At 65.1% G+C, this 114,580-nt stretch carries 102 protein-coding genes, 1 pseudogene and 1 riboswitch (2 of these 104 running past the window's edge); of the genes and pseudogenes, 54 read left to right on the forward strand and 49 right to left on the reverse strand.

All coding sequences use genetic code 11. The features are described 5' to 3' along the window. Positions 1-246: the 3' end of a MarR family transcriptional regulator gene (locus ABLE85_RS08815; protein ID WP_348792336.1), read on the forward strand. Its footprint begins 285 nt before the window's first position; the window shows 246 of its 531 coding nt (coding positions 286-531); its start codon lies beyond the left edge, outside the window; its stop codon occupies positions 244-246. 82 nt (positions 247-328) lie between these two features. Here the strand turns inward: ABLE85_RS08815 and ABLE85_RS08820 are convergent, their stop codons facing one another. Continuing rightward, a complete protein-coding gene (locus ABLE85_RS08820; RefSeq protein ID WP_348792337.1) occupies positions 329-1,147 on the reverse strand; it encodes a hypothetical protein in 819 nt (272 codons plus the stop codon). Between the two features lie 393 nt (positions 1,148-1,540). Here ABLE85_RS08820 and glmM point away from each other — a divergent pair, with 393 nt between their 5' ends. After that, positions 1,541-2,893 (forward strand): phosphoglucosamine mutase, encoded by a 1,353-nt coding sequence (gene glmM / locus ABLE85_RS08825; protein ID WP_348792338.1) that lies wholly within the window; start codon positions 1,541-1,543, stop codon positions 2,891-2,893. Between the two features lie 85 nt (positions 2,894-2,978). Here the strand turns inward: glmM and rhaI are convergent, their stop codons facing one another. Further along, positions 2,979-4,271, reverse strand: coding sequence for an L-rhamnose catabolism isomerase (gene rhaI, locus ABLE85_RS08830; RefSeq protein WP_348792339.1), 1,293 nt, complete (start codon positions 4,269-4,271; stop codon positions 2,979-2,981). An 85-nt stretch (positions 4,272-4,356) separates the two neighbouring features. After that, positions 4,357-6,459 (reverse strand): bifunctional rhamnulose-1-phosphate aldolase/short-chain dehydrogenase, encoded by a 2,103-nt coding sequence (locus ABLE85_RS08835; RefSeq protein ID WP_348792340.1) that lies wholly within the window; start codon positions 6,457-6,459, stop codon positions 4,357-4,359. 182 nt (positions 6,460-6,641) lie between these two features. On the opposite strand from ABLE85_RS08835, the gene ABLE85_RS08840 reads away from it, so the two are divergent. The 16 genes from ABLE85_RS08840 (at position 6,642) to ABLE85_RS08915 (ending at position 22,298) form a co-directional block, all read left to right on the forward strand. Next, complete coding sequence (locus ABLE85_RS08840) at positions 6,642-7,451, forward strand: DeoR/GlpR family DNA-binding transcription regulator (protein WP_348792341.1); 810 nt, start codon at positions 6,642-6,644, stop codon at positions 7,449-7,451. Positions 7,452-7,508: 57 nt separating this feature from the next. After that, positions 7,509-8,504, forward strand: a complete 996-nt coding sequence (gene rhaS / locus ABLE85_RS08845; RefSeq protein WP_348792342.1) for a rhamnose ABC transporter substrate-binding protein — start codon at positions 7,509-7,511, stop codon at positions 8,502-8,504. A 75-nt stretch (positions 8,505-8,579) separates the two neighbouring features. Beyond that, entirely contained in the window at positions 8,580-10,124 is a 1,545-nt protein-coding gene (locus ABLE85_RS08850; RefSeq protein ID WP_348792343.1) for a sugar ABC transporter ATP-binding protein, read from the forward strand. Continuing rightward, complete coding sequence (locus ABLE85_RS08855; RefSeq protein ID WP_348792344.1) at positions 10,121-11,098, forward strand: ABC transporter permease; 978 nt, start codon at positions 10,121-10,123, stop codon at positions 11,096-11,098. Before ABLE85_RS08850 ends, ABLE85_RS08855 begins: the two co-directional genes overlap by 4 nt. Then, positions 11,095-12,105, forward strand: coding sequence for an ABC transporter permease (locus ABLE85_RS08860; RefSeq protein ID WP_348792345.1), 1,011 nt, complete (start codon positions 11,095-11,097; stop codon positions 12,103-12,105). Before ABLE85_RS08855 ends, ABLE85_RS08860 begins: the two co-directional genes overlap by 4 nt. Further along, the gene (gene rhaM, locus ABLE85_RS08865; RefSeq protein ID WP_348792346.1) at positions 12,105-12,422 is read left to right on the forward strand and encodes an L-rhamnose mutarotase; all 318 of its coding nucleotides are present in this window, start codon (positions 12,105-12,107) and stop codon (positions 12,420-12,422) included. The genes ABLE85_RS08860 and rhaM overlap by 1 nt, the downstream gene beginning before the upstream one ends. A 3-nt stretch (positions 12,423-12,425) precedes the next feature. After that, positions 12,426-13,805 (forward strand): FGGY-family carbohydrate kinase, encoded by a 1,380-nt coding sequence (locus ABLE85_RS08870; RefSeq protein ID WP_348792347.1) that lies wholly within the window; start codon positions 12,426-12,428, stop codon positions 13,803-13,805. A gap of 110 nt (positions 13,806-13,915) precedes the next feature. Then, positions 13,916-14,626 carry a FadR/GntR family transcriptional regulator gene (locus ABLE85_RS08875; RefSeq protein WP_348792501.1) on the forward strand — a complete coding sequence of 237 codons (711 nt, stop codon included), beginning with the start codon at positions 13,916-13,918 and terminating at the stop codon, positions 14,624-14,626. Beyond that, positions 14,623-15,792: a PLP-dependent transferase gene (locus ABLE85_RS08880; protein WP_348792348.1), complete on the forward strand. Its 1,170-nt coding sequence runs from the start codon at positions 14,623-14,625 to the stop codon at positions 15,790-15,792. The genes ABLE85_RS08875 and ABLE85_RS08880 overlap by 4 nt, the downstream gene beginning before the upstream one ends. A gap of 35 nt (positions 15,793-15,827) precedes the next feature. Continuing rightward, positions 15,828-17,093 (forward strand): sugar ABC transporter substrate-binding protein, encoded by a 1,266-nt coding sequence (locus ABLE85_RS08885; protein WP_348792349.1) that lies wholly within the window; start codon positions 15,828-15,830, stop codon positions 17,091-17,093. 147 nt (positions 17,094-17,240) lie between these two features. Next, entirely contained in the window at positions 17,241-18,176 is a 936-nt protein-coding gene (locus ABLE85_RS08890) for a sugar ABC transporter permease (RefSeq protein WP_348792350.1), read from the forward strand. A 4-nt stretch (positions 18,177-18,180) separates the two neighbouring features. After that, a complete protein-coding gene (locus ABLE85_RS08895) occupies positions 18,181-19,014 on the forward strand; it encodes a carbohydrate ABC transporter permease (protein ID WP_348792351.1) in 834 nt (277 codons plus the stop codon). A gap of 8 nt (positions 19,015-19,022) precedes the next feature. Further along, the gene (ugpC, locus tag ABLE85_RS08900; RefSeq protein WP_348792352.1) at positions 19,023-20,090 is read left to right on the forward strand and encodes a sn-glycerol-3-phosphate ABC transporter ATP-binding protein UgpC; all 1,068 of its coding nucleotides are present in this window, start codon (positions 19,023-19,025) and stop codon (positions 20,088-20,090) included. Positions 20,091-20,231: 141 nt separating this feature from the next. Further along, a complete protein-coding gene (locus ABLE85_RS08905; protein WP_348792353.1) occupies positions 20,232-21,008 on the forward strand; it encodes an outer membrane protein in 777 nt (258 codons plus the stop codon). A gap of 175 nt (positions 21,009-21,183) precedes the next feature. Next, positions 21,184-21,957, forward strand: a complete 774-nt coding sequence (locus ABLE85_RS08910) for an outer membrane protein (protein WP_348792354.1) — start codon at positions 21,184-21,186, stop codon at positions 21,955-21,957. Between the two features lie 146 nt (positions 21,958-22,103). After that, positions 22,104-22,298, forward strand: a complete 195-nt coding sequence (locus tag ABLE85_RS08915) for a hypothetical protein (protein ID WP_348792355.1) — start codon at positions 22,104-22,106, stop codon at positions 22,296-22,298. 32 nt (positions 22,299-22,330) lie between these two features. Here the strand turns inward: ABLE85_RS08915 and ABLE85_RS08920 are convergent, their stop codons facing one another. Beyond that, a complete protein-coding gene (locus ABLE85_RS08920) occupies positions 22,331-22,522 on the reverse strand; it encodes a DUF1059 domain-containing protein (protein ID WP_348792356.1) in 192 nt (63 codons plus the stop codon). Positions 22,523-22,630: 108 nt separating this feature from the next. After that, entirely contained in the window at positions 22,631-22,873 is a 243-nt protein-coding gene (locus ABLE85_RS08925) for a DUF982 domain-containing protein (RefSeq protein WP_348792357.1), read from the reverse strand. A 70-nt stretch (positions 22,874-22,943) separates the two neighbouring features. Between ABLE85_RS08925 and ABLE85_RS08930 the strand changes: the two genes are divergently transcribed. Continuing rightward, positions 22,944-23,714 carry a ribonuclease H gene (locus ABLE85_RS08930; RefSeq protein ID WP_348792358.1) on the forward strand — a complete coding sequence of 257 codons (771 nt, stop codon included), beginning with the start codon at positions 22,944-22,946 and terminating at the stop codon, positions 23,712-23,714. A gap of 451 nt (positions 23,715-24,165) precedes the next feature. Here ABLE85_RS08930 and ABLE85_RS08935 read toward each other — a convergent pair whose 3' ends face one another. Beyond that, entirely contained in the window at positions 24,166-24,342 is a 177-nt protein-coding gene (locus ABLE85_RS08935) for a hypothetical protein (protein WP_348792359.1), read from the reverse strand. Between the two features lie 299 nt (positions 24,343-24,641). Between ABLE85_RS08935 and ABLE85_RS08940 the strand changes: the two genes are divergently transcribed. From ABLE85_RS08940 to ABLE85_RS08965, 6 genes and pseudogenes are all read left to right on the forward strand, one after another. After that, positions 24,642-25,817, forward strand: coding sequence for a phosphoserine transaminase (locus ABLE85_RS08940; RefSeq protein WP_348792360.1), 1,176 nt, complete (start codon positions 24,642-24,644; stop codon positions 25,815-25,817). A gap of 76 nt (positions 25,818-25,893) precedes the next feature. Further along, the gene (gene serA, locus ABLE85_RS08945) at positions 25,894-27,495 is read left to right on the forward strand and encodes a phosphoglycerate dehydrogenase (RefSeq protein WP_348792361.1); all 1,602 of its coding nucleotides are present in this window, start codon (positions 25,894-25,896) and stop codon (positions 27,493-27,495) included. A 155-nt stretch (positions 27,496-27,650) separates the two neighbouring features. Then, complete coding sequence (locus ABLE85_RS08950; RefSeq protein WP_348792362.1) at positions 27,651-27,878, forward strand: DUF1902 domain-containing protein; 228 nt, start codon at positions 27,651-27,653, stop codon at positions 27,876-27,878. Positions 27,879-27,940: 62 nt separating this feature from the next. Then, positions 27,941-28,134 (forward strand): annotated as a pseudogene (locus ABLE85_RS08955) (type II toxin-antitoxin system HicA family toxin). Positions 28,135-28,332: 198 nt separating this feature from the next. Next, entirely contained in the window at positions 28,333-29,631 is a 1,299-nt protein-coding gene (locus tag ABLE85_RS08960) for an adenylosuccinate synthase (protein ID WP_348792363.1), read from the forward strand. Between the two features lie 63 nt (positions 29,632-29,694). Beyond that, positions 29,695-31,350: a hypothetical protein gene (locus ABLE85_RS08965; RefSeq protein ID WP_348792364.1), complete on the forward strand. Its 1,656-nt coding sequence runs from the start codon at positions 29,695-29,697 to the stop codon at positions 31,348-31,350. A gap of 86 nt (positions 31,351-31,436) precedes the next feature. Here the strand turns inward: ABLE85_RS08965 and ABLE85_RS08970 are convergent, their stop codons facing one another. Together ABLE85_RS08970 and ABLE85_RS08975 are read right to left on the reverse strand one after the other, a co-directional pair. Continuing rightward, complete coding sequence (locus tag ABLE85_RS08970) at positions 31,437-33,251, reverse strand: ABC-F family ATP-binding cassette domain-containing protein (protein ID WP_348792365.1); 1,815 nt, start codon at positions 33,249-33,251, stop codon at positions 31,437-31,439. A gap of 7 nt (positions 33,252-33,258) precedes the next feature. Continuing rightward, the gene (locus ABLE85_RS08975; protein WP_348792366.1) at positions 33,259-33,903 is read right to left on the reverse strand and encodes a thiamine diphosphokinase; all 645 of its coding nucleotides are present in this window, start codon (positions 33,901-33,903) and stop codon (positions 33,259-33,261) included. Between the two features lie 112 nt (positions 33,904-34,015). After that, a riboswitch (TPP riboswitch) is annotated at positions 34,016-34,140 on the forward strand. 45 nt (positions 34,141-34,185) lie between these two features. Between ABLE85_RS08975 and thiB the strand changes: the two genes are divergently transcribed. From thiB to ABLE85_RS08995, 4 genes are all read left to right on the forward strand, one after another. Next, entirely contained in the window at positions 34,186-35,187 is a 1,002-nt protein-coding gene (gene thiB, locus ABLE85_RS08980) for a thiamine ABC transporter substrate binding subunit (protein WP_348792367.1), read from the forward strand. 92 nt (positions 35,188-35,279) lie between these two features. After that, complete coding sequence (gene thiP / locus ABLE85_RS08985; protein WP_348792368.1) at positions 35,280-36,956, forward strand: thiamine/thiamine pyrophosphate ABC transporter permease; 1,677 nt, start codon at positions 35,280-35,282, stop codon at positions 36,954-36,956. Continuing rightward, complete coding sequence (thiQ, locus tag ABLE85_RS08990) at positions 36,953-37,726, forward strand: thiamine ABC transporter ATP-binding protein (protein ID WP_348792369.1); 774 nt, start codon at positions 36,953-36,955, stop codon at positions 37,724-37,726. The genes thiP and thiQ overlap by 4 nt, the downstream gene beginning before the upstream one ends. Before the next feature lie 189 nt (positions 37,727-37,915). Continuing rightward, complete coding sequence (locus ABLE85_RS08995) at positions 37,916-39,358, forward strand: M48 family metalloprotease (RefSeq protein WP_348792370.1); 1,443 nt, start codon at positions 37,916-37,918, stop codon at positions 39,356-39,358. Between the two features lie 47 nt (positions 39,359-39,405). Here ABLE85_RS08995 and ABLE85_RS09000 read toward each other — a convergent pair whose 3' ends face one another. Then, a complete protein-coding gene (locus ABLE85_RS09000) occupies positions 39,406-40,266 on the reverse strand; it encodes an RNA polymerase factor sigma-32 (protein ID WP_348792371.1) in 861 nt (286 codons plus the stop codon). Between the two features lie 130 nt (positions 40,267-40,396). Between ABLE85_RS09000 and ABLE85_RS09005 the strand changes: the two genes are divergently transcribed. Beyond that, on the forward strand, positions 40,397-42,187 hold the full coding sequence (locus ABLE85_RS09005) for an acyl-CoA dehydrogenase (protein WP_348792372.1): 1,791 nt from the start codon (positions 40,397-40,399) through the stop codon (positions 42,185-42,187). Between the two features lie 32 nt (positions 42,188-42,219). On the opposite strand, the gene ABLE85_RS09010 is transcribed toward ABLE85_RS09005, so the two are convergent. From ABLE85_RS09010 to ABLE85_RS09040, 7 genes are all read right to left on the reverse strand, one after another. Beyond that, entirely contained in the window at positions 42,220-42,411 is a 192-nt protein-coding gene (locus tag ABLE85_RS09010; RefSeq protein WP_348792373.1) for a DUF6494 family protein, read from the reverse strand. Between the two features lie 168 nt (positions 42,412-42,579). Further along, a complete protein-coding gene (locus tag ABLE85_RS09015; RefSeq protein ID WP_348792374.1) occupies positions 42,580-43,167 on the reverse strand; it encodes a CarD family transcriptional regulator in 588 nt (195 codons plus the stop codon). 379 nt (positions 43,168-43,546) lie between these two features. Next, positions 43,547-43,885 (reverse strand): ferredoxin FdxA, encoded by a 339-nt coding sequence (gene fdxA / locus ABLE85_RS09020; RefSeq protein ID WP_348792375.1) that lies wholly within the window; start codon positions 43,883-43,885, stop codon positions 43,547-43,549. Between the two features lie 149 nt (positions 43,886-44,034). Next, on the reverse strand, positions 44,035-44,418 hold the full coding sequence (locus tag ABLE85_RS09025) for an RNA-binding S4 domain-containing protein (protein ID WP_348792376.1): 384 nt from the start codon (positions 44,416-44,418) through the stop codon (positions 44,035-44,037). 12 nt (positions 44,419-44,430) lie between these two features. Next, positions 44,431-47,586 carry a helicase-related protein gene (locus ABLE85_RS09030; RefSeq protein ID WP_348792377.1) on the reverse strand — a complete coding sequence of 1,052 codons (3,156 nt, stop codon included), beginning with the start codon at positions 47,584-47,586 and terminating at the stop codon, positions 44,431-44,433. A gap of 972 nt (positions 47,587-48,558) precedes the next feature. Continuing rightward, a complete protein-coding gene (locus ABLE85_RS09035) occupies positions 48,559-49,281 on the reverse strand; it encodes a beta-ketoacyl-ACP reductase (RefSeq protein WP_348792378.1) in 723 nt (240 codons plus the stop codon). Between the two features lie 95 nt (positions 49,282-49,376). After that, the gene (locus ABLE85_RS09040) at positions 49,377-50,561 is read right to left on the reverse strand and encodes an acetyl-CoA C-acetyltransferase (RefSeq protein WP_348792379.1); all 1,185 of its coding nucleotides are present in this window, start codon (positions 50,559-50,561) and stop codon (positions 49,377-49,379) included. A gap of 297 nt (positions 50,562-50,858) precedes the next feature. On the opposite strand from ABLE85_RS09040, the gene phaR reads away from it, so the two are divergent. Together phaR and ABLE85_RS09050 are read left to right on the forward strand one after the other, a co-directional pair. Continuing rightward, positions 50,859-51,452 (forward strand): polyhydroxyalkanoate synthesis repressor PhaR, encoded by a 594-nt coding sequence (gene phaR / locus ABLE85_RS09045; RefSeq protein WP_348792380.1) that lies wholly within the window; start codon positions 50,859-50,861, stop codon positions 51,450-51,452. A 368-nt stretch (positions 51,453-51,820) separates the two neighbouring features. After that, positions 51,821-52,249 carry a heme-binding protein gene (locus ABLE85_RS09050; protein ID WP_348792381.1) on the forward strand — a complete coding sequence of 143 codons (429 nt, stop codon included), beginning with the start codon at positions 51,821-51,823 and terminating at the stop codon, positions 52,247-52,249. A gap of 131 nt (positions 52,250-52,380) precedes the next feature. Here ABLE85_RS09050 and rpmF read toward each other — a convergent pair whose 3' ends face one another. Together rpmF and mtgA are read right to left on the reverse strand one after the other, a co-directional pair. Next, entirely contained in the window at positions 52,381-52,563 is a 183-nt protein-coding gene (rpmF, locus tag ABLE85_RS09055) for a 50S ribosomal protein L32 (protein ID WP_348792382.1), read from the reverse strand. A 189-nt stretch (positions 52,564-52,752) separates the two neighbouring features. After that, the gene (mtgA, locus tag ABLE85_RS09060; protein WP_348792502.1) at positions 52,753-53,460 is read right to left on the reverse strand and encodes a monofunctional biosynthetic peptidoglycan transglycosylase; all 708 of its coding nucleotides are present in this window, start codon (positions 53,458-53,460) and stop codon (positions 52,753-52,755) included. Positions 53,461-53,660: 200 nt separating this feature from the next. Here mtgA and ABLE85_RS09065 point away from each other — a divergent pair, with 200 nt between their 5' ends. Together ABLE85_RS09065 and ABLE85_RS09070 are read left to right on the forward strand one after the other, a co-directional pair. Further along, entirely contained in the window at positions 53,661-54,575 is a 915-nt protein-coding gene (locus ABLE85_RS09065) for a polyprenyl synthetase family protein (RefSeq protein ID WP_348792503.1), read from the forward strand. 104 nt (positions 54,576-54,679) lie between these two features. Beyond that, positions 54,680-57,028, forward strand: a complete 2,349-nt coding sequence (locus ABLE85_RS09070) for a response regulator (protein WP_348792383.1) — start codon at positions 54,680-54,682, stop codon at positions 57,026-57,028. Between the two features lie 19 nt (positions 57,029-57,047). Here the strand turns inward: ABLE85_RS09070 and ABLE85_RS09075 are convergent, their stop codons facing one another. The 3 genes from ABLE85_RS09075 to ABLE85_RS09085 form a co-directional block, all read right to left on the reverse strand. Continuing rightward, positions 57,048-57,899: a lytic transglycosylase domain-containing protein gene (locus ABLE85_RS09075; protein ID WP_348792384.1), complete on the reverse strand. Its 852-nt coding sequence runs from the start codon at positions 57,897-57,899 to the stop codon at positions 57,048-57,050. A gap of 3 nt (positions 57,900-57,902) precedes the next feature. Then, on the reverse strand, positions 57,903-59,156 hold the full coding sequence (ispG, locus tag ABLE85_RS09080) for a flavodoxin-dependent (E)-4-hydroxy-3-methylbut-2-enyl-diphosphate synthase (protein ID WP_348792385.1): 1,254 nt from the start codon (positions 59,154-59,156) through the stop codon (positions 57,903-57,905). A gap of 142 nt (positions 59,157-59,298) precedes the next feature. Beyond that, positions 59,299-59,430, reverse strand: coding sequence for a hypothetical protein (locus tag ABLE85_RS09085; protein WP_348792386.1), 132 nt, complete (start codon positions 59,428-59,430; stop codon positions 59,299-59,301). A 170-nt stretch (positions 59,431-59,600) separates the two neighbouring features. On the opposite strand from ABLE85_RS09085, the gene gcvA reads away from it, so the two are divergent. Together gcvA and ABLE85_RS09095 are read left to right on the forward strand one after the other, a co-directional pair. Further along, positions 59,601-60,506 (forward strand): transcriptional regulator GcvA, encoded by a 906-nt coding sequence (gene gcvA, locus ABLE85_RS09090; RefSeq protein WP_348792387.1) that lies wholly within the window; start codon positions 59,601-59,603, stop codon positions 60,504-60,506. A gap of 116 nt (positions 60,507-60,622) precedes the next feature. Beyond that, on the forward strand, positions 60,623-61,468 hold the full coding sequence (locus tag ABLE85_RS09095) for a fumarylacetoacetate hydrolase family protein (protein ID WP_348792388.1): 846 nt from the start codon (positions 60,623-60,625) through the stop codon (positions 61,466-61,468). A 74-nt stretch (positions 61,469-61,542) separates the two neighbouring features. Here ABLE85_RS09095 and ugpC (ABLE85_RS09100) read toward each other — a convergent pair whose 3' ends face one another. The 6 genes from ugpC (ABLE85_RS09100) to ABLE85_RS09125 all read right to left on the reverse strand — a co-directional run bounded on the left by ugpC (ABLE85_RS09100) (position 61,543) and on the right by ABLE85_RS09125 (position 66,990). Beyond that, the gene (gene ugpC / locus ABLE85_RS09100) at positions 61,543-62,547 is read right to left on the reverse strand and encodes a sn-glycerol-3-phosphate ABC transporter ATP-binding protein UgpC (protein ID WP_348792389.1); all 1,005 of its coding nucleotides are present in this window, start codon (positions 62,545-62,547) and stop codon (positions 61,543-61,545) included. 37 nt (positions 62,548-62,584) lie between these two features. Beyond that, positions 62,585-63,652 carry a Gfo/Idh/MocA family oxidoreductase gene (locus tag ABLE85_RS09105; protein ID WP_348792390.1) on the reverse strand — a complete coding sequence of 356 codons (1,068 nt, stop codon included), beginning with the start codon at positions 63,650-63,652 and terminating at the stop codon, positions 62,585-62,587. Then, a complete protein-coding gene (locus ABLE85_RS09110; protein WP_348792391.1) occupies positions 63,649-64,488 on the reverse strand; it encodes a carbohydrate ABC transporter permease in 840 nt (279 codons plus the stop codon). Before ABLE85_RS09110 ends, ABLE85_RS09105 begins: the two co-directional genes overlap by 4 nt. 8 nt (positions 64,489-64,496) lie before the next feature. Beyond that, positions 64,497-65,423, reverse strand: coding sequence for a sugar ABC transporter permease (locus tag ABLE85_RS09115; protein WP_348792392.1), 927 nt, complete (start codon positions 65,421-65,423; stop codon positions 64,497-64,499). 68 nt (positions 65,424-65,491) lie between these two features. Then, entirely contained in the window at positions 65,492-66,751 is a 1,260-nt protein-coding gene (locus ABLE85_RS09120) for an ABC transporter substrate-binding protein (RefSeq protein ID WP_348792393.1), read from the reverse strand. 95 nt (positions 66,752-66,846) lie between these two features. Further along, positions 66,847-66,990 (reverse strand): hypothetical protein, encoded by a 144-nt coding sequence (locus ABLE85_RS09125; protein ID WP_348792394.1) that lies wholly within the window; start codon positions 66,988-66,990, stop codon positions 66,847-66,849. A 199-nt stretch (positions 66,991-67,189) separates the two neighbouring features. On the opposite strand from ABLE85_RS09125, the gene ABLE85_RS09130 reads away from it, so the two are divergent. From ABLE85_RS09130 to nagA, 4 genes are read left to right on the forward strand one after another with little or no spacing between them, the layout of a single operon-like run. After that, on the forward strand, positions 67,190-68,074 hold the full coding sequence (locus tag ABLE85_RS09130) for an N-acetylglucosamine kinase (protein WP_348792395.1): 885 nt from the start codon (positions 67,190-67,192) through the stop codon (positions 68,072-68,074). Continuing rightward, positions 68,067-68,855, forward strand: a complete 789-nt coding sequence (locus tag ABLE85_RS09135) for a GntR family transcriptional regulator (RefSeq protein WP_348792396.1) — start codon at positions 68,067-68,069, stop codon at positions 68,853-68,855. The genes ABLE85_RS09130 and ABLE85_RS09135 overlap by 8 nt, the downstream gene beginning before the upstream one ends. A 14-nt stretch (positions 68,856-68,869) precedes the next feature. Beyond that, on the forward strand, positions 68,870-69,880 hold the full coding sequence (locus ABLE85_RS09140) for an SIS domain-containing protein (RefSeq protein WP_348792504.1): 1,011 nt from the start codon (positions 68,870-68,872) through the stop codon (positions 69,878-69,880). Continuing rightward, positions 69,877-71,040, forward strand: a complete 1,164-nt coding sequence (gene nagA / locus ABLE85_RS09145; protein WP_348792397.1) for an N-acetylglucosamine-6-phosphate deacetylase — start codon at positions 69,877-69,879, stop codon at positions 71,038-71,040. The genes ABLE85_RS09140 and nagA overlap by 4 nt, the downstream gene beginning before the upstream one ends. Positions 71,041-71,396: 356 nt before the next feature. Here the strand turns inward: nagA and rpe are convergent, their stop codons facing one another. Continuing rightward, on the reverse strand, positions 71,397-72,074 hold the full coding sequence (rpe, locus tag ABLE85_RS09150) for a ribulose-phosphate 3-epimerase (protein WP_348792398.1): 678 nt from the start codon (positions 72,072-72,074) through the stop codon (positions 71,397-71,399). Between the two features lie 85 nt (positions 72,075-72,159). Beyond that, a complete protein-coding gene (locus ABLE85_RS09155) occupies positions 72,160-73,182 on the reverse strand; it encodes a LacI family DNA-binding transcriptional regulator (protein ID WP_348792399.1) in 1,023 nt (340 codons plus the stop codon). Between the two features lie 348 nt (positions 73,183-73,530). Between ABLE85_RS09155 and ABLE85_RS09160 the strand changes: the two genes are divergently transcribed. The 5 genes from ABLE85_RS09160 (at position 73,531) to ugpC (ABLE85_RS09180) (ending at position 80,074) form a co-directional block, all read left to right on the forward strand. Continuing rightward, positions 73,531-74,886: an ABC transporter substrate-binding protein gene (locus ABLE85_RS09160; protein ID WP_348792400.1), complete on the forward strand. Its 1,356-nt coding sequence runs from the start codon at positions 73,531-73,533 to the stop codon at positions 74,884-74,886. A gap of 190 nt (positions 74,887-75,076) precedes the next feature. Then, on the forward strand, positions 75,077-76,087 hold the full coding sequence (locus ABLE85_RS09165) for a sugar ABC transporter permease (protein WP_348792401.1): 1,011 nt from the start codon (positions 75,077-75,079) through the stop codon (positions 76,085-76,087). A 1-nt stretch (position 76,088) separates the two neighbouring features. Beyond that, the gene (locus tag ABLE85_RS09170; RefSeq protein WP_348792402.1) at positions 76,089-77,243 is read left to right on the forward strand and encodes a carbohydrate ABC transporter permease; all 1,155 of its coding nucleotides are present in this window, start codon (positions 76,089-76,091) and stop codon (positions 77,241-77,243) included. A 5-nt stretch (positions 77,244-77,248) separates the two neighbouring features. Next, a complete protein-coding gene (locus tag ABLE85_RS09175; protein ID WP_348792403.1) occupies positions 77,249-78,910 on the forward strand; it encodes an alpha-glucosidase family protein in 1,662 nt (553 codons plus the stop codon). A 30-nt stretch (positions 78,911-78,940) separates the two neighbouring features. After that, a complete protein-coding gene (gene ugpC / locus ABLE85_RS09180; protein WP_348792404.1) occupies positions 78,941-80,074 on the forward strand; it encodes a sn-glycerol-3-phosphate ABC transporter ATP-binding protein UgpC in 1,134 nt (377 codons plus the stop codon). Positions 80,075-80,146: 72 nt separating this feature from the next. Here ugpC (ABLE85_RS09180) and ABLE85_RS09185 read toward each other — a convergent pair whose 3' ends face one another. The 8 genes from ABLE85_RS09185 to pncA all read right to left on the reverse strand — a co-directional run bounded on the left by ABLE85_RS09185 (position 80,147) and on the right by pncA (position 89,508). After that, a complete protein-coding gene (locus tag ABLE85_RS09185) occupies positions 80,147-81,001 on the reverse strand; it encodes a metal ABC transporter permease (protein WP_348792405.1) in 855 nt (284 codons plus the stop codon). After that, on the reverse strand, positions 80,998-81,858 hold the full coding sequence (locus ABLE85_RS09190; RefSeq protein WP_348792406.1) for a metal ABC transporter permease: 861 nt from the start codon (positions 81,856-81,858) through the stop codon (positions 80,998-81,000). Before ABLE85_RS09190 ends, ABLE85_RS09185 begins: the two co-directional genes overlap by 4 nt. Further along, positions 81,855-82,739 (reverse strand): manganese/iron ABC transporter ATP-binding protein, encoded by an 885-nt coding sequence (locus tag ABLE85_RS09195; RefSeq protein ID WP_348792407.1) that lies wholly within the window; start codon positions 82,737-82,739, stop codon positions 81,855-81,857. Before ABLE85_RS09195 ends, ABLE85_RS09190 begins: the two co-directional genes overlap by 4 nt. Beyond that, entirely contained in the window at positions 82,736-83,626 is an 891-nt protein-coding gene (locus ABLE85_RS09200; RefSeq protein ID WP_348792505.1) for a metal ABC transporter substrate-binding protein, read from the reverse strand. Before ABLE85_RS09200 ends, ABLE85_RS09195 begins: the two co-directional genes overlap by 4 nt. 513 nt (positions 83,627-84,139) lie before the next feature. Next, positions 84,140-85,444 (reverse strand): nicotinate phosphoribosyltransferase, encoded by a 1,305-nt coding sequence (gene pncB, locus ABLE85_RS09205; protein ID WP_348792408.1) that lies wholly within the window; start codon positions 85,442-85,444, stop codon positions 84,140-84,142. A gap of 148 nt (positions 85,445-85,592) precedes the next feature. Continuing rightward, complete coding sequence (locus ABLE85_RS09210) at positions 85,593-86,996, reverse strand: MATE family efflux transporter (RefSeq protein ID WP_348792409.1); 1,404 nt, start codon at positions 86,994-86,996, stop codon at positions 85,593-85,595. Positions 86,997-87,189: 193 nt separating this feature from the next. Then, positions 87,190-88,770, reverse strand: a complete 1,581-nt coding sequence (locus ABLE85_RS09215) for an FGGY-family carbohydrate kinase (RefSeq protein WP_348792410.1) — start codon at positions 88,768-88,770, stop codon at positions 87,190-87,192. Between the two features lie 138 nt (positions 88,771-88,908). Next, a complete protein-coding gene (gene pncA / locus ABLE85_RS09220) occupies positions 88,909-89,508 on the reverse strand; it encodes a bifunctional nicotinamidase/pyrazinamidase (RefSeq protein WP_348792411.1) in 600 nt (199 codons plus the stop codon). 203 nt (positions 89,509-89,711) lie between these two features. Between pncA and ABLE85_RS09225 the strand changes: the two genes are divergently transcribed. Genes ABLE85_RS09225 through ABLE85_RS09245 form a run of 5 tightly spaced genes read left to right on the forward strand, consistent with a single transcriptional unit; the run spans position 89,712 to position 96,220 of the window. Next, positions 89,712-90,575, forward strand: coding sequence for a xanthine dehydrogenase family protein subunit M (locus tag ABLE85_RS09225; RefSeq protein WP_348792412.1), 864 nt, complete (start codon positions 89,712-89,714; stop codon positions 90,573-90,575). After that, positions 90,572-93,313: a molybdopterin-dependent oxidoreductase gene (locus ABLE85_RS09230; RefSeq protein ID WP_348792413.1), complete on the forward strand. Its 2,742-nt coding sequence runs from the start codon at positions 90,572-90,574 to the stop codon at positions 93,311-93,313. The genes ABLE85_RS09225 and ABLE85_RS09230 overlap by 4 nt, the downstream gene beginning before the upstream one ends. Next, the gene (locus ABLE85_RS09235; protein WP_348792414.1) at positions 93,310-94,848 is read left to right on the forward strand and encodes a 6-hydroxynicotinate reductase; all 1,539 of its coding nucleotides are present in this window, start codon (positions 93,310-93,312) and stop codon (positions 94,846-94,848) included. The genes ABLE85_RS09230 and ABLE85_RS09235 overlap by 4 nt, the downstream gene beginning before the upstream one ends. Then, positions 94,845-95,768, forward strand: coding sequence for a UPF0280 family protein (locus tag ABLE85_RS09240; RefSeq protein ID WP_348792506.1), 924 nt, complete (start codon positions 94,845-94,847; stop codon positions 95,766-95,768). The genes ABLE85_RS09235 and ABLE85_RS09240 overlap by 4 nt, the downstream gene beginning before the upstream one ends. Beyond that, positions 95,765-96,220 (forward strand): MarR family winged helix-turn-helix transcriptional regulator, encoded by a 456-nt coding sequence (locus ABLE85_RS09245; RefSeq protein ID WP_348792415.1) that lies wholly within the window; start codon positions 95,765-95,767, stop codon positions 96,218-96,220. The genes ABLE85_RS09240 and ABLE85_RS09245 overlap by 4 nt, the downstream gene beginning before the upstream one ends. Here ABLE85_RS09245 and ABLE85_RS09250 read toward each other — a convergent pair. Together ABLE85_RS09250 and ABLE85_RS09255 are read right to left on the reverse strand one after the other, a co-directional pair. Next, positions 96,201-97,973, reverse strand: a complete 1,773-nt coding sequence (locus ABLE85_RS09250; protein ID WP_348792416.1) for a hydantoinase B/oxoprolinase family protein — start codon at positions 97,971-97,973, stop codon at positions 96,201-96,203. The genes ABLE85_RS09245 and ABLE85_RS09250 overlap by 20 nt on opposite strands. Before the next feature lie 292 nt (positions 97,974-98,265). After that, on the reverse strand, positions 98,266-100,335 hold the full coding sequence (locus tag ABLE85_RS09255) for a hydantoinase/oxoprolinase family protein (protein WP_348792417.1): 2,070 nt from the start codon (positions 100,333-100,335) through the stop codon (positions 98,266-98,268). A gap of 210 nt (positions 100,336-100,545) precedes the next feature. Here ABLE85_RS09255 and ABLE85_RS09260 point away from each other — a divergent pair, with 210 nt between their 5' ends. Next, the gene (locus ABLE85_RS09260; protein WP_348792418.1) at positions 100,546-101,373 is read left to right on the forward strand and encodes a ferredoxin--NADP reductase; all 828 of its coding nucleotides are present in this window, start codon (positions 100,546-100,548) and stop codon (positions 101,371-101,373) included. Between the two features lie 53 nt (positions 101,374-101,426). On the opposite strand, the gene ABLE85_RS09265 is transcribed toward ABLE85_RS09260, so the two are convergent. The 9 genes from ABLE85_RS09265 to ABLE85_RS09305 all read right to left on the reverse strand — a co-directional run bounded on the left by ABLE85_RS09265 (position 101,427) and on the right by ABLE85_RS09305 (position 110,732). Next, a complete protein-coding gene (locus ABLE85_RS09265) occupies positions 101,427-102,599 on the reverse strand; it encodes a helix-turn-helix transcriptional regulator (RefSeq protein ID WP_348792419.1) in 1,173 nt (390 codons plus the stop codon). Between the two features lie 56 nt (positions 102,600-102,655). Next, a complete protein-coding gene (locus ABLE85_RS09270) occupies positions 102,656-103,243 on the reverse strand; it encodes a hypothetical protein (RefSeq protein ID WP_348792420.1) in 588 nt (195 codons plus the stop codon). After that, positions 103,240-104,214 (reverse strand): OmpA family protein, encoded by a 975-nt coding sequence (locus tag ABLE85_RS09275; protein ID WP_348792421.1) that lies wholly within the window; start codon positions 104,212-104,214, stop codon positions 103,240-103,242. Before ABLE85_RS09275 ends, ABLE85_RS09270 begins: the two co-directional genes overlap by 4 nt. Positions 104,215-104,352: 138 nt before the next feature. Then, entirely contained in the window at positions 104,353-105,075 is a 723-nt protein-coding gene (locus ABLE85_RS09280) for an ABC transporter ATP-binding protein (protein ID WP_348792422.1), read from the reverse strand. Then, positions 105,072-105,800, reverse strand: a complete 729-nt coding sequence (locus tag ABLE85_RS09285) for an ABC transporter ATP-binding protein (protein WP_348792423.1) — start codon at positions 105,798-105,800, stop codon at positions 105,072-105,074. Before ABLE85_RS09285 ends, ABLE85_RS09280 begins: the two co-directional genes overlap by 4 nt. Beyond that, positions 105,797-106,744, reverse strand: a complete 948-nt coding sequence (locus tag ABLE85_RS09290; RefSeq protein WP_348792424.1) for a branched-chain amino acid ABC transporter permease — start codon at positions 106,742-106,744, stop codon at positions 105,797-105,799. The genes ABLE85_RS09285 and ABLE85_RS09290 overlap by 4 nt, the downstream gene beginning before the upstream one ends. Beyond that, positions 106,741-107,622: a branched-chain amino acid ABC transporter permease gene (locus tag ABLE85_RS09295; RefSeq protein ID WP_348792425.1), complete on the reverse strand. Its 882-nt coding sequence runs from the start codon at positions 107,620-107,622 to the stop codon at positions 106,741-106,743. The genes ABLE85_RS09290 and ABLE85_RS09295 overlap by 4 nt, the downstream gene beginning before the upstream one ends. Before the next feature lie 225 nt (positions 107,623-107,847). Then, positions 107,848-109,152: an ABC transporter substrate-binding protein gene (locus ABLE85_RS09300; protein WP_348792426.1), complete on the reverse strand. Its 1,305-nt coding sequence runs from the start codon at positions 109,150-109,152 to the stop codon at positions 107,848-107,850. A gap of 155 nt (positions 109,153-109,307) precedes the next feature. Next, entirely contained in the window at positions 109,308-110,732 is a 1,425-nt protein-coding gene (locus ABLE85_RS09305; RefSeq protein WP_348792427.1) for a hypothetical protein, read from the reverse strand. A 196-nt stretch (positions 110,733-110,928) separates the two neighbouring features. On the opposite strand from ABLE85_RS09305, the gene ABLE85_RS09310 reads away from it, so the two are divergent. The 3 genes from ABLE85_RS09310 to mgrA all read left to right on the forward strand — a co-directional run bounded on the left by ABLE85_RS09310 (position 110,929) and on the right by mgrA (position 114,162). Beyond that, positions 110,929-111,360, forward strand: a complete 432-nt coding sequence (locus ABLE85_RS09310) for a Fur family transcriptional regulator (protein WP_348792428.1) — start codon at positions 110,929-110,931, stop codon at positions 111,358-111,360. A 112-nt stretch (positions 111,361-111,472) separates the two neighbouring features. Next, positions 111,473-112,894: an NADP-dependent phosphogluconate dehydrogenase gene (gene gndA, locus ABLE85_RS09315; protein WP_348792429.1), complete on the forward strand. Its 1,422-nt coding sequence runs from the start codon at positions 111,473-111,475 to the stop codon at positions 112,892-112,894. A 239-nt stretch (positions 112,895-113,133) separates the two neighbouring features. After that, positions 113,134-114,162 carry an L-glyceraldehyde 3-phosphate reductase gene (mgrA, locus tag ABLE85_RS09320; RefSeq protein ID WP_348792430.1) on the forward strand — a complete coding sequence of 343 codons (1,029 nt, stop codon included), beginning with the start codon at positions 113,134-113,136 and terminating at the stop codon, positions 114,160-114,162. 64 nt (positions 114,163-114,226) lie between these two features. Here mgrA and ABLE85_RS09325 read toward each other — a convergent pair whose 3' ends face one another. Then, positions 114,227-114,580, reverse strand: the 3' end of a protein-coding gene (locus ABLE85_RS09325) for a peptide chain release factor 3 (protein ID WP_348792431.1). 1,239 nt of this gene lie beyond the right edge of the window; only the last 354 of its 1,593 coding nucleotides appear in the window; the start codon falls outside the window, past its right edge; it ends in the stop codon at positions 114,227-114,229.

The following is a 114,580-nucleotide window of genomic DNA, read 5'->3' on the forward strand; positions in this document are numbered from 1 at the left end:
CTGGGACGGCTGGAAAAGATGGGGCTGATCGCGCGGGAGAAGTCGCCCGAGGATGGGCGCAGTTTCTTCGTTTCGCTCACGCCGGAAGGGCAGCAGCGCGCGGAAGAAGCGTTCCGGGCCGACATGGCAAGCGAGCTGCAGTTTCTGGAACAGCTTCCTCCGGAGAAGCGGGAAGCGCTGGCGAGCATGCTGCGCGAACTGCTTCTGCTGGCGGAAGAAAAGACGGCGACCGCCGCCTCCAAATAGCAGCGAGCGCCCAAAAGTCCCGAAGGCGCAAAAGGGCCGCGCCCCCGCGTCGCGCGAGCCGTTCAAGCCATGATCGGCAGGATCAGCCCTTCAGCTTGGCATTGCACAGGCTGTAGTAGCCGCCACCCTTCTGGATCCACCTCAGACCGCCCAGCGCATTGGCGTCCTTGTTGGCGTAGTACTGCTCGAGGCAGGTATGCATGCGCGCCTTGCCGGGCGTCTCGTTGCTGAACTTGCCGTCGATCCCGCTCGGGAATTTGACGCCACGCGGCGCGACAGTGGTCGGCTTCTCGGGCTCGCCCTTGTAGGTGGCATGGCCGAGGCTCGGGACCGTCTCGTCCTCGGCAGCGGAGGCACCGCATTCAGCCTTGCGGAACTGGTTCCAGGTCTTGCCGCCCAGCGTGCCGGCGGTCTTGGCCGCGCCGTACTTGGCGCTGCACTCCTTCATGGTCAGGCCCTTGCCGGTGGGAACCGCAGCGGCACCTCCGGTCGCCTTGCCGGTGGCTGCCGTAGCGCTGGCGCCGGGACCGCAATCGGCCTTGCGGAACTGGTTCCAGGTCTTGCCGCCCAGCGTGCCGGCATCCTTGGCGGCGTTGTACTTGGCGCTACATTCCTGCATCGTTAGACCCTTGGCACCCTCGACAGGAGCGGCCGTTTCAGTGGCTTTCTTGCTCCTCGCGGCTTTTTTCTCCGGGGCGGCGGGTCCGGTGGCCGCGCCTGCATTGGCAGCGCACTCGGTCTTGCGGAACTCGTTCCAGGTCTGCCCGTTGAGCGCGCCGGCTTGCTTGGCAGCGTTGTATTTGGCGCTGCATTCTTTCATCGTCAGCGCGCTAGCCGGTGCCGCCATGAGGCATGCGACCACGGCGAGGCCCGCCAGGGTGGCAAATCTTGTGATGAGCATGGGTGTATGTCTCCATTGCTGTCGCCCCAAAGCGTTCCTCGCAAAGGATCAATCTGCGATCGCCACTGGCGCCAGATGCCTAGTAATGCGCGACCGTCGACGACGTTCCACGAGGCCCAGGGACGTGCTCGGAAAAGTTGTCGCCCGACCGAAATTCGCGCTGCCGCTCCTGACCGCAAGCGGGAAGGCAGGCCTCCAGGAAGGGCCTATTGGCGCTCAGGCACCCGTGTCGGCGGAAGCGTTCCGTGAACGAAAAATTCAAATAAGCCGGTTAAAACAAAAGCACTTGGAAGGTTTGTAACAAATAATCACAATATGTGATGTTCGTGGCGTAACGTCCTGTGCCAAAAGCAGCACGGGGGAACGTGTCAAAGACCGGGGATATCGAGCAGTATGAGCAGGCGCTATTTCGGAACTGACGGAATCCGGGGACGGGCCAACAAATTTCCGATGACGGCCGAGATCGCCATGAAAGTGGGGATGGCGGCGGGTCTTTCGTTCCAGCGCGGCAACCACCGCCACCGCGTCGTCCTCGGCAAGGACACGCGCCTGTCAGGCTATATGATCGAGAACGCGCTGGTGGCCGGCTTCTGCGCGGCCGGCATGGATGTCTTCCTGCTCGGCCCGGTGCCGACGCCGGCGGTTGCCATGCTCGCCCGCTCGCTGCGCGCCGACATCGGCGTGATGATCTCCGCCTCGCACAACCCCTACTACGACAACGGCATCAAGCTGTTCGGCCCTGACGGCTACAAGCTGTCGGACGAGATCGAGATGCGCATCGAGGGGCTGCTCGACCAGGACATCGACATCGCGCTGGCCGATGCCGACGCTCTTGGGCGCGCCAAGCGCATCGACGGCGTACATGACCGCTACATCGAATTCGCCAAGCTGACGCTGCCGCGCTCCATGTCGCTCGCGGGCCTCAGGATCGTCGTCGACTGCGCCAACGGCGCCGCCTACAAGGTCGCGCCCGCCGTGCTGTGGGAGCTCGGCGCCGAGGTCATCACCATCCATAACGACCCCAACGGCTTCAACATCAACGAGGAATGCGGCTCCACCCATCCGGTGAGCCTGGCCAAGAAGGTGCACGAAGTGCGGGCCGATATCGGCATCGCTCTCGACGGCGACGCCGATCGCATGGTCATCGTCGACGAGAACGGCACGGTGGTCGATGGCGACCAGATCATGGCCCTGATTGCCGAATCCTGGCTCGACAGCGGCCGCCTGGCCGGCGGCGGCATTGTCGCCACCGTCATGTCCAACCTCGGCCTCGAACGCTTCCTGGGCGACCTTGGCCTGCAGCTTCACCGCACCAAGGTCGGCGACCGCTACGTTGTCGAGCACATGCGCGCGCACGGGCTGAATGTTGGCGGCGAACAGTCCGGCCATATCGTTCTGTCGGATTTCTCCACCACCGGCGACGGCATCGTCTCGGCGCTGCAGGTGCTGGCCTGCGTCAAGCGGGAGAACAAGCCTGTGAGCGAGCTGTGCCGGAAGTTCGAGCCGGTTCCGCAGTTGCTCAAGAATGTCCGCTTCTCGGGCGGCAAGCCGCTCGAAGCCGCGCCGGTCAAGGCAGCGATCGAGGAGGCACGCAACCGCCTCGGTCAGTCGGGCCGTCTCGTCATCCGCCCCTCGGGCACCGAGCCACTGATCCGCGTCATGGCCGAAGGCGACGACCCCAAGCTGGTCGAAACGGTGGTGAACGACATCGTCGGCGTGATCTCGGACGTCAAGACGGCGGCCTGAACGGGCTAAAGCAGCTTCGCCCGAACTGATTGCCGGTCAGCCGGCGCGAGCCCTGCAGCATCAGCCTGGGCGAGCACGGCCAGACTCACACAATCCCCCCACCCCCGCTCGCGACCGCCGGGCGCTCTGCCGCGACCTTCGCGCGGTAGCCGGATGCGCGATAGGCCGCCACCGGATCGATCGCACCGCCGGTATCCAGGCGAGCCATGGCAAGGATGGGCTCGACATCGATGCGGAACGCGGTCTTCAAGGTCTGCGTGGCCATCAGCGCGTCATTGGCATCCTGATAGGCCTCGAGCGCCGGCCGGTCGACAAGCAGTGCCGCCGCATAGGCGCGCTGCACCTCGGCCGCCGAAAGCATCAGGCTCTCTATCGGGTCGGTGACGTTGTGGCTCTGGTCGAGCATGTGAGCCGGACCAAAACCTTCGGCACCATTGAGCTCGGCATCGACCAGCTCGTTGAAGACCAGGAACAGGCGATAGGGATCGATCGAACCGGCATCGAGGTCGTCGTCACCATATTTGGAATCGTTGAAGTGGAAGCCGCCGAGCTTCCTGAACTGGATCAGCCGCGCGACGATCATCTCGATGTTCACATTGGGCGCGTGGTGGCCGAGGTCGACCAGGCAGAAGGCCTTGGGCCCGAGCTCCTGCGCGATAAGATAGTTGGTGCCCCAGTCCTGCACGACCGTGGAATAGAAGGCCGGCTCGTACATCTTGTGTTCGGTGAACAGCCGCCAGTCGTCGGGCAGCGCCGCGTAGATCTCGCGCATGGAATCGAGATAGCGCTCGAAGGCCCGGCTGAAGTTGATCTGGCCCGGGAAGTTGGAGCCGTCGCCGATCCACACCGTCAGCGCCTTGGAGCCGAGCGTCTTGCCGATCTCGATGCATTCGAGATTGTGCTCCACCGCCTGCCGCCGCGTGGCGGCATCGGCATGCGACAGCGAGCCGAACTTGTAGCTGAGCTTCTGGTCGGCGGCGTCCGAGAAGGTGTTGGAGTTCATGGCGTCGAAGCCAAGCCCGAAGCGGCTCGCAGCCTGCTTGAGCCGCGCGGCGTCGGCCTTGTCCCAGGGGATGTGCAGCGAGACGTTGGGGGTGGCCCGTGTCAGTTGCTGGATGACGGCGCAATCCTCGATCTTGTCGAAGATGTCGCGCGGCTCGCCCCGCCCCGGAAAGCGCGCGAAGCGGGTGCCGCCGGTGCCCACGCCCCAGGACGGGATGGCGATGCCGGAGGCGGCCACCTTGTCGCGGATGGCATCTATCGGGATGCCGCGGCGGTCGAGCTGTTCACCAAGCGCCTCATAGTCGCGCCGGAGTGCGGTCTCGCGCGCGGCATTGTCGCGCTCAACTATGTCGGCAGAGATGATGGTTTCGGTCACAGCGATTTCCTCCCAGTATCCCCTCACCGTCTCGGCTTCGCCGAGCCACCTCTCCCCCATGAAGGTTGGGGAGAGGAATTCAGTCCTAACGCGTAAAGCTTTGTGCATTCCCCGCGTCGACGTTGACGATGTTGCCGGTCGACTTGGCCGACATGTCGGAGACGAAGAAGAACACCGCTTCGGCGACATCCTCTGGATAGACGCTGAGCTTCAGCATCGAGCGCTTGCGGTAATGCTCGTCGAGATCGTCCGGGCTCATGTTGTAGGCGGCGGCGCGCTGCTCGCGCCATTCGCCGGTCCAGATCTTGGAGCCGCGCAGGACCGCGTCCGGGTTCACCGTATTGACGCGGATGCCGAACTCCGCCCCCTCCAGCGCGAGGCAGCGCGCGAGATGGATCTCGGCGGCCTTGGCCGTGCAGTAGGCAGCCGCATTGGGGGAAGCGGCGAGGCCGTTCTTCGAGGCGATGAAGACGACCGTGCCGCCGGTCTTCTGCCGCTTCATCAGGCGGAAGGCCTCGCGCGCGACCAGGAAATAGCCGGTCGACAGGATGTCCATGTTGCGGTTCCACATCGCCAGGTCCGTCTCGTCCACCGGCGCGGACGAGGAGATGCCGGCATTGGAGACCAGGATGTCCAGGCCGCCATAGTCCTGCACCGCGGCGGCAATGGCGGCGGCCACGTCCTGTTCGCGGGTCACGTCCAGACGGACGCTGCGCACCATGTCGGCGGTGTGGCGGCCAGCGAGCTCGGCATTGGCGGCGGCAAGCGCGCTCTCGTCGATGTCGGCCAGCAGCACGCAGGCGCCGTCGCGCAGCAGGCGCTCGGCCGTGGCGCGGCCGATGCCGCCGGCACCGCCGGTGACCAGCGCCACCTTGCCGGCAAGCGGCTTCGGCTTTGGCATGCGCTGCAGCTTGGCCTCTTCGAGCAGCCAGTATTCGATGTCGAACGCCTCCTGCTCGGGAAGGCCGACATAGGTCGAGACGGCCGAGGCCCCGCGCATGACGTTGATGGCGTTGACGTAGAACTCGGCCGAGATGCGCGCGGTGGCCTTGTCGCGCGCAAAGGTGATCATGCCGACGCCGGGCACCAGGTAGACGACCGCATTGGCGTCGCGCATGGGCGGGCTGTCGGGCCGCTTGCAGCGCTCGTAATAGGCGGCATAGCCCTGCCGGTAGTGCGCGACGGCCGCGTCGAGCCCGGCCAGCGTGGCGTCGACATCGGGTTTTGCCGGGTCGAAATCGACTACCAGCGGACGGATCTTGGTGCGCAGGAAATGGTCCGGGCAGCTGGTGCCCAGCGCGGCGAGTGCCGCCATGTCCCGCGACGAGACGAATTCGAGCACCGCATCGCTGTCATCGAAATGGCCGACCTTGCGCTCGGAAGCAGAAATCATGCCGCGGATGGCCGGCATCAGCCGCGCCGCCACCGCCCGACGCTCGTCAGGCGGAAGGACGCCGCGCGCCTTTCCGCCGAACGCGGCCTTGCCGTGCGTCTCCTGATCGAACCATTCGATCGCACGGTTGATGATGCGGATGGTGGTGTCGTAGCACTCCCTGGCCGTATCGGCCCAGGTGAACAGACCATGGCTCTCCAGCACCACGCCGACCGCATCCGGGTTTTCGCGGGCGAATTTCTCCAGCCACAGGCCGAGTTCGAAACCCGGCCGCTTCCACGGCAACCAGCCGATCTCGCCGCCGAAGATTTTTTGCGTCAGATCCCTGCTGTTCTTCGACGCCGCGATGGCGATGACGGCGTCGGGGTGCATGTGGTCGACATGCTTCTTCGGCACATAGGCATGCAGCGGCGTGTCGATGGACGCGGCGCGCGGGTTCAGGTTGAAGGTGCAGTGGGGCAGATAGCCCACCATCTCGTCTTCGAATTCGATGCCGCGATAGAGGCCCTTCAGTGCCGCGAGCCTGTCCATGTAAAGCGTGGAGAAGCCGTCGAGGTTGATCGTGCCGACATCGCCGCCCGAACCCTTCACCCATAGCACCTCGACGGGCTGGCTGGTGAGCGGGTCCTTCTCCATCACCTTCGCAGACGTATTGCCGCCGCCGTAATTGGTGATGCGTTTGTCGGATCCCAGCAGGTTGGAACGGTAGACCAGACGCTCGGGCTCGCTCATGGCGGCGGCCCTGCCCTCGTCCCACAAATTGGCAAGGCGCGGTGCGGTACGCGTTTCGAGCATGGTCTCCCTCCCTCCGCGCGACGATTGCGCGGTATTTTTGCGCAGGTTCACACGTTGCCGCCGACACTGTCAATCAATAACGATCAAAACCACTCATATTGCAGCGCACAATGAAATATTGTGACCGAACTTGATTGACACTGCGCGATTTGAATGTGTTAATCGCCCCGCAGGGAGGAACCATGCACGAAAAAGAGCGTCACCGCGTCATTCTGTCGGCCGTGCAGGAGAAGCCTGTCGTGACCGTGCAGGAGATGGTCGAGCTGACCGAGGCATCGGAAGCCACCATCCGGCGCGACATCGCGGCCCTGCACCTGCAGAAGCGCCTGCGCCGGGTGCGCGGCGGCGCCGAAGCGATCACGCCGCCACAGTTCATCGGCCTTGCAGGCCGCCCGTTCAGCGTCAACGAGACGCTGCATGCGGACAAGAAGCGCGTGATCGCCAAGGAGGCGGTGGAGCTGTGCCAGGACGGCGAGCCGATCATCATCAATGGCGGCACGACCACCTTCCAGATGGTGCATTTCCTCACTAACCGGCGCATGCCGATCTTCACCAATTCGTTTCCGATCGCCGAGCACCTGCTCAAGCACTCCAAGAACACGGTGGTGCTGTCGGGCGGCACGATCTATCGCGAGCAGAACATCATCCTCTCGCCCTTCGACAATGACGTAACGCGCAATTTCTATGCGCGGCGCATGTTCATGGGCGCGCAGGGGCTGGGGCCGCTCGGGCTGATGGAGGCCGACCCGCTGCTGATCCAGGCCGAGCAGAAGCTGATCGACCAGGCCGAAGAGCTGGTCGTGCTGGTCGACTCCTCGAAATTCCGCCAGCGTTCGAGCCTCATCCTGTGCGGCCTGTCGCGCATCGCCACCGTGATCACCGACGACGGCATCACGGACCAGGAGGCCAGGATGCTGGAGGAGGCGGGCGTCAAACTGATCGTCGCGAGGAACGCGGCATCGAAAGCGGAGGTATCTTCGCTGCCGGCCTAAGGGAAACATCCCAGGCGGCAACACTGATGGGAACGGAACCAAGAGGGAGGAACTGCGATGAACGTCCTGAAGAAACTGATGGTGACGGCGGCCCTATCGGCCGCCATGTTCGCGACCGCGGCCCAGGCCGAGGCCGTCAAGATCGCGCTGGTGGTCAAGTCGCTGGGCAACGGCTTCTTCGACGCGGCCCATGCCGGCGCGGAGGAAGCGGCCAAGGAGCTCGGCGACGTCGAGATTATCTATACCGGCCCGACCAAGGCGACCGCCGAGGCCCAGATCGAGGTGATCAACTCTCTGATCGCCCAGAAGGTCGACGCGATCGCCATCTCGGCCAACGATCCGGATGCGCTGGTGCCGGCGCTGAAGAAGGCGATGGACCGCGGCATCACCGTGATCTCGTGGGATTCGGGCGTGGCCAAGGAAGGCCGGCAGCTGCATCTCAACCCGTCGGCCACCGACCTGATCGGCAAGACCATCATCAAGCTGGCTGCCGACTACCTGCCGGAAGGCGGTGATGTGGCGATCCTGTCGGCCTCGTCGACGGCGACCAACCAGAATGCCTGGATCGACGCTGCCAAGAAGGCGCTGCCGACCGACTTCCCCAAGATCAATCTCGTCGCCACCGTCTATGGCGACGACGACTCGGCCAAGAGCACCGACGAGGCCAAGGGTCTGATTAAGAGCTATCCGGACCTGAAGGCGATCATCGCGCCGACGACGGTGGGCGTGGTTGCCGCCGCGCAGGTGGTGACCGACGAGAATCTGGTCGGCAAGATCAACGTCACCGGCCTGGCGCTGCCGTCGGAGTTCAAGAAGTTCATCGACAACGGCGCCTCGCAGGCGGTCGCGCTGTGGAACCCGATCGATCTCGGCTACTCGGCCACCTACCTCGCCTACGACCTGGCGGTGAAGAAGGAGGAGGCCAAGCCCGGCGCCAAACTCTCGATCGGCCGCGTCGGCGAGATCGTGCTCGATGACGACAACTCGGCTCCGATGGCCGATCCCTTCACCTTCGACAAGTCCAACATCGAGAAGTTCTCCAAGATCTATTGATCTGCGAGCAAGCGGCCGGCACGGTGGACAAGTTTCACCGTGCCGGCCGAACCGGTACGCAGGCCTGGCGGGACAATGGACAGGACAGCCCTTCCCATCGCAGCGGAGCTTCGGCCTGCGCCGTCCCGGCCGCTGCTGACGCTCGCCGGCATCAGCAAGAGCTTTCCCGGCGTTCGCGCGCTGCACGACGTCAGCCTCTCGCTCTATCCGGGGCAGGTGACGGCGCTGATCGGCGAGAACGGGGCCGGCAAGTCGACGCTGGTCAAGATCCTGACCGGAATCTACCAGCCCGACGCCGGCACCATCTCCATCGGGGACGAGCCCGTCACGCTGCCCACCGCGCACGCCGCATTCGAGCGCGGCATCACCGCGATCCACCAGGAAACGGTGCTGTTCGACGAGCTTTCGGTGGCCGAGAACATATTCCTGGGCCATGCGCCGAAGACGCGCTTTGGCACCATCGACTGGCGCGCCATGCGCAGCCGGGCACGCGAGGTGCTGGAGGCGATGGGCGCGGCGCATATCGACCCCGACACAAGGCTGAAGGACCTCGGCATCGCCAACAAGCACCTGGTCGCGGTGGGGCGCGCCATGTCCATCGACGCCCAGATCGTCATCATGGACGAGCCCACCGCCGCCCTCTCGGCCAAGGAGATCGAGGAGCTTTTCCTGCTGATCGAGTTCCTCAAGAGCGACGGCAAGGCGGTGCTGTTTATCAGCCACAAATTCGATGAGATCTACCGCATCGCGGATCGCTACACCGTGTTCCGCGACGGCGAGATGGTCGGCGAAGGGTTTTTGGCCGACACCGGCCAAAGCGAGATCGTGAAGCTGATGGTCGGCCGCGCGGTCGACCAGATCTTCCCGGAGCGGCAGGCCGACATTGGCGACACCGTGCTGGCCGTGTCCGGCCTCTCGCACCCAACCGAATTCGACGATATCGGCTTCGAGCTGCGCAAGGGCGAGATACTCGGCTTCTATGGGCTGGTGGGCGCCGGGCGCAGCGAGGTGATGCAGGCGATTGCCGGCATGACCCGGACGAGCCGCGGCTCTATCACGCTGGAAGGCGAGTTGATTGCGCCGGCGTCAGCCGCGGATGCGGTCGAGAAGGGCATCGTCTACGTGCCCGAGGAGCGCGGCAAGCAGGGCGTGGTGATCGGCCTGCCGATCTTCCAGAACGTGTCGCTGCCGTCGTTGAAGCGCACGTCGAAATCCGGCGTGCTGCGTCTTGCGGAGGAATTCGCGCTTGCCCGCGAATATACGGAACGGCTCGACCTGCGCGCCGCCTCCCTCAGCCAGGACGTCGGCACCCTGTCGGGCGGCAACCAGCAGAAGGTGGTGATCGCCAAATGGCTGGCCACCCGGCCCAAGGTGATCATCCTCGACGAGCCGACGAAGGGCATCGACATCGGCTCCAAGGCGGCGGTGCACGGCTTCATGGCGGAACTGGTGGCACAGGGGCTGTCCGTGATCATGGTCTCGTCCGAGCTGCCGGAAATCATCGGCATGTCGGACCGGGTGGTGGTGATGCGCGCGGGCCGGATCGCGGCGATCCACGAGAACAAGGGGCTCGACGCCGTGACGCTGGTGCAGGCGGCAGCCGGGATTGCAGCGCCATGAAGACACTGCTGAAACAACGCGAAATCTGGCTGCTGCTGGCGATTGCCGTGCTGATCGGCCTCGTTTCCACGCGCTACGCGGCCTTTGCCAGCCTCCGCAACCTGGCAACCGTCTTCAACGACACGTCGATCCTGATCATCCTTGCGCTCGGCCAGATGGTCGTCATCCTCACCCGCTCGATCGACCTGTCCATGGCGTCCAACGTGGCTTTGACCGGCATGGTCGTGGCGATGATCAACGCCGCCTATCCGGCAATCCCCGTCCCTGCCCTGATCGTGCTGGGAGCGTGCGTCGGTCTCGCACTCGGGGCCTTCAACGGGCTGCTGGTATGGAAGCTCGGCATCCCCTCCATCGTCGTCACGCTCGGAACGCTCACCATCTATCGCGGCGCGACCTTCCTGGTTTCGGGCGGGGCCTGGGTCAACGCCGACAAGATGAGCCCGACCTTCATCGGACTGCAGCGGGCGCAACTGCTCGGCCTGCCGCTGCTGTCGTGGTTCGCACTCGCCGCGATTGCGCTGTTCTACCTGCTTTTGACGCGCACGCCGCTCGGCCGCGCACTCTACGCCATCGGCGTGAACCCGACGGCTTCGGTCTATGCCGGCATCGACGTCGGGCGCACGACCTTCGTCGCCTTCTGCATCTCGGGCATGGTGGCGGGCATCTGCGGCTATCTCTGGGTGTCGCGCTACGTCATCGCCTCGGTCGAGGTGGCCAACGGCTATGAGCTCAACATCATCGCCGCCTGCGTCATCGGCGGCATATCGATCGCCGGCGGCATCGGCTCGGTGGGCGGCGCCGTGCTCGGCGCGCTGTTCCTGGGCCTCATCAACAACGCGCTGCCCGTCATCAACATCTCGCCCTTCTGGCAGATGGCAATCTCCGGCGGCGCGATCATCCTGGCCGTCGTGCTGAATGCGCGCGGCGAGCGCCGGCAGGGCCGGATCATCCTCAAGAAGGCCGAGGCGACATGAGCGCGACAGAGACGGCGCGGGGCTCGCGCCACATCCCCGACCGGCTCGACAAGCCGCTGCGCGCCGCGATCCTGAGCTGGGAGGCGCTGCTGGTGGCCGTCGCGATCGCCATCTTCGTCGCCAACAGCCTGGCCTCGCCCTACTTCCTCGATCCGTGGTCGCTGTCCGACCTGACCTTCAACTTCACCGAAAAGGCGCTGATCGCGCTGGCAATGGCGCTGCTGATCATCGCCGGCGAGATCGACCTGTCGGTGGCGGCCGTCATCGCCTTTGCCGCCACCATGATGGGCATGGCCGCGCAGTTTGGGATCGGCACGCCTGGGCTCGTCGGAATCGGCATTGCAGTGGGTCTTGCCTGCGGCGCGTTCAACGGCGCGCTGGTGACAGGGCTCGGCCTGCCCTCCATCGTCGTCACCATCGGCACGATGAGCCTGTTCCGGGGCACCGCCTTCATCATCCTCGGCGACCAGGCCTACAAGGGCTATCCGGCCAGCTTTGCTTTCTTCGGCCAGGGCTATGTGTGGTGGCTCGTCTCGTTCGAGCTTGTGCTGTTCCTCGCCGCCGCGGCCGTCTACTTCTTCGTCCTTCACCGCACCAGCTTCGGCCGACGCGTCTACGCGATCGGCAACAACCCCGTGGCGGCCCGTTTCTCGGGTGTCAGGGTGGAGCGGACGAAGTTCATCCTCTTCTGCCTGACCGGGCTGATGTCCGGCATTGCCGCCGTGCTGATCACGTCGCGGCTGGGCTCCACCCGCCCCTCCATCGCTCAGGGCTACGAGCTGGAAGTCATCACCATGGTGGTGCTGGGCGGGGTCAGCATTCTGGGCGGCGCGGGCGGCATTTTCGGCGTGGTGCTGGCCGCGCTGATCATCGGGCTGGTGACCTTCGGCCTGGGGCTGCTCAACGTGCCGGGCATCGTCATGTCGATCTTCATCGGCCTGCTGCTCATCCTCGTCATCGCCCTGCCGATCGTCTGGCGTCATCTCACCAAGGAGCGTTTTGCCTGATGGCCGAGAAATACGCTTTCCGCATGCGGCTGCACCCCGGCATGAAGGCCGAATACAAGCGTCGGCACGATGCGATCTGGCCGGAACTCTCGGCGCTGCTGAGGGAGGCCGGCGTAAGCGACTATTCGATCCATCTCGACGAGGAGACGAACCTGCTGTTCGGCGTGCTTTGGCGCACCGAAAACCACGGCATGGACGCGCTGCCGCACCACCCGGTTATGAAGCGCTGGTGGGCCCATATGGCCGACATCATGGAAACCAAGGCGGACAACGAGCCCGTGGCCGTGCCGCTCGAAACCGTCTTCCACATGGACTAGGCGATGGCCGAACCGCGCCTCACTGCCGTCATCGACATCGGCAAGACCAATGCCAAACTGGCGCTGGTCGACCTCGATGCGCTGGCCGAGATCGAGGTGCTGAAGACGGCGAACGCGGTCTCAAATGACGGCCCCTACCCGCACCACGACACTGAGCGGCTGTGGCGCTTCATCGTCGACGGCCTGGCCGAACTCGGGCGCAGGCACGACATCGACGCCATCTCGGTGACGACCCACGGCGCGACAGCCGCGCTGCTGGACGCGGAGGGTAAGCTAGCTCTGCCGATCCTCGACTATGAGCATGACGGCCCGGACGGACTTGCCGATGAGTACGATACGCTGCGGCCGTCATTTTCCGAGACCGGGACCCCGAGGCTTCCGGGCGGCCTCAATCTCGGCGCGCAGATCCACTGGCAGTCGAGGGCGTTTCCCGACCACTTCGCGGCCGTGCGCGCAATCCTGCCCTACCCGCAGTACTGGGCCTGGCGGCTGACCGGCGTGCAGGCGAGCGAAGTCACCTCGCTGGGCTGCCACACCGACCTCTGGGACCCGGCGCGGCGCGATTGGTCCTCCATGGTCGAGCGAGTGGGCTGGCGCCGGCTGATGCCGCCGATCAGGCAGGCCGGCGACTGCCTCGGGCCGCTGCATCCGAAGGTCGCCGCGCAGACCGGGCTGGCGGCGGACACGCCCGTCCATTGCGGCATCCACGATTCCAACGCCTCGCTGCTGCCGCATCTGTTGTCGCGCAAGCCGCCTTTCGCGGTCGTCTCCACCGGCACGTGGGTGGTCGCCATGGCAGCAGGCGGCAGAGCGGCCGCAGGGCTCGATCCCCGGCGCGACACGCTGGTCAATGTCGACGCGCTCGGCAGTCCTATCGCCTCGGCGCGTTTCATGGGCGGGCGTGAGTTTGCCGTGCTTGCCGGAACCGCCCCCGAAGCTTCCGCCACCGAAATTCGCGACGTACTGTCCGAAAAGCTCATGGTGCTGCCTTCGGTCCAGACCAGCTCCGGGCCTTTTCCGAAGCGGGCAGCCGAATGGGTGGCATCGCGCAGATTGAGCGAGGGCGAGCGCTTCGCCGCCGCCTCCTTCTACCTGGCGACGATGACCGCCACCTGCCTCGATCTGATCGGCGCTTCCGGCGAAACCATCGTTGAAGGCAGCTTTGCCGGCAATCGGCCCTATCTGGACATGCTAACGGCGGCGACCGGGCGGCCGGTGCTGGCCGGCCAGGCCAATGCGACGGGAACCAGCATCGGCGCGGCCCTGCTGACATGCGCCAGCCGGGCACCAAGCGAGGAACTTCGCCTGATCGACCCATCGCCGAATGCCGATCTGCTCGCCTCCTACGCTGCAGCGTGGCGCTCGCGGATCGGTGAAGCGTGACGCAGATCACGTCAGCGCCGCGCCCGCTTGACAGGGTGCACCTTCACTCATAACGCTAAGATGTCAGACCAATTTCGGTCGGCATGAAGTTGGGAGGCTTCATGGCGGGAATGATCGACAGGCCGCAGATTTTGCCGCTTCCGCCGGTCGATCGCGCTCGACAGGTCACAGAAGCCCTCGCCGCCTATATCGACCAGGCCAGTCTCAAGGCGGGCGATCGCCTGCCTGCCGAGCGCGAGCTGATGTCGGCGCTGGCCGTCGGCCGTTCCACCATCCGCGAGGCGATCCGGCATTTTCAGGCCCTCGGCGTGATCGAGACCCGCAAGGGCAGCGGCACCTATCTGCTGAAGCCCGTCTCCACCGCCACCATCCATATGCCGCTCTCGCTCGACACCGCGGATCTGCGCGATGCGCTGCTGCAGACGCTGGAGGTGCGGCGCGGCATCGAGGCCGAGGCCGGCATGGTCGCGGCGCGCAAGCGCACCGCCGAGGACATCGCCAACATCGAAGCCAAGCTCAACGAGATGGAGCGGGTGCATCTGGCCAACGGCACCTCCGGGCCGGAGGATCTGGCCTTTCATCTTGCGATCTACGACGCCACCCACAATCCGCTGTTCGGACAGTTGTTGGAACAGATGCGCGAGACGTTCGAGCGATTCTGGAACTGGCCGTTCGACCGCAAGGATTTCGCGCGGCGGTCCTTCCCGTTCCATCGCACACTGTTCAACGCCATCGTCGCGCAGGACGCCGAGGCGGCGCGGCGCGAGACGCTGAAAATTCTCGACGTGGTCGAGGAAGACATCAAGGAAATGTCCAAATGAACAATGGCGCCGAGCCGTTCGACCTCGCTTCCCTTATCGTCGCCCACGACGACGGCAACGCCTTCGACGCGGTCGTTCCGCCCATCGTGCAGACTTCCCTCTTCACCTTTGCCAGCTATGACGAGATGGTCGCCTCCTATCGCGGCGAGAAGGTGCGGCCGATCTATACGCGCGGCCTGAACCCGACCGTCCGCGCCTTCGAGGAAATGCTGGCCAAGCTCGAGGGCGGGGAGGATGCACTGGGTTTTGCCAGCGGCATGTCGGCGATTTCGTCCACCGTGCTGTCTTTCGTCGAGCCGGGCGACCGCATTGTCGCGGTTCGCCATGTTTACCCCGACGCCTACCGGCTGTTCGGCACGCTGCTCAAGCGCATGCGCGTCGAGGTCACCTATGTCGACGGCCGCGACGAGGAGCAGGTCGCCAAGGCGCTGCCGGGCGCAAAGCTCTTCTACATGGAAAGCCCAACGAGCTGGGTGATGGAGGCGCATGACGTCGGCGCGCTTGCAGCGCTGGCAAAGCGCCATGGCGTGGTCAGCGTCATCGACAACAGCTGGGCGAGCCCTGTCTTCCAGCAGCCGCTCTCGCTCGGCGTCGATTTGGTGCTGCACTCGGCCTCAAAATATCTTGGCGGCCATTCGGATGTCGTGGCCGGCGTGGTCGCGGGCTCGAAGGAGCTTATCGGCCGCATCCGTGCCGAGGCCTATCCCTATCTCGGCGGCAAGCTGTCGCCCTTCGACGCCTGGCTCTTGGTACGCGGCATGCGCACGCTGCCGATCCGCATGAAGGCGCACGAGGCCTCGGCGCTGGCCATCGCCAAGCGGCTGCAGGACCTCGACGTGGTGGAGAAGGTCTGCCATCCGGCGCTGGCCAACCGCCTGCCGGCCGGGCTCAACGGCACGTCCGGCCTGTTCTCCTTCGTCTTCCGCGACGGCGTCGACGTGCGCCGCTTCACCGACCACCTGAAACTCTTCAAGCTGGGCGTAAGCTGGGGCGGTCACGAAAGCCTGATCGTGCCGGCCGAAGTGGTGTTGCAGCAGAAGGCCCAACCGAATTCCGCGCATGCCTTCGGCATCGATGCGCGGTCCGTACGTCTCCATGTCGGCCTCGAGGGAACCGAGGCCTTGTGGAACGATCTGGAGGCGGCGATCGCCGCCTCTCAGTCCTGATCTCAATTAGAAAAAACCAACCAAAGGGGAACAAAATGAGGAGACTTGTTACCGCCGCCATCTTCACGGCGATGATGGCCGGCACGGCGCTTGCCGACACCACGCTGAAGCTCGTGGAGGTGATCACCAGCCCCGAGCGCACCGAGACGTTGAAATCCATCGTCGGGAAGTTCGAGGCCGCCAATCCGGGCACCAAGGTGGATATCATCTCGCTGCCCTGGGGCGAAGCCTTCCAGAAATTCGCCACCATGGTCTCGGCCGGTGAAATCCCGGACGTCATGGAGATGCCCGACACCTGGCTGTCGCTCTATGCCAATAACGGCATGCTCGAAAGCCTGGAGCCGTATCTCGCCAAGTGGGAACACACGGCAGGCCTGACGCCGCGCGCGCTCGAACTGGGCCGTGACGTCAACAACACCGCCTACATGCTGCCCTACGGCTTCTACCTGCGGGCCATGTTCTACAACAAGAAGCTCCTTCAGGAGGCTGGCGTCGCCGAGCCGCCGAAGACGCTGGAGGAATTCACGGCCGCTTCCGAGAAGGTCTCCAAGCTTTCCGGCAAGTATGGCTACTGCATGCGCGGCGGCCCCGGCGGCCTCAATGGCTGGATGATCTTCGCCGCCTCGATGGCCGGCTCCAACAAGTATTTCAACGAAGACGGCACCTCCACCATGAACAGCCCCGGCTGGTCGAAGGGCATCGAGTGGATGGTCGATCTCTACAAGAAGGGCTATGCGCCCAAGGACGCCGTGAACTGGGGCTTCAACGAGGTGGTGGCCGGCTTCTATAGCGGCACCTGCGCCTTCCTCGACCAGGACCCGGATGCGCTGATCGCCATTGCCGAGCGCATGAACAAGGACGACTTCGGCGTCATGCCGCTGCCGAAGGGACCGGACGGCAAGTCCTTCCCGACGATCGGCTTTGGCGGCTGGTCGATGTTCACCGCGAGCAAGGACAAGGACCTGGCCTGGAAGCTGATCGCCACGCTCGAAGGCCCGGAGGGCAACATCGAGTGGAACCAGCGCATCGGCGCGCTGCCGGCCTATACGGCGGCCGAGAAGGACCCCTTCTACGCGGGCGATCAGTTCAAGGGCTGGTTCCAGGAACTGGCGGACCCGAACACGGTGCCGACCGTGATGCCGACCTACCTCGAGGAATTCGCCTTCTTCAAGGACTCCCTGGTGATCAAGACCTCGCAGGAAGCGCTCCTGGGCGACATCACGCCTGAGGAACTGGCCAACCAGTGGGCCGACTATCTCACCAAGGCACAGCAGAAGTTCCTCGCCAAGAACAAGAACTAACGAGGTCTTTTGCGGGAGGCGGGGCTTCTCCGCCTCCGGAAGCGCGGGACGAGGGCCGGCGGCAGAGTTCTGCCCCGGCCCCGTCTCCCGCAGCATGTCACGCCGGCTTGCGATCTACCCGCAGGCCGCGCTCGGGACCGTTTCGTGATGAACGCATCTGCAGTCACCTATGACACCCGGCCGGACAGGCGCCCGCTGTTGCAGCGGATTGCGCACGCATCCGAGCCGTATCTCTACAGCGCGCCTGCGCTGATCCTCATCGTTGCGGTCATGCTGGTGCCGCTGGTGCTCGGCATCTCCTATGCCTTTCGTGACATCCAGATTCTCAATCCGTTTTCGGGCGGCTACGTCGGGCTGGACCACTTCCGCGAGCTGTCGCACGACCAGTCCTTTTATCGGGCGCTGAAGAACACGCTGTGGTGGACGGGCGGGTCGGTCTTCCTGCAGTTCATCTTCGGACTGATCCTGGCGCTGCTGCTCGACAAGCCGTTTTATGGACGCGGTCTGGCGCAGGCGCTGGTCTTCCTCCCCTGGGCGGTACCGACCTTCCTTGCCGGCCTCAACTGGGCCTGGCTGTTCAATCCGGTCATCGGGCCGCTGCCGCATTGGCTTTACGCGCTGGACATCCTCAGCGAACCCAACAACATCCTGTCGGACCCGCAGCTTGCGATGTGGGGGCCTATCGTCGCCAATGTCTGGTGGGGTATCCCCTTCTTCGCTATCACGCTTCTGGCGGCGCTGCAGGCGATCCCGCGCGACCTCTACGAGGCGGCGGCAATCGACGGCGCTGGCCCCGTACAGCGTTTCATGTCGATCACGCTGCCGTTCCTCGCGCCCACCATCGCCATCACGGTGCTTCTGCGTACGGTGTGGATCTCCAACTTCGCCGATCTCATCGTCGTGATGACCAATGGCGGCCCGGCCGACCGCACGCAGATCGTCGCCAGCTACATCTTCACCCAGGCTTTCAAGCGGCTGGACTTCGGCTATGCCTCGGCGATTGCGCTGGTGCTGCTCGTGCTGCTGCTCGCCTATTCCATGCTGATCGTGCTTCTGCGCCAGACGCTGCTGAACAGGGGCTGAGACCATGCGGACCAAAAAGCTTCTTCTCACCGGCGCGCATAGGCTTGCGATCCTCGCCTACATCGTCTTCGCGCTGTTCCCGCTGTTCTGGCTGCTGAAGGTCTCGATCACGCCCAACGACCTGCTCTATACGGAAGGGGTGCGGCTCTGGCCGTCGCGCACGACCTTCGAGCACTTCGAATTCGTGCTGACGCACAGCGCCTTCCCGGTCTTCTTCCGCAACAGCCTGATCGTGTCCGGCTCCACGGCGGTGGTGGTGACGATCCTCGCCTCGCTCTCGGGCTATGCCCTGTCGCGCTTCACCTTCCGCGGGAAATACTGGATCGTCGCGCTGATGCTCGTCACCCAGATGTTCCCGCTGGTCATGCTGGTGGCGCCGATCTTCAAGATGCTGTCGCCGCTGGGGCTAACCAACAGCCTGACCGGTCTGGTGATCGTCTACACCGCCTTCAACATGCCGTTTGCCACCTTCCTGATGCAGTCCTTCTTCGACGGCATCCCGAAGGATCTCGAAGAGGCGGCGATGATCGACGGCGCGACCCAGTTCAAGGCCTTCCGCCACATCATCCTGCCGCTGACGCTGCCCGGCATTGCTGCTACGCTCGGCTTTGTCTTCACCGCCGCGTGGAGCGAGCTGTTGTTCGCGCTGATGCTGATCTCGGGCAACGACGCGGCGACCTTCCCAGTCGGGCTCCTGACCTTCGTGTCCAAGTTCGCGGTCGATTTCGGGCAGATGATGGCGGCAGGTGTGCTGGCGCTCATCCCGGCCTGCCTCTTCTTCCTCCTCATTCAGCGTTACCTCGTGCAGGGTCTGACGGCCGGCGCGGTCAAGGGTTAGGTGATCCCATGGCATCCATCGACATCCGCAACATCCGCAAGAGCTACGGGAGCTTTCCGGTGCTGCACGGCATCGATCTGACGATCGGTGATGGCGAGTTCATCGTGCTCGTCGGGCCGTCCGGCTGCGGCAAGTCCACTCTGCTGCGCATGATCGCGGGACTGGAGGAAGTGACCGCGGGCGAGATTTCCATCGCCGGCAAGCGGGTCAACGAGCTTGCCCCCAAGGACCGCGACATCGCCATGGTGTTCCAGTCCTATGCGCTCTATCCGCACATGAACGTCGCCAACAACATGAGCTACAGCCTGCGCCTGCGCAAACAGGCGAAAGACAAGATTGCTTCAGCGGTGAACGGTGCGGCGTCCAAGCTCGGGCTCGATCCGCTGCTGGAGCGCCGACCCAAGGCGCTGTCGGGTGGGCAGCGGCAGCGCGTCGCCATGGGCCGCGCCATCGTGCGCCAGCCCAAGGCCTTTTTGTTCGACGAGCCGCTGTCGAACCTCGACGCGCGCCTGCGCGAGCAGATGCGCGCCGAGATCAAGAAGCTGCATGGCGATCTCAAGGCGACCTCGATCTATGTAACGCATGACCAGATCGAGGCGATGACGCTGGCCGACCGCATCGTCGCCATGCATGGCGGGGTGGTGCAGCAGGTGGGCACGCCGCTGGAGCTCTATGACAAGCCTGCCAACCTGTTCGTGGCCGGCTTCATCGGCTCGCCGGCCATGAATTTCCTCGAAGGCACCTATCGGCGCGATGGTGGCAATGCGGGCGTTCAGCTGGTCGGCGATACGGTCATGGCCCTCGACGGGACAGCCCCGCTCGAAGACGGCACTCGACTGACCGTCGGCATCAGGCCCGAGCATGTGATGCTGCCTGCAACCGGCGGCATGGAAGCCACCGTCGATCTCGTCGAGCCGACCGGCTTCGGCATCATCCTGCATCTGTCCCTGCACGGGCTGCCGTTCAAGGCCTTCACGCTCGATCGCGATGCGCTGACCGCCGGCCCCAGGGTACGGGTCGATTTCCCCGCCAGGCATCTCCACCTGTTCGATCAATCCGGGCAGCGGACGGAGTAGCCCGATCTTCGATACTGCCTGCCGCAGCACCCAACATGGTTGACAGGCATAGTTAAGGGCGACTTAACCTTTACACCCCATTATCCATGCGAATTCAACCGACCTCCGCCCCCGGCGCGAGGGTTCGCAGGGGTGACGAAAATGGGGAATTTTCTCAAGCCAGTTCTCGCCGCATTGATGGCGGCCGGCGCGGCGGCTCCCGCCGTCGCGGCAGATTTGATCGAACCGCCGGTGGTCGAGGTAGCGCCGGTGATCGGCGGATGGTACATCCGCGGCTATCTCGGGATGACCAACCAGCGGCTCGGCGAGTTGCGCACCGACCTCTTCAACGATCCGGACATCGAAGCGCGCGGCTGGCACGACAAGGGCGGCTTCGGCTCCTCGCCGTTGTTCGGCGGCGGTATCGGCTATCAGTTCAACGACTGGATTCGCGGTGATCTGACGGCGGAATATCGCGGCAGCGCCGACTTCAACGCGCTTGACTGGGTTCAGTTTACGAACTCCGACCCCTATACCAACGACTACAGGGCCCGGAAATCCGAGTGGCTGTTCCTGGCCAATGGCTATGTCGACCTCGGCCAGTTCGGCCCCATCGTTCCCTATGTGGGCGCCGGCATCGGCACTTCGCGCAACACGATCTCGCAGTTCCGTGACGTAAACGTCGTCAACAACGGCGGCGCGTGGGCGGAGACGGAGTCGAAGTGGAATTTCGCCTGGGCGCTGCACGCAGGCCTCGGCATCCAGGCCACCGACCGCATGACGGTCGACCTGGGCTACAGCTACGTGAATCTCGGCCATGCGCAGACGGGGCCGCTACGGAACGACGATCCGGACTACGACGTGGCCAACGACGGCATGAAGTTCCACAAGCTGACCTCGCACGATCTGAAGCTGGGCATCCGCTACGCCTTCAACTGACCTTGGAGCCAAAGCTCTCCCAAAAGGCCCCCGACGGGGCCTTTTTTCATGCGCTCGCAATAGACGGACACCTTTCGTTAGCCTTAACCGGCACTTAACCAGTATGGTTAACAATACATCCCGACGGCGACTCGAAGCCTCCCTTCTTCAAGCGCCAATTCGGGGGTCTGCAACCATGAGCCTGCAATCGCGTATCATCCTGTCGCTTGCCGCAGCAGTCCTGTGGCATCCCGCATCGGCCATGGCTGCCGACTACGAACCGCCGATCGTCGTCGAGAACGCACCGGAATATGTTCCGGTCGAGGTCGCCTCCAGCTGGTATCTGCGCGGTGATGTCGGATACAATTTCAACAGGCCGTTCAAGAATAATGAGATCGGCCCGAGCCCCATATTCTCTTTTGAGGAGAACAACAGCGCCTTCAACGGCGGCGTTGGCATGGGCTATCATTTCAACGATTTTCTGCGCGGCGAGTTGAACGTCAGCTTCCTCTCAAAGAATAGCGCCGAGCTCAGCTATCTGACCGTTGACCCTGCCGACCTCTCGACGGTCGTATCCGGCGTGTCCGAAAGCGCGAAGAACTGGGCCTGGAGCGGCATGGTCAATGGCTATGCCGATCTCGGCACCTTTGTCGGGCTGACCCCCTATGTCGGCGCAGGCGTCGGCGTGTTCTATTCCAGGCGAAGCTATTCCTACGCTGAAGACTTCCGTGACTCGGCCTTCGTCGATGTCGACTATCGGGACAGCAAGAGGCAGACGACCTTCGCCTATTCGCTCGGCGCCGGCCTTGCCTATCAGCTGACGCCCAATACATCCGTCGACTTGGGATACCAGTACCTTTCAGCACCAAACGCAGAGCGTGTCGAGATGTACGAACCGGGTTCCTATACCATCTCAAAAGGCGTCCACTACCATCAGCTAAAACTCGGCCTGCGCTACGATCTCTGGTAGGCCGATCCAAAATCCAGACAGCATCGCGGCGGGCTTCGGGCCCGCCGTTTGTGTTTTGGGCATGGGCACCGCGGCACCGTGCGGGCACAAGGCAACCCGTCCGCGATTGACGCGTTGGTGTCAGACAAACCCGCGGAGAACGTCTAATGCAGACAACGCAAGCGGCCACGCCCACCAAAACAACCGACGCCAGAAAACGTCGCACCGAAGGCCGTGCGGAAGACCACGCGACGCTGGAGGAACAACTTCAGGAGGGGCTCGAAGACACTTTTCCTGGCAGCGATCCCGTTTCGGTGACCGACACCGTAATTCCCGGCCGACCCAAGGAGCACCGCCAATAAAACCCGCCCGCGCAGGCGAGCGGGCGCGTGCGTTACTTCGACGGTGACCCTTCGTGTATGGCCTTCTTTATCTCGGCCCGGAATGCCGGCGTGTCGTGCTCGCCATGTACGGACACTGCGTGCTGAACGGCAGCGTTGACTAGCTCCTCTTCCGAGTCAGCGACAATCGCGACCGTGCACTTGGTTTCGCTCGGGAATTCGCGGCAGTCGATGTATTTGCGCATCTCCTCACCTCCCTCCAATTGGCGCCAAGTCGTCTTCCGGAAAAATACGCCCACGGCCGATTGGCGACAAATCACAAGATAGGCCCACGGTAGCTCCAACGCCCTCCTTCACTGGTCGATCAGAATCCCCGCCTCCTTGGCGGCCTCGATGAAGGCGTGTCGCGCTTCCGCGGCCGATCGATAGCCGTCCAGCGCCTTCAGGCAGGTGTCCCGTGCTTCATGGTGCTTCGGCCCGCGCTCTCCAGGCCAATGGACGCTCATCAAAACATCCACCGCCTCGCGCGCCGAGGTGACGCTCCGGTTCGTGCCTAGCCTGATGGTGACAGGCTTGATGAAGCGCTTGTCGCTCATCACGCGACCTCGCTATGGAATACCAGTCAACGCGGCGCGATTCGATCTGTTCCGCCCAGGAGTTCCGACCATGACCTACAAGTTCCCGGACGGCCTCCAGCCGTTGTCGACCTGGCTCACGAAGAACGGCGTCGAAGCTGCCGAAATCAAGTCCGAGCGACAGGCCGCGTTCTTTGCACAGCAACTCGCCGGGACGCGGTTCAGATTCCCCGCGAAGGGCGCGTCATGCCTCGCCCTGCTCCAGCAGATCCAGGAGGTCTTGCCCGAGCAGGCGCAGGCGACCGGCTCCATCCCTGATGGGGATGCCTCGCCCCGATCGAAGAAGGGTCGGAACGCATCTTCGTCGGGAACGCGTTCCGCCGGCGCTTCGCTCGATCTGACCGGCCTCGTGATCTTCGCCGACGGCGGTTGCGAGCCGAACCCCGGCCCCGGCGGCTGGGCCTTTGTGGTCTATCGCGACGGCGTCGAAATCCATGCCGGCTATGGCGGCGAGAGGGAGGCGACCAACAACACGATGGAACTGACGGCGGCGCTGAACGCTCTGCGCTGGTTCGCCGGCCTCGGCGTCGACGAGCCGGTCCGCCTGCTCTGCGACAGCCAGTATGTCGTGAAGGGCTGCAACGAGTGGCGGCATGGCTGGAAGAAGAAAGGTTGGAAGCGCGGGCCGAGCGCTCCGCTGGCCAATGTCGAGCTCTGGCAGGCGCTGGACGAAGCCCTCGCACTGGTGCCGATCACCCTCGAATGGGTGAAGGGCCACGCCGGCACGACCGGCAATGAACGCGCCGACGAAATGGCCGAGATCGGCCGGCAAGGCGTGTTGGCGGCGCGCAAGCGCGCCTGACGCGCCAGTTGGTTCGTTTTTGAACAGCGTTCCGATCTGAAACAGCGCGTCTCGCCGGCGGTTGACGGTCCTGGCATCAGCCGCAACCGCGGCTACCCCGCGCTACTCATGGCTTTCAATCGCCAGAGTTGCGCGTCGGACCTGTCTCATTTTGGAACGAATCCTGTCGGCACGGCACTTGCATTGAATAGTGTGCCGGCGCTTGCCGGTCCTGTTCATGTCTCATGTCAGGTCTAAGGCTCGCCGGGGTTTGGGGACAGGGGTGTCGCCTCGGCGAGCTGCAGATGATGCGGCAGCCCGGGACGGAACTCAAGACCGCAACGTCTGCCCATGCCGGCCCAACGGGCCGGAATGGAAACCGCCCCCAAATGATGGAAGCGGGCCCCACCTCACAGTTGCGCAGGTCTATCAGACGTGGCTGACGAAGCCGGGCGTGCGGGCGGCCGCAGGGTCAGGCGGACGCTTCGTCCGCCAGCGTGTTTTCGATTGCGGCGATGTTTTGTTCCAGCAGGGCCACACGCTGCATGGTGCTGTTGCTCGGCACCGCGCCGGATTGTGCCGCCGAAATGAGAAGCTGCCGCTGCTCGTCTTTCAGTCGTTTTGATAGAGCGACGAGCTTTTCGCGCATTGAATGTCCCCATGGTCCGGCTGCAGCCTATAGTTCACAAGGGCTCATCCTGTCCACAGGCACCGGCGCAGATCATCGCTTGCCGTGTCCCGCCACGGCTTCCGCCTCCGCGGTGACCAGCATGGCATGCGATGAGCGCGATACTTGGCTGCCTCCTCGGGGTGCACAGGTGTCGCTTTCGCACGGCAGATTGTCGCAAATCCGATTTCCTCTTGCGGCCGTGAGCTCTTTGCCATATCTCCGCCCGTGGGCCACCCCTCCCCAACGAGGGGCGTGCTATCTGGAAGGATAGGATCAACATGACCACACTGCCGAAACCGGACATACGTCCGGCGAATCCCAATTTTTCATCCGGCCCCTGCACAAAGCGCCCCGGCTGGTCCCTCCAAGCTCTCGCAGACGCAGCCCTCGGCCGCTCCCACCGCGCCAAGATCGGCAAGACCAAGCTCCAGCAGGCCATCGACCTCACGCGTGAGGTTCTGCAGGTGCCGGCCGGCTATCGCATCGGCATCGTGCCTGCGTCCGACACCGGCGCAGTCGAAATGGCGCTTTGGTCGCTGCTCGGCGCACGCGGCGTCGACATGGTCGCCTGGGAAAGTTTTGGCGCCGGCTGGGTGACCGACGTCGTCAAGCAACTCAAGCTGCCGGATGTCCGCACCTTCGAAGCCCCCTATGGCGAGCTCGTCGACTTCTCCAAGGTCGATTTCGACCGCGACGTGGTGTTCACCTGGAACGGCACGACTTCCGGCGTGCGCGTGCCGAACGCCGATTTCATTCCGGCCGACCGCCAGGGCCTGACGATCTGCGACGCGACCTCGGCCGCCTTCGCGCAGAGGCTGGACTTCGCCAAGCTCGACGTGGTGACCTTCTCCTGGCAGAAGGTTCTGGGCGGCGAAGGCGCGCATGGCATGCTCATCCTGTCTCCCCGCGCCGTGGAGCGGCTCGAGACCTACAAGCCGGCTTGGCCGCTGCCGAAAATCTTCCGCCTGACCAAGGGCGGCAAGCTGATTGAAGGCATCTTCAAGGGCGAGACCATCAACACGCCCTCCATGCTGGCGGTGGAAGACTATCTCGACGCGCTTAATTGGGCGAAGTCGATCGGCGGCCTCGACGCCCTGGTTGCCCGCGCCGACCGCAACTTCGCGGTGCTCGACGCCTTTGTCGAAAAGTCGCCCTGGCTCGCCAATCTGGCGACCGACCCGGCCACGCGCTCGAACACCTCGGTCTGCCTCACCATCGTCGACGGCCAAGTGACCGCGCTCGACGCCGAGGCACAGGCTACCTTTGCCAAGGGCATCGTCTCCGCCCTCGACAAGGAGGGCGTGGCCTATGACATCGGCGCCTATCGCGACGCGCCTTCGGGCCTGCGCATATGGGCCGGTGCAACCGTCGAGGCGTCCGACCTCGAGGAGCTGACGCACTGGCTCGACTGGGCGTTCAAGAACCAGAAGGCCGCGCTCGCAAACGCGGCCTAAGTTCAAGGCATGTGGCGACCGGGTTGGGACGGTCGCCAATTTTCACCGATTTGAATTTCACCTGATGGAGGCCTTTATGGCACCTCGCGTACTCGTATCCGACAAACTCTCCCCTACCGCCGTGCAGATCTTCAAGGATCGCGGCGTCGAGGTCGACTATCTGCCGGACCTCGGCAAGGACAAGGAAAAGCTCGCCGAAGTCATCGGCCAGTATGACGGCCTCGCCATCCGCTCGGCCACCAAGGTCACCGAGAAGCTGATCGCCGCAGCGACCAATCTCAAGGTCGTCGGCCGCGCCGGCATCGGCGTCGACAATGTCGACATTCCGGCCGCCAGCCGTCGCGGTATCATCGTGATGAACACGCCCTTCGGCAATTCGATCACGACCGCCGAGCATGCGATTGCGCTGATGTTCGCGCTGGCCCGCCAGATCCCCGAAGCCAACGCCTCCACCCAGGCCGGCAAGTGGGAGAAGAACCGCTTCATGGGTGTCGAGATCACGGGCAAGACGCTGGGCGTGATCGGTTGCGGCAACATCGGCTCCATCGTGGCCGCGCGCGGCGTGGGCCTGAAAATGCACGTCATCGCCTTCGACCCCTTCCTGTCGGAGGACCGCGCCTCTGAACTCGGCGTCGAAAAGGTCGAACTGGACGACCTGTTCGCCCGCGCCGACTTCATCACGCTGCACACGCCGCTCACCGACAAGACGCGGCACATCATCAACGCCGACGCCATCGCCAAGATGAAAAACGGCGTGCGCATCATCAACTGCGCGCGCGGCGGCCTGGTCGTGGAGGCCGACCTGATTGCCGCGTTGAAGAGCGGCAAGGTGGCGGGCGCCGGCATCGACGTGTTCGAGGTCGAACCGGCCACGGACAGCCCGCTGTTCGGCATGGAGAACGTGGTCACCACGCCGCATCTCGGCGCCTCGACCACCGAGGCGCAAGAGAATGTGGCGCTGCAGATCGCCGAGCAGATGTCGGACTACCTCATCAAGGGCGCGGTCTCCAACGCCATCAACATGCCGTCGATCACGGCCGAGGAAGCGCCGCGGCTGAAGCCGTTCGTCAAGCTTGCGGAAGTGCTCGGCGCCTTCGTCGGCCAGGTCACGGAAGACCCCATCAAGGAGGTCGAGATCCTGTTTGACGGCTCGACCGCCGGAATGAACACCAAGGCGCTGATCAGCGCCGCCCTTGCCGGCCTGATCCGCCCGCAGGTGGCCGACGTCAACATGGTGTCGGCGCCGATCATGGTGAAGGAGCGCGGCATCATCGTCGCCGAGGTCAAGCGCGACAAGTCGGGTGTGTTCGACGGCTACATCAAGCTGACGGTGAAGACCGAGAAGCTGACCCGCTCCATTGCCGGCACTTGCTTCTCCGACCACAAGCCGCGCTTCATCCAGATCAAGGGCATCAATCTCGACGCCGAGGTGGGCCAGCACATGCTCTACACCACCAATGCCGACGCGCCGGGCATCATCGGCCTGCTCGGCACGGTCTGCGGCGAGAATGGGGTCAACATCGCCAACTTCTCCCTCGGCCGCGACCGGCCGGGCGGCAACGCCATCGCGCTGCTCTATCTCGACGCGCCCTTCCCGGAAGAAGTGCTGGCCAAGGTGCGCGCGCACAAGTCGATCGACTCGGCCAGGCCGCTGCATTTCGACGTCAACAGCAACTGAGGCGAACCGACTTCGGCTAATGCGAAAGGCGCCGGGCAATCGGCGCCTTTTTTCTTGCTCAAAGGGCGCTTCTTGACGTGCCAGTGCCCTACACAAGTTAGCGTATCCGTTGGGCCGCGTTTCCTGCTAAGCTCACGCAGCTTCGGAGGCAGAGCATGAAACTGATCGTCGACGTACGCTGGGACGCAGAAGCTTCAGTCTGGTATGCCGTTTCGAGAGACAAGACGGGATTGGCAACAGAAAGCGAAACCCTTGACGGGTTGCGGCAACGTATCCTGGCAGTTCTGCCGGGCCTGCTGGATTTGAAAGATCCATCCGAAGTCGAGGTGGAGTTGGTCGTACACGGAATTTCGACCGCAAACGGCCCCATAGCGGCAGAATAGTTGCCGGTATCAAATGCACATCGTAGCTTGCGAGCCGGCAACTTGGACCGGTCGCGCAATCGATGCAGAATTTTGCGAAGCCTCTGAAAAAGCTGCTGGTCGAAGCTGGTTGGGAACTGCTTCGCCAAGGCAGGGCGATCACGAGATTTGGCATCACCCCGGAACGGGCCAGCGTGTTACGATCGTTACGTTCCTGAAATCTCGACATCTGGCAAATGCCATTCTCAAGGATGCAGGCCTGCCGAAGGCGTTCTGATCGGCGCCATCTTCGATACGCTGTGCCCGGAGCCGCGTTGCGATGCATGGCCTGTTCAGGACAGACAAAGGTTGCAGCGCGACGAAATTGTTGTAGGTGCCACCCCAAAGAATGGTCGCGTTCCGGCTTTCTTGCCATTATAGAGGCCTGTCGTTCTATACGTTTGGGCCGCACGCGCGGCATGGAAGGGAAGAAGTCATGGCCAATGTGGTTGTCGTCGGCTCGCAGTGGGGCGACGAAGGCAAGGGCAAGATCGTCGACTGGCTGTCGGAACGCGCCGATGTGGTGGTGCGCTTCCAGGGCGGGCACAATGCCGGCCACACGCTGGTGATCGACAGCAAGGTCTACAAACTGTCGCTTCTTCCCTCCGGCATCGTGCGCAAAGGCAAGCTCTCCGTGATCGGCAATGGCGTGGTCTTCGACCCGCACGCCTTCGTCGCCGAAGCCGAGAAGCTGCGCGAGCAGGGCGTCGAGGTGACGCCCGAGAGCCTGAAAATCGCCGAAAACACCTCGCTTATCCTGTCGCTCCACCGGGAGCTCGACGGGTTCCGCGAGGACGCGGCCTCCAGCTCCGGGACCAAGATCGGAACCACCCGCCGGGGCATTGGCCCGGCCTATGAGGACAAGGTCGGGCGCCGCGCCATTCGGGTGATGGATTTGGCCGACTTGAGCACATTGCCCTCGAAGGTCGACCGGCTGCTGACGCACCACAACGCGCTGCGGCGCGGCCTCGGCCACCCCGAAGTGGCACACGAGACGATCATGCAGGAGCTGACCTCGGTTGCGGACAAGATCCTGCCCTATATGGACCGGGTCTGGAAGATCCTCGACGACCGCCGCCGCGCCGGCGAGCGCATCCTGTTCGAAGGTGCGCAGGGTACGCTGCTCGACATCGACCACGGCACCTATCCCTTCGTGACCTCCTCCAACACCGTGGCCGGCCAGGCAGCACCCGGTTCGGGCATGGGACCCAGCGCCATCGACTATGTGCTGGGCATCACCAAGGCCTACACCACCCGCGTCGGCGAGGGTCCGTTCCCGACCGAGCAGAAGAACGAGATCGGCGAATTCCTCGGCACCAAGGGCCATGAGTTCGGCGTGGTGACCGGGCGCAAGCGCCGCTGCGGCTGGTTCGACGCCGTGCTGGTGCGCCAGGCCGTCGCCGTCAACGGCATCAAGGGCATCGCGCTCACCAAGCTCGACGTGCTCGACGGCCTCGATGAGATCAAGGTCTGCACCGGCTACATGCTCGACGGCGAGCTGATCGACTACCTGCCGGCCAGCCAGGGCGCGCAGGCGCGCGTCGAGCCGGTCTACGAGACGCTGGAAGGCTGGAAGGGCACCACCCAGGGCGCCCGCAGCTGGAACGACCTTCCGGCCCAGGCGGTCAAGTATGTGCGCCACATCGAGGAACTGATCGGGGCGCCGGTGGCGCTGCTGTCGACCAGCCCCGAGCGGGACGACACCATACTTGTGACCGATCCCTTTCAAGACTAGTTTTTGCCCACTCCCGGCCGGACAGGTTCCGGCCGGAACCGAAACCTATAGGTCAACAAAAGCATGGCAGATTTCGTTGCGGTTCTGAGGAAGACGCTGGACGGGCTGACCGATCCGACGCCCGCTCTCAGGCAAAAAGTCTACGACAAGGCTCGCGCAACCATCAATGCGAAGCTGGCAGCGGTCAATCCGCCGCCGCCGCAGGCTGTGGTCGACCGCCAGAAGCGCGCGCTGGAAGACGCCATCGCGACGCTTGAGAAAGAATATGCGGACCACGCCAGCCCGAAGGTCAGCAGCGACCCACTGCAGGAGCTGGAAAGCGTCTTCGCCTCGATAGAGCGTCAGAAGAGCGCGCCGCCCAAGCCGATTGAACCCGTGCGCCCGCAACCGGCCCGGATGGAGCCCCCTGCCAGGCAAGAGCCTGCGCGGCCCGAGCCCGCGCGCAGGGAGGCTGCGCCTGTCGAATCCAGGCCCACGGCCGATGCCGCGCCAAAGCCCGGAATCGCAGCCAGGGCGGAGGCGACCAAGGCCGCTCCGGCACCCGCCATGGACGCGCGGCCCAAAACCACGCCATCGACTACGCCTCCCAGTTCGTCCGGGGATGCAGCCGCATCGGCCAAGGGCGGTTTCTATCCTCCTGCCGCCGATGACGATGACGATGATGATGACGTAATGGCAGTCGAGGCAGAGGGCGGGAGCGACAAGCGCCGGCTCATCGCCATCGCCTCTGCCGCGGTCGTCGGGCTGGCCGTCGTGGCGGGCGGCGGCTACGCCATCTGGCACGGCAAGCAGACGGGAACGGAGCCCAGCCAGCAGGAGGCGGCAGCGCCAGCGCCGAAGCCGGCTGAACCCGCGCCGGCGGAACCCGCACAAGCGGCCGGAACGCAGGTCGCGCCTGAAGCGGCGCAACCCAAGCAGGCGGCCAGCGACACCGGAACGGAGCAAAAGTTCACCCAGCGGCTGAATGCCGATGGCAGCGAAGTCGACGCCGGCTCGGCCGGCGGCACGGCGGCGATCGGGGAAGGTACCTCCGTGGCTGCGGCCACCCAGCCGCCGCAGGACGCCGCGCCCGCCAATCCGGCCCAGCCCGCGGACGCAACAGCCGGCACGACGGCTCCCGCATCAAGCGGAGTTCCCGCCGCGCAGCCCGGCGTTGCAGTCGGCCAGCGCGCGATCTTCTACGAGGAGCGCACCAGCGTTGCCCAAGGCTCGGCCGAGCCCGGCAGCATCGTCTGGTCGATCGTGCAGGAATCGCCGGGCGGCGACCTGCCGCCGGAACCTGCAATCCGCGCCGAGGCGACCATCCCCGGCAAGGATCTGCAACTGCGCATGACGATCCGCCGCAATGCCGACCAGACCCTGCCGGCCAGCCACATCATCGAGGTGATCTTCCTGACGCCGGAAGGCTTTGAGGGCGGCGGCATCGAGAACGTGCTGCGCGTGTCGATGAAAGGCTCCGAGCAGGAACCCGGCAGCCCGCTGATCGGCATTCCGGCAAAGATCGCCGACGGCTTCTTCCTTATCGCGCTCACAGACGGCAAGCCGGAGTTGGAAGCCAACATGACGCTGCTGCGCAGCCAGAGCTGGATCGACGTGCCGATCATCTACAAATCCGGCCGCCGCGCCCTGTTCACTATGGAAAAGGGCATTCCCGGCCAGAAGGTGTTCGACGAGGCGATCAAGGCCTGGCAGGCCGCCTCCGGCAACAGGAACGGCTGATATCCCAGCAGCCGAAAAAAACGGCCCCGCACGGGGCCGTTTTTCTATCCAGATCGATCAGACGGCGCCTGCCCTTTTCGCTGAAGTTACCCCTCCAGTTCCTCGCGCAGCATTTCGAGTTCCAGCCATTCGTCTTCCATCGCGGCAAGCGAGGCGCGCTCCTTGTCGAGGGCGGCGATGGTTTTCTGGAAGCCCCTCGGGTCGCGCTCGTAGAAAGCCGGATCGGCGATGTGGTTTTCCAGCTCGGCGATGGAGGCCGACACGGCCGCCATCTTCGAGGGCAGGTTCTCCAGCGCGAACTTCTGCTTGAACGACAGCTTCTTCGCAGGTCCCTTCGGTGCCGACGGAGCGGCATCCGCGCGCGGCGCCTCGGCCGACTGCTTGCGGGCGTCACGGCGGTCGTTCAGCCGCGTGCCGCCGCGCTGGGCCAGCATGTCGGAATAGCCGCCGGCATATTCCAGCCAGCGCCCGTCGCCTTCCGGCGCGATTACGCTGGTGACGGTGCGGTCGAGGAAGTCGCGGTCGTGGCTGACGAGGATGACGGTGCCGGGGAAGCCTGCGACCAGTTCCTGCAGCAATTCCAGCGTCTCCATGTCGAGGTCGTTGGTCGGCTCGTCGAGGACCAGAAGGTTCGCCGGCCGCGCCAGCACGCGCGCGAGCAAGAGCCGCGCCCGCTCGCCGCCGGAAAGCTCGCGCACCGGCGTGCGCGCCTGCTCGGGCTTGAACAAAAAGTCCTTCATGTAGGAGACGACATGGCGCTGCTCGCCATTGATGACGAGGTTTTCGCCGCGGCCGTCGGTCAGGTAATGCGCCAGTGTCTCCTGCGGGTCGACCGACTCGCGCTTCTGGTCGAGCGTAGCGATTTCCAGATTGGTGCCGAGCCGAACCGTGCCCGTGTCGGGCGCAAGCTCGCCGGTCAGCATCTTCAGCAGCGTCGTCTTGCCGGCGCCGTTCGGCCCCACAAGGCCGATGCGGTCGCCGCGCTGGATGCGCGTGGAAAAATCCCTGACCACGGTGAGGTCGCCGAAGCTCTTCGAGATATTCTTTGCCTCGATCACGAGCTTGCCGGATTCGGCCGCGTCGCTCGCCACCATGGTGGCCACGCCTTCCGCGCCCTTATGGCCACGGAAGCGCTGGCGCATGGTCTGCAGTTCGCCCAGCCGGCGCATGTTGCGCTTGCGGCGCGCGGTGACGCCATAGCGCAGCCAGTGCTCCTCACGCACGATCTGGCGGCCGAGCTTGTGCTGCTCGCGTTCTTCCTCCTCCAGGATCGTGTCGCGCCATTCCTCGAAATGCGCGAAGCCCTTCTCCAGCCGCTTCGTCTGGCCACGATCGAGCCAGACGGTGGCCTTGGACACGCGCTCCAGGAAACGACGGTCGTGCGAGATCACGATCAGCGCCGAGGAAGAACGGACGAGTTCGTCCTCCAGCCATTCGATGGTCTTCAGGTCGAGATGGTTGGTCGGCTCATCAAGCAGCAAAATGTCAGGCTCGGGCGCCATGACGCGAGCAAGTGCCGCGCGGCGCGCCTCGCCGCCGGAGAGGTCGTCGGGGCGCTCGTCGCCGGTCAGGCCGAGATGTTCGAGCAGATAGGTGGCGCGGTAGGGATCGTCTGCCGGTCCGAGGCCAGCCTCGACATAGGCGCGCACAGTGGCGAAGCCGTCCATGTCCGGCATCTGCGGCAGATAGCGGATGGTGGCCGATGGCTGGCGGAACACCTCGCCGTCCTGCGCCTCGACCATGCCGCCGGCGATCTTCAGCAGCGTCGACTTGCCGGAGCCGTTGCGGCCGACCAGCGCAATGCGGTCGCCGGCAGAGGCCGAGAGGACTGCGCCGTCGAGCAGCGGCGTGCCGCCAAAGGTCAGTTTGATGCCGTCGAGATTGAGAAGCGGAGGCGCCATGTCGAGTTCAATGTTCCGGAAGGGGATTGGGATGGGCGATGAGGAGCGCGCGGCCGCGTTCGAGCGAGATGCGCAAGCCTCCCCTCACCTCGTTGGAGAGCGTGAGCGACGAGCCGAAGGCCACCTCGACGTGGTCGAGCGGCCATTTGGCGCCCTCTTCGGTCAGGCCCGACAGTTCCGAAAAGCCCAGCACAGAAAACAGCGTGCCGTCGGCATAGTCGAAGCTGGCGGTGCCAGGCAGCAGCGGCTGTCCTTCCTGCGCGCCGCTTGTCAGAAATGTCGGCGTGCCGGCCTCGGCCAGCTTGAGCGCCAGCGCCAGATGCAGGAAGGCGTGGTCGGCGCGCGGGCCGCCGAAGGCACCGGCCAGCACCAGCGAGGTCGCGCCGCGCTCGAGCGCCGCCGAAATCGCCAGTTCGCCGTCGGTCTTGTCCTTGTCCGAAGAGAAGCTTTGGCGCTCGACGGCGGCATAGCGCTCGGAGAGCTCCTGCGGCGTGGAGTCGAAATCGCCGACCCAAAGCTCCGGCGTCACGCCCAGCGTCGCTGCATGGCGAATGCCGGAATCCGCGGCGATCACGCGGCAGCCCGCAACCTGGGCGTCGAGGCGCGGCGTGCGGACGAGCTCGCCGCCAAGCAGGATGAGAAATCGGCTCATGGTGGCCCGCTCTATCACGCGCGCCCCTTGGAACGGAAGGCCGGGTTTCGCGTCTTTAGGGATGTGCGAGACATGTGGCTTGCGTAGCCATGAGCTTCGGCCTATGTCTCGTGACGCTCTAACGGGGTGCCGAACGCAATTTTTTCGCGATTCGGCTGAGAGGCAAGGGGGAAACCTGGCCAACCCGCTGAACCTGATCCGGTTTGTACCGGCGGAGGGATTAGATGCATCGGACGCCCGGCGCTTCAATTCCCTTTCAACTTTTGGATGAAGGAGGCGCCGATGCGCTCGTTATTATTCTCAGCTGTTTCGACCCTGGCCGTTGCGGCCGCCCTGCCGGCGTTCGCCGCCGACAAGCTGACCGTCTACACCTATGAAAGTTTCACCTCCGAATGGGGTCCCGGCCCGCAGGTGAAGAAGGCTTTTGAAGCCGAATGCGGTTGCGAAGTCGACTTCGTCTCGGTCGCCGACGGCGTGGCCCTGCTCAACCGCGTCAAGCTCGAGGGAAGCTCGACCCAGGCAGATATCGTGCTCGGTCTCGACACCAACCTGACGGCCGAAGCCAAGGCCACCGGCCTGTTCGCGCCCTCGGGCATCGACCTCGCCAATGTGCAGGTGCCGGGCGGCTGGAACGACGACACCTTCGTGCCCTTCGACTACGGCTATTTCGCCGTCATCTACAACACCGAGACGCTGAAGAACCCGCCGAAGAGCCTGAAGGAGCTGGTCGACGGCGACCCGGCCGAGAAGATCGCCATCCAGGACCCGCGCACCTCGACGCCGGGGCTCGGCCTGCTGCTCTGGGTCAAGGCGGTCTATGGCGACCAGGCGCCGGAAGCCTGGGCCAAGCTGAAGAAGCGCGTGCTGACGGTGACGCCGGGCTGGAGCGAGTCCTACGGCCTGTTCACCAAGGGCGAGGCGCCGATGGTGCTGTCCTACACCACCTCGCCGGCCTATCACATGGTTGCCGAGAAGACCGACAAGTACCAGGCCGCAAGCTTCGAGGAAGGCCACTATCTGCAGGTCGAGGTCGCCGGCATCACCACCACCGGCGAGAAGAACCCGCTGGCGAAAAAGTTCATGGAATTCATGACCGGCCCGGGCTTCCAGGACGCGATCCCCGAGACCAACTGGATGTTCCCGGCCGGCAAGACCGACAATCCGCTCGACCCCGCCTTCGACAGGCTCGTCAAGCCGACCAAGACACTCATCATCAGCTCCGAGGACGTGGCTGCCAACCGCAAGGCCTGGGTGGACGAGTGGCTCGGCGTGATGAGCGAGTGAGCGACAGCCGCAGCATATCCTCCCCCTTTGAGGGGGAGGTGCCGCCGCGGGCGACGGAGGGGGTTGCTGGAGGCAGCGCGGGACGCAATCGAATGTCGAGCACGGCCACAACGACCCCACCCCCGGCCTTCGGCCGGCCCCTCCCCTCGAGGGGGAGGGAGGCGCGCGACTCCCGCGTCACCGCTGGCGTCATCGCGCTGGCCGCTATCGCCGTTCTGATCGGCGGCGCTTTCGCGGGATTGCTGCTTGAGGGCATCGAAGACCTGTCGGGTGCGATTGCCGCCTTCGACGGCTATCTCTTTCGTGTCGCCCGCTTCACGCTGTGGCAGGCGATGCTTTCGACCTTGCTCTCAGTGGTGCCGGCTATTTTCGTTGCCCGCGCGCTTTCGCGGCATCCGAAATTCCCGGGCCGCGGCCTGATCCTCAAGCTCTTTGCCGTACCGCTGGCCTTGCCGGCCATCGTCGCCGCGCTCGGCGTGCTCGCGCTCTATGGCCGCGCCGGCTATTTCGCCGGCCCTCTGGCAAGGATTTCGGGCGGGGACTGGCCGGGCATCTATGGCTTGTCGGGCATCCTGGTCGCGCATGTGTTCTTCAACCTGCCGCTCGCAACCCGCCTGTTCCTGGAAGCGCTGAATACCGTGCCGGCCGACCAGTGGCGGCTGGCGAGCCAGCTCGGCATGGGCGCGCGCGCAGGCTTCCGGCTGATCGAATGGCCGGCGCTGCGCGCCAGCCTGCCCGGCGTGGCGGGCCTCGTCTTCATGCTCTGCATCACCTCCTTTACCATCGTGCTGACGCTGGGCGGCGGGCCGCGTGCCTCGACGCTGGAGGTGGCGATCTACCAATCGCTGCGCTTCGACTTCGACCCGGCCCGCGCCGTGGCGCTGACGGCACTGCAGATCCTGCTCACCGTGGCCGTGGTGGCGGCACTGGCGAGGCTCGGCGCCAATGTCACCGGCGACGCAAACCTCTCCGTGGTTCCGCGCCGCTACATTCCCGCAAGTCGCGGCGAAACCGCGTTCGACATAGCGTTGATCGCCATTACCCTCGTCTTCGTCACCGGGCCGATGCTGGCGATGGTCCTTTCCGGGCTCGAGGCCGATCTCGCCCGCCTGGCCGGCGAAACCACGGTGCGCCGCGCCGCCGCCACAAGCCTCGTGCTGGCCTGCCTGTCGGCGCTGCTGTGCGTGGTGCTGACCGTGGCGCTCACCATGGCGCGTCGGGCGCTGGCGCTGCAGCGTGCCGGCAAGGGAACGCGCAGCCTGCTGGAGCGCGCGACCGACACCGGCGCAGGCTTTGTGTTGGTCGTGCCGCCGATCGTCATCGGCGCCGGCTGGTTCGTGCTTTTGCGCAACACCCAAAATGTCTTCGCGCTGGCGCCGGTGATGGTGGTGACGGTCAATGCCGTGATGGCGATGCCGTTTGCGCTGCGCGCGGTGCGCCCGGCCTATGATGCCGCCAGCGAACGGCACGAGCGCCTGTGCGCCCAACTCGGCATTGTCGGCTGGAGCCGCCTTCGCCTCATCGAATGGCCCGTCCTGCGCCGCCCACTCTCCACCGCCTTCGCCTTCGCCATGGCGCTGTCGCTCGGCGATCTCGGCGTCATCGCGCTGTTCGGCAGCGACCAGGTGCAAACCCTTCCCTACCTGCTGCTTGCCCGCATGGGCAGCTATCGCACCGCTGACGCCGCAGGTCTTGCCCTGCTGCTCGGTCTCATCTGCCTCGCGCTGATGGCGCTTGCCGACCGCCTCGGAAAGGACACCACGCCATGACCTCGCTCGCCCGGACCGGAGGCATCGACGTCAGGCTGGATGATGTCGCCTTCACCTACGAGGACATGCGCATGCGCTTCGACGCGACGATCGAGGCCGGTTCCATCACTTCCGTGATGGGGCCCAGCGGTGCCGGCAAGTCGACCTTCCTCAACCTGATCGCCGGCTTCGAGAAGCCGGAGGCTGGCCGCGTGCTGATGGGCGGCATCGACGTCACCAAGGCGCCGCCTTCGGCACGGCCGGTGTCGATGGTCTTCCAGGAAAACAATCTCTTCGCCCATCTCAGCGTCGAGCAGAATGTCGGCCTCGGGCGTTCACCGGCGCTGCGGCTGACCGAAGCCGACCGCGCGGCTGTGGCCGACGCTCTCGCCCGCACCGGACTTGCCGGCAAGGAGAAGCGCCTGCCGCGCGAGCTTTCCGGCGGCGAGCGCCAACGCGTGGCCCTGGCGCGGGTGCTGGTGCGCAACCGGCCGGTGCTTCTGCTGGACGAGCCATTCGCCTCGCTCGGCCCTGCCCTGCGCGAGGACATGGTGGACCTCGTTATGTCCGTTCATAAAGAACGAGGCATGACTGTTGTTTTCGTGACACACCAACCCGAGGACGCCAGGCGAATCGGCGGAAATCTGCTGTTTCTCGAACGGGGAACGGTCGTTGCGGCCGGCAAAACGGCGGCATTTTTCGACGAGGACGGGCCCGAGGCCTTCCGCAACTACGTCGGAACGGGAAGCAATGTGGCACAAATCCCGGAAATTGCCCGGAAGCCGACATAATTTTTAGCGAGAGCACCGCTTCAGGGCTCGTCCGGATTCTTGTTTTGTCAGACGGAGTATGGCTACGTCCTGCGATACGGCTTGCGGTGCTTCGCGGCCATGCCCGACGAAAGGAACTGATCTCTGTCGACCTGCCTGACTATCGCCGGATGGACGCTCCCGCCCGCAGGAACGTGCCTGCGCGCCGGCATGGCTGCCGCCCTGCTGGCGCTGGTCGCCGGCTGTCAGACGATCAGCGGCGACGTGAAGGAATCGGGCTTCCAGCCCTCCAACAATCCCGTCACGGTCGACAACGTCTCGCGCAACGACCGCATGGCCGAGCTTGCCAAGAGCCAGCACCCGCGCATCCTGGCCACCTATGGCGGCGAATACTCCGACCCGAAGCTGGAGCGCATGGTCGCCAAGGTGGTGGGCAACCTAACCACCGTGTCCGGCAACCCGACCCAGGCCTACCGCATCACCATCCTGAATTCGCCCAACGTCAACGCCTTCGCGCTGCCTGGCGGCTATCTCTACGTCACGCGCGGCCTACTGGCGCTCGCCAACGATTCGGCTGAGCTTGCCGCCGTCATCGCCCACGAGATGGGCCATGTGACGGCCAACCACGGCGTCCAGCGCCAACAGAAGGAAGCCGAGGAAGTGCTGGCCACCAAGGTGGTGACCGATGTGCTGGGCGAGAGCCCGACGGCCAAGGCTGCGCTGATCCGCGGCAAGCTCCGGCTTGCGCAGTTCTCGCGCAACCAAGAGCTTGAGGCCGACGCCGTCGGCATCAAGGCCAGCGGCCAGGCCGGCTTCGACCCCTACGCGGCCGGCCGCTTCCTGCAGTCCATGGCCGCCTACAGCGACTTCCGCTCTGTCACCGGCGCCACCGATCCGAGCCTCGACTTCCTGGCCAGCCACCCCAACACGCCGCAGCGCATCGAGCTTGCTCAGCGCCATGCGCGCCTCGTCGGGCCGCCCGGCTTTGGCGTGCGCGACCGCGATTCCTTCCTGACCGGCATCGACGGCATGCTCTATGGCGACACGCCGGAAGAAGGCTATGTGCGTGGGTCGACCTTCCTGCACCCGGGCCTCGGCATCTCCTTCACCGTGCCCTCCGGCTTCGTCATCGACAACAGTGCCGCCGCCGTCACCGCCAGCGGACCGGGCGACATGGCCATCCGCTTCGACGGCGTAACCATCGACCGGAAACTTTCGCTGAGCCACTATCTGCGCAGCGGCTGGGTCGCGGGGCTGGAGGCCGACAGCGTGCGGGCCGAGACAATCAACGGCAACGAGGCAGCCACGGCCACCGCACGCGCCGACGGCTGGCAGTTCGGCATCACCGTCGTCCGCGAGGGCGAGCAGGTCTACCGCCTGCTGACGGCCGCCCCGCTGGCGAGCACGTCGCTCGCATCCGTGTCGCGCTCGGTGAGCGACAGCTTCCACGTGCTGACGCCGGACGAGAAGGCAGCACTTAAGCCGCTGCGCATCCGGGTCGTCACGGTGCAGCCAGGCCAGACCATCGGCACGCTTGCCGCCAACATGGTCGGCGTCGACCGCAAGCTCGACCTGTTCCGCGTGCTGAACGGGCTAGCCCCCGGTGCGGCGGTGTCGGCCGGCGACAAGGTCAAGATCGTCACCGACAAATAAGGCCCCCCTTTCGGGAGGCCCAATTTTCCGAAGGTTTGGCCCCTGCCTCAGGCCGACAGGAAGGCCGGGCTTTCCTTCACCAGCGCCGTCTTCAGCTTCTCCAGCGCGCGGCTCTCGATCTGGCGCACGCGCTCCTTGGAGATGCCGAGCGTCTCGCCCAACGCCTCGAGCGTGGCGCCTTCGTCCTGCAGGCGGCGCTCCTCGATGATGCGCAACTCGCGCTCGTTGAGCACGCCGAGCGCCTTCTTTAGCCAGTCGGAGCGGCGTTCCACGTCGATCGCCTCGCCCACCACCTCGTCGGGCAACGGATCGTCAGACACCAGGAAATCCATGCGGTCGGCGGAGCCGCCGCTGTCGTCGATCAAAGGCGAGTTGAGCGAGGTGTCCGGGCCGGACAGGCGCGCGTCCATCATCGCCACGTCGGCCTCGGATACGCCCAATGCCGACGAAATCTCCTTGTAGAGCGCACTGCTCGACTGCGGGTCCTGGCCGCGCGCCAGGCGCGCCCGCAGCCGGCGCAGGTTGAAGAACAGCGCCTTCTGCGCCGAGCTGGTGCCGCCACGCACGATGGACCAGTTCTTCAGGATGTAATCCTGCATCGAGGCGCGAATCCACCAGGTCGCATAGGTCGAGAAGCGTACGTCGCGGCCGGGCTCGAAGCGGGCCGCAGCCTCCAGCAGGCCGACATGGCCTTCCTGGATCAGGTCGCCCATCGGCAGGCCGAAATAGCGGAACTTCGCCGCCATGGAGATGACGAGCCGCATATGCGCCGTGGTGATGCGATGCATCGCAGCCTGATCATGTTGCTCCTTCCAACGCAAGGCGAGCTCGTGCTCCTCGTTGCGTTCGAGATAGGGAGCCTTCATGGCCGCCCTGATCATGGTTCGCCTTGCCTTGTCCTCAGTCATGCTGCGCTCCCAAACTCTGGCGCAATTGCATTCCAAGTTGCGATTCTGGTGAGGTTCGCGGGGGAAGGATTTTGCAGTACCCGCGAGCCGCCCTACACGTCTTGCAACGCCCAGATCGAAGGAATGTTCCATGATCTCCGTCGACCGCGCCGAGCTCGCCTTCCAGCTGTTTGACGTCCTGCCAACCGCGAATCTGGCGGCGCTGATACGGTTCGCCGACTACGACCGCACCGCGATGGACGGGGTTCTGGACACGGCCGAGCGCATCGCCATGGAGCATTTTCTGCCGCATGCGGCGGTGCTCGACCTCGACGAGCCGCGCTTCGAGGACGGCAAGGTGGTGATGGATGAGCGCGTCGGCGCAGCCCTTGCGGTCTATCGCGAGGCGGGCTTTTTCGGCGCAGGCTTCGACCGCGAATTGGGCGGCATGCAGATGCCGGAAACACTGCGCGCGGCCACCGACTTCATGTTCTGCATGGCCAATATCTCCACCGCCGCCTATCCCATGCTGACGATGGGAGCCGCCAATCTCATCGCCGCCTTTGGAACGGACGAGCAGAAGGCGCTTTTCCTGCGACCGATGATCGAGGGGCGCTTCTTCGGCACGATGTGCCTGTCGGAACCGCAGGCGGGCTCCTCGCTCGCCGACATCGCCACGCGGGCCGAGCCGGACGGCGACGGCGGCTATCTGCTGACCGGCAGCAAGATGTGGATCTCGGGCGGCGACCAGGAGATCTCGGAAAACATCGTCCACATGGTGCTGGCTCGACTACCTGGCAGCCCGGCGGGCGTGAAGGGTGTGTCGCTGTTCATAGTGCCCAAGTTCCTGGTCAACGAGGACGGCTCGCCGGGCGACCGCAACGGCGTGGCGCTGGTGGGCCTCAACCACAAGATGGGCTATCGCGGCACCACCAACGCGGCCCTCAATCTGGGCGAGGATTTGCCCTGCCGCGGCTATCTCGTCGGCGAGCCGGACAAGGGGCTCTCCTACATGTTCCAGATGATGAACCAGGCGCGCATCGCGGTCGGCCTGGGCGCGACGGCGCTGGGCGCGGCCGGCTACCGCGCCTCACTGCTCTACGCCAGGGAGCGGCCGCAGGGCCGCCTGCCCGACAACAAGGACCCGCACGGCGCGCCGGTGCCCATCATCGAGCATGCCGACGTCCGCCGCATGCTGCTTGCGCAGAAGGCAGCCGCGGAGGGCGCGCTGGCGCTGCTGCTCTATGCCGCCTTCCTCGTCGATGCGATCAGGGCGGCGCCAAGCCCCGAGGCCAGCCACGACAGCCAGTTGCTGCTCGACCTGCTCACGCCCATCGCCAAGTCGTGGCCGGCGGAATTCTGCCTGGAGGCCAACAGCCTGGCGATCCAGGTGCTCGGCGGCTATGGCTACACGCACGACTATCCCGTGGAGCGCCTCTATCGCGACAACCGCGCGAACTCGATCCATGAGGGCACGCACGGCATCCACGGCCTGGACCTGCTCGGCCGCAGGGTGATGCAGGAGAATGGCGCCGGCGTGAAGGTGCTGGCGGCGCGGGTGATGGCCGATGTCACCCAGGCGCATGCCGTTCCCGCACTGACCGCCTACGCCGAGACGCTCGCCGAACATCTGCGCGAGGCCGTGGCCACCACCGGCAGGCTTGCCGGCACGGTGGGCATCGATCCCCGGCTCGGTCTTGCCAATGCCACGCTCTATCTCGACATGATGGGCCACGTCGTCATCGCCTGGATGTGGCTGCGGCAGGCGCTTGCCGCCATTCGCAAGCGTGGCGCGGAGGACGCGAACGTCGACTTCCTGCAGGGCAAGCTCACCGCCTGCCGCTATTTCTTCACTTATGAACTGCCCAAGGCCCGCACCCAGCGCGCCCTGCTCGACAGCCTGGACGACACGACGCTGACTGTGCGGCCGGAATGGTTCTGAGCCCTTGCGGCCACCGGCGCGTACGCGTTGTCTCAGGAGAGCCGGATCTCGCCGTCCACCACGTGATTGAGATCAGTGCCTTCGGCCGTCAGCGTCATGCGCACATGCAAGCGGTCGCCGCTCACCTTGCCCTCGCGTACCACCGTCTCGATGGCCCGTTGAGAGGTGACGCCGACCTGCTTGAGGAATTTGCGGATCGACATGTTCAATGCGTCTTCATCCATGGCCATCCTCCTGTCTCTGCACGCGCCGGCGATTGTAGGCCGACGCGGCCCAGGGACAAGAGCTGCGCCAACTCCACTTTCGGCCCTGCCCTTCACCCGTGAGCCCAACAAAAAACCCGGCGTCGCCGCCGGGTTTTCGTTCAAGCGTGAAAGCTTCGAGGGGACGGCTTATGCAGCCTCTTCCTGCTCGGCTTCCTCGTTGTCGGCCTCAGCCTTGGAGCCGCGCTTGGGGCCCTTGGCAAGGTTGGTCTCGATCATGCGCACGGCCTCGGTTTCCGAGAGGCGGTTGACGGCAGCGATCTCGCGGGCCATGCGGTCCAGCGCAGCCTCATAGAGCTGGCGCTCGGAATAGGACTGCTCCGGCTGGTTCTCGGCGCGGTACAGGTCGCGCACGACCTCGGAGATCGAGATCAGGTCGCCCGAATTGATCTTGGCATCATATTCCTGGGCGCGGCGCGACCACATGGTGCGCTTCACGCGGGCGCGGCCCTGCAGCACCTTCAGCGCACGATCGACATAGTCCGTCTCGGACAGCTTGCGCATGCCGATGGAGGTCGCCTTGGCGACCGGCACCTTCAGGCGCATCTTGTCCTTCTGGAAGTCGATGACGAAGAGTTCCAGCTTGTGGCCGGCCACTTCCTGCTCGTCGATCGCCATGATCTGGCCGACGCCGTGCGCCGGGTAGACGATGTACTCGCCGGTCTTGAAGCCGTGACGGCCTGCTGCGGATTTCTTCTGCGTGGTTGCGGTTGCCATTACGCCCTGAACTCCTTTTGTGGCGCCGGCCGAGCCGGCACACCTGTTGCACGGCCGTAGTGGCCGTGTAGTCGGGATGCCGCAAACGAAACAGGCAAACACTCCCTCCGGGAAAGCCGGGGGCTGGCAAACGGATGCATTGCGTTTGCCCAGCCCAAGTCGCCTTGGTCCGAAGTTTGTGTTCACCTTTCAGTGATTAGGGCGTTGCGCCATAAATCGACAGCGTGTCAGCGGCATGTTAAGGGCTTGATACCATAAAAAGTTGAAAGAATCAAGGTTTTGCCGCACGCGCAGGCGCAGCCCCGCGCTGCGGAGCTGTCATCCTTCATTCAACATCTAGTGCACGCGCCGCCCGCGGCAAGCGCGCCCCCGAAGACTCTCAGTCGCCCGCGCCGGGTTCGGGTGAGAAGTACTTCTCGAATTTGCCGTCGACTCCGTCGAACTCCTTGGCGTCTGCCGGCGCATCCTTCTTCGACGTGATGTTCGGCCACTTGGAGGCGTATTCGGTATTGACCTCCAGCCACTTCTCGAGGCCAGGCTCGGTATCGGGCTTGATCGCATCCGCCGGGCACTCCGGCTCGCACACGCCGCAATCGATGCACTCGTCGGGATGGATGACGAGCATGTTCTCGCCTTCGTAGAAGCAGTCGACCGGACAGACCTCGACGCAGTCCATATATTTGCATTTGATGCAATTGTCGGTCACGACATAGGTCATGCTGTCTGCTCCCGGGACTCGGGTCCACTCCTGATTATATGGGGTCAGGTAACCGCTTTGCGTAGGTCTTGCAAGGGCGGCCGTATCGCATAACGGCCCGGATTTGGAATGACTTTCTCCACACGGCCTTTCGGCCGCCAGGCAGCTGCTCAATGGTCGCGCAGCCGGTCGGTCTGGCGGCGCTGGCGCTTGGTCGGACGGCCGCTGCCGGCGTCGCGCACCGGCACGAGCGCATCGGGAAGCGTCGGATCACTAGGGGCCGGCGGCGGTGAAAGATCCTCGTAGAGCAGCCGCGCCTCCTCGGCCGGGCCGCGCCGGGTGCCCGGCAGCAGGACCTTGTAGACGAGGATGCGACGCTCGAGCGTGATCGTCAGCACGTCGCCTGGCTTAACTGAATCCGCCGCCTGGCTCGTCTTCTCGCCATTGATGCGCACACGCCCCATCTGGACGAGCTTAGCCGCCAGCGAGCGCGACTTCACCGCACGCGAGAAGAACAACCATTTGTCGATGCGCTGACGACCTTCGGCAGGCATCGGCCCCCGCGCCTACTTCTTGAGCTGGTCGCGCAACGCGGCAAGCTTGGCGAAGGGCGAGTCCGGATCGATGCGCGCCGGGCGCTCCTCGCGCGGTTTTGCCTGGAACGCAGGCCGGCCATGGGCGCCGCCCTTGCCGCCGCGCTCCTCGCGCCGGTCGGGGCGTCCGCCGTCACCGTTGGGCTTGCCACCGGGCTTGCCCTTGAACTTGCGCTCGAAGCGTTCCTTGCCGCCATGTTCGCGGCCCTCGCCGTCGCCGCCCTCGCGCCGCTGCCCATGCGCGCCGCGCGCCTCGCCATCGCCGCCGCGCGGGCGGTTGTCGTGGCGGTGACGCGGACGCTGCTCGAAACGCGCGACGCGCCACAGCAGGATCGGCTTGGGCTCTTCGGCGGCCTCGGACGCAACCGCAGCCGGTTCAACCGCAGTCGCTTCAACAACGGGGGCAGCCTCAGCAACGGGTTCGGAAGTCGGTGCAGCGGCCTGCTCGGCGCTTTCGGCTTCGACTGCCTCGGCAGCTTGCTCGGCGGGTTCGGCAGCGGCCACGGCCGCTTCCGCAGCTTCCGCCGCAGGTGCCTCGCCTTCCGGAGCGGGCGCCTCACCTTCCGGAGCCCCAGCGGCCTGCTCGGCAGCCGCCTTCCGCGCCGCCTCCGCGGCAGCGGCCTGCCGGGCGGTCTCGTCGAGCGCCTCGAGCTTGGCCTTCACCTCGGCAGCTGGCTTGGCGTCGGCGCGATAGCCGAGTCCCTTGAGGATTTCTTCCATGTCGTCGGCGGTGGCGCCGAGGATGGACATCATCGCCGGCGTCACCAGGAAGGTGCTGCCGTCATAGGCTCCATCGGGGCGCGCACCGGTGCCGGCCTTCCAGGCCAGCGCCGGGCGAATGAGATCTGCCAGCCGCTCGAGAATATCGACACGCACGGCGCGGCGGCCAAGCATGCGGAAGCCAGCGAGCTTGAAGAAGGCCCGGTCGAAGGCCGGATCGACCACCACGGAGGTGCGGCCGGCGGCCAGCGCATGCACAACGTCGCCAAAGCCGGGCTTGTCCTTGCCGTCGTTCTTCAGCGCCCATAGAAGCGTGATCAGACCCGCCGGGCCGGGCTTGAGCAGCGTCGGCACGAAGACGTGGTAGGCGCCGAAGCGCACGCCGAGGCGGCGCAGGCTGGCACGCCCTTCCTGGTCGAGCGACTTCATTTCCTCGGCGATGTCACGCCGGTTGAGCAGGCCGAAATTCTCGACCAGCTGGAAGGCGATGCCACGCGCGATACCGGTGAGCTGGTCTGCGCCGCGCAGATCAAGCAGGGGCTTCAGGGCCGTGTCGATCTGGAAATTGACGAAGCGTTCGGCGCGCGCGGCCACCTTGTCGCGGGCCGGGCCGGTCAGCTGTTCGTCGGCCAGCAGGATGACGCGCGGGCGCAACGCATCCTCGGTCGCCACTAGCGTGCCGATCGGCACGCCGATCCAGCGCAGCGTCCCGTCGGAGCCGAGCGCGAGGTCGCCATTGGCGCAAGCCGAGAAGCGTTCCGCACGCGTCTCGAACTCGACGCCGAGCGCCTTCTGCGCGGCAGCCCGGATGGCCTTGCCGTCCTCGCCGCCCGCACTCTGGTCGGCCGTGAAACGGAACCCTTGCAATTCCCCGACGTGATGACCTTCGACGAGGACGGTTCCGGTTGAGCTGATTTCGGCTTCTAGCATGGTATTTTCTCTAAGGCGGCGCATGAGGACCGAAGTCCTGCGATCTACGAAGCGTTTCGTCAACCGTTCATGCAGTGCATCGGACAATCTGTCTTCGATTTCCCGTGTCTTTTCCTGCCAATGTAGCGGATCGGCCAACCAGCCAGGGCGGTTTGACACATAGGTCCAGGTGCGTATCTGGGCAATACGGTGCGAGAGCGTATCGATGTCGCCGTCGGTCGTATCGGCGCGGCGGACCTGCTCGGCCATGTAATTTTCGTCGACATGACCGCGATCGGCGATGTCGACGAAGATCGAAGCGACCAGGTCGGCATGCTGGGCCGGCGCGATGCGGCGGTAGTCGGGCAGCGCGCAGACATCCCACAAAAGGGCGACGCGATCGCGGCGGCCGGCACGCCGCGTGATGTCGGGATCGCGCGACAGGTATTCGAGCGCCTGCGCATCGACCGCCGGCAAGGCGCGTGTCAGCCCTTCGACGGGTGCGACGGTTTCGATGGAGCGCTTCAGCGCATCGATGCTGGCGAAATCGAACTGGGCGGTGCGCCACTGCAGCACCTTCACCGGGTCGAAATCATGCGACTCGATCTTCTCCACCAGCTCCTCGGCGAAAGGATCGACCTGGCCGGTGACGCCGAAGGCGCCGTCGCGCATGTGGCGGCCGGCGCGACCGGCGATCTGGCCGAGTTCCGCGGGATTGAGGTCGCGGAACTGGAAACCGTCGAACTTGCGGTTCTGGGCGAAGGCGACATGGTCGACGTCGAGATTGAGGCCCATGCCGATGGCGTCGGTGGCGACCAGGTAGTCGACGTCCCCGGACTGGTAGAGCGCCACCTGCGCATTGCGCGTGCGGGGCGAAAGGGCGCCAAGCACCACGGCGGCTCCGCCCCGCTGGCGGCGGATGAGCTCGGCGATGGCATAGACCTCGTCGGCCGAGAAGGCGACGATGGCCGAGCGGCGCGGCAGCCGCGTGAGCTTCTTGGAGCCGGCATAGGCGAGATGCGACAGGCGCGGCCGCGTGACGACCGAAATGCCCTTGAGGAGCCTTTCGAGAATGCCGCGCATGGTGGCGGCACCCAGCAGAAGAGTTTCCTGCCGACCGCGCAGGTGCAGGATGCGGTCGGTGAAGATGTGGCCGCGTTCGAGGTCTCCGGCCAGCTGAACCTCGTCGATGGCGACGAAGGCAGCGTTGGTCTCGCGCGGCATCGCCTCCACCGTGCAGACCGAGTAGCGGGCCGTCGGCGGAATGATCTTTTCCTCGCCGGTCACCAGCGCCACATTGTGCGCGCCGACTTTCTCGCAGACGCGGGTGTAGACCTCGCGCGCCAGCAGTCTGAGAGGCAAGCCGATGACGCCGCTCTCATGCGCCACCATGCGCTCGATCGCCAGATGCGTCTTGCCGGTGTTGGTCGGCCCGAGGACGGCGGTCACGTCGCGCCCGGTCAGGACGAGCGGATCAGACTGTTTGGGATGGACGTTCATAAGGGATTGGGCGGCCTTTTCTGGCTCGGCAGTTCGCGGATACCCGGCGCGGCGGGTCGGTCGGCATTATGCGGGCGAAGTGAACTCATGATCTGGTCGCTTTGCCTCGACAGATAGGGGTTTGGACACAGAAACAAAAGCCCTAAATCTTCGACAATTTAACGGCTGGAACGAGTCTGGAACGAATCGGAGACGAATCGCTGACTCCAAGCGATTCAGCTTTTGTTCACGGCTAGATGTAGTCCGCAGCCGGCTCTGCCTCTCTATATGCTGAATCTCTAATGCGCCAACTCGGCAGGCTTCGCGGAAGCGCGTTAACCTTTGACCAGAGGAGACAGGAACACCAGGTCAAAATCAAGGAACACGTTGAAATCACGTCGCTTTCCTTATCGTCCGCCGCCCACGCATTTTCTCCCCGTTAACGCTCTGGCCAAAGGAGGAACGAATCGGCGACGAATCGCTGATTCAGCCTTATTCCCGTTTCGTTCACCACAACATGCGGTCCTTGACAGGAACTCGGCGCGTAAATGTTGAATCGCAGCGGGCGCCGGCCGCCCCATTTTCGCCATCGGCGTTAACAGTTGGGTGCGGACCGACCGGCGGATTCCGTGCCGAGCACCGGGCATTAGCAAAGCGTCAGTATTGATTAAGCAGAAGTGACCCCTCCGCGTACCGTGATCGTCGTTCGCGTTAACGTTCCGCCCAAACGAGGAACGAAGCACAGACGAATCAGCGCTGCGGCCAAATTCCTGCTTTGTTCACCGCTACATGTGGTGCCGCTAAAATCTCAGGCTACCAATCGAGAGGACAAGCGCACGCGAAACAACGATGCGTGAAGACCCGAAATTAACGAACACGTGCCGTTTCAGTACAGGATCAAGCCGCAAGCCGGGCTCCGACATCGGACTCCCCCAGCATACAAGCAAACGGCGCCTCGCGGCGCCGTTTGCTCATTGTCCAGGGTCGCTTGTGTCAGACCAGATACTGGCCGCCATTGGCGGTGATGGTCGAGCCGGTGATAAATCCGGCCTCGTCCGAGGCCAGGAACACGACGCAACGCGCGATCTCCGACGGCTCTCCGAGCCGGCCGGTGGGAATCTGGGCGATGATGGATTCGCGCACCTTCTCCGGCACCGCCATGACCATGTCAGTGGCGATGTAGCCGGGGCAGATGACGTTGACGGTGATGCCGGCCCGCGCGCCCTCCTGCGCCAGCGCCTTGGTGAAGCCGATGTCGCCGGCCTTGGAGGCGGAGTAGTTGGCCTGGCCCGCCTGCCCCTTCTGCCCGTTGATCGAGGAGATGGTGATGACGCGGCCGAATTTTCTGTCACGCATGCCGCTCCACAGCGGATGCGTCATGTTGAAGACGCCGTTGAGGTTGGTACCGATCACCTCATCCCATTGCTCGCGGGTCATCTTGTGGAACATGGCGTCGCGGGTGATCCCAGCATTGTTGACGAGGACGTCGACGGGACCGAGGTCGGCCTCGACCTTCGCGATGCCCGCCGCGCAGGCGTTGTAATCGGCTACCGACCATTTGTAGACCGGGATGCCGGTTTCCTGGCTGAACTTCGAGGCGGCCTCGTCATTGCCGGCATAGTTGGCGGCCACGTGATAGCCGGCATCCCTCAACGCGACCGAGATTGCGGCACCGATGCCGCGCGACCCACCAGTGACGATTGCAGTTCTGGTCATGCCCGTTGCCTTCCCCTCCTGTTGTGCCGATAGCCGCCCCTGTGCGGGGCCCGAAACGAAACGGGCGGCTGAAGCCGCCCGTCGAACTCTTCTTCTCAAAGCGCCTCGACGCACATGGCCACGCCCATGCCGCCGCCTATGCACAGGGTGGCGAGCCCTTTCTTCGCGCCGCGCCGGCGCATCTCATAGACCAGCGTGTTGAAGATGCGCGCGCCCGAAGCGCCGATCGGATGGCCGATGGCGATGGCGCCGCCATTGACGTTGACGATGTCCGGGTTCCAGCCCATGTCCTTGTTGACCGCGCAGGCCTGCGCGGCAAAGGCCTCGTTGGCCTCGACGAGGTCGAGATCCTCGGCCTTCCAGCCGGCCTTCTCCAGGGCCTTTCGCGAAGCCGGGATCGGCCCTGTGCCCATGATGGACGGATCGACGCCCGCCGTCGCCCAGGAAACGATGCGGGCCAGCGGCGTGATCCCGCGGCGGTTCGCCTCGGCCTCGGTCATCAGCACCACGGCGGCCGCGCCGTCATTGATGCCGGACGCGTTGGCGGCGGTCACCGTGCCTTCCTTGTCGAAGGCCGGGCGCAGCTTCTGCATGGCGTCCAGCGTCGCGCCGTGGCGGATATATTCGTCCTGGTCGACGACGGTGTCGCCCTTGCGGCCCTTGATGGTGACGGCGACGATCTCGTCCTTGAACCTGCCGGCCTTCTGGGCGGCCTCGGCCTTGTTCTGCGAGGCGAGCGCGAACTGGTCCTGCTCGTCGCGGGTGATCTGGAACTGGCGCGCCACGTTCTCGGCGGTGATGCCCATGTGATAGCCGTTGAAGGCATCCCACAGCCCATCCTTGATCATGGTGTCGATCATGGAATAGTCGCCCATCTTCACGCCCGCGCGCAGATACTGGCAGTGCGGCGACAGCGACATTGATTCCTGGCCGCCGGCGACGATGATCTTCGCATCCCCCGTCGCGATCTGCTGCATGCCGAGCGCGATGGCGCGCAAGCCCGAACCGCAGACCTGGTTGAGGCTCCAGGCCGTGGTCTCCTTGGGCAGGCCGGCGGCCATGGATGCCTGGCGAACCGGATTCTGGCCCTGTCCCGCCTGCAGAACCTGGCCGAGGATGACTTCATCCACTTCCTGCCCCTCGACCGAGGCGCGGGCCAGCACTTCCCTGATGGCGACGGCGCCCAGTTCGTGGGCGGGCAAGGTGGCGAAAGAGCCGTTGAAAGAGCCCACCGGGGTGCGGGCGGCACTGGCGATTACGATTGCGTTCGAGGCGGACATCTTCGTCTCCAGACTGGTTCGCGGCAGGGTTGCCGCCAGGTTCTCTCTCCACCGACTTTTCTTGCCCTTTCACCGGGCCGAGTCAAATCGGAAATCGCTTTGGCCGGCAGGCGCTATCGGCGCCGCAGAAGACCGGCTGAGGCGCGGCCAGCAAACGAAAACGTCGTTCCCCATCCGAATGATCCCGCACTGCACAAAGAGCTTGGAATTGCGTTGGCTTTGCGCATATCCTTGTCCCAGGCGCAATCGTTGCCGGCGGCCCAATCGTGGGCCCACTGGCATTGGGGGAGGTTGTCGATGCCCACAAAGGATGATCCAGTGGTGATCAAGAAATACGCCAACCGCCGCCTCTACAACACGGGGACCAGCACCTACGTGACGCTCGAGGACTTGGCCGAAATGGTCAAGAAGGGCGAGGAATTCAGCGTCCAGGACGCCAAGACCGGCGACGACATCACCCATTCCGTGCTCACCCAGATCATCTTCGAGCTGGAGAACAAGGACGGCCAGAACATGCTGCCGATCCCGTTTCTGCGCCAGCTCATCGCGTTCTACGGCGACCAGATGCAGATGATCGTGCCGAGCTTCCTCGAACAGTCGATGATCGCCTTCGCCAAGGAACAGGAGCGTTTTCGCGAGCAGATGAAGTCCGCTCTCGGCAAGACGCCGATGGACATGATGAAGCTGGCGCCGATGAAGGCACTGGAGGAGCAGACGCGGCGCAACATGGAAATGTTCCAGAACGCCATGCGGATGTTCACGACCTTCCCGCAAGGCAGCCCTGCCCCGCAGCCAGAATCCGAGAAGAAGAGCTCCGAGAAGACCGACGACCTTCAGGAACTGAAGGAACAGATCGCCGCCATGCAGCGCAAGATCGATTCGATGGGGTGAGGAGCGGTCGCCGCGGGCGATCAATCGACAACGATTTGTCGATTGAAGCGACGAACGCCCGGAGCCCCAACGGAGGGCCGGGCGCATCTCAGAATGTACCGATTCCAAACTCCGGTGGACGTTTCGAAGTATGCGAACGCCGGGACGCTGCCGGAGGCAGCGGCGACCCGGCAGGGCCAGCGCCCAATCAAAAGCCGACATCTCCGTAACGCTTTCCTCAAGCGTCGGCGCCTTGGCGTTGTGACCGCTGGCGCGAGCAGCGGTTACCGACCGATCCGGTCGCGAATTTGCAATCAGCTTCGACGCAGATCAGGGTATCGCTACGTCAGACAAGCGATTCTGCTGATGGAAGCCAACTGGAGAACCTCATGACCTCGCTCACGCTCGCCAAAGCCAACCAGATCATCGACGCGGCCTTCGCCAAGGCAAAAGCGGCCAGCCTAAAGCCGCTTTCGGTGGTCGTGCTCGATGCCGGCGGTCACGTCACCGCCTTCCAGAGGCAGGACGGCTCCTCGATGATGCGGTTCGAGATCGCCTCGGGCAAGGCCTTCGGCGCGCTCGCCGTCGGCATGGGCTCGCGCAAGATCGAGGTGCTCGCCAAGGAGCGCCCCCACTTCATGGAAGGCCTGTCCGGGGTGACCGGCGGCAAGGTGGTGCCGGTTCCCGGCGGCGTGCTCATCCGCTCCGGCGGTCAGATCATCGGCGCGGTCGGAATCACCGGCGATACGTCCGACAATGACGAGATGGCGGCGGTCGCCGGCATCGAGGCAGCCGGTTTCGAGGCCGACGCGGGCTGAATGCCGCGCCGGACCGCTGCGCCGCCTTTTGGCGCGCGGCGGCATCCGGCTCCAGTCAGACACGAGCACAAAAAAAGACCGGCGCGAGGCCGGTCTTTTTTATGAATTCGCCGAGGCGTCGGAAAAGCTGCTTAGCTTTCCTTCGGCGTCATGACCTGGCGACCGCGATACATGCCGGTCTTCAGGTCGATGTGGTGCGGGCGGCGCATTTCGCCCGAGTTCTTGTCCTCGACATAGGTCGGGGCCTTCAGCGCATCGGCCGAACGGCGCATGCCGCGCTTGGACGGCGAGGTTTTTCGTTTTGGCACAGCCATGGAATTGCTCCATCCATCGTAAAGACCCCGCTCGCCCTCGTGAAAGGGCCACACGTCATGGGCCGAAATCTGAGATAAGTGGGCGTGCCTATACACGGCTGTGCCACAAAAGGCCAGCGCCGCCGCGATTTTTTTTCGCCCCCGGGGCCCTGCTGGCAGACAATAGACCGTGCCGGCGCGATCCGGATCCTAGTCCAGGCACTGGACATAGGCGCCCGAACGCGCCGCGCGCCGCTGGATGAGGTTGGCGAGTCGCTTCAGGCCGGGCCCGGCCTTGGCGGGATTGCGGTCGATGGGATTGGGCAGGGTCACCGCCAGCAGGGCCGCCTGGCGGGCGTTCAGCCGCTTGGCCGAGACGCCGAAATGATACTGTGAGGCCGCCTCGATGCCATAGATGCCCGGCCCCCATTCAGCGATGTTGAGATAGATTTCCAGGATTCGTCGCTTCGACGTCACCGCATCGAAATACACCGCCAGCGGCACCTCCAGCCCTTTGCGGATGAGCGAACGGTCGTGCCACAGAAACAGATTCTTCACCGTCTGCATCGAAATGGTCGAGGCGCCGCGCGTTGCCTCGCCCGCCAGCGCATCATTGACCACCGCGCGCATCTCTCCCCAGTCGATGCCGCGGTGCGAGCAGAACTGGCCGTCCTCGGACATGATGACCGAATGGGCGAGCACCGGCGCGACGTCGTCGATCGCCACCCACCGGCGCTCATAGTCCCTCAGCGTGGCCAGGTCCTTCAGCATCAGGGTCGAGATCGGGTGCACGAAGGGCGGCAGGTAGAGGATGGTCAGCACAGCGGGCACCAGCGCAAGGCAGCCTAGGACAACGGCGCCACGGCGAATCCATCCGCTCGCGCCGTCGCGCAATCTTGTCCTGCGCCTCGGTGCCATTGCGAGTTCTTGCGCCTCGGGATTGGTGATCGGTTCGTCCAAGCGGTCTGCCCCTCGGTCTCCTTCCCTTCGGAATAATGGGGCTTGGCCCGTTGCGCAACGCCTGAGCCGCCAAGCGGCTGTGCAACTGCACCGTCACGCCGCGAATTGGGTGCCGCAGCTTGACCGCGCCGCCGATTGTCGTAAACCGTGCCGCCATGATGGAACATGACGCCCTCCCGTTCGAAGCGCATCTCGAGGCGCGCGCCCAAGCCGTCGAGGCGCTGCTGCGGCGCCTGCTCGACGACCGGCTCCTGCCCGGCGAAATCGCCCGCCCGGCCACGCTTCTGGCGGCAATGCGACATGGCGTGCTGAACGGCGGCAAGCGCCTGCGACCCTTCCTGGTGCTGGAAAGCGCAGCCCTGTTCGAGGCCGACGGCGAGGCCGCCCTGCGGGTCGCGGCGGCGCTGGAGTGCGTGCACTGCTATTCGCTGATCCATGACGACCTGCCCGCCATGGACGACGACGATTTGCGCCGCGGCCAGCCGACTGTGCACCGCGCCTTCGACGAGGCGAGCGCCATTCTCGCCGGCGACAGCCTCCTGACCTACGCCTTCGACATCCTCGCCGACGGAGCCACTGTCCTGCCGGCAGAGCGCAGGCTGGCCTTGGTGCTCGGCCTTGCCCGCGCAGCGGGGCTGGGCGGCATGGCCGGCGGCCAGGCGTTGGACCTGGAAGCGGAGCGCACGGCCCCCGACGAGGCCGGCATCATCCGGCTGCAGGCAATGAAGACGGGCGCGCTGATCCGCTACGGCTGCGAGGCAGGCGCCATCCTCGCCGGCGCCGCACCGGAGGACCGTGAGCGACTGGCCGAATTCGGCTCGGCGATAGGCCTCGCCTTCCAGCTCGCCGACGACCTGCTCGACCTCACCGCAGATGCGGAGACCATGGGCAAGGCCACCGGCAAGGACGCCGCCGCCGGCAAGGCCACGCTGGCGGCGTTGCATGGCATCGACTGGACGCGCGCTCAGCTTTCCGGTCTCGTCGACCAGGCCCACGCCCTGCTCGAACCCTATGGCGAACGCGCCGCGATGCTGAAACGGGCTGCAAATTTCATCGCTGAACGGGACAGATGAAGTAGAACAGCCCATTCGACTTCGGCAGCTGAACGAATTTTTAATGTAAATCGAGCGTAATCCAGCGCGGTAAAATTGTACCCACTGCGTTCGGAGTGCTCCGCGTGCCCGATTATTCCCTCTTCATCCGCTCGATCCGGATTCGCTATCTATCGGGTCTGCTGATCTTCGCCCTGGCAGCTGGGACGATCCTTTACGCGCTGAACAGCATGAACGCCTTCCGCAACGAGGTCGATCGTATCGGCGGCGAACTCACGGCACTGTCACGCGACCTGCGCAATGCTACCACGTTTTCGGAAACGACCTCCACTGCCTGGCGCGACGAGACCCGCGCGGATCTGACCAATGCAGCTATCGGACACGCGGCCAGGCTCTCGACCCAGATCGAGTCGCTGACGGACGCCCTCGCCGAGATCCGCTCCGACCTTTCGGAAAAGACCGTCAACGAGCTCGATTCTGCCTCCGTCAACGGCGATCTCTTCTGGTCCGCGCGCGACATCGTGCGCAATCTTGGCCTGCTGGCCGGCATCCGCAAGATCGACGAATGGAGCAACCGCGAGATCCGCAACCAGAACGACCTCTTCGTGCAGCCGATGCTGATCCGCGCCCGCGCAGCGCTCGACCAGGAGCGCGCACTGGCCGAGCAGCGCGGCGACCGGCTGCTCTCCTACGCCAGTGTGCTGATGGTCGCGGTTCTGGCGCTGGTCGGCTTCTGGATATTCCGGCCTATGGAAAAGGCGATCCGCCGCGCCTTCGCGGAGTCGGCCGCGTCGCTGCAGCAGGCTGAGGCCGCTGACCGGGCCAAGTCCGAGTTTCTGGCCAATATGAGCCACGAGATCCGCACGCCCATGAACGGCGTGCTCGGCATGGCCGAACTCTTGGCGCGCACCGAGCTGACGCCACGGCAAAAGACCTTCACCGATGTCATCGTGAAGTCGGGCAATGCGCTTCTGACCATCATCAATGACATCCTCGACTTCTCCAAGATCAATGCCGGCCAGCTCACGCTCGACCCCGCGCCGTTCAACGTCGCCGAGGCCGTCGAGGACGTCGCCACGCTGGTGTCGGCCCGCGTGGCGGAGAAGAACCTTGAGCTGATCGTGCGCGTCGATCCGCGCCTTCCGGCCTGCGTGGTCGGCGATGTCGGCCGTTTCCGCCAGATCGTCACCAACATGCTCGGCAACGCGGTGAAATTCACCGAAAGGGGCCACGTGCTGGTCGACGTCACGGGCGAAACCGTCGACGCCGTTGTGCAGCTCAGGGTCCGCGTCGAGGACACCGGCATCGGCATCCCTGCCGACAAGCTCAAGACGGTGTTCGAGAAATTCGCCCAGGTCGACGGCTCCTCCACGCGCCGCCACGAGGGCACCGGCCTCGGACTGGCCATCGCCGCGCGGCTGGTCGACCTGATGGGCGGCAAGATCGGCATCGAGAGCGAGGTGGGACGGGGTTCCGTGTTCTGGTTCAGCGTGCCGCTGCCGGTGCACGCCATGGAAGACCGGTCCGAGAACGTCCCCACCGACGTCACCGGCGCGCGCGTGCTGGTCATCGACGACAACCCGGTCAACCGCGAGATCCTGCTGGAGCAACTGCGCAGTTGGGGCTTCGACTGCGCCGCGGCCGAAAGCGGGGCGGTGGGGCTCGCCTTCCTCGACCGCGCCTTCAAGCTTGGCGCGCGGGTGGACTGCGTCATCCTCGACTACCAGATGCCCGGCATGAACGGCGCCGACGTGGCCAAGGCGATGTCGTCCGACAGCCGGCTTTCGGCGATTCCCATCGTGCTGCTGACCTCGGTCGACCAGATCGACTTCGGCCGCCTCGTCATCGATTTCGGCATTGCCGCGCACCTGACCAAGCCGGCGCGCTCGGCCGTGCTGCTCGGCACCGTCATCGGCGCCATCCAGAAGGCGCGCGTCCAGCTCGGCAAGGCGGAGTTCGTGCGCGAGCCGGTGCCGTCCGCTCCGTCCGCGTTGCCGCGGCCAGAGCCGGCCGCGGCTGCCTTCACAGTGGTGCACACGCCTGAGCGCGAGGCCGGACCTGCAGCCGCCGTCGTTCCGCTCGACATCCTCGTCGCCGAGGACAACGAGGTGAACCAGCTGGTCTTTGGCCAGATCCTCGACGGGCTCGGCCTTTCCTACAAGATCGCCGCCAACGGCCGTACGGCTGTGGAGATGTACCGCAGCTTCAAGCCGCGCCTGATGCTGATGGACGTGTCGATGCCGGAAATGAACGGCTATGAAGCGGCCCGCGCCATCCGCGAGATCGAAGCCACCTCCGGCGTGCACACGCCGATCATCGGCGTGACGGCGCATGCGCTGAAGGGCGACCGCGAGAAGTGCATCGAGGCCGGCATGGACGACTATCTGCCCAAGCCTGTCTCCCCCGATCGGCTCGGGCGCAAGATCGGCGCCTGGCTGAGCGAGACGACGGAACTGGCGCGGCGGACGGCGTGAAAGCGGGCAGCCGGGAAGGCTAGTTGTTGCGCATCACCACGCAAAAGCCGCCGGCGGTGTGCAGTTTCTGGCAGATCTTGTCGGCATCGGCGCGCTTGTCTGCACCGATACGCACCGCATAGACGCCGGCCCGTCCCATCGGCGTGCGCACGCGGCTCACCACCGGCTCATAGGCAGTCAGCAAGGCCGGGAACTGCGCCTTCACCCGTTGCCACTGGCTGACCGCGGCGGCACGGCGGAAATTGCCCGCCACCTGCACGCCCCAGGGCTTGACCACTATACGGGCCATCGGAATGGTAGCCGACCGGATGATCGGCAGCAGGCGACAGGCCTGGGGAAAGGGCTTGCCCTTGTCCAGCGGCGGGAAATTTCCGGCGTAGTCGCGCTTGGTGAAGGTGTCGGCCGGTTCTCCCATGATGTCGAGAACATAGCCTTCGGTCTCGAGCGGCAGGAAACCGCCGGTGGCAAGCCAGCGCGTCACGCGGTTTTCGCCGGCATTGTAGGCCGCCGCGGCTAGCCCGAAATTGCCGAAGCTGTGCTTCAGGTCGCCCAGATATCTGGCCGAAGCCGGAATGGCCTGGTCGATGTCGAAAGGATCGGCCAGGCCGCGCAGCTTTGCGGTACCTGGCATGAACTGGGCAATGCCCTGAGCACCTACCGGACTCACCGCGCCGGCGTCGAAGCGGCTTTCTTTCCAGATCAACCGCGCGAAAAAATCGCGCGGCACGCCGTTGCGGTCGGCCTCGGCCTGGATCAGGTCGCAGATACGGCCGATGGTGACGGGCCGCGAGCGGCCTGGCGGATCGGCGAACGAAGCGCTGCTCCAGAGCGTCGCACAAAGCAGCAGCGCCGCTTTGGCGAGGCTCCGCATGGCCTATTCGGCCGCTTGCTTGCCGCCACGTCCGAAGCGCTGCTCGACATAGTCGGCGACCATTTTCTCGAATTCCTCGGCGATGCCGGGGCCGCGCAGGGTCGTGGCCTTGCGCCCGTCGATGAAGACCGGGGCGGCTGGCGTCTCGCCCGTGCCGGGCAACGAGATGCCGATGTCGGCATGTTTGGACTCGCCGGGCCCGTTGACGATGCAGCCCATCACCGCGATCTTCAATTCCTCGACGCCGGGATATTTCTCGCGCCAGACCGGCATGTTCTTGCGGATGTCGGCCTGGATGTTCTGCGCCAGTTCCTGGAACACGGTCGAGGTGGTGCGGCCGCAGCCGGGGCACGCCGCCACGATCGGGATGAACTGGCGGAAGCCCATAGTCTGCAGCAGTTCCTGCGACACCTGCACCTCTCGCGTGCGGTCGCCGCCCGGTTCCGGCGTCAGCGAGATGCGGATCGTGTCGCCGATGCCCTGCTGCAAAAGAATGCCCATGGCGGCCGACGAAGCGACGATGCCCTTGGTGCCCATGCCAGCCTCGGTGAGGCCGAGATGCAGCGCATGGTCGGAGCGCGATGCCAGCATGGTGTAGACCGCGATCAAATCCTGCACCTGGCTGACCTTGGCCGACAAGATAATCTTGTCGCGCGGCAGGCCGATCTCCTCGGCAAGGTCGGCCGAAATCAGCGCCGACTGGACGATGGCCTCGCGCGTGACCTCCTGCGCGGTCAGCGGTGAGCCGTTGGCCTGGTTGTCGTCCATCAGCTTGGTCAGCAGTTCCTGGTCGAGCGAGCCCCAGTTGACGCCGATGCGCACCGGCTTGTCATGCCTGATCGCCATCTCGACGATGTCGGCGAACTGCTTGTCCTTCTTGTCCTTGAAGCCGACATTGCCCGGATTGATGCGGTATTTCGCCAGCGCCTCGGCGCAGGCCGGATGATCGGCCAGGAGCTTGTGGCCGATATAATGGAAATCGCCCACCAGCGGCACGTTCAGGCCGAGCCTTTCCAGTCGCTCGCGGATATGCGGCACGGCGGCCGCGCTCTCGTCGCGGTCGACCGTGATGCGCACGATTTCCGAGCCCGCGCGATGAAGGGCTGCGACCTGCGCCACCGTCTGGTCGATATCGGCCGTGTCGGTGTTGGTCATCGACTGGACGACGACCGGCGCGCCGCCGCCGACGACCACGCCGCCGACATCGACGCCGACCGAATGGCGGCGGGGAAAGGGGGAAGAAAAATATCCGGTCATTGCCGGCAGCCTCTTCGCGAAAGTCATTTGCGACTGACGTGGAGGACGACGCGGCCGATGTCAATGGCCGCGTCGATCCGCCAGCAGGCTACACCGTGCGCGGCTGCGCGCCAAAGGATTTGCGATTGCGAGGCCGCCCGCCCTATTGGCGCCGCCCGGCGGGATCGATGCCGTCCAGATAGCCGATATCGCGCTGGAGATGTTCCGGCAGTGTCCTGATGTCGATCACGCGCCTGCGGCGCCAGCCCGTCCGAATCCTGTGCCAGACGCTCATGCGTGGCGCCGGCGTTCCAATGCATTGCACATCCGCGCAGACCATGGCGGCACCTTCCGGCCTCGCGACGAGGCCGCTCCCAATTGATGTGATGGCCTTCTAATTGGGCCTGAAAGGCGTTATTTTCCAATCGAATGTCGATTGGCATGCATAAGGTGTATTGATCCATCATGGCGCACGCGCTGCCTCCTCTTCCCGCCGTCCGGGCCTTCGAAGCGGCCGCGCGTCACGGCAGCTTCACCAAGGCCGCGGAAGAGCTGGGCATGACCCAGGCCGCCGTGAGCTACCAGATCAAGCTCCTTGAGGAGCGCGTCGGCGCGCCGCTGTTCCTGCGCAAGCCGCGCCAGGTGACGCTGACCGAGCTTGGCCAGCGCCTGGCGCCGACCTTCACCGAAGCCTTCACATTGATCGGCGAGGCCTATGCCGCGGCCCGCTCCGGCGCCGAGGGCGTGCTGTGCGTCAGCACCATCCTGACCTTCGCCTCCAGCTGGCTGGCGCGCAATCTCGGCGCCTTCCAGATGCAGCATCCCGCGCTGGCCGTCCGTCTCGACATCTCGATGCGGCTGATCGACTTCGCCCGCGAAGACGTCGACGTCGCTATCCGTTCCGGCAGCGGCAGATGGCCGGGGCTGGTGGCGCATCTGCTGTTCACGCCCGACTTCACCCCCATGCTCAGCCCGAAGCTGGCGGCAAGTATCGGCGGTGTGAAGGTGCCGGCCGACCTGCTGCGCCTGCCCATCCTGGACCCGCAGGACCATTGGTGGCGGGAGTGGTTCACCGCCGCTGGCCTGGCGACCGATGCGCTGGCCACTCGCACGGGCAGCAGCATGGGCGCACAGGCCTATGAGGCGAGCGCGGCCATGGCCGGCCACGGCGTGGCGATCCTCGCCCGCACCCTCTTTGCCGACGAGCTCGCCGACGGGCGGCTGATCCAGCCCTTCGACCTTGTCGCCAATGACGGCAACTCCTATTGGCTCGTCTATCCCGAGGCGCGGCGCAACGTGCCCAAGATCCGTGCCTTCCGCGACTGGCTGCTGACGGCGGTGCCAGCTTCGCTCGGCAAGGCAAGCGCATAGAGCCAGCTTCCCCGCCCACGGACGCGCGGCCTCGCCTTGCTATCGCGACGGCAGGCCTTGTAGAACAGAACGAAACCGTTCCAATTGCTGGCGATTTCATCAGAGGGGGAAATCACGTGAAACTGTTGCGCTATGGCGAGGTGGGCCGGGAGCGGCCGGGCCTGATCGATCCCGAGGGCAAGCTCCGCGACCTGTCGCAAAACATCGCCGATCTCGGCGGCGAGACGCTCGACCCGGCAGCGCTCGAGCGGCTGTCCCATGTCGATCCGGCCACGCTGCCGCTGGTGCATGGCGCGCAGCGCATCGGCCCCTGCGTGGCCGGCACCGGCAAGTTCATCTGCATCGGCCTCAACTATTCCGATCATGCCGCCGAAACGGGTGCCGCCGTGCCGCCCGAGCCGATCGTCTTCATGAAAGCGACCTCGGCCATCGTCGGTCCGGACGACGACCTGCTGATCCCGCGTGGCTCGCAAAAGACCGACTGGGAGGTCGAGCTCGGTGTCGTCATCGGCCGTACCGCAAAATACGTCTCCGAAGACGAGGCGCCCGACTACGTGGCCGGCTACTGCGTGATCAACGACGTGTCCGAGCGCGCGTTCCAGACCGAACGCTCCGGCCAGTGGACCAAGGGCAAGAGCTGCGACACCTTCGGCCCAACCGGCCCGTGGCTGGTGACCAAGGACGAGGTCGTGGACCCGCAGGACCTGTCCATGTGGCTGACCGTGAATGGCGAGAAGGTGCAGGACGGCTCGACGCGCACCATGGTCTATGGCGTGAAATACCTCGTCTCCTATCTCAGCCAGTTCATGTCGCTGCATCCTGGCGATATCATCTCGACCGGCACGCCGCCGGGCGTCGGCATGGGCATGAAGCCGCCGCGCTATCTGAAGTCCGGCGATGTCGTCGAGCTCGGCATTGAAGGCCTCGGCACCCAGCGCCAGAACGTCAAGGCCGACGCCTGAGGGCGTCTGCAATCATTCCAAAAGTGACGCGCGAGGACCATGCGCGTCACTCCCCACTTGAAAACGGCTCCCGCTTACGCAGCCAACGTCCGGCCGTCCGCTCCGAAGCGATAGGTCTTGTCCGGATGCGGCGTGGCGTAGAGCGTCGCGCCCGGCTCGGCATCATAGACGCCAAAGATGCGGGCGGTGAGCAGCCCTGCCTGTTCTGTGTCGAGATAGAGATTGGTGTCGGCGCCGAGATGCTCGGCATGCACCACCGTTCCCTTCCAGGTACCCGACTTCGCATCCACAGTGAGATGCTCCGGTCGCACGCCGATCGTCTTCGCCCTGGCTTCATTCAGCCGCGCACCATCGATAAAATTCATCTTGGGCGAGCCGATGAAGCCGGCAACGAATTCATTAGCCGGCGAATTGTATAACTCCATCGGTCGACCGATCTGTTCGATGCGGCCGCCATTCAGCACCACGATCTTGTCGGCCAGCGTCATCGCCTCGACCTGATCATGCGTGACATAGATCATCGTCGCCGACAGGCGCCGGTGCAGCTGGGCGATCTCCAGTCGCGTGTTGACGCGCAGAGCGGCGTCGAGGTTGGAAAGCGGCTCGTCGAACAGGAAGAGCTTTGGCTCACGCACCACGGCACGGCCGATGGCGACGCGCTGGCGCTGGCCGCCCGACAATTCTGCCGGTCGGCGCTCCAGATAGGGCTCTAGCGACAGCATTGTGGACGCCGTCGTCACGCGCCGCGCGATCTCGTCGGACGGTGTCTTCGCCTGCTTGAGACCCAGGCTCATATTGTTGCGCACGGTGAGGTGCGGGTAGAGCGCATAGGTCTGGAACACCATGGCGATGCCGCGGTCGGCCGGCGGCACGGCGTCGACCTTGCGGTTGTCAATCAGCACATTGCCCGAGGTCGCGTCCTCAAGCCCTGCAATGACGCGCAGCAGCGTGGACTTGCCGCAGCCCGAGGGGCCGACGAAAACGACGAACTCGCCGTCCTCGACCTCAAGGTCGATACCCTTCAGCACCTCGACATTGCCGAAGGATTTTTTCACGTTCTCGATCTTCAGCGAGCCCATGCGCTACTCCCGATGGAAAAGACCGTTCTTTCGCGCGTCACAGCCGCACCGCCTTGCCGGTGCGCACGCTTTCGTCCGCAGCGAGACAGACGGCCAGCGATTTTACGGCGTCGCTCATGTGGCGGGTGAGGTCGATGTCCTCGCGGATGGCTTTCAGCAGAAAGGCCTGCTCCAGCTCGCACAGCTCCTGATGGCCCGGCTCGCCGGTCATCGACAGGTGTTCGTCGGGCGCGGCGAAGCGACCGTCCGGTCCGGTCGCCGCGCGATGCAGGCGGATCATGTTGGTCTTGGTGTGGGAATCGACGTCGTCCGACTTTGCCTTCTCGTCCATGACGATGGAGACACAGCCATTAGGCGAGATCACGTCCTTCACGAAGAAGGCGGTTTCCGACATCATAGGGCCCCAGCCGGCCTCATACCAGCCGACCGAGCCGTCCTCGAACAGCACCTGCAGATGGCCGTAATTGTACATCTCGGGCGCGACCTCGTCCGACAGGCGCAGGCCCATGCCGCGCACCTCGACCGGCTTGGCGTCGGTGATCTGGCACATGACGTCGAGATAATGCACGCCGCAGTCGACGATCGGCGAGGTCGTGTTCATCAGCTGCTTGTGCGTCTCCCAGGTGTGGCCGCTCGACTGCTGGTTCAGGTTCATGCGGAACACATAGGGCCCGCCGAGATTGCGCGCTTCGGCGATCAAGCGCACCCAGGACGGGTGGTGGCGCAGGATATAGCCGATGACCAGCTTGCGGCCATTGGCCTTGGCGGCTGCGACGACGCGCTCGGCGTCGGCAACGGTGGTAGCGAGCGGCTTTTCCACGAACACATGGCAGCCGGCCTCGAGTGCCGCGACCGCATAGTCGGCATGGCTGTCGGAATATGTGTTGATCGAGGCGACGTCCGGCTTCAGCTCAGCCAGCGCTTCCAGAAAGGACGGCCGAATTTCGTAGCCGGACATTTCTGGCGGCAGTTCCACCTGCGAGCGATTGACCAGCGAGGCGATCTCGAAGCCCGGGTTGCGGTGATAGGCCAGCGCATGGCTGCGGCCCATATTGCCGAGGCCGGCGACGAGAACGCGCAGGGGTTTTTCGTTGTTTCCACTCACTTGACGGCTCCGGAGGTAATGCCGCGGATCAATTGCCGCGAGAAGATCACATAGAGGATGAGCACGGGCAGGATGGCCAGCGACAGGGCCGCCAGCACGGCGTTCCAGTTGGTGACATACTGGCCGATGAAAAGCTGCGCGCCGAGCGTGATGGTCTTGGTCGGCTCGGATGGCGCGAGGATCAGCGGGAACCACAGATCGTTCCAGATCGGGATCATGGTGAACACCGCCACCGTCGCCATGGCCGGCCGTACCAGCGGCAGCACGAGGCGAAAGAAGATGCGGTATTCGGAAAGCCCGTCGATGCGGCCCGCGTCCTTTAGGTCGTCGGAAACCTGCTTCATGAATTCGGACAGGATGAAGATGCAGAGCGGCAGGCCTTGCGCCGTATAGACCAGGATCAGTGCCGTCAGCGTATTGACCAGGCCGCTCGCCACCATCAACTGAAGGATCGCGACCGTGCCAAGCCGGATCGGGATCATGATGCCGAGGGCCAGATAGAGCCCCATCAGCGTGTTGCCCTTGAAGCGGTATTCGGCCAGCGCGAAGGCCGCCATGGCGCCGAACAGCAGCACCAGAAACAGCGAGCCGACGGTGACGATGAAACTGTTCTGGAAATAGAGCAGGAAGTCGCCCTGCCCGAGCACGGTCTGGTAGCCGATCAGGTCGAATGTCTCGGCGGTGGGCGGCGCCAGCGGCGTGCGGAAGATCGCGTTGCGCGACTTGAACGAGTTGATGACGATCACCACCACCGGGGCCAGCGCGATGACCGTGTAAAGAAGCAGGATCGCATGGGCTGCGATGGTGCGAGGGAGTGAATTAATCGCCTTGGCCATCGCGCGCCTCAGAACTGATACCGACGCAGGCGCGTCTGGATGGCGAAGAGATAGAGGCACACTCCGGCCAGGATGATGAAGAACATCATCGAGGCGATGGTCGAGCCCATATAAGGATCGCCCGTCTGCAGCTGGAAGCCGAAGAAGGTGCGGTAGAGGAAGGTGCCGAGAATGTCGGTCGAATAGTTCGGCCCGGCAAGCGCGCCCTGCGCCGAATAGATCAGGTCGAAGGCGTTGAAATTGCCGACGAAGGTCAGCACCGAGATGATGCCGATGGAGGGCAGGATCAGCGGCAGCTTGATCTTCCAGAACTGCGCCATGCCGGTGATGCCGTCGCATTCGGCGGCCTCGATCACCTCGTCGGGGATCGACAGCAGCGCGGCATAGATCAGCATCATCGGGATGCCGATGAACTGCCAGACAGAGATCAGGCCGAGCGTGGTGAGCGCATATTGCTCCTTGCCCAGCCATGGCACGAACAGGCTTTTCAGGCCGATGAGGTCCAGCAGGTTGGGCGCCACGCCCCAGAGCGGCGACAGGATCAGCTTCCAGGTGAAGCCGACGATGACGAAGGACAGAATGGTCGGGATGAAGATCGCGGTGCGGTAAAAGGCCGAGAAGCGCAGCCTGGAGCTGGAAAGAAGTGCGGCGAGCAGGATGCCGATCGGGTTCTGCACCAGCATGTGGATGATGAAGAACCAGACATTGTTGCCGAGCGCATTCCAGAAGCTGGCCGACCAGCGCGGATCCGAAAACAGCTGACGAAAATTGGCAAGTCCGGCAAAGACGCGCGACTGGCCGTCAGCCGTGAACAGCGAGAGCTGCAGCGTGCCGAACAGCGGCAGGATCATGATCGCGGTGTAGACGAGGACGGCAGGCGCCAGGAATACGGCAATGTGCCAGCGTCGCCGTTTGCGTTGGGTGTCTTCCGCCATGCGCTGTCTTGTCCCCGGATAAAGGAACCGGGCCGCCGATGGCGGCCCGGCATGTGCATGCTATGCGTTTACTTTGCCGGCTTATACCAGCTCTCGAGGCCTTCCTGCAGCTTCTTGGCCGCGTCTTCCGGCGTCGAGGTGCCGTTGATGACGTTGGCAGATTCCACCCAGGTCTCGTTCTCCAGGTTCGGCGTGCCGCGCGACAGGATCTGGTAGGTCGAGCGGATGGTCGGCTTGCACTTCTCGCGCCAGGAGACGAACTCCTGCGCCAGCGGATCTTCCATCTTCACCGCAGCCGAGTTCAGGCTGAAGAAGCCCGGCAGGGCGTTGGCGTAGATGGTGGCGAATTCCGGCGAGGCGACCCAGGACAGGAAGGTCTTGGCCGCATCGGCGTTCTTGCTCTTGGCGTTGAGGCCGATGCCGATGTCGTTGTGGTCGGAGATGTAGCAGGTGTCGCCGGCGTTCTTAACCGGCGGCGGGAATGCGCCCATCTTGAACTGGGCCTGGGTGTTGAACACCGAGATTTCCCACGAACCGGCCGGATAGATCGCCGCGCGGCCGAGCGTGAACAGGTTCTGGCTGTCCGGATAGCTCTGCGCCTCAAAACCGTCGCCGAGATAGTCCTTCCACTTGGCGAGCGTGGCAAAGGGCTCGACCCACTGCGCGTCGGTCAGCTTCTGCTCGCCCTTGATGAGGGCCAGGCGGCCTTCCTCGCCGTGCCAGTAGGTCGGGCCGATGTTCTGGTAACCCATGGTCGCGGCTTCCCAGAGGTCCTTGGTGCCCATGGCCATCGGGACGTAGTTGCCGTCGGCCTTGATCTTGTCGAGGGCGGCGAAGAACTCGGCCTCGGTGGCCGGCGGCGTGATGCCCAGCTGGTCGAAGGCTTCCTTGTTGTAGATGAAGCCGTGGATCACCGAAGCCATCGGCACGCAGAAGCTGGCCTTGCCGTCGTCGGTGGTCCAGGCGGACTTGGCGACGTCGGAGAAGTTCTCCATGCCGGCCAGGCTGGTCAGGTCGGCAAGATGACCCTTGTTGTAGAGCTCCAGAGAGGCATCGAACGGACGGCAGGTGATGAGGTCGCCGGCGGAGCCCGCATCGAGCTTGGCGTTGAGGGCGGCGTTATATTCGGTCGGTGCGGAGGGCGAGAACACCACCTTGATGCCGGGATTCTTGGCCTCGAAGGCCGGGATCAGCTTTTCCTGCCAGATCGGCAGATCGTCATTGCGCCAGCTTTCGATGGTCAGCGTGGCGTCGTCGGCCAAGGCCATGCCCGCAGAGCCGAGGATGCTGGACGCCATCAAAAGCGCTGTCAGTGCCTGGGTTTTCATGTCGTTTCTCCCTATTGACCCGTTCAGGTTCGGTATTGACGGGAGTGAGGCACCTGCCTGCAGCCCCCTCGTATGTCCGAAGGCGCAGGATGCATTTAAAGCCCCGCGACTTCGAGCGATATGGTGTCGCCCGCCCGGATGCGGGCGACTGCGTCATCGATGTCATGAAAGTAAGTAAGCATGGCCACTGGCGGCTTCATACCGAGCCTGCCGGCACTGTCGCGCGCTGCTTCAGCCATCAAAACCCCTCCCGTTCAAAAACCATACCAAAAAAATACCACTTGTCCACCCGCGTTAACGAATTTGCAGTACCAGCGGGTACCAGACCCACTAAATCACCTTCTAATCAACGGATATCCAATCGCCAGGTCGGTTCGGGAAATTAACCCCTTGGCTATTGGTATTTTATTGGTATCATTGTCGCGGGGAGGCGCTCACGTGGATCTGGTGCTCGGAATAGATGGCGGCGGCACAAGCTGCAGGGCCGCATTAGCAACTGCTTCCGGCACGGTCCTCGGCCGCGGCAAAAGTGGTCCGGCGAACATCATGACCGATCTTCACAGCGCGCGCCAGAACATCGTCGAGGCAGCAAGGCTGGCTTTCGTCGAAGCCGGACGCGACGCCGAATTCATTCCACAAACGGACGCCGTTCTGGGCCTGGCCGGCACCAATGTCGGCGGCTACAAGCAGCAGCTTCTGGATATCCTGCCCTTCCGCCGCAGCCTGGTCGAAAGCGATGCGGTGATCGCGCTCAATGGCGCGCTGGGCGACCATGACGGCGCCATCGCCATCATCGGCACCGGCTCGATCTTCATGTCGCGCAAGGGGGCGGCGATGCAGACGATCGGCGGCTGGGGCTTCATGCTCGGCGACCTCGGCGGCGGAGCGCGCATCGGCCGCGACCTGTTGCAGGAAACGCTGCTTGCCCATGACGACATCCATCCGGCCTCGCCGCTCACCCAAGCCGTGCTGGAGCGTTTCCACGGGGACCCGCGCGAGATCGTCAAATTCGCGGCCGTCTCCAAACCTGCCGATTTCGGCACCTTCGCGCCGATGGTCTTTGATTACGCCGCGCACGGCGATGCCGTGGCCAAGCTGGTGCTTGCCCGCGCCGTCAATGACATCGAAGAGGCGCTGGACACGCTGAAGCTCTCGCCCGACCAGCGGCTTTGCGTGCTCGGCGGGCTGGCCGGCCTGGCCGCACCGCATCTGTCGGCCCGCTACCAGAATATGCTGCACGCGCCGGAACAGGACGCGCTGGGCGGCGCGGTGGCCATGGCGGCAAGACTGTTCGGCACCGCCGGAGCCCCAGCCCATGTCTGAGGCGGCAGAGCAGATCTTCTCGATCGTCAAGGCGTCCGAGGGCAGCGGCGCGCCGCTCTATCTGCAGCTGAAGAAGAACATCGAGGACGCTGTCGAGCGGGGCGTCATCGGGCCGGGCGACGCACTGCCCTCCGAGCGCGACATCGCGCTCAAGGCCGACGTCTCGCGCGTCACCGTGCGCAAGGCGGTGCAGGATCTGGTCAAGAGCGGCATACTGGTGCAGCGCCACGGCTCCGGCACCTTCGTGGCACCGCGCATGGAGCGCGTGGAGCAGTCGCTGTCGCGCCTGACCTCGTTCACCGACGACATGGCCCGGCGCGGCATGACGGCAAGCTCCGCCTGGCTCGACAAGGGCATCTACCCGCCCTCGCCTGACGAGATCATGATACTCGGCCTCTCGGCCAAGGAGATGGTGGCGCGCGTCAGCCGTCTGCGCATTGCCAACGACACGCCAATGGCGATCGAGCGCGCCTCGCTCTCGCTCACCGTCCTCCCCGACCCTGCGACCGTTGGCTCCTCGCTCTACAGCACGCTTGAAAAGACCGGCAATCGCCCTGTACGAGCCGTACAGCGAATCTCGGCGATCAATATCGGCGCCGCGGACGCCAAACTGCTCGACGTGCCGATCGGTTCGGCTTGCCTGCACATCGAGCGGATTTCCTACCTTGCCAGCGGCAAGGTGATAGAATTCACCCGCTCCATCTATCGCGGCGATGCCTATGACTTCGTCGCCGAACTCAGGCTGGCGGGTCCAGGCGAAGACTTCGGAGGCAAGACTTGACTGAAATGACCCATATGCGCCGCGAGATCGAGGAGATCCCCGATGCGGTGGCGCGGCTGCTCGACGGTTCCCGGGCAGCGCTTGCCGAGGCCGGCCGCGACATTGCCAAGCGCGACCCGCGCTTCGTGGTCACGGTCGCGCGCGGCTCCTCCGACCATGCCGCCACCTTCCTGAAATACGCCGTGGAACTGACGGCAGGTCTGGCGGTCGCCTCTGTCGGTCCTTCGGTCGCCTCGATCTACAATGCGCCGCTGAAACTCTCCGGCTCGGCCTGCGTGGCGATCTCGCAATCCGGCAAGAGCCCCGACATCGTGGCGATGGCCGAGGCCGCACGCAGGGCAGGCTCGCTCACCATCGCGCTGACCAACACGGCCGACTCGCCGCTGGCCAAGGCCTGCGAACACACCATCGACATTCTTGCCGGCGTCGAGAAGAGCGTGGCGGCGACCAAGACCTTCGTGAATTCGGCCGTGGCGGCGGTGGCGTTGATGGCGCATTGCACCAACGACCAGGCTCTGCTGGCGGCACTGGCCGAACTGCCGAACCATTTGCGCAAGGCGGTGAGTTGCGACTGGATGCAGATGGCAGCCGCGCTGGACGGCGCCAGCTCGCTGTTCATCCTCGGGCGCGGCCCTTCCTTCGCCATCGCCAACGAGGCGGCGCTGAAGTTCAAGGAAACCTGCGCCATGCATGCGGAGGCCTACAGCGCCGCCGAAGTGATGCACGGACCGATGGCGCTAGTCCGCTCCGGCTTCCCCGTTCTGGCGCTGGCCTCGCGTGACGCTTCCGAGGCTTCCGTGGTCGACACCGCCGGCCGCCTCGCCGACAAGGGGGCGACGGTGTTCCTGACCTCCGATACGATCGGCAAGGCCATCCACCTGCCTTTCGTGGCCACGGGTCATCCGCTTGCCGATCCGCTGGCGCTGATCGTGTCCTTCTACGCCTTCGTCGAGGCCTTCGCGCGCCATCGCGGCCTCAACCCCGACGAGCCGCCAAATCTGAGGAAAGTGACCGAGACGCTATGACCGACAGCTTCGCCATCGCCGGCGCACGCATCTTCGACGGCCAGGCCTGGCACAACCGCTCGGCCCTGGTCGTGCGCGACGGCGTCGTCGAGCGCATCGAGGCCGGTGGCGAGGTGCCGGCCGGGATGAAGGTGGTCGAACTCGACGGCGGCATGATCGCGCCCGGCTTCGTCGACCTTCAGGTCAATGGCGGCGGCGGCGTCATGCTCAACGACGCCCCCTCGGTGGAGGCGATCCGCACCATCTGCGCGGCCCATGCGCGGTCCGGCACCACCGCATTGCTGCCGACGCTGATCACCGACACGCCCGAGCTTACCGCGGCGGCGGTGGTGGCAGGCGCCGACGCGGCACGGGAAAAGGTTCCGGGCTTCCTCGGCCTCCACCTAGAAGGCCCGCATCTTTCGCTTGCGCGAAAGGGCGCGCACGATCCGAAGCTGATCCGGCCGATGACCGACGCCGACGAGGCCGCGCTGATCGCCGCGCGGGAAAAAATGCCGGTGCTGCTCACCACCATCGCTCCCGAATCCGTCGACCCAACCCGTGTCTCGCGCCTCAAGCAGGCGGATGTGGTGGTCAGCCTCGGCCACACCGACAGCAACTACCAGACCGCGCAGTCATTCGCCGAAGCCGGCGCGACCATGGTCACGCATCTCTTCAACGCGATGAGCCAGATCGGCAACCGCGAGCCCGGCGTAGTAGGCGCCGCGATTGACGGACACAGCTTTTACGCGGGGCTGATCGCCGATGGCATCCATGTCCATCCGGCGGCGATGAAGATTGCCCTGAAAGCCAAGAAGGGTGACGGAAAGATCTTCCTCGTCACCGACGCCATGGCGACCATCGGGACTGACATGAAGTCGTTCACCTTGAACGGCCGCCTTATCAAGCGCGAGAATGGCAGTCTGAGGCTGGAGGACGGCACGCTCGCCGGCGCCGATCTCGACATGATCTCGGCAGTGCGCTTCATGCATCGGACCATCGGCCTCGAGCTCGAAGAGGCGCTTAAGATGGCCTCGCTCTATCCGGCCGAGGCCGTCGGCCAGGACGGCAGGCTCGGCCGGCTGATCACGGGGTCTGCGGCCGACATCGTGCATCTGTCCGACGATCTCGACGTGCGCGACGTCTGGATCGAGGGGGAGAAGGTGTTTTCGACAGTTTGATGCAGAGGGCTTGCAGCCCGCGCCTTCCGTCCCCGATTTAAACCTATGGGAGATGTCGAGGCATGGGTCCCCGGAACCCTTCGCTCCTGCGGGGCTCCGGGCCCGAGGACGACGGAGCAATAGATGCCGAGCCAAGTCTTGTGAACATGGAGACTTGATAGGTCCCCCTGTTCCGTGTCTTGCTGGAAGTCGCCAAGCAGGCGCGAGTTGCATTGAAGTTTCGCTGCAGCCGAAGCCACCACATCTCCGTCGTCCTCGGGCCGGAGCACGAGCGCAGCGAGATGCGGAGGTTCCGGGGACCCAGGCCTCGGACTTTCAACGGGCAGTCCGGTTCCACGTCAGGTGATGCAGTAAACTTATCCCAGCGCCCCGTCACCCGCAGTCCGTATCGCTGCGATGTTTTGGGCATAGGCGTCCGCGCTGCCGCCCTTGAACACGGCCGAGCCGGCCACCAGCACATTGGCGCCGGCGGCCGTGACCAGCGGCGCGGTTTCGGGCGTCACGCCGCCGTCGATCTCAATATCGATCGGCCGGTTTCCGATCATCGATTTCACGCGCTTCACCTTCTCGACCACCGCCGGGATGAAGGCCTGGCCGCCGAAGCCGGGGTTGACCGTCATTAGGAGAATGAGGTCGAGCCGGTCGAGCACATATTCGATGGCGCTTTCCGGCGTCGACGGGTTGAGCGACACACCCGCCTTCTTGCCGAGGTTTTTGATCGCCTGCAGCGAGCGGTCGAGATGCGGGCCGGCCTCGGCATGCACGGTGATGATGTCGCAACCGGCGTCGGCGAAGGCGGCAAGATACGGGTCGGCCGGGGCGATCATCAGGTGGCAGTCGAACACCTTGTCGGTGCGGTTGCGGATCGCCTTGATGACCTGCGGGCCGAAGGTGATGTTGGGCACGAAATGCCCGTCCATGACGTCGAGGTGGATCCAGTCGGCGCCGGCTGCTGCCACCGCCTCGACCTCGTCGCCAAGGCGGGAAAAGTCCGCCGACAGAACCGAGGGCGCGATCAGGGTTTTTGCGGTCATGTCCGGGCCTTTCAAGGTGGGAGCTCGCAGGAATTTCCCCCGCCCTAATGCGCCACGCTACGAATGTCGATAGCCAATTCCGACCTCAGGCCGGCGCACCCGCAATGGAGCTACGCACGATGAGGTCGACCGGCCAGACTTCCCCGAGCGCACCCGCCTCTTGTCCGGCGATGCGCGCCGCCAGCCGCTCGGCGATGCGCTGGCCGGCGGCGCGTATGGAGGAGCGCGTGGTCGTAAGCGGCACCGAGAAATTCTCGGGCTTCAACCAGGGGAAAACGTCGTCATGGGCGATCAGCGACAGGTCGCGCGGAATGCTGCGCCCCAGGTCGCGCGCCGCACGCACCACGCCCAGTGCCATGATCAGGCTGGAGCACACGATCGCCGTCGGCGCCTCGCTCTGCATCAGCAGGCTGCGTGTGGCCCGGTAGCCATTCTCCTCCGTCATCGCCACCGAGCGAAGCATGGCCGGCGGCAGCACCAGGCCGCTGGCCTCGAGCGCGCGCCGCACGCCGCGCTCTCGGCAGATCGCGAAGGTCTGCGCCTCTTCGCCGTTCAAAAGCGCCACGCGCTTGTGGCCAAGCTGGACCATCAGACGTGTCGCATCATGGAAGGCGGCTTCGTTGTCGATGTCGAGGAAGGGATAGTCGAAATCGAGCCCCTCGCTGCGGCCGTGCACGATATAGGGGATGCCGAGATCCTGCACGAGCGCGATGCGGCTGTCGGCATGGCGCGGCGCAGAGATATAGAGAGCATCGACCAGCTTATTGGCGACGATACGGCGATAGGTCGTCTCCTCGTCATCAGCCTCGGCCGGGGAGAGCACCAGGTCGAGCTCATGCGCGCGCACATAGTCGCCGAGGCCCGACAGGAACTCGACGAAATGCGGATCGATGTCCACGCTCGCGCCCGTCGGCATGACATAGCCGATCATGCCGGCTTTGCCGGTGGCCAGCCGGCGCGCGCTGGGGTTGGGTCGATAGCCATGCTGCCGCGCCGCGTCGGACACGCGCCGCCGCGTTTCCTCGCTTACCTCCGGATAGCCGTTGAGAGCCCGGCTGACCGTGGTCTGCGACAGGTCCAGCATGCGGGCGAGCTGTTTGAGGTTCACCGATTCTCCGCGTCCCAAAGCGCTTTCAAAAATTTGGAAGTTACATTGTGGTTAACGCGAAGCAGCATAGGCCGGACGCCACCATTTCCGAAGCGGAATTTGCATTTGCAGCGCAAAAACATACTGCAACGCAGGAAGATCGCAGATTTAAACCGATTTATATAACATGGCGCTTGACTCGTCCCTTTTTTGACAGCGATGATTACTGTCAGCCAAAGCGCTTTGGAGACTTTCGAAAGAAAGTTCGTTCGAAAGCCTGCGAGCCCGCCATTGCGGGACGCCCGGGGCGGTGTCGGCAGGACGAAGGGGAGTTCGTCCGGAGGGAATGACCGAACGGGAGGACAATCGATGAAGAAGTGCCTTTTTCTGGGCGTTGCTCTGGCAGCACTTGCTCTCGGCGCGCCCGCGCATGCGGAACTGAAGTTCAAACCGGGCGAGGACGCCCGCTTTCACTGGGCCGACCTGGACGAGCTGAAGAAGGTCGACCTGAAGGGCGAGACGCTGACCATCTTCGGCCCGTGGCGCGGCGAGGATGAGGCGCTGGTGCGCAGCGTGCTCGAATATTTCACCGACGCCACCGGCGTCGAACTGAAATACTCCTCCTCGGAAAACTACGAGCAGCAGATCGTCATCGATACCCAGGCCGGCAGCCCGCCCAATATCGCTATCCTGCCGCAGCCGGGTCTGATCCAGGACCTTGCATCCAAGGGCTTCCTGACGCCGCTCGGCGACGACACCGCCGCCTGGATCAAGGAGAACTACGCCGCAGGCCAGTCCTGGGCCGATCTCGGCACCTACAAGGACAAGGACGGCAAGCCGGGCTTCTTCGCCTTCCCCTTCAAGGCCGACGTGAAGGGCCTGGTGTGGTACTCGCCCGACAATTTCGAGGAAGCCGGCTACAAGGTTCCGAAGACGCAGGAAGAGCTTTCCGAGCTGGAGCAGAAGATCGTCGCCGACGGCCACAAGCCATGGTGCATCGGCCTCGGCTCGGGCGGCGCCACCGGCTGGCCGGCGACCGACTGGGTCGAGGACATCATGCTGCGCACCCAGCCGGCGGATGTCTACGACAAGTGGACCACCAACGAGATCCCCTTCACCGACCCCCGCATCGTCAATGCGCTGGAAATCTTCGCCAAGATCGCGACCGACGACAAGATGGTGGACGGCGGCGCGGCCGCCGTGGCGGCAACCGACTTCCGCGACAGCCCCAAGGGCCTCTTTGCGGTGCCGCCGAAGTGCTATCTGCACCACCAGGCCTCCTTCATCCCCTCCTTCTTCCCCGAGGGCACCAAGCTCGGCCAGGACGCGGATTTTTTCTACTATCCCGCCTATGCCTCGAAGCCGGAGCTTGGCATGCCGGTCGAGGGTGCCGGAACGCTGGTGATGATCACCAAGGATTCGAAGGCCGCTCGCGCCTTCATCGAATTCCTGAAGATGCCGCTGGCGCATGAGTTGTGGATGGCACAGGGCAGCTTCGTCACCCCGTTCAAGTCGGTCAACAAGGACGCCTACGCCAGCGAAGCCCTGAAGAAGCAGGGCGAGATCCTGGCCACGGCCTCCACCTTCCGCTTCGACGGCTCGGACCTCATGCCGGGCAAGATCGGTGCCGGAACCTTCTGGACCGGCATGGTCGACCTGGTCGGCGGCAAGCCAGCGGCCGACGTCGCAGCCGACGTCCAGAAGAGCTGGGACGCGATCAAGTAGCGGCGGCATCCTCCCGCCCATGCCCCCTCACCGGCCCTCCGCTGCGCTCAGGCTCCCTCTCCCCGCCGGGGAGAAGGTGGCCGCCTCCGGGTCCGCCTTGGCAAGCCCGAGGACAGGCGCCGCGGCCGGATGAGGGGGCATTTTTTTCCGGTGACGTAACGAACCAGTCCGTTGAACAGGGAACGATCCCATGACGGCACAGATACTCTCGGCGATCATAACGGTGCTCATCGGCGTCGGCGGCTGCGTGGTCTATTTCTGGGGCGCCAATCGCCTGCTCGACCTCGTGTTTCCCTCGCGCGGCGTCTCCGGCGACGCCGCAATCGACAATCTTCGCCGGCAGGGCTACATCCGGCCCTGGCTGTTCGTCGGGCCGGCGCTGGTCATCCTGACCGTTTATCTGATCTATCCCGTCATTGCGACGTTCTACTACTCGCTGCACGATCGCAGCGGCCAGAGCTTCGTCGGCCTTTCCAACTATTCCTGGGCGCTGGGCGACCGCGAGTTCCGCCAGGCGATCTTCAACAATCTGCTGTGGCTGCTTGTGGTGCCGGCCGCCTGCACCTTCCTGGGGCTGGTGATCGCCGTGCTGACCGACAGGATCTGGTGGGGCACCATCGCCAAGAGCCTGATCTTCATGCCGCTTGCCATCTCCTTCGTCGGCGCCAGCGTCATCTGGAAATTCGTCTACGAATATCGCGGCGACGGGCAGGTCCAGATCGGCATCCTCAATGCCCTCGTCCAGTTTTTCGGCGGTGACCCGCAGGTCTGGGTCTCGACGCCGTTCTGGAACAATTTCTTCCTCATGGTCATCCTCATCTGGATCCAGACCGGCTTTGCGATGGTCATCCTGTCCTCGGCGCTGCGCGGCATCCCGGAAGAAACCATCGAGGCGGCGACGATCGACGGCGCAAGCCCCTTCCAGATCTTCTGGAAGATCATGGTGCCGCAGATCTGGGGCACCATCGCCGTGGTGTGGACCACCATCACCATACTGGTGCTGAAGGTGTTCGACATCATCCTGACCATGACCAACGGCCAGTGGAACACGAACACGCTGGCGAACCTGATGTTTGACTGGATGTTCCGCGGCACCGACTACGGCCGTGGCGCCACCATCGCCATCGTCATCATGCTGGCGGTGGTCCCGATCATGATCTGGAACATCCGCCAGGCAACCCGCGAAGGCGGAGGACACTGACATGGCCGGTTCGGCGGGAAAGTCCTTCCTTGGCCGCTTCGGCGTCCACATCGCCGTGCTCGCCTTCGTCGTGATCTGGACGATCCCGACCCTCGGCATCCTGGTCTCATCGCTGCGCCAGAAGGACCAGATCGTCGCCTCGGGCTGGTGGACGGCACTGACCACCTCGACGCGGACCGATGCCGTCCGCCTTGCGGGAGCCGCCTACCAGGTCGAAAAGGACGGCAAGTTCCTCATCATGGGCAATCTGCTCGGGGGAGGCGACAGCCGCACGCTCTCCGCCTTCGGCGTCAAGGCCCAGGCGCCGGCCGAGTTCCCCGCCGGCTCGACCGCCGGTCTCGTCGACGGCGTGACGCTTCAGGTCAATGGCGACGGCTCCTATGTCATGTCCTCTCCAGTGGCCTTCGAGGGCGATCGCGGCCGACGCGTCTATTTTGCGGCGTCGATGCCGCCGCATTTCACGGCCGAGAACTACAAGACGGTGCTGTTTTCCGAGGGCATCGGCCGCTCCTTCATCAACTCGCTGACGGTGACGGTGCCGGCCACCGTCATCCCGATCCTGATCGCTGCGTTCGCCGCCTATGCTCTGGCTTGGATGCGCTTTCCCGGCCGCGCGCTGCTGATCGCCACAATCATCGGCCTGCTGGTGGTGCCGCTGCAGATGTCGCTGATACCTCTGCTCAAGATGTACAACGGCGTGGGCGCCTTCTTCGGCGTACCGGCCAAGACCTATCTCGGCATCTGGCTGGCGCATACCGGCTTCGGCCTGCCCTTCGCCATCTATCTGCTGAGGAGCTATATCGCCGGCTTGCCCCGCGAGATCATGGAATCGGCGCGCATCGACGGCGCCAGCGACTTCGAGATCTTCGTCAAGATCGTGCTGCCGCTGTCCTTCCCGGTGCTCGCATCTTTCGCCATCTTCCAGTTCCTGTGGGTGTGGAACGACCTGTTGGTAGCCATGGTGTTCCTGCGCACGGACGCCGACCAGATGGTGCTGACGGCCAGGCTCAACAACCTGCTCGGCTCGCGCGGCGGCAACTGGGAAATCCTGACAACCTCGGCCTTCGTCACCATATTGGTGCCGCTTGCCGTGTTCTTCTCACTGCAACGCTACTTCGTCCGCGGACTGCTCGCGGGTTCCGTCAAGGGAGGCTGACCGCCATGCAAGCCGCACGCAAGATCGAACGACCCGAACCGGCGGTGGACCGCGACTGGTGGCGGGGCGCGGTGATCTACCAGATCTATCCGCGCAGCTATCAGGACAGCGACGGCGACGGCATCGGAGACCTCCGGGGCATCATCCGCCGCCTGCCGCACATCGCCTCGCTCGGCGCCGACGCGATCTGGATTTCGCCCTTCTTCAAGTCGCCGATGAAGGATTTCGGCTACGACGTCTCGGACTACTGCGACGTGGACCCGATGTTCGGCACGCTCGCAGACTTCGACGCGCTGCTGGCCGAGGCGCACCGTCTGGGGCTGAAGGTGATGATCGACCAGGTCATCTCCCACACCTCCGACGAGCACCCGTGGTTCAAGGAAAGCCGCTCCTCGCGCGACAATCCGAAAGCCGACTGGTTCGTGTGGGCCGACGCCAAGCCGGACGGCACGCCGCCCAACAACTGGCTGTCGATCTTCGGCGGTTCGGCCTGGCAGTGGGACACGCGGCGGCGCCAATACTACCTGCACAATTTCCTGGCCGAGCAGCCCGACCTCAACTTCCACAACAGGGAGGTGCAGGACGCGGTTCTGGAAGCCACCCGCTTCTGGCTGGAGCGCGGCGTCGACGGCTTCCGCCTCGACACGATCAATTTCTACTTCCACTCGCTCGGACTGGAGGACAACCCGCCGCTGGCGAAGGACGAGCGCAACGATTCCATCGCGCCCTCAGTCAATCCCTACAACTATCAGGACCATTTGTACGACAAGAGCCGGCCCGAAAACCTCGGCTTCCTGGAGCGCTTCCGGGCGTTGCTCGACGAATATCCGGCCGCGGCCGCCGTGGGCGAGGTGGGCGACGCGCAGCGCGGACTCGACATAGTGGCTGCCTACACGGCCGGCGATCGCCGCGTGCAGATGTGCTACTCCTTCGACTTTCTCGGGCCGGAAAAGCTCACCGCCGCCAAGGTGCGCGATGTGCTGGAAACCTTCGGCCGCGAGGCCAGCGACGGCTGGTCGTGCTGGGCATTCTCAAACCACGACGTCATGCGCCACGCCACGCGCTGGGGCGCGGACGAGGCCGACCGCATAGCCTATCTTAAGGTGCTGTCGGCGCTTCTGATGTCCTTGCGCGGTTCGGTCTGCATCTACCAGGGCGAGGAACTGGGCCTTGGCGAGGCCGACCTTGCCTTCGAGGACCTGCGCGATCCCTACGGCATCCGCTTCTGGCCGGATTTCAAGGGTCGCGACGGCTGCCGCACGCCCATGGTGTGGGAGAGCAAGACGGCCAATGGCGGCTTCTCAACAGCCAAGCCATGGCTGCCGGTGCCGGCCGAGCATCTGTCGCTGGCGGTAGATGCCCAGGCGGGCGACCAGGCCTCGCTTCTGGAGCATTACCGGCGTTTCCTGGCCTTCCGCCACGCACATCCCGTGCTGGCCAAGGGCGACATCGCCTTCCTGCCGGCGGAGGGCGAAGCGGTCGCCTTCACGCGCCGCGCAGGCAATGAGGAGATCGTCTGCGTGTTCAACCTCGGCGCCCAACCGGCCACGGTCGACCTTGGCGCCGCCGCGCCGCAGCCGCTTACGGGGCACGGCTTTTCGGGCAAGGCCGAAGCGGGCACAGTCAGGCTGGGAGCCTATGGCGCCTGGTTCGGGCGCCGGGCCTGATCGCCGCGGACAGCAAACGGGAGGAGATGGATGGCCAATCTCACGCTGCGCAACGTCAAGAAGGCATACGGCAACCTCAACATCCTGCACGGCATCGACCTCGACATCAAATCGGGCGAATTCGTCGTCTTCGTCGGGCCGTCGGGCTGCGGGAAGTCGACGCTGCTGCGCACCATCGCCGGGCTGGAGGACATCACCGACGGCACCCTGCAGATAGCTGGCGAAACAGTGAACGACGTGCCGCCGTCGAAACGCGGCATCGCCATGGTGTTCCAGTCCTATGCGCTCTATCCGCACATGACCGTCTACGACAACATGGCCTTTGGCATGAAGATCGCCCGCGAAAGCAAGGCCGAGATCGACCGGCGCGTTCGCCAGGCAGCCGAGATCCTGCAACTGACCAAATATCTCGACCGCCTGCCCAAGGCGCTTTCGGGCGGCCAGCGCCAGCGCGTGGCCATCGGCCGCGCCATCGTGCGCAACCCGAAAGTGTTCCTGTTCGATGAGCCGCTGTCCAATCTCGATGCCGCGCTTCGCGTCGCGACCCGCATCGAGATCGCCAAGCTCAAGGAAAGCATGCCCAACACGACGATGGTCTATGTCACCCACGACCAGGTGGAGGCGATGACGCTGGCCGACCGCATCGTGGTGCTGAAGGACGGCCGCGTGGAGCAGGTCGGCTCGCCGATGGACCTCTATTGCCATCCCGGCAACCTGTTCGTGGCGCAATTCATCGGCTCGCCGGCAATGAATATCTTGCCGGCAACCATCGAGCAGGCAGGTCAACCGACGAGCGTCTTGCTGGCGGACGGACGTGAGGTGGAGGTGCCGGTCGCCACCCCTGTCGCAGCCGTGGGCGCAAGTATCAGCTTCGGCGTGAGGCCGGAGGACCTGCGGATCGGCACCGGGGCCGACTACCTGTTCGAAGGCACCGTCGACTATGTCGAGCAGCTTGGCGAGGTGCAGCTCGTCTATGTCGAGATCGGCTCCAGCGACGGCCCGCTGGTTGCCAAGCTGCCTGGCGGCGCGGCCGTGAAGCGCGGCACGGTTATGCGGCTCGCGGCCGAGCCAGGCAACCTGCACATCTTCGGCGAGGACGGCAGGTCGTTCGCCCGCAATGGTGCCGCGGCCACGGCGGCTTTGAGCGAGATGGCTTTCCCCTGAACCGCCATATCGCTCAAAGCTTTTGTTTTTTAAGCATGATCCCGAAAGGCTGCAACTTTCCGGGATCATGCTCTAGCCGGCCGAGGCCAGCTCCCTTTCGGCGCGCGCCGTCTTCGCCCGCGCGTGCAGGAACGCCGCGACGAAGGCGAGGCTCATCAAAAGCACGATGGTCGGTGCCGGCGCGCTGTCGATGAAGAAGCTGAGGTAGACGCCGAGGAACGACGCCACCACCGCCACCAGCACCGAGATCGCCATCATCTGCGAGAAGCGGCGGGTGATGAGAAAGGCAATGGCGCCCGGCGCGATCAGCATGGCGACCGCCAGGATGATGCCCACCGCCTTCAGCGCGCCCACGATCGTCAGCGACAGCACCGCCAGCAGGCCGTAGTGCAACAGTCGCGCCGGCAAGCCGATGGCACGTGCATGCTGCGGATCGAATGCATTCAGCAGCAGGTCGCGCCGGAAGATGCCGATGGCGCCGACAGCAACCATTGCGATGATGCCGCTCTGCAGGACATCCGCCCAGGTGACCCCCAGCATGTTGCCGAACAGGATGTGGTCGAGGTGAATGTCGGTCTCGATCTTGGTGTAGAGCACGATGCCCAGCCCGAACATGCCGGAAAAGACAATGCCCATGACCGTGTCTTCCTTGATCCGGCTGTTTTCCTTGAGGAAGCCGGTGGCGAGTGCACAGAACATGCCGGCGACGAAGGCGCCGAAGGCCAGAGGCAGGCCGGCAAGATAAGCAAGCACAACGCCCGGCAGAACGGCATGGCTGATGGCGTCGCCCATGAGCGACCAGCCCTTCAACACCAGGAAGCAGGACAGCATCGCCATCGGCACCGCTACCAGCACGGCGATGACGAAGGCCTGCTGCATGAAGACGAAGTCGAAAGGCGCCGCCAGCGTCTGGAAGAAATCACTCATAGCCCCGCCTCCAGTGCTTCGCGCGCCCTTTTGCGCGCCGCCAGTATGCCGTGCTTGGGCGCAAGCACGAAGGCGGCAAGGAAGATCAACGTCTGCAGCACCACGATGATGCCGCCGGTCGCGCCGTCGAGGAAATAGCTGGCATAGGCGCCGACGAAACTGGTCGCCGCACCGATGGTGACCGAGACGGCGATCAGCCGCGGAAAGCGGTCGGTCAGCAGATAGGCGGTGGCGCCCGGCGTCACCACCATGGCGATGACCAGGAAGGCGCCCACCGTCTGAAGTGCTGCCACGGTGGAGGCCGACAGCAGCGTGAAGAACAGCACCTTCAACCGGTCGGGATTGAGCCCGATGGAGCGGGCATGGCTTTCATCGAAGAAGGCGACCATCAGGTCCTTCCATTTGGCAAGCAGGATGACGAGCGAGACACCTCCGATGATGACGAGTTGCAGCGTGTCGGCCGGCGTGATGGCGAGGATGTTGCCCAGCACAATGGTCTGGATGTTCACCGCTGCCGGCGACAGCGAGATCATGAACAGGCCGAGGCCGAAGAAGGAGGTGAAGATCAGCCCAATGATGGCGTCTTCCTTCAGTTTTGTCCGCTGGTTGAGGAACAGCATGGCTCCCGCGGCAAGACCGCCGGACAAAAAGGCGCCCATGGCGAAGGGCAGGCCGAGCATATAGGCCCCGGCGACGCCCGGCACGATGGAATGCGAGAGCGCGTCGCCGATCAGCGACCAGCCCTTGAGCATCAGATAGGCTGACAGGAAGGCGCAGACGCCGCCGACCAGCGCCGACACCCACATGGCGTTCACCATGTAGCCATAGGAAAAGGGTTCGAGCAGCGCCGGCATCATCTCGCCCCTGCCCTGCCGGCTTCCTCGCCGTAGAGCACCAGCGGCCGCTCGTCGTCGGTCAGCACCGTGACCTCGCGCGGGTCGGCGTCCTCATGGAGATCGGCCCCACCGAGGATGAATTGGCGCAGCACGCCGCCGAAGGTCTTTTCCAGATTGGCCTTGGTGAAGACTTCCGAGGTCGGGCCGTGAGCCAGCACCGTGCGGTTGATGAGCACCGTGCGGTCGCAGAAGCGCGGCACGCTGCCGAGATTGTGGGTGGAAACCAGCATCACCCGGCCCTCGGCGCGCAGCGCCTGCAGAAGCTCGATGATCGCTTCCTCGGTGCGCACGTCGACGCCGGTGAAGGGCTCGTCGAGCAGGATGATTTTACCTTCCTGCGCCAGTGCGCGGGCCAGGAACACACGCTTCTTCTGCCCGCCCGACAGCTCGCCGATCTGGCGCTTGCGATAGGCGCTCATGCCCACGCGCTCAAGTGCGGCATCCACCGCCTCGCGGTCGACCGGGCGCGTCATGCGGAGAAAATTCATGTGCCCGTAGCGGCCCATCATCACGACGTCCTCAACCAGAACCGGAAAGTTCCAGTCGACGTCCTCGCTTTGCGGCACATAAGCGACGACGTTGTGCTTCAGCGCCTGCGCGGCCGGCATTTCGAAAATCTCGACCTTGCCGGTTGCCAGCGGCACAAACCCCATGATCGACTTGAAAAGGGTCGACTTGCCACTGCCGTTCACCCCCACCAGCGCCGCGATGGTGCCGGTGGGGATGGCGAAGGACGCATCGCGCAGCGCAGTGTGACCGTTGCGATAAGTGACGGTGATATTCTGGACCCTGAGCCCGCCGCCTTCACCAGAAACTGTCATTGCCCGGGGAGCGATATTCATTTGACCAGTGCCTTGGTGACCGTTTCGGTGGTGACGCGTAGCAGGTCGAGATAGGTCGGCACGGGGCCGTCCGGGTCGCTCAACGAGTCGACGTAGAGCACGCCGCCATAGGTCGCCCCCGTCTCCCGGGCCACTTGCTTCGCCGGCGCATCCGACACCGTGCTTTCGGAGAATACGGCCGGAATGTTGTTGGCGCGCACCGCGTCGATCACCTTGCGCACCTGCTGGGGCGTGCCCTGCTGGTCGGCATTGATCGGCCAGAGATAGAGCTCCTTCAGGCCGAAATCGCGCGCCAGATAGGAGAAGGCGCCCTCGCTGGTGACCAGCCAGCGCCGCTCCTCGGGAATGCTGGCGAGCGCGGTGCGGATCGGCTCGACCTGTGCCTTAATCTGTTCGGAATAAGCAGCGGCGTTCCTGGCGTAGATCTCGGCATTGGCCGGATCCTGAGCCGCGAACGCCTTGCGGATGTTCTCGACATAGATCAGCGCGGCCTGGGGCGACATCCAGGCATGCGGGTTGGGCTTGCCGGTATAAGGGCCCTCGACGATGCCCATGGGCTCGACGCCCTCGGACACGACAGCGCTAGGCACATCGTGGAGATTGGCGAAGAACTTTTCGAACCAGAGCTCGAGGTTCAGCCCGTTCCACAAGATCAGATCGGCCTTCTGCGCCTTGATCAGGTCATGAGGCGTCGGCTGATATTCATGGATTTCGGCGTTGGGCTTGGTGATGGATTCCACCTGGGCCGCATCGCCGGCGACATTTTTGGCGATGTCGGCGATCACGGTGAAGGTCGTCACCACCTGCATCTTCTCGGCGGCCTGGGCCGCGCCCGCATTCCAGACGGCGAGGCCGAGGACAAGGCTTGATATGAAGAAACTACGCATTCGTGTCATGAGAACCCCGCTTTGATGCATGCAGCCGAGCGAAAACGCCGACCTTGGCTTCCCCTGATAGAGAGCGAGGCGAAACATGTCAATGCAATTGCAAATCGTTTGCAGTTGCATTGATGGCGAAGGCGCCGTGGTAGCGGCAGATCGCCTTGGAGGTTTTGCGGACGAGGACAGATGCGCCGGAGGAGGCGCAAAACTGACGCACAAGCTCCGAGTTTTTTTGGGAGTAGCCTGTAAAGGCAGACTTCGGCGGGCTCGACAAAGCGAGCTCACCCTCTCCGGACGCATGTTTCGAGGGCAGGCGTTGAGCCGGACAGGCTCGTGGCCAAGCCCAAACTCCGTGCTACTTGCATCGGGCGAATAACAGAAAGGAAAGCTTCAAGAGCTTGACTCCCTCGCCATCGCTATGGCCGGAGGACACCGCGAGCCGAATTTTGGGGAGCATCTACTCGGTCAGACCCTGCGCCGAAGGGAGCGCATGGTCCCTCCAGCGGATCAGCACCAGACTCACACCTTGACGAGATGCTTGACGCGGTCCGTTTCGCCAAAGATGCGCAGGTAGCGCTCCATCTCGCGCTCTTCGCCTGTGGCCTTGGCCGGATTGTCGGACAGCTTCACCGCGTTGCGGCCGTTGACCTTGGTGACCTTGCAGATCAGCGAAATCGCGTTGAGGCCCTTGGTCTCCATCGGCGCGCAGTCTTCGAAGTCGTTGGTCAGGTTGGTGCCCCAGCCGAAGGACATGCGCACCTTGCCGCGGAAATGGCGATAGGTTTCCTCGATGGTCTCGGCCTCGAGCCCGTCGGAGAAGATCAGCAGTTTCTTGCGCGGGTCGACGCCCTTCTCGCGCCACCATGAGATGATCTTCTCGCCGCCCTCGATGGGCGGAGCGCTGTCCGGCCGGAAGCCAGTCCAGTCGGCGACCCAGTCGGGCGCATCGCGCAGGAAGGCGGCTGTGCCGAAGGCGTCGGGCAGTACGATCAGCAGGTTGCCGCCGTAGTAGCGCTGCCAGTCCTGCAGGACCCGGTAGGGCGCCTGGCGCAGTTCCTGGTCGCTATCGGCCAATGCGGCCAGCACCATCGGCAGTTCGTGCGCGTTGGTGCCGAGCGCCTCGAGATCGGTGTCCATGGCCAGGAGTACGTTGGATGTGCCGGTGAAAGCGGGGCCGATGCCTTCCTTGAGTGCCTCGACGCACCAGCGCTGCCAAAGGAAGGAGTGACGCCGCCGCGTGCCGAAATCGGAGATCTTCAGGTCGGGAAGCTGGCGCAGCCGCTCGATCTTGGACCACAGCTTTGCCTTGGCGCGAGCATAGAGCACGTCGAGCGCGAAGGGACCGAACGGCTTCATCGCCGAGCGCGAGCGCAGCTCGTTGATGATGGCGAGTGCGGGAATCTCCCACAGCGTCGTGTACATCCACGGCCCGTGGAACGAGAGCTCATACTGGCCGTTGCGCTTTGAAAGCTCGTATTCGGGCAGCTGGAAGTCCTCCAGCCAGGCCAGGAATTCCGGCTCGAAGATCTGCTTGCGGCCGTAGAAGGTATTGCCGCCCAGCCAGATCATCTCCTTCTTGGAGAAGCGCAGCGTGCGTGCATAATCGAGTTGCTCTCGCAGTTCCTGCTCGTCGATCTCCTCGGCCAGCCTGACCGAGGTGTTGCGATTGATCAGCGAGAAGGTGACGTCGACATTGGGGTACATGCCCCAGATCATCTGCAGCATCAGCAGCTTGTAGAAATCGGTGTCGAGCAGGCTGCGGACGATCGGGTCGAGCTTCCAGGTGTGGTTGTAGACGCGCCGCGCAATATCGGTCTTGGTCATTCAGAGAACCTTTTGGTGCCGCTTTCTGCTTGTCCAGCAGCCTCTTAGCATCGAAATGGGTTCTTTGCCTCATCATTGCGGCTCTGGACCGACAAAAAATGCCGTTGCGGCAGGCCAGCCGGTCGCGCGCGGCAACCGGCTGGCAGGATCATCCGGCCAGAGCCCTGGTCAGGTCGAGGCGGTCGCGTCGCATCCAGCGCAGGAGGAGCAGCGCTGCCACCGCAGCCAGGCCGGAGGACAGGCCGATCCAGATGCCGACGCCCTGGAGGCCGAGCGGAAAGGCGAACAGCATCCCGAGCGGCAGGCCGATGCCCCAGTAGCCGAGGGCAGCATAGATCATCGGCACCCTGGTGTCGTGCAGACCGCGCAGCATGCCTGCGGCCACCGATTGCGCACCGTCGACGACCTGGAACAGTCCTGCAAAGGCCAGGAACGACACCGCCAGCCCGATCACCGTGGCGTTGCGGGGATCGTCGAGGTCGATGAAGGCGCCGATCAGCATTTCGGGCAGCAGCACCATCACCAGGGCCGCCAGCGCCATGAACCCGACGCCCAGCACCAGCGCGGTCCAGCCGGCGCGGCTTATGCCGTCCCGGTTGCGTGCGCCGTAGGCGAGCCCCACGCGCACGGTCACCGCCTGGCTCAGTCCCAGCGGCACCATGAAGGTGATCGAGGCGATCTGGATGGCGATGGCATGGGCTGCGAGCGAAGCCGCGCCAATCAGCCCCATGACCATCGCAGCGGCGTTGAAGATGGTGACCTCGAAGGCCATGATCCCGGCAATGGGCAGGCCGAGCTTCAAGAGGCCCATGAAGCGCGGCCAGTCGGGGCGCCAGAAGCGCCCGAACAGGCTGTAGCGCCGGAAGTTCGACTGCAGCGTCACCACGGCGACCATGCCGACAAACATCAACAGGCTGGACAGGGTGGTGGCGAGCCCCGATCCGGAAATACCCATGGCCCGAAAGCCGAGATTGCCGAACATCAGGCACCAGTTGGCCAGGACGTTGAAGCCCACAGCGATGAACACGATGGCCAGCGCCCAGCCCGGTCGCTCCAGCGCCGAGATGAAGGAGCGCAGCACGATATAGCCGTAGAACGGCAGCACCGCCCATTGCAGCCAATGCACATAGACGCCCGCCTGCGCGGCCAACTCCGGGTCCTGTCCCATCGCTGCCAGCACCGCCTCGGCCTGCCACAGGAAGACCCAGATCGGGATGCTGACGCACACCGCCAGCCATAGTCCCTGGCGCACCGTGCGCCGGATGTCGCGCACCGAGTGGCGCTTGCGGCCGAGCTCGGTGGCCATCATCGGCGAGGTTGCCAGGATGAGGCCCAGGCCGAAGATCATGGGCGCGAAATAGAGGCTCGTGCCCAGCGCGCCGGCGGCGAGCGTATCGGGGCCCAGGCGACCCATCATCATCACGTCGGTCGCCGTCATCGCGGTCTGGCCGAGATTGGTGAGCACCATCGGCCAGGCGAGCGCCAGCATTGCCCGAAATTCGTGACGCCAAAGACTTGCCGGCGCCTGTGCGCCGGCTTCGATCGCAGACATCTGTTTCAACTTTCAGGAGTGGGCGGCGGCAAAGACTGCGCCACCGGCCTCGTTCTCGCGGAAAAACGGAATGGTCTTTCCGAATCTTTCCCACCTACTTGAACCAAACACCCGTGGCAAACAAGTGTTCACGCCTGGCAACGGTTGAGCCAGGCAGCCGGGGACTGTGCGGATATAGGGGCTTTCTTGGCGCCTACATCAACTCCAGCGCCCGCCGTTGACGATGCATTTCGAGGAAAATTCGGTAGTCGCGCTCGTAGCCGGCACGAGCGGCGGGGTCGGGCCGGTGCTCCCGGCCCGGCTGCTGCATGCCGGCGCAGGCCGCCGCCAGCGAGGGGTAAAGGCCGGCGGCATGAGCGGCCACCATGCCGGTGCCGAGCAGCACCGCCTCGTCCGAAACCGGCTCGATCACCATGCAGCCGGTGGCGTCGGCATAGAGCTCCATCAGCAGCGGGTTTTTCGTGTGGCCCCCGGTGACATGCAGCGTGTCGATGGCGTAGCCGCTGGCGTTGAGCGCATCGACGATGTGACGCACGCCAAGCGCGATGCCGACGGCGGTGCGCCAATAGACCCGGCACAGGCTGTCGAAGGAGGCATCGAGCGTCAGCCCCGAGATCACGCCGACAGCGTGCGGATCGGCAAGCGGCGAGCGGTTGCCGTGGAAATCGGGCAGCACATGCAGCCGCGTGGCAAAGCTCGTGCCTTCCTGCGCGCGCAGCGCCGCTATCCGTTCGGCGATGCGCCGATGCGCGGCCGCGTCGGGCTCGCCGCCGGCGCCATGCCAGCGGATGATGTGGTCGAGCAGCGCCCCGGTGGCGGACTGGCCGCCCTCGTTCATCCAGCAGTCGGGCAGCGCGACGCCGAAATAAGGCCCCCACCCGCCGGGGAAGGAGCGTGGCTGCAGCGACAATGCCATGGCGCAGCTCGACGTGCCTGCAATCAGCGCCAGATGCCGGTCGATGCCGGCAAGATCGCCGACGAAGCCACCCAGAACGCCAAGCGCGCCGGCATAGGCGTCGATCAGCCCGACACCGACGCGGCAGGCGGTGGAGAGGCCGAGCGCAGCCGCGGCCTCCGGCAGCAGCGGCCCGAGATCGGTGCCCACCGGGCTGGCCTTCTGCGGCAGGGCTCCGCGTTCCAGCAGATCGTCGAGCCCGACCCTTTCGAGGAAATCGGCCTGCCACCCCGGCGTCTCATGGGCGAGATAGGTCCATTTGCAGGTGAGCGTGCATTGCGACCGGGCGAGCGAGCCGGATGCCTTCCAGGACAGGAAATCGGCGAGATCGAAGAAATAGCCCGCCTTGGCCCACTGCTGCGGCAGATGCCGCTTCAGCCACATCAGCTTGGGAAGCTGCATCTCGGGCGACATCACGCCGCCGATGTGCTCGAGCACGCGGTGGCCGGTTGCCGTGCACTCCTCGGCCTCGGCGATCGCGCGATGGTCGAGCCAGACCACTGTGTCCCAGCGATCCTCGCCTCCGGTCGAAACCGAGAGCTGGTGGCCACCACTGTCGCGCACCACCAGCGAGCAAGTGGCGTCGAAGGCGATGCCGGCGACCTCGTCCGCCGCAATGCCGGCCTTCTCCCGCGCCGCCCGCACCGCTGCACAGACGGCACGCCAGATATCCTCCGAGTCATGCTCGGCATGATCCGGTTCCGGCTGCTGCATGGCGATGCGGTGTTCGGCACGGCCGAGGAAATTGCCGGCGGCGTCGAGAATGCCGGCGCGCGCGCTGCCGGTGCCGACGTCGACAGCGCAGACAAAGGCGCCCATCAGCGGGCGCTCCGGCAGGATCTCGCTCCAGGCAAAGACAGCAGAAGCTTCGTCATGCGACGAAGATACCCCTCGCCGTCAACAGCGCAAGGGTCGCCTTGCCGGAGCCCGACAGTAAGGCCTATCCCCGGTCAGCCCTCAGGCCAGCGTCACGCCGGCGTCGCGCATCTTGCCCAGCATCGTTTCCAACGAGCCGCCGAGATCGATGGCACGGCAGGCATCCAGCCGCACCGTGGTCTCGAAGCCTTGCTCGACTGCGTCGAGCGCCGAATAGGCGACGCAGAAATCCGTCGCCAGCCCGACCAGCGTGAGCTTGCCGATGCCGCGCTCCTTCAGATAGCCGGCGAGGCCCGTCGGCGTCTTGCGGTCGTTCTCGAAAAAGGCGGAATAGCTGTCGATGCCCTTGCGGAAGCCCTTGCGGATGACCAGCTCGGCCTTGCTCCACTTGAGCGCGGGATGGAAGGCCGCGCCGCCCGAGCCCTGCACGCAATGATCGGGCCACAGGGTCTGCTGGCCATAGGGCATCTCGACGGTTTCGAACGGCTGCTTGCCCGGATGTTTCGAGGCGAAGCTGGAATGGTTGGCTGGATGCCAATCCTGCGTCAGCACCACATGCTCGAAGTCGCCGATCATCTCGTTGATCAAGGGCACGATCTTGTCGCCTTCGGCCACCGGCAGGCTGCCGCCCGGACAAAAATCATTCTGCATGTCGATGACGATCAGCGCTTCTTCGGCCATTTCAATTCCATCTCCCAAATCGCGGCATCGAGCCTCGGCCAGAAGCAGGTGCACAGTCAACAGCCTTTGCTGCATAAGCCTCTGAAACCACGCATGAAGCAAACAGGCGGCGGCGCCGAAACTGCGCCTTGCAAACCAACGGTCGCCTGATACCATTCGCATACAAATGATTTCTGCGACCGGTCATGCTTGGGAGGCGTGGCGTGCACCGATACGCAAAGCCGACGGCGCTCGAAGAGGCGCTGACCCTTCTCGGACGGGATGACGACTGGCTTTTGCTGGCCGGCGGCACCGACGTCTACCCGGCCCTCGGCGACCGTCCGCTGCAGCGCAATGTGCTCGATCTGAACGGTCTCGCCGAGCTCCGGGGCATTTCCGAAACCGCCACGCATCTCGTCATCGGCGCGCGAACGACCTGGGCCGAAATCGCCCGCCACGACCTGCCGCCGGCATTCGGCGCGCTGCAGGCGGCCGCCCGCGAGGTCGGCTCCATCCAGATCCAGAACCGCGCCACGATAGCCGGAAATCTCTGCAACGCGTCGCCCGCCGCCGACGGCGTGCCGGCGCTTTTGGTGCTCAACGCCGAGGTGGATCTGCGGGCGTTGGGCTCGACCCGTCATCTGCCGCTTTCCGACTTCATCCTCGGCAATCGCCGCACGGTCCGGCAGCCAGACGAGTTGGTCACGGCGATCCGCGTGCCGAAACGTGCAGTCGCCGGTGCATCCGCATTCCAGAAACTCGGCAGCCGGCGCTATCTCGTCATCTCCATCGTCATGGCGGCCGCGCGCATCGCGGTCGAGCATGGCATCGTCACGCAAGCCGCGGTGGCGGTGGGCGCCTGCTCGGCCGTGGCCAAGCGATTGCACAATCTGGAGGCCGGCCTGCGTGGTTTACCCGTCGGCCCGACTCTCGCTGAAGTCGTGGCGGAAGCGGCTTTCAATGAGTTGGCGCCCATCGACGACGTGCGCGGCAGCGCCGACTACCGGCGCCTTGCGGCGCGCGAGATCGTTGCCCGGGCTGTGCTGGCCACCATCGATCCGACCAATGCAAGGGCGGCAGCGGCATGAGCACGGTGCGGATCGCCTTGAACTTCGAGCTCAATGGCGCCGCCGTCGCAATCCACGTCCCACCTCTCCGGCGCCTATCGGCCGTGCTGCGCGACGAGCTGCGGCTCACCGGCACCAAGGTCGGCTGCGATGCCGGCGATTGCGGCGCCTGCACCGTGCTGGTCGACGGCGAGCCGGTCTGCGCCTGCCTCGTGCCGGCGGCATCGGTGGAAAGTGCGGCGGTGCGCACGGTTGAGGGGCTCGCCAATGGCAGCCTCTCGGCGCTGCAGGCCTCGTTTCTCGCACATGGCGCGGCGCAATGCGGCATCTGCACACCCGCGTTGCTGGTCGCCGGAACCGCGCTTCTGGAACAGACGCCCTCGCCTTCCGAGGGCCAGGTGAAGGACGCGCTGGGCGGCATCCTCTGCCGCTGCACCGGCTACCGAAAAATCATCGCGGCGGTGATGGAGGCCGGCCGCCACGCCGGCGAACTGGACCCCCGGCTCCCCGCCGCCGGCCACGCGATCGGCGCCTCGCCGGTGCGGCTCGACGGCATCGCCAAGGTGACGGGCGCGGACAAATTCGGCGCGGATTCCTTCCCGGCCGATGCGCTGGCCGTCGCCGTCATCCGCTCGCCCCATTATCACGCGCGCTTTGCCTTCGGCGACCTCGACGCCTACCGCGCGCAAAACCCCGGCATCGCGGCCATCTTTACCGCCGCTGACATTCCCGGGCAAAACCGCTTCGGCGTCATCCCTGCCTTCGCCGACCAGCCTGCCCTGGCCGAAGGCGAGGTGCGCTTCCGTGGCGAGGCGGTGGCGGTGGTGGCCGGCGAGCGCGAGGCGATCCGCGATCTCGACCTTGCGAGATTTCCGATCGCCTGGACCGAACTGCCGCACCGGCTCGAGCCCTGCGAGGACAGCGACCTCGTCCATGCCGAGCGTCCGGGCAATCTGCTCACACAGGGCTTCGTCCGGCGTGGCGAGCCGGAAGCAGCGATTGCCAATGCTGCTCATGTCGCGTCGGGCGAGATCGAGACCGCTTATGTCGAGCATGCCTATATCGAGCCGGAGGCGGGCTTCGCGCATATGGACGGCGACACGCTGGTGGTCACGGCCTGCACGCAGGCCCCCTATATGGACCGTGACGACATGGGCAAGGTGCTCGGCCTCCCGCCCGAGCGCGTGCGCATCGTGCCCACCGCGACCGGCGGCGGCTTCGGCGCCAAGCTCGATCTTTCGGTGCAGCCGCTGGTCGGTCTCGTTGCGCTGAAGACCGGCCGGCCGGCGGCACTCGTCTACACGCGCGGCGAATCCATGGCCGCGTCGACCAAGCGCCACCCGGCCACCATGCGCGCGACCATTGCCGCCGACGCGGAAGGCCGCATTGCCGGCATGGTATTTTCCGGGGACTTCAACACGGGCGCCTATGCAAGCTGGGGGCCGACAGTGGCCAACCGCGTGCCGGTCCATGCCTCCGGCCCCTATGTCACGCCGCACTACCGCGCGCTCGGCCGCGCCCTGCACAGCAACGGCCCGATCTCCGGCGCCTTTCGCGGCTTCGGCGTGCCACAGGCCACGATCATGCAGGAGACGCTCTACGACGAGCTGGCGCAAAAGGCGGGGCTCGACCGGCTGGAATTCCGCCTGAAAAACTGCCTTCGCAACGGCTCCGAAACGGTGACAGGCCACGAGCTTGAGAAAGGCGTCGGCATCGCCACCTGTCTCGAAGCGCTGAAACCCCACTGGCAGCGCGCGCTGGCCGACACGGAAGTCTTCAATGCCGGCAACGGCGCGCGCCGGCGCGGCGTCGGCGTGGCCTCCTGCTGGTACGGCTGCGGCAACACCTCGTTGCCCAACCCCTCGACCATCCGGCTCGGCCTCTCGCCCGACGGGCATGTGGTTCTGCATCAGGGCGCGGTCGACATCGGCCAGGGCTCCAACACGGTGATCGCGCAGATCGTCGCCGACACGCTCGGCGTGCCGCTGCAACTGGTGCGGCTGAAAGGCGCCGACACGGCGATCTCGCCCGATGCCGGCAAGACCTCGGCTTCACGGCAGACCTTTGTCTCGGGCAAGGCGGCGGAGAAGGCGGCCCGGGCTTTGCGCGAAAAAATCCTGCGCTTTGCCAATGTCTCGGAGCTTGCCACGCTGCATCTGGAAGGCTCCACGCTGGTCGTTCGCGAGGGTCAGGCCGTGCGCCACATCGATCTTGCCGCGCTCGTCCCGGATGCCGACGGCCTGGTCTTTTCGGCGCAGGAAACCTACGACCCGCCGACCACCCCGCTCGACGAAAACGGCCAGGGCAAGCCCTATGCCGTCTATGGCTACGGCGCGCAGATCGCCGAGTTGGAGGTCGACATGAAGCTCGGCACGGTCAGGCTGATAAAAATCACCGCCGCGCACGATGTCGGCCGCGCCATCAACCCGCTTCTGGCCGAGGGGCAGATCGAGGGCGGCATCGCGCAGGGCATCGGCATGGCGCTCATGGAGGAATACATCCCAGGCCGTACCGAAAACCTGCACGACTATCTCATTCCCACCATCGGCGACGTGCCGCCCATCGAGACCATTCTGGTGGAAATTCCGGACCCGGAAGGACCGTTCGGCGCCAAGGGGCTGGGCGAGCATGTGCTGATCCCCACCGCGCCGGCGATCCTCAACGCCATCCGCCACGCCACCGGCGTGCTGGTGACGAAGCTGCCGGCCACGCCAAGCCGCATCCGCGCGGCCATCGCAGAAGCCGAGGCAGGGCGATGAGCGAGCTTTCCGAACGCTTCGTTTCCTCCGATCCCGGCGATAAGCGGCAGGGCGACAAGCTGCGCTGCGATGCCTGCCCGGTGATGTGCTACATCGCCGAGGGCCGCACCGGCGCCTGCGACCGCTACGGCAATTTCGGCGGACGCATCGTGCGTTGCGACCCGCTGACCATCCTCGAGCACCACATAGAGACCGACGGCGAGGTCGTGCACTTCGCGGCCGCCGAGGAGCCGTGGACCGGCGAGCTGATCGACCCCGGCCGCCGCTTCGTCACCGCCATCGGCGCCGGCACCACCTACCCCGACTACAAACCCGCCCCCTTTATCGTCAGCCAGGAGGTCGAGGGCGTCGATCTGGTCACCGTCGTCACCGAGGGCATCTTTTCCTATTGCGGCGTCAAGGTAAAGATCGACACCGACCGCCATCTCGGCCCCGAAACCGCGACAGTGCGCGCCGAAGGCGAGGCCGTAGGCCATGTGACCACCGGTGAATACGGCTCGCAGATGCTGTCGCTGGGTGGCGTGCATCACCTGACCGGCGGCTCGAAGGCGGAAGGCCGCGTCACCTGCGCCACGCTGCTCGACCTGTGCAACCGCAAGCCGGTGGAGTTGACCATCGACGGCGGCGCCAGCGTGATCGTCGAGGCGGGCAAGGCGCCGGTCATCGACGGCAAGGTCGAGCACCGCATGCGCGTGGGCTGCGGCTCGGCCACCATCGGCATGTTCGCCACCCAGTGGCGCGGGCTGGTGGACGAGGTGGTGGTGGTGGATGACCACATCACCGGCGTGGTTTCGGAGCACCAGGCCGGTAAGGTGCTGGGCTGGGCAGACACCGGCATAAAAATCAGCGGCCGACGCTCGACGCCCGGCCGATATTTCAAGGTCTCCGAACCGGGCCTGGGCTGGGGCGGCACCACGATTTCCGACCCGCTGTCGATCCTCGGCCCGTGGAACCCGGCCAAGGGCGCGCGCGCCGGCCTGTCGCTGCTCATGGTTTCGACCACCGGCGAGCAGTTCGCCTATTACGAGCTCGACGAGGAGCTGCGGCCGGTCGAAAAACCGTTTCCCGAGCGGCTGGAAAAATCGGTCCGGCTGATCGAGGAAAACTGCGAGCCGGCGCTGTGCACCGTGCTGTTCGTCGGCGGGGCCGGCGGGTCCCTTCGCGCCGGGGTGGTGGAAAACCCGGTCAACCTCACCCGCTCGGTGCAGGGACTGCAGACCTATGTCACCGTCGGCGGCGCGCCGGTCTATGTCTGGCCGGGCGGCGGCATCACGCTGATGGTCGACGTGACCCGCGTGCCGGAAAACGCCTTCGGCTATGTGCCAACACCCGCGCTCGTGGCGCCGATCGAATTCACCCTGCGCCGCGACGACTATCTCCGGCTCGGCGGCTATGCCGGCGCGATCCGCACGGTGGACGACGTGCTGGCGCAAGGCGGCGAATATTTCAACGAGCGTCAGAACCGCCCGGCGCCGACCGGCAATCCATGGCCGCCGCTGCAGCAGTTGCGGCGCTGGCCGGGCGGCCGGCCGTGACCGGGCCGCAGGCGACGTGGCTGCCGGACGGGCGGCGGCTGCACCTCAACCATGGGCCGATCGACCTGATCGTCGAGGCTTTTGGGCCGCCCGACGAAATGCGCGCGGCCTATGCGCAGGCGGTCGCGCATTTTCGGACCGTGCTGCCCGAACTGGTGGGCGAGCTGGCCGAATTGCGAAAGCCTGCCGGGCCGGAGCCACGCGCCTTCGCCGGGCCGGTGGCGCGGCGCATGGAAGCGGCGGTTGCGCCGCTGTCGACCCGTTTCATCACGCCCATGGCGGCGGTGGCAGGCGCGGTTGCCGAGGAAATCCTCGCCGCCATGCTTGCCGGGCGCCGCTTGCGAAAGGCCTATGTCAACAATGGCGGCGACATCGCGCTGCATCTCGCGCCCGGCGAGACGATTTCGGCGGCGGTGGCCGGCACCGGCCACGGCTTTGCCGATCGGCTGGCGGTGCGCGCAGGCGACGGCGTGGGCGGCATCGCTACTTCCGGCTGGCGCGGGCGCTCCTTGTCGCTCGGCATCGCCGATGCGGTGACGGTGCTGGCAGCGACAGCCGCGCAGGCCGACGCCGCTGCCACGCTGATCGCCAATGCCGTCGACCTGCCCGGCCATCCGGGCATTACGCGTGTGCCGGCCTGCGAGCTTGCTCCCGAAAGCGATCTCGGCGAGCGCCCCGTAACCCGCGCAGTGGGACCGCTGTCGTCGGCCGCGGTCGGACAGGCGCTCGGCGCGGGGTTTTTGCTTGCCGAGGAATTCTGCCGCGAGGGGCTGATCGTGGCGGCTGCGCTGTTCCTCGCCGGCCAGGCGCGGGTCTGCGGGCAACTGGCGTTCGACCGGAGCGAAGCGGGCGCCTTTCCGCGATTCGGCGCGCCCGTGGAAGGGCAGCCCCGCGGCGCCGGCTTCGGAGGCGAGGCATGAGCGGTCAAGACGATCTTCTGACACCGACCCCTGCCGGGGAGCCGCCGAAATATCGTCTGCAGGACCAGATCGGCTTCGTGCTGCGGCGGGCGCACCAGCGCCATGTGGCGATCTTCGCCGCGCACATCGCCGACCTGACGCCGCCGCAATTTGCAGCTTTGGCCAAGCTCCACGAGACCGGCGCGACCTCGCAGAACCAGCTCGGCGGCCTGATCGCCATGGATGCGGCCACCGTGAAGGGCGTGATCGACCGGCTGCGGGCGCGCGGGCTGGTGGAGCTTACCCCGCACGGGGTCGACAAGCGCCGGCTCCTGGTCAGCCTGACAGCGGAAGGCGCCGCGGCGGTGGAGAAGCTCATTCCGCTGGCCCGCCAGATCACCGAGGAGACGCTGACGCCGCTGACGCAGAAGGAAGCGGCGACGCTGATGAGGCTTATGCGCAAGCTGGGGTGAGGAGTGGCGCAGCGCTTTCCCTCCGCTTCTCCGTCGCCTCGCGGTCGATTGCAGTGCCGGAGCCGTCGAGCACGACCCCGAACAGCTTGGCGGCCTGCGCCGGCGTGTAGTAGCCCAGCCGCACGTCGCGCAGCACCAGTTCGGGGTCGCGGCAAAGCGGGTCGCCATAGCCGCCGCCGCCGGGCGTGCCGACGCACACGCGGTCACCGGCCCGGAGAAAAATGTCCTGCTCCTTGGACAGATGCGGCGGCACGTGGGCTGCGCCGTCGCGGAACACGGTGACCTCGTTGACCGCGCCGTCACTGCCGCCGCGCACGCCTTGCGGGCCGGTTCGGCCGTGGTCCATGACGAAGGAAGCGCGCGCCTCGCCGCGCAGAAGCTCCACTTCGTAGGCGAGCCCGAAGCCGCCGCGATGCTGGCCCGCACCGCCGGAGCCCTCGCGCAGCGCATAGTGGCGGTAGAGCACCGGATAGGCCTGTTCCATGATTTCCACCGGCGGCGATTTCGAGATGCCGATGGTGGAGCAGCCGTTGGACAGGCCGTCGTGCCAAAAATTGCCGCCATAGCCGCCGCCGGAGATCTGGTACATGACATAGTCGCGGCCGCGCGCCGGATCATGGCCGCCAAGGGCAAAGTTGCCGCTGGAGCCGGCGGGCGCGGCGGTAACGCGATCGGGCAGCGCCTGCACCATGGCCGCGAAGACGGCCTCGGCGATGCGCTGCGACACCTCGGCCGCGCAGCCCGACACGGGCCGCGGATAGCGGGCGTCGAGGAAGGTGCCTTCCGGCCGCACTACCACCAGCGGCTCGAAGGCGCCGGCGCTGATCGGCACGTCCGGGAAGATGTGGCGCATGGCCAGATAGACCGACGACAGCGTGGTGGCGTGCACGCTGTTCATGGGTCCCGCGCAAGGCGGGCTGGAGCCGCCAAAATCGAAGGTTAGCGTGTCGCCCCGCTTTTCGACCGCGAGCGCGATGGTGAGCGGCCGGTCCACCACCCCGTCGGAATCGACGAAGGCTTTTGCGTGATAGACGCCATCCGGGATCGGCGCGATGTGCGCGCGCATCTGCTCGGCCGCGCGGCGGCGCAGCTCGGCGATGGCGTGGACAACGGTTTCGTCTCCGTAACGATCAAGGATTTCCAGGAGCCGGTCGCGCCCGACCATGAGCGCCGCGGCCTGCGCCTTGATGTCGCCGATGCGCTGGTCGGCAACGCGTATGTTGGAACAGATGATGGCGTAGATTTCGGGGTCCAGCACGCCGCGCTTGAAGAGCTTTACCGGCGGCAGGCGCAGGCCTTCCTGCTCGACCGACGTGGCCGAGGCCGAAAAGCCGCCCGGCACCGCGCCGCCAATGTCGGGCCAGTGGCCGGTGTTGGACAGCCAGCAGAAGATTTGTCCGCTGCGCCACACCGGCATGGCGAAGCGCACGTCCATCAGGTGCGTGCCGCCAAGATAGGGATCGTTGACGATGTAGATGTCGCCTTCCTGCGGGGGCGCACAGCGGCCGTCGCGGATCATCTCGATGATGGTGCGGGTGGAATATTGCATCACGCCGACGAACACCGGCAGGCCCTGGCTTCCTTGGGCGATCAGCGAACCGTCCTCGGCCGAATAGATGCCGTCGGAGCGGTCGTTGGCCTCGGCGATAACGGGCGAGAAGGCGGCTCTGCTGAAGGTGAGGTCCATCTCGTCGCAGGCCTGCTGGAGCGCGGCCTGGATGACCGAAAGGGTGATGGCATCGAGGGCGGTCATTTTGGCTTGGCATCCTCACGGCGATTTTTTTCGCCCGCTCTGGCTTCACCGAGTCCGAGGCATGGATTCCCGACACTCTCCGCTCGCGCTTCGCACTCGCTCCGAGGTCGAGAATGACGGACTTCATTTCCCGCCTCGCCAATCTCCAGCGTGAGGGATTTGCCGAGGCGCAAAATGGAATCCGTCATTCCCGATCTCGTGAGCGACCGCAGGGAGCGGAGAGTGTCGGGATTCCATGCCTCGGACTCGGTGCGATCAAAGCCCTTGACGCTTGTCGAGCCGATACAGTCCTTCATGACGCGCCCACCTCGATCACGATATTCCCGTCCGCGTCACCGCGCGCGCGGTCGCCGGGCTCGAGCACGGTTGTGGCGTCCATCTGTTCGAGGATCGCAGGGCCCTCGAGCACGGCGTCCAGAGGCAGCTTTTCGCGGGCATAGACCGGCGTCTCGCGCCAGCGGCCGTCGGACCACACGGGGCGAAGCTCGTGCAGCGCCCCTTCAAGCGTCGCCGCCCGGCCTGCCGGGTCGATGAGGCCGGAGAGATCGACGGCCGCGCGCACGCCGGTGACCGAGGTGTTCAGGTTGACCAGATTGGCGCGGATTTCCGGCAGCTCGACCTTGAAGCGGGCGAAATAGGCCTTTTCGAACAGGGTTTGCAGTTCCACGCGGGAAACCGCGCCGGAGGGCAGCGGCACATTGAGGATATGTGTCTGGCCGACGAACTGCATGTCGGCCGAATGCGCGACGCGGATCGATTGTGGCCTCACCGCCTCCCTCGCGATGAGGGCCTCGCCCTCGCCGCGCTGCGCGGCGAGGATTTCCGCAATACGGCGCTCGTCGAGGCTGGCCACCGGCTGGTTGACCGTGTTGACGAAATCGTGGCGCAGGTCGGCCACCACGCAGCCCAGCGCGTTGGTGATGCCCGGCCGCGCCGGCACCAGCACTTTCGGCAGGCCGAGCTCGCGGGCCAGGGCCGAGGCGTGCAGCGGCCCCGCGCCGCCGAAGGCGAACAGCGCGAAGTCGCGCGGGTCGTGGCCGCGCGCGACGGAAACCATGCGGATCGCGCCGGCCATCTTGAGGTTGCCGAGTTTGAGCACCGCGCCAGCGGCCGAAACGCCGTCGAGCCCGGTGGCGCGGCCGATCTTTTCGGCGAAGATCTTTTGCACATGGTCGGGCGTGACGGGATTGTCGACCGAAAGAAGCCGCTTCGGGTCAAGCCGGCCGAGCACCAGATTGGCGTCGGTCAGCGTGGGCTCGGTGCCGCCGCGGCCGTAGCAGATCGGGCCGGGGTCGGCGCCCGCGCTTGCCGGACCGACCTGGATCAGGCCGGAGGCGTCGACGCGCGCAATTGAGCCGCCGCCCGCGCCCACCGTGTGCACGGCCACCATCGGCACATGGATGGGCATGGCGTATTCGATCTCGATCTCGTTGGAGACCGCAGGCTCGGCATTGCGGATCAGCGCGACATCGGTGGAGGTGCCGCCCATGTCGTAGGTGACGAGGTTTTCGTAGCCGGCGCGCCGGCCCGTATAAGCGGCGGCGATGACGCCCGAGGCCGGGCCGGACATGACCGTCTTGGCCGATTCACGTGTGACATTGCGGGCCGAGATCATGCCGCCATTGCCGTTCATGATGAGGAAGTCGCGGGCGTAGCCGCGCTCGCCCAGTTCCCGCCGCAGCCGCTCGACATAGCGCTCCAGGATCGGCTGCACCGAGGCGTTGACGGCAGCCGTGACGCCGCGCTCGAACTCGCGCGCCTCCGACAAGAGCATGTGGCCGGCGGTGATGTAGCCGTTGGGCCAGAGTTTTCGCGCGATCTCCAGCGCGCGCAATTCGTGCGCCGGATTGGCGTAGGAATGGAGGAAATGGATGACCAGCGACTCGCAGCCGGCTTCCAGAAGCTGGAGCACCGCCGCGCGCATCTCGTCCTCGTCGAGCGGCACGCGCACGGCGCCCGAGGCTTCCACTCGCTCGGACACTTCGAGCCGCAGATCGCGCGAAATGACCGGCACGAACACGCCGGTCATGCCATAGGCCTGCGGCCGGGTGCGGCGGCCAAGCTCGATGACGTCGCGAAAGCCGCGCGTGGTAATCATGCCGGTGCGGGCCAGCCGCCGCTCCAGCACCGCGTTGGTGGTGGTAGTGGTGCCGTGCACGATGAGGTCGATGTCGGCGACCGGAAAACCGGTCTCGGCCAGCGCGGCGACCACGCCGAAGGCCTGGTTGTCCACGGTGGTGGGGGTCTTGGCGATGCGCACGCCGCCCACGGCTGCGTCGATCATGATCAGGTCGGTGAAGGTGCCTCCGACATCGATGCCGGCCACCACATTTCCTGCATTTGCCTGATAATTCTCAGCCATGTTCGAAACCCGAAACGCAGGACCAAGGATCGGAAGCAGTTTGGAAAGCTGTTCCACGCCCCGATATTGACGTCAATATCGTTTGCATACTAATAAACGGGGCACACAGAATTACCGTTTTCGGGATTTGCGGCAGCGCGCGGGACGAAGAGGTCCGGCTTCGCAACGACGAGGTTTGCGCCGCCTTTTGGCGAAAGGTCCGGATTTTTCATGAACACCGCAGCAGCCCTCAACACGGCCGAGGCGAAGCCGCTTGCCTTCCCCATTCCGGCGAATGTCTATGCCGAGACCGTGGTGTCGGTGAAGCACTACACCGACCGGCTGTTCTCCTTCCGCATCACCCGGCCGCAGTCGCTGCGCTTCCGCTCGGGCGAGTTCGTCATGATCGGCCTGCCCAATGCCGAGAAGCCGGTGTTCCGCGCCTATTCGGTGGCCAGCCCCGCCTGGGACGAGGAGCTGGAGTTCTTCTCCATCAAGGTGCCGGATGGCCCGCTGACCCAGCACCTGCAGAAGATCCAGCCGGGCGACACGGTGCTGATGCGCCAGAAGGCCACCGGCACGCTCGTGCTTGACGCCCTGACGCCGGCCAAGCGGCTGTTCATGATCTCGACCGGCACCGGCATCGCGCCCTTCGCCAGCCTGCTGCGCGACCCCGACACCTACGAGAGGTTCGAGCAGGTCTACCTTACCCACACCTGCCGCGACGTGGCCGAGCTGACCTACGGCAAGGAGCTGGTGTCGGCGCTGGCAGAAGACCCGCTGATCGGCGAGCTGACCCATGGCCGCGTGACGCTCTATTCGACCACGACGCGCGAAGAGTCGCCCCATATGGGCCGCATCACCACGCTGATCGGCTCGGGCAAGTTCTACACCGACCTCGGCATCGACAAGCTCGACCCCGAGACCGACCGCGTCATGATCTGCGGCTCGATGCACATGCTGAAGGACGTCAAGGAACTGGCCGAAAGCCTCGGCTTCGAGGAAGGCTCGCTCTCCCAGCCGGCAAGCTTCGTCGTCGAGCGCGCTTTCGTCGGCTGATTGCGTCCCCTGCCCCGCGGCGCACGCCGCGGGCGCGCGTGACGATGCCCCTTTCACGCGTCCGGTTGGGCCGACCCGGTGTCTCCGCGCCGGACCGGCGGAATGATCTGCGCGGCCAGCCGCACGAGTTCCACCTGACGCGACACCCCCGTCTTGACGAAGATGTTGGCGAGATGCGTCTTGGCCGTGGTCACCGCGACGCCGAGCGCCTCCGTGGCCTGGACCAGCGTCTGGCCGGCGAGCAGGGCGGCGAGTACGCGGGTTTCCATGCGGGTGAGATCGAAGGCGACCGCCATGGCCTCGGCGCCGTTGGCGTCGTTGCCGACCGGGTTGACGAAGACCGCGGCCACGGCCTGCGGCACCAGGTACTGCCGCAGGGCGCCGGCCCGCATCGGCAGGACGCTGCCCAGCACCGGCGCCAGCCCGGGATTGGTCAGCCGCACGGCAAGCCCGGTCTTGCCGATTTCCGCCTCGTTTCGCGCGGCGATGCCGATCGCGGCCTGAAGCTCCGCCGTCGCGGAAGCCAGGTTGGTCTGCAAGATGCCGCCGACGTTGCGGATCGGCTTGGCTGCCCGCAGCATGGCTTCTGCGGCGGCGTTGACATGCAGGATGCGCGCATTGCCATCGGTGAGCACGACGCCGGCATGCAGCGTGTCGAACACCTCCCTGGCCGCTTCCGCCTCGAGCGTCCTCACATCGAGAATGTCGCTGATCATCACAGCCCGCCGGACATGGGGCACGAGGAGCCGCCCCAGCTCGACCTCCCGCTCGGAAATGAGGCCAGCCGATGCGTGCCGGCCCATGCCGATCTGCGCGTGCCGGGAGGGGCTGCGCATGAGAACCAGCGCCATGGCGTCGATGATGCCCTGCGGCGCCACCCACTCGGCAAAATAGCGCGAGCCTTCCCGCAGTTCCGGCGGCAGATGACGCGAGAACACTTGCGGCTCGTCCAGCGGCCAAACTATCGCCCGGGGCCGGCGCTCCCATCCAGCGATCTCCGACGCATACTCCGCCTGCTTCGCCAGCCAGTAGGGATCGACACCGACGCTTTTCCGAAGCGTCGCGCTGCGGCGTTCCAGATCGTACACGTGCAACTGGGCATTGTGGCAGCGAAGCAGCGTCCTGATCTGGTCGAGCGTATCGTCCCATCGGCCCGGATCGAGCGCGCAGTCGTAGATGATGCCAATGATTTCCGACAGTCTCTGAGGAGGCGGGAAATCGTCCATCGCTTCTCCGGTTCAATCACGCGGAATTACCGTCCGCACAATAACTGAGAACCGGGCTATTGTCTCCGCATTCGAACGATGGCGGTTGCGTTCTCGGTCCTGACCGGCGTGAAATGCCATCCCATCCCGTTGCCTGTCCTGGCTCCGAAGACGATGGGGTGGATGATGGTGAGCCAGTCCCTGGAATCGCTGATGTCCTCGGCATCGTCGAAGATGACGAAGGCCTGATTGACGCGCACCCCGGTCGGCACCGCCTTCAGCCCCTGGGCGCCGAAAGTGATCTCGGCCGCAAGGCCCCGATCATGGCCGTTATCGTCCAGCCCCGGCATCGGCGGCATGACGAATTCGTGGCCATGCTGCAGATAGAAAGCCAGCACGTCCTCGAACCCATCGGCTGATGCGGCATAGGACACGGTGCCCTCGTCGGGATCGATGCCGATCTGCACCTCCTCCCGCCCGACGGCGGCTTCAAGCTCGGGGCTTGGGGCGGCGCCAGGATAGGCCTGAAACTCGGCGGCCGCGGGGAGCAGCGCGAGGCTCGAAGCAAGCGCGATGGCAGCGCCCCCTGCGAACACTGCCCGCAGCCAGCCGGCTGCCATGGCGCGAGAGGCCGCGCCGGCGCTTCCGTTCGTCATCGTCTTCATTTGGAAACCAGCTCCACCCTGCGGTTCTTCGCGCGCCCCTCCTCGTCGTCGTTGGAGGCAATGGGCTTGGAGAAGCCCGCCCCCTCCCAAGTTAGACGCCCGGAGCCGACGCCATAATCGTTGACCAGCGCCGCCACCACATTGGCAGCGCGCCGGCGCGACAGGTCCATGTTGTAGTCTGATGAGCCCTGGTTGTCGGTGTGGCCGACGACCTGGAGGTTGAGCTGCGGGTTCGTCGCCAGCAGCTTGGCGATCTCGTCCAGTGTTGGCTTCGATTCCGGCCGCAGGACGTCCTTGTCGAAATCGAACTGGATGCCATAGAGGTTGACCCGGCCGGTGCCGTCGATGGCCTGCTCCATCGCGCTGGCATCGACGAACACGATCTTGTCGGCGTCCATCTGCGCGGTTTCCACCACGCGGACCACGGCAACGGAACCGCGACCGCTTTCGCCGAGCCAGATCGCCGCGTAGACCGCACCCTCCGGCCGGTCGAGGCGGGCAAGAATGTAGCGCGCGTTCTTCTCGAACCAGTTGTGCACATAGTCGTCCGCCAGCCGGGGCAAGGTCAGCGGATCGCCGATGCTGCTGCCGACGAAATAGGCGGCGTCGGATGACTTGCTGGCAAAGCACGTGCCGTCGCCAGCGGCGCAGATGAAGACGACGTTGAAGCCTTTCGCCTTCAGCGCGGCCTGGTAGTTGCGCAGCACCTCCAGCGTCGAGCGCCCCGCGGGAAGCGAGTAGTAAATGAGAAAGGTCTTGCCTTCGAGCGTGGCGAAGCCGCCGCCGCTTCGCGTATCGGTATCGACCGGATCGAACGGTCCGTCGAGCACCGTAGCCTCGTCATAGTCGGACGTGCTGTATCCGACTATCTCCGCCCCGTCGTAGCGGCCGACAAGCGGATGGTCCTTGCCGCCCTCGATGTCGGCCGCGAAGGCACGGTCCGCGCCGAAGGCGATTGTCACGGCCATCATAAGGCCGATCCCCAAATGCCAGCATGCCCCAGGTGAAATCATGATCATTTCCCCCCGTCCCCTGCCGCCGGGCAGAGCGCCGGCGACTTTGCCATATCTCCAATTGCCCCGCTTCCTTCGAATGAAGGAGGCAGGCGCCTAGCCTACACCTACATAGCGCTGCAGCAAGTGGGGATCGGCACGCACGGCCTCTACGGCGAGGGTTTCGCGGGAGCGGCCATTTTCGATGAAGGCGACGCGGTCGGCCAGGGAAAGCACCGCATCCACGCGCTGCTCGACCAGTATGGTGGAGACGCCGCGCTCGCGCAGCCTCGCGACCGTGTCGCGGATCTTCGCGATCATCGAGGGCATCAGGCCTTCAGTAGGTTCGTCGAGCAGCAAGACCTCAGGCTCCAGGCAGAGCGCGCGCGCCATGGCCAGCATCTGCTGCTCGCCGCCCGACAGGGTGCCGGAACGCTGGCCTAGCCGCTCGCGCAGCAGCGGGAAAAGGTCCAGCACCGCGTCGCGCACGGCCCTGCCCTTATGGCGGGTCATCAGGCCGATCTCGAGATTTTCGGCGACCGTCATTTCGGCGAACAGCCGCCTTCCCTGCGGCACATAGGCGATGCCCGTGCGCGGCACCTCGTGCGGGGCAAGCGCGGTGAGCTCGCGCTCGCCGAGGCGGATCGAGCCGGCACGGGCGGGAACCAGCCCCATGATCGCCTTCAGCGTGGTCGTCTTGCCCGCGCCGTTGCGGCCGACGACGCACAGCACCTCGCCCTTGCGAAGCGACAGATCGAGCCCATGCAGCACCTGCACGTCGCCATAGAAGCAGTCGAGGCCGGCGACGGTGAGGACATCCGTGGCGGAGGCGTGGTTCATGCCGGCTCCGCCCCCAGATAGGCCTGCTGCACGGCCGCGTCGGCGCGGATATCCGCCGGTGTGCCTTCGGCCAGAATCCGCCCGGCATCCATGACCGTGATGCGGTGGGCTAGCCCCATCACCACGTCCATGTTGTGTTCGATGAGAAGCACGGTGGCGTCGGCGGCGATCTCGCGCACCAAGGCCATGAAGCCCGCTATCTCGCCGTCGGAGAGGCCTTGCGTCGGTTCGTCGAGGATGAGCAGGCGCGGCTTCAGCGCCAGCCCCATGGCGACCTCCAGCAGACGCTGGTGACCATAGGACAAACTGCCGGCCGGGGTGTCGGCACGGGCGGCGAGCCCGGTCCGCGCCAGCGCCTCCATCACCCCCGCATGCAGCCGCCCGTGGCCGCGGCCGTCGGTGAGCGTGCGCTGCACGGCGAGCGCGACATTGTCGTAGGCGCTGAGATTGGCGAAGACGGAGGTGATCTGGAACGTGTAGGCGATGCCGAGCCGCACCCGGCGGTGCGCCGGCAGGCAGGTGATGTCGTGCCCGTCGAAGACGATGCTCCCGGAGGTCGGCGCGATGCGCCCGCAGACGAGGCTGACAAAGCTGGTCTTGCCCGCGCCGTTGGGACCGATGATGGCGCGGATCTCGCCGGCGCGCAGCGAAAAATCGACATGGTTCACGGCGTGGAGGCCGCCGAAGTCCTTGGTCAGGGCCCGGGTTTCAAGAAGCACCGTCATGGCAGCCACCGCGCCCAGCGCTGACGCACGCTGCCCAGCACGCCCTTGGGGAAGTAGAGCACCAACAGAATGAGAGCCACGCCGACGACCAGCATATAGGCCGAGGTGTAGCTCGAGGTGACGTCGATGGCGTAATACATGAACAGCGTGCCGAGGAAGGGCCCGACCGTGGTGGCAGCACCGCCGAGCAGCACCCACAGAAGCGGCAGGATGGAATATTGCACGCCCGCGAAGGTGGAGCCGACATAGCCGAACAGCAGCGCATAGGCCGCCCCCGCCGCCGCGCAGATGACGCCGGAGGCGACCGTGGCCGAGAGCTTGTTGGCGAAGGTGTCGTAGCCGAGCATCTTTGTCCGCTGCTCGTTCTCGCGTATGGCGACCAGCACGCGGCCATACGACGAGCGCACGATGGCAAGCGTTGCGAAGAGGACGATTGCGAACAGCGCGAGTGCCGCCATGTAGCGCGTCATCGGGTCGGTAAAATCGAGACCGGCAAACCGGCGTGCGGCGGCGTCGAGCACCAGCCCGTCATCGCCACCCGTCCACTCCCCAAAATAGAAGGTCAGGAGATAAAAAACCTGCGCGAACATCATGGTCACGATCATGAAGGCGACGCCGGTGGTGCGTAGCGCCAACGCGCCGATGACCAGCGCAAGCGCCGCGCCGCAAGCAAGTCCGGCGGCGAAGCCGGCGGCGGCATTCCAGCCGAGATGGTAGATGGCAAGCCCCGCACCGTAGAGGCCTGCCGAGAAGAACATGGCATGGCCGAGGCTGAGCAGGCCGGTGTAGCCGAAGAGCAGGTTGTAGCCCATGGCGAAGACGGCCAGCACCATGACGCGCGCAAGCACGCCGTGATGATATTCCGGCAGCACGAAGGCGAGCGCGAAGAGCGCGGCGATCACCGCCACGTGCAGGAGAACTGTCTTCGAGGTGACCCCGCTCATCGGCTCTGGGTCCCGAACAGACCCTGCGGGCGGAACACGAGCACCATGGCAACCGCAAGGGTGGCGATGATCTTGGCGAGCGTCGGCGAGAAGAAGGCGGAGATGATGCCGTCGGAAACGCCGATCAGCAGGGCCGCCACCACCGTGCCGCGCAGCGAGCCGAGCCCGCCGATGATGACGACGATGAAGGACAGAAGCAGCGGGTCGAGGCCCATCAGGTAATGCGCCTGGCTGATCGGCACGATGAGCACGGCGGCGACCGCCGCCAGCATCGCGCCAAGCGCGAAGACGCCGGCATAGACGCGGCCCACCGGAATCCCGAAGGCCTGCGCGGTTTCGCGGTCATACTGTGTGGCGCGCATGATGAGCCCGATGCGCGTGCGCGAAAGGACGAACCAGGTGGCGAGCAGGACAAAAATCGAGGCGGCGATGATCGACAGCTTGTAGCCGGAATAGCCGAACCAGGGGAACAGCACGCGGTAGGTGAACGGCGCCTCCACCGGCCGCGCCTGGGGACCGTAGAAGGTGAGCGCCAGCTGCTGGATGATGTAGAGCAGACCTATGGTGGCAACGATGGTGGCTTCCGGGTCGTAGTTCAGCCGCCGCAGCACCAGCCGTTCGGCCACCAGCGCGATGGCACCGACGATCAGCGGGCTGATGACCAGCGCGAGCAGGAAGCCGACGGCCGGATGGCCCGAGACCAGCGAAGCCACCCACCAGGCCAGCACCGCGCCCAGCATGTAGAACTCGCCATGCGCGACATTGACCACGCGCATGACGCCGAACACCAGCGACAGGCCGAGCGCCATCAGCGCCAGCACGGCGCTGGTGACGAGGCCTTCGAGCGTGGCGAGGAAAAGATGCGGGCCGAAGGACATTCAGGTCTCGTCCTCGATGGGCGGCCATTGGCGGGAGGTGTCGACGATTGCCTCCATCCGGATCGTATCGCCAATCATCGAATAGACGATTCGATAATGTCGATGAGAGAGAATTTTCCGTATCCCGGCAACGCGGCCCACTAACGGGAATCAACCGGCGCGGCAGCTCCCGAAAATACTGACGACGTTTATACGCCGTCAGTACCCTTCCGGCAACGAAGCGCCTTACAACGGCTGAGTGGTGTAGTCGGCCTCCGGCTCGTAGAGGCCGTCCTCGATCTTGGTGCGGTGCACGACCGTCAGCTTGCCGTTCTCCAGCTTGGAGATGTTCTGGTGGCCGAAGACCTGATGGATCTTGCCATTGAAGATCTTGTCGCCCTGCGGGTGCTCGATGCCTTCCTTGAACTCCTTCAGCGCTTCGGTGGCCTCGATCAGCTTGGCGCGGTCGGCCGGACCCTGATAGCCGGCGTCCTCCATCGCCTTCTTGATGACGAAGAGCGTTTCCCAGCAGCCGAACATATGGGCGGCGGTGGAGACGTCCTTGGGGTCGCCGATTGCGGCGCCGTTGTCGTCGATGCCGACGGCAGCGCGGTAGGCCTTCTGGGCGTCGGAATCGTCAGGTTGCGCATAGCGCGGCGAGCCTTCCCAGAAATGGCTGCCGTCGAGGAATTCCAGGCCGGGGCTGTTGATGTCGACCGCTTCCAGCGAATCGATGAAGCCGAACAGCTGCGGCCCGCCGGAGCCGTAGAACTCGCCGAGCTCCTTAACGAAGGTGAGCACGGCCGGCCCGACCATGACGTGGTAGATCACGTCCGTCTCGGCCGGGATCTGCGGGAAATAGCGCGTGAACGAGCTTTCCGTGGGCGGGATGGCGATCTGCGCGATCACCTCGGCGCCCTGCGCCTTAAGCGCCGGCGGCAGGTAGTCGCGGTGGTCGTAGCCGAAGGCGTAGTCGGGGAAGATCATGGTGACCTTCTTGCCGGCATTGGCGGCGATCCACGGCGCCACGGAAGTGACCTGGCTGCGCACGTCGGTGATGCCGGGCTGGACGCAGTAGCGGTTCAGCTTGCCGGAAGCGACGTGATAGCCCTCGCTGACCACGTAGTAGGGGATCTTCAGCTCACCCGCGGTCGGGGCCGAGCCGGTGACGACGTGGGAAAACAGCGTCCCGTAGACGATGTCGGTCTTGTGCTGGCTGGCGAACTTGGCCACCACCTCGGCGCCGCGCTTGGCGTCGGTGCCATCGTCCTCGATGACGATCTCGACCGGGCGGCCATTGATGCCGCCGCCCTCATTGATGAGCTTCACGGCGGCGGCTGTCGTCCGCTCGTACCAGCGACCGTAGGCAGCGCCGATGCCGGTTCGGTGCGACTGGAAGCCGATCCTGACCGGGGCCGAACTTTGCGCCTGCGCATAGCGCACGAAACCGGGCGCCGCGGCGAGACCGGCCGAGGCGGCGAGCCCCTTCAGCGCCGTGCGCCGATTCAAACGCGGGCCGTTCGCCCCCAAAATCCTGGTCTTGCTGGTCATGCCTGTTTCCCTTGTCCTGCTGAGTGGCGGCCGTCGATGGGAGTTGCTCGACCGCTGCGTCCGAATTCGCGCCTCTGAAAGAGATCATCAAGGCAGATGCTTGACGATGGTGGCTTCCGTAAGGGAAGATGGCTTCCTTTTCCAGATAAAATCTGTCAACCCGCCGTCGGTGTCGACAACAGCCACAGGCCGAAGACGGTGTAGCCGACCATCAGCACGGTGAGCGGCAACTGGCCGAGCATGGCGCGCGACGGCGTCGGATGCAGGCGAAATGCCAAGGCATGCGCGATCAGCACCGCCAGCACATGGCCGCCGATGATCGCCGCGGCCTGCGCGTTCCACAGCATCCAGGCCGATTCGTAGCCGGCGACCAGGCCGACGCCGACCTCGAAGCCGGCCGTGCCGAACAGGTCCCAGCCGTTGGAAAAGGGATCCGAGAGCGCCACCAGCGCATATTGGCCATTGACCAGCAGCGCGGTCAGATAGTGCGAAAAATGGTAGGCGAGCGCGATCGGCACGATCGACCACACCAGCAGCCCGGCCGTCTGCCAGAACGGGCGGCGGCTGCCGGCAAGGCGTTCGCCCAAAAACACCGCCAGCAGATAGGCGCCCGAGAGCACTGCGAACATGCCGAGCAAACCCGCCGTGCCGATGCCCATGACAGCCGAGCGGCCAGGAAACTCCAGCGGATTGATGCCATTGAGCCCGAGCCAGAAGAAGGTGTGCGACAGGCCGTCGAAGGAGACCGAGCTGAGGGTGAGGATGAGGAAGAACATGCCGCTTGCCGGCAACGCGGCCTCGCCCCAAAGCTTCGCGCCCGGCCAACAGAGCTTCAGCCGCGAGCGGCCGTCCGTGCTGGTCGCTTCGACGACGGCGAAGCGCGACACCATGCGATAGAAGACCGACAGGAACTCGCCGCGCCGGCTCCACTCGTCGTAGCCGAAGACCAGCATCAGGACGAAGGCCAAAAGCCAGTAGGCCCCGGTCGCCCAGGCAAGCCGGGCCGGATCGTCCGGCGCGGGATCGATCAGTTCGAACCAGGCGAAGCCGAAGAACAGGAACACCGCCGGCCAATAGCCGAGCCTGACCGGCAGCCGCCGGCCCTGCACCGCCGACGGCAGAAGTGCGGAGACGACGCGCCATGGCCCGTACCATGGGTTGATCGAGGCCCAGAGATTGCCGAACAGGCCCTGCAGAAGCGTCAGCCCGACCCACAGCATCGTCCAAACGACGAGCGGCAGTGGATTGGACAGCGGGTCGCGGCTGCCGAGGAAGCCGGCGGCAACCAGCATGGCGAACACGGCGAAGGAAAGCAGGCTGACGACGATGCGCGCGTTTTCACCGAAGGGTTCGCCAATGGAGAAAAGCGCCAGCCGCTGCGTGGCGACGCGCTCCAAGACCCTCGGGGGCAGCAGCGCCAGCACCAAAAAACTTGCCGTCACCGCCGCCGCACCGCCCGCCATATAGTAGCCCGTCGGCAGCAGGAGCACATAGCCGCGCTCGCCAGCGTGGGCGAGCGCCTGGCTTGCGCCGAGGCAGGAAAAGATTGCGGACGACGACGCCAGCGCGGCGGCGCGCAATGCCTTCGCCGGAAGGCGCCGATGTCGGTTGCCTGAGATCACGCGCCCGATGTGCCACAGGGCAGCGGGGATGAAAAGCGCGACAGCGGCGCCGCGCCGCAAACCTGCGGATATGTGGCCACGCCGACGCATTGAAGTGGAGCATGAACTGCAACAATCTTTGCAACTGAGTGTCATCTGGCGCATAGTTGCGGCCATGGCAACGCAGAAGAATCAGAAGCCCGACTACGAGAAGATGCTGCGCAAGGCGGGGATACGCATCACTCGGCCGCGCCGCGTCATCGTGGAGATTCTCACGGGCTGCGAAGACCACCCGGACGCGCTGGAAATCTTCCGGCGCGCGGCCGAGGTCGATTCCAGCATTTCACTGTCGACGGTCTATCGCACCATGAAGGTGCTGGAAGGTCTCGGTGCCATCCATCGCCACGCCTTCGAGGGCGGCCCGTCGCGATTCGAGCAGGCCGGCGGCGAGCACCACGACCATCTGATCGACATCGACACCGGCGACGTGATCGAGTTCAAGTCTGACCGCATCGAGCACCTGCAGAACGAAATCGCCGAAGCGCTGGGCTACGACATCATCCACCATCGCCTCGAACTCTACGGCCGCAAGCGCAAGACCGGCTGAGCCCGCAAGGCCGTTCCCCCAAAGCGAAAGGTTGACGCGGCGACGACGCGGGTCGATCATCCGCGTCACGGGGGGAGCGTCTTTTTAGTCAATTCTCACGCGGGACACAGCAATGGAAAAAGCTGAAATCGGCCTGATCGGCCTTGGCGTCATGGGTTCCAACCTGGCCCTCAACATCGCCGAGAAGGGGCACCCCGTAGCCGTCTTCAACCGCACCACCGCGCGCACCGGCACCTTCTTCGAGGACGCCGGCAGCCTGCGCGAGATGATCGTGCCGTGCAGCACGCTGAAGGAACTGGCCGCGTCGATAAGGCCGCCCCGGCCTATCATCATCATGGTGCTGGCCGGCCAGCCGGTGGACGAGCAGATCGCGGCGCTGCGCAGCGTCCTGTCGGACGGCGACATCATCATAGACGCCGGCAACGCCAATTTCCGCGACACGATCCGCCGCTTTTCGGAGCTGAAGGATTCGGGCCTCACCTTCATCGGCATGGGCGTTTCGGGCGGCGAGGAAGGCGCCCGCCACGGCCCCTCGATCATGGTGGGAGGCACGCGCGACGCCTATGCGCGGGTGGAAAAGGTGCTGATCGACATTTCCGCCAAATACGAGGGCGAGCCCTGCGCGGCCCTGATGGGGCCGGACGGCGCCGGCCATTTCGTGAAGACCATCCACAACGGCATCGAATATGGCGACATGCAGATGATCGCCGAGATCTATGGCGTGCTGCGCGACGGGCTGGGCATGGCGCCGAAGGAAATCGGGGCTGTCTTCGCCGAATGGAACAAGGGCCGGCTGAACTCCTACCTGATCGAGATCACCGCAAAGGTGCTGGCTGCCGACGACCCCGAGAGCGGCAAGCCGATGGTCGACATGATCCTCGACCGCGCCGGCCAGAAGGGCACCGGCAAATGGGCGGCGATCGAGGCGCAGACGCTGGGCGTCTCGGCAACGGCGATCGAGGCGGCGGTTTCGGCGCGTATCCTGTCCTCGCTGAAGGACGAGCGGCTGGCGGCCGAGAAGGCTTACGACTCCGCCAGCCTCGCAAACTTCCCCGGCGAGCGGCAGGCGATCTTCCGCGACCTGGAGCTTGCGCTGTTTGCCGGCAAGATCGCAGCCTATGCGCAGGGTTTTGCGGTGATGGACGCCGCCTCGAAACAGTTCGACTGGCGGCTGCCCATGCCCACCATCGCCAAGATCTGGCGCGCCGGCTGTATCATCCGCTCGCAATTCCTCGGCACGCTGGCCGAGGCGTTCGAGAAAAGCGGCTCGCTGCCCAACCTGCTCATGGCGCCGGCCTTCATCGAGATGATGAAGGAGGCGCATCCGTCGCTGCGCCGCATCGTGGCGCGGGCGGCCGAATCGGGCCTGCCGATGCCGGCGCTGTCCGCCGCGCTCGCCTATTTCGACAGCTACCGGCAGGGGCGCGGCACCTCCAACCTGATCCAGGCGCAGCGCGACTTCTTCGGCGCGCACGGCTTCGAACGCATCGATGCGAAAGGCGCTTTCCACGGCCCGTGGGCGGACGGCGGCTGAGCGCGCGGGCAAAAACCAGGCTTCTGCCAGCGAAGAAATAACGCGGCAGGCAGTCGACAACGGCTGCGGCTTGAGCCATCGTCGCCGCTCGAATTGCCCCCTCATCCGGTCGCTTCGCGACCACCTTCTCCCCGGCGGGGAGAACGGGCTGGCCGCAAGGTCGGGATTCCTCCCACTCGCGGAGAGGACTGCCGAGCGAAGCCACGGCCGGGTTGGGGAGCCCGTTTCAAGGAGGTTTCATGTCCTACGTTCCCGCCGAAAACCGTTATGAAAACATGCTCTACAACCGCTGCGGACACTCCGGCCTCAAGCTGCCGGCCGTCTCGCTGGGGCTGTGGCACAATTTCGGCGGCGATACCCCGCACGAAACCAAGCGCGCGATCTGCCGCACGGCCTTCGACCTCGGCATCACCCATTTCGACCTCGCCAACAATTACGGCCCGCCGCCCGGCTCGGCCGAGACGGCCTTCGGCGAGATCCTGCGCACCGATTTCGCCGGCCATCGCGACGAGCTGATCATCTCCAGCAAGGCCGGCTACGACATGTGGCCCGGACCCTATGGCGAATGGGGTAGCCGCAAATACCTGCTCGCCAGCCTCGACCAGAGCCTGAAGCGCATGGGGCTGGACTATATAGACATCTTCTATTCGCATCGTTTCGACCCCGAAACGCCGCTGGAAGAGACCATGTTGGCGCTCGACCATGCCGTGCGCTCGGGCAAGGCGCTCTATGTCGGCATCTCGTCCTACAATTCGCAGCGCACGCGCGAGGCGGCGAACATCCTGCGCCAGCTCGGCACGCCCTGCCTCATCCACCAGCCCAGCTATTCCATGCTCAACCGCTGGGTGGAGGACGACGGCTTGCTCGACACGCTGGACGGGCTGGGCGTCGGCTCGATCGTGTTCTCGCCGCTGGCGCAGGGCATGCTGACCACCAAATATCTGCACGGCGTGCCCGAGGACAGCCGCGCGGCGCAGGGCAAGTCGCTCAAGCAGAATTTCCTCAACGAGGCGACGCTCACCAACATCCGCGCGCTGAACGCGATCGCGGCGCGGCGCGACCAGACGCTGGCGCAGATGGCCATCGCCTGGGTGCTGCGCAAGGGCCGCGTGACCTCGGCCCTGATCGGCGCCAGCCGTCCGGAACAGGTCGAGGATTGCGTCGGCGCGTTGAAGAACCTGCACTTCACCGATGCGGAACTCGCCGAGATCGACCAGTACGCGCGCGAGGCCGACATCAATCTGTGGGCCCGCTCGGCGGAACGGTAGTTTATGTCCCACGGGCGAAAATGAAAGGCCGGGATACTCTCCCGGCCTTTCTTGTTTCTGGTGATCAGGCCGCCCTGTCGCGGACCTGATAATCCTTCACCGCCGTGAAGCGGATCGCCTTCCAGCGCTCGGCCTCGTAGTTCAGCGAGAATTCGTGCTGGGCCAGGAACACCGGGTCGTTGTCGAGGTCGCGGGCGATGTCGCCGCGATGGCTCTCGACGAAGCGCTGCAGGTCGGCCTTATCGTCGGCGTCGATCCAGCGGCAGACCGAGAAGCGCGACATCTCGAAATCGACCGGCAGCGTGTATTCGATGTTGAGCCGTTCCTTCAGCACATCGATCTGCAGCGCGCCGACCACGCCGACGATCGCCGGGGAACCGTCTTCCGGCTGGAACAGCTGCACCACGCCCTCTTCCGC

It is taken from the genome of Mesorhizobium sp. KR1-2, from assembly GCF_040045035.1.
In the GTDB taxonomy this organism is placed as follows: domain Bacteria; phylum Pseudomonadota; class Alphaproteobacteria; order Rhizobiales; family Rhizobiaceae; genus Pseudaminobacter.

Coding starts and splice junctions, on each gene's coding strand:
- pncB (WP_348792408.1), bottom strand. CDS start 85,444: ATGACCAAGACCGATATTGCGCGGCGCGTCTACAACCACACCTGGAAG.
- ABLE85_RS09255 (WP_348792417.1), bottom strand. CDS start 100,335: ATGGCTGAGAATTATCAGGCAAATGCAGGAAATGTGGTGGCCGGCATC.
- pncA (WP_348792411.1), bottom strand. CDS start 89,508: ATGGCCGAAGAAGCGCTGATCGTCATCGACATGCAGAATGATTTTTGT.
- ABLE85_RS08885 (WP_348792349.1), top strand. CDS start 15,828: ATGAGGAGACTTGTTACCGCCGCCATCTTCACGGCGATGATGGCCGGC.
- ABLE85_RS08925 (WP_348792357.1), bottom strand. CDS start 22,873: ATGAGCGACAAGCGCTTCATCAAGCCTGTCACCATCAGGCTAGGCACG.
- ABLE85_RS09005 (WP_348792372.1), top strand. CDS start 40,397: ATGATCTCCGTCGACCGCGCCGAGCTCGCCTTCCAGCTGTTTGACGTC.
- ABLE85_RS08895 (WP_348792351.1), top strand. CDS start 18,181: ATGCGGACCAAAAAGCTTCTTCTCACCGGCGCGCATAGGCTTGCGATC.
- ABLE85_RS08950 (WP_348792362.1), top strand. CDS start 27,651: ATGAAACTGATCGTCGACGTACGCTGGGACGCAGAAGCTTCAGTCTGG.
- ABLE85_RS09270 (WP_348792420.1), bottom strand. CDS start 103,243: ATGAAGACGATGACGAACGGAAGCGCCGGCGCGGCCTCTCGCGCCATG.
- ABLE85_RS09285 (WP_348792423.1), bottom strand. CDS start 105,800: ATGACGGTGCTTCTTGAAACCCGGGCCCTGACCAAGGACTTCGGCGGC.
- ABLE85_RS09295 (WP_348792425.1), bottom strand. CDS start 107,622: ATGTCCTTCGGCCCGCATCTTTTCCTCGCCACGCTCGAAGGCCTCGTC.
- ABLE85_RS09260 (WP_348792418.1), top strand. CDS start 100,546: ATGAACACCGCAGCAGCCCTCAACACGGCCGAGGCGAAGCCGCTTGCC.
- ABLE85_RS09310 (WP_348792428.1), top strand. CDS start 110,929: ATGGCAACGCAGAAGAATCAGAAGCCCGACTACGAGAAGATGCTGCGC.
- ABLE85_RS09135 (WP_348792396.1), top strand. CDS start 68,067: ATGTCTGAGGCGGCAGAGCAGATCTTCTCGATCGTCAAGGCGTCCGAG.
- ABLE85_RS09245 (WP_348792415.1), top strand. CDS start 95,765: ATGAGCGGTCAAGACGATCTTCTGACACCGACCCCTGCCGGGGAGCCG.
- glmM (WP_348792338.1), top strand. CDS start 1,541: ATGAGCAGGCGCTATTTCGGAACTGACGGAATCCGGGGACGGGCCAAC.
- ABLE85_RS09300 (WP_348792426.1), bottom strand. CDS start 109,152: ATGACCAGCAAGACCAGGATTTTGGGGGCGAACGGCCCGCGTTTGAAT.
- thiP (WP_348792368.1), top strand. CDS start 35,280: ATGTCGAGCACGGCCACAACGACCCCACCCCCGGCCTTCGGCCGGCCC.
- ABLE85_RS09170 (WP_348792402.1), top strand. CDS start 76,089: ATGGCCGGTTCGGCGGGAAAGTCCTTCCTTGGCCGCTTCGGCGTCCAC.
- ABLE85_RS08850 (WP_348792343.1), top strand. CDS start 8,580: ATGGACAGGACAGCCCTTCCCATCGCAGCGGAGCTTCGGCCTGCGCCG.
- ABLE85_RS08875 (WP_348792501.1), top strand. CDS start 13,916: ATGATCGACAGGCCGCAGATTTTGCCGCTTCCGCCGGTCGATCGCGCT.
- ABLE85_RS08915 (WP_348792355.1), top strand. CDS start 22,104: ATGCAGACAACGCAAGCGGCCACGCCCACCAAAACAACCGACGCCAGA.
- ABLE85_RS09200 (WP_348792505.1), bottom strand. CDS start 83,626: ATGCGTAGTTTCTTCATATCAAGCCTTGTCCTCGGCCTCGCCGTCTGG.
- ABLE85_RS08975 (WP_348792366.1), bottom strand. CDS start 33,903: ATGAGCCGATTTCTCATCCTGCTTGGCGGCGAGCTCGTCCGCACGCCG.
- ABLE85_RS09040 (WP_348792379.1), bottom strand. CDS start 50,561: ATGTCCGCCTCGAACGCAATCGTAATCGCCAGTGCCGCCCGCACCCCG.
- ABLE85_RS08855 (WP_348792344.1), top strand. CDS start 10,121: ATGAAGACACTGCTGAAACAACGCGAAATCTGGCTGCTGCTGGCGATT.
- ABLE85_RS09275 (WP_348792421.1), bottom strand. CDS start 104,214: ATGATGGCCGTGACAATCGCCTTCGGCGCGGACCGTGCCTTCGCGGCC.
- ABLE85_RS09265 (WP_348792419.1), bottom strand. CDS start 102,599: ATGGACGATTTCCCGCCTCCTCAGAGACTGTCGGAAATCATTGGCATC.
- mtgA (WP_348792502.1), bottom strand. CDS start 53,460: ATGGCACCGAGGCGCAGGACAAGATTGCGCGACGGCGCGAGCGGATGG.
- ABLE85_RS09075 (WP_348792384.1), bottom strand. CDS start 57,899: ATGCGGAGCCTCGCCAAAGCGGCGCTGCTGCTTTGTGCGACGCTCTGG.
- ABLE85_RS09185 (WP_348792405.1), bottom strand. CDS start 81,001: ATGAGTGATTTCTTCCAGACGCTGGCGGCGCCTTTCGACTTCGTCTTC.
- ispG (WP_348792385.1), bottom strand. CDS start 59,156: ATGACCGGATATTTTTCTTCCCCCTTTCCCCGCCGCCATTCGGTCGGC.
- gndA (WP_348792429.1), top strand. CDS start 111,473: ATGGAAAAAGCTGAAATCGGCCTGATCGGCCTTGGCGTCATGGGTTCC.
- ABLE85_RS09230 (WP_348792413.1), top strand. CDS start 90,572: ATGAGCACGGTGCGGATCGCCTTGAACTTCGAGCTCAATGGCGCCGCC.
- ABLE85_RS08940 (WP_348792360.1), top strand. CDS start 24,642: ATGACCACACTGCCGAAACCGGACATACGTCCGGCGAATCCCAATTTT.
- ABLE85_RS09280 (WP_348792422.1), bottom strand. CDS start 105,075: ATGAACCACGCCTCCGCCACGGATGTCCTCACCGTCGCCGGCCTCGAC.
- ABLE85_RS09290 (WP_348792424.1), bottom strand. CDS start 106,744: ATGAGCGGGGTCACCTCGAAGACAGTTCTCCTGCACGTGGCGGTGATC.
- ABLE85_RS09010 (WP_348792373.1), bottom strand. CDS start 42,411: ATGGATGAAGACGCATTGAACATGTCGATCCGCAAATTCCTCAAGCAG.
- ABLE85_RS09065 (WP_348792503.1), top strand. CDS start 53,661: ATGGAACATGACGCCCTCCCGTTCGAAGCGCATCTCGAGGCGCGCGCC.
- ABLE85_RS09030 (WP_348792377.1), bottom strand. CDS start 47,586: ATGAACGTCCATCCCAAACAGTCTGATCCGCTCGTCCTGACCGGGCGC.
- ABLE85_RS08890 (WP_348792350.1), top strand. CDS start 17,241: ATGAACGCATCTGCAGTCACCTATGACACCCGGCCGGACAGGCGCCCG.
- ABLE85_RS08860 (WP_348792345.1), top strand. CDS start 11,095: ATGAGCGCGACAGAGACGGCGCGGGGCTCGCGCCACATCCCCGACCGG.
- ABLE85_RS08965 (WP_348792364.1), top strand. CDS start 29,695: ATGGCAGATTTCGTTGCGGTTCTGAGGAAGACGCTGGACGGGCTGACC.
- ABLE85_RS08835 (WP_348792340.1), bottom strand. CDS start 6,459: ATGCTCGAAACGCGTACCGCACCGCGCCTTGCCAATTTGTGGGACGAG.
- nagA (WP_348792397.1), top strand. CDS start 69,877: ATGACCGACAGCTTCGCCATCGCCGGCGCACGCATCTTCGACGGCCAG.
- ABLE85_RS09175 (WP_348792403.1), top strand. CDS start 77,249: ATGCAAGCCGCACGCAAGATCGAACGACCCGAACCGGCGGTGGACCGC.
- ABLE85_RS09085 (WP_348792386.1), bottom strand. CDS start 59,430: ATGAGCGTCTGGCACAGGATTCGGACGGGCTGGCGCCGCAGGCGCGTG.
- ABLE85_RS09125 (WP_348792394.1), bottom strand. CDS start 66,990: ATGGCTGAAGCAGCGCGCGACAGTGCCGGCAGGCTCGGTATGAAGCCG.
- fdxA (WP_348792375.1), bottom strand. CDS start 43,885: ATGACCTATGTCGTGACCGACAATTGCATCAAATGCAAATATATGGAC.
- phaR (WP_348792380.1), top strand. CDS start 50,859: ATGCCCACAAAGGATGATCCAGTGGTGATCAAGAAATACGCCAACCGC.
- ABLE85_RS09160 (WP_348792400.1), top strand. CDS start 73,531: ATGAAGAAGTGCCTTTTTCTGGGCGTTGCTCTGGCAGCACTTGCTCTC.
- thiB (WP_348792367.1), top strand. CDS start 34,186: ATGCGCTCGTTATTATTCTCAGCTGTTTCGACCCTGGCCGTTGCGGCC.
- ABLE85_RS09190 (WP_348792406.1), bottom strand. CDS start 81,858: ATGATGCCGGCGCTGCTCGAACCCTTTTCCTATGGCTACATGGTGAAC.
- ABLE85_RS09050 (WP_348792381.1), top strand. CDS start 51,821: ATGACCTCGCTCACGCTCGCCAAAGCCAACCAGATCATCGACGCGGCC.
- ABLE85_RS09250 (WP_348792416.1), bottom strand. CDS start 97,973: ATGACCGCCCTCGATGCCATCACCCTTTCGGTCATCCAGGCCGCGCTC.
- serA (WP_348792361.1), top strand. CDS start 25,894: ATGGCACCTCGCGTACTCGTATCCGACAAACTCTCCCCTACCGCCGTG.
- ABLE85_RS09140 (WP_348792504.1), top strand. CDS start 68,870: ATGCGCCGCGAGATCGAGGAGATCCCCGATGCGGTGGCGCGGCTGCTC.
- ABLE85_RS09215 (WP_348792410.1), bottom strand. CDS start 88,770: ATGGGCGCCTTTGTCTGCGCTGTCGACGTCGGCACCGGCAGCGCGCGC.
- ABLE85_RS08870 (WP_348792347.1), top strand. CDS start 12,426: ATGGCCGAACCGCGCCTCACTGCCGTCATCGACATCGGCAAGACCAAT.
- mgrA (WP_348792430.1), top strand. CDS start 113,134: ATGTCCTACGTTCCCGCCGAAAACCGTTATGAAAACATGCTCTACAAC.
- ABLE85_RS08910 (WP_348792354.1), top strand. CDS start 21,184: ATGAGCCTGCAATCGCGTATCATCCTGTCGCTTGCCGCAGCAGTCCTG.
- ugpC (WP_348792389.1), bottom strand. CDS start 62,547: ATGGGCTCGCTGAAGATCGAGAACGTGAAAAAATCCTTCGGCAATGTC.
- gcvA (WP_348792387.1), top strand. CDS start 59,601: ATGGCGCACGCGCTGCCTCCTCTTCCCGCCGTCCGGGCCTTCGAAGCG.
- ABLE85_RS09210 (WP_348792409.1), bottom strand. CDS start 86,996: ATGTCTGCGATCGAAGCCGGCGCACAGGCGCCGGCAAGTCTTTGGCGT.
- ugpC (WP_348792404.1), top strand. CDS start 78,941: ATGGCCAATCTCACGCTGCGCAACGTCAAGAAGGCATACGGCAACCTC.
- ABLE85_RS08970 (WP_348792365.1), bottom strand. CDS start 33,251: ATGGCGCCTCCGCTTCTCAATCTCGACGGCATCAAACTGACCTTTGGC.
- ugpC (WP_348792352.1), top strand. CDS start 19,023: ATGGCATCCATCGACATCCGCAACATCCGCAAGAGCTACGGGAGCTTT.
- ABLE85_RS09110 (WP_348792391.1), bottom strand. CDS start 64,488: ATGGCCAAGGCGATTAATTCACTCCCTCGCACCATCGCAGCCCATGCG.
- ABLE85_RS08820 (WP_348792337.1), bottom strand. CDS start 1,147: ATGCTCATCACAAGATTTGCCACCCTGGCGGGCCTCGCCGTGGTCGCA.
- rpe (WP_348792398.1), bottom strand. CDS start 72,074: ATGACCGCAAAAACCCTGATCGCGCCCTCGGTTCTGTCGGCGGACTTT.
- ABLE85_RS09165 (WP_348792401.1), top strand. CDS start 75,077: ATGACGGCACAGATACTCTCGGCGATCATAACGGTGCTCATCGGCGTC.
- ABLE85_RS09025 (WP_348792376.1), bottom strand. CDS start 44,418: ATGCCTGCCGAAGGTCGTCAGCGCATCGACAAATGGTTGTTCTTCTCG.
- rpmF (WP_348792382.1), bottom strand. CDS start 52,563: ATGGCTGTGCCAAAACGAAAAACCTCGCCGTCCAAGCGCGGCATGCGC.
- rhaS (WP_348792342.1), top strand. CDS start 7,509: ATGAACGTCCTGAAGAAACTGATGGTGACGGCGGCCCTATCGGCCGCC.
- ABLE85_RS09035 (WP_348792378.1), bottom strand. CDS start 49,281: ATGACCAGAACTGCAATCGTCACTGGTGGGTCGCGCGGCATCGGTGCC.
- ABLE85_RS09015 (WP_348792374.1), bottom strand. CDS start 43,167: ATGGCAACCGCAACCACGCAGAAGAAATCCGCAGCAGGCCGTCACGGC.
- ABLE85_RS08995 (WP_348792370.1), top strand. CDS start 37,916: ATGGCTGCCGCCCTGCTGGCGCTGGTCGCCGGCTGTCAGACGATCAGC.
- ABLE85_RS08930 (WP_348792358.1), top strand. CDS start 22,944: ATGACCTACAAGTTCCCGGACGGCCTCCAGCCGTTGTCGACCTGGCTC.
- ABLE85_RS09195 (WP_348792407.1), bottom strand. CDS start 82,739: ATGAATATCGCTCCCCGGGCAATGACAGTTTCTGGTGAAGGCGGCGGG.
- ABLE85_RS08960 (WP_348792363.1), top strand. CDS start 28,333: ATGGCCAATGTGGTTGTCGTCGGCTCGCAGTGGGGCGACGAAGGCAAG.
- rhaM (WP_348792346.1), top strand. CDS start 12,105: ATGGCCGAGAAATACGCTTTCCGCATGCGGCTGCACCCCGGCATGAAG.
- ABLE85_RS09120 (WP_348792393.1), bottom strand. CDS start 66,751: ATGAAAACCCAGGCACTGACAGCGCTTTTGATGGCGTCCAGCATCCTC.
- ABLE85_RS09235 (WP_348792414.1), top strand. CDS start 93,310: ATGAGCGAGCTTTCCGAACGCTTCGTTTCCTCCGATCCCGGCGATAAG.
- thiQ (WP_348792369.1), top strand. CDS start 36,953: ATGACCTCGCTCGCCCGGACCGGAGGCATCGACGTCAGGCTGGATGAT.
- ABLE85_RS08905 (WP_348792353.1), top strand. CDS start 20,232: ATGGGGAATTTTCTCAAGCCAGTTCTCGCCGCATTGATGGCGGCCGGC.
- ABLE85_RS08840 (WP_348792341.1), top strand. CDS start 6,642: ATGCACGAAAAAGAGCGTCACCGCGTCATTCTGTCGGCCGTGCAGGAG.
- ABLE85_RS09000 (WP_348792371.1), bottom strand. CDS start 40,266: ATGACTGAGGACAAGGCAAGGCGAACCATGATCAGGGCGGCCATGAAG.
- ABLE85_RS08935 (WP_348792359.1), bottom strand. CDS start 24,342: ATGCGCGAAAAGCTCGTCGCTCTATCAAAACGACTGAAAGACGAGCAG.
- ABLE85_RS09115 (WP_348792392.1), bottom strand. CDS start 65,423: ATGGCGGAAGACACCCAACGCAAACGGCGACGCTGGCACATTGCCGTA.
- ABLE85_RS08920 (WP_348792356.1), bottom strand. CDS start 22,522: ATGCGCAAATACATCGACTGCCGCGAATTCCCGAGCGAAACCAAGTGC.
- ABLE85_RS08880 (WP_348792348.1), top strand. CDS start 14,623: ATGAACAATGGCGCCGAGCCGTTCGACCTCGCTTCCCTTATCGTCGCC.